A 115,343-nucleotide genomic window follows, 5' to 3' on the forward strand; every position below is an offset into this window, starting at 1 on the left:
CGGAGAGCGCGAGCCACGGCGCGGGACCGAACTCCTCCCCGAGGAAGTCCTGGATCCAGACGATGTGCGCGAGGTAGAACGCGAGACCGAAGACCAGCCCGTAACCCGCGGAGGCCCACACGCGGCGCCCGTGCAGCACGAGGCCGAGTCCGGCGAAGGCCGGGGGCACCACCCACCACAGCGGTCGGGGGGCGAACCCGGCGCAGAACAGCAGGCCGGAGCCCGCGGCCAGGACGACGCGGACGGCGACGGGGAGGAACCGACGAGGCCGCGTGGGGCGACGGGCGGGCGCCGGATCGGCGCCCGGTGGGGAAGCCGTGGCGGTCACGCGCTCAGCCTATGCCTCGGTGGACACGGCCGACGGGGCGCCGGACTCGGCGTCGTAGATGATCTCTCCACCGCGGACGGTGCGCAGGCACCGCGGCAGCGGAACTCCCGGATCGAGCGGTGGCAGCCCCGGAACCCGCGACCGAGGGTCGGTGGACCAGCGTTGCACGCGGGTGTCGGGCGTGGCGACGACGAGTTCGTCGGCCTCCCACACCGCGTAGTGGGCGGGCGCGCCGGGGACGAGGCTCCCGGTGACGCCGTCGTTCACCCCGGCGGCGCGGTGGCCTCCCCGCGTGTGGGCGTTGAAGGCCGCGCGGGCGGAGATGCCGGAACCGGACGTGCGGTGGTGCACGGCGGCCCGCACGCTCGCCCACGGATCGAGCGGGGTGACGGGGGCGTCGGAGCCGAAGGCCAGGGGCACGCCCTCGGCGGCGAGCGCGGCGAAGGGGTTGAGCGTGGCGGCGCGCTCGGAACCGAGCCGAGCGGCGTACATGCCGTCGGGGCCGCCCCACAGCGCGTCGAACGCGGGCTGCATGGAGGCGGTGACGTTCCAGCGGGCGAGGGCGGTGGCCTGCTCCCGCGTGATCATCTCGACGTGTTCGAGCCGGTGTCCCGCCTTGGCGAGAGCCCGTTGTCCCACCGTCTTCTCGGCGAGGGCGAACGCCTCGACGACCTCCGCTACGGCGGCGTCGCCGATGACGTGGAACCCTGCCTGCAGCCCCGCCTCGGTGCAGGCGACGACGTGGTCGGCGATCGCCCGCGCGTCGAGGTAGCGGGCGCCCACGGTGTGGGGCAGGTCGGTGTAGGGCTCGGTCAGCGCCGCGGTGTGGGAACCGAGGGCCCCGTCGACGAACAGGTCTCCCCCGAGACCGCGAAGTCCGAGTTCGCGGGCGAGGTCGAGCGCGGCGGTGTCGGCGAGTGCTCCCCAGTAGGGCACCACCTCGACGGTTCCGGGCTCCGCGGCGACGCGCAGGAGCGCGCGCAGGTCGTCCTCGCCGCAGATGTCCGGGCCCGCGCACTCGTGGACGCTGACGATCCCCGCCGCCGCGGCGGCCCGCAGGAAGGCGCGCTGGGCGCGTTCGCGCTGGTCAGCGGTGATCGCACCGTAGGCGGCCGTGCGGACCGCGTGGTGAGCGGCGCGGGTCAGGGGGCCGTCGGCGGAGTACCCCTCGGCGCGCGCCACGTCGGGCACGAGGGCGAGCAGCGCGCTGGACACCAGCGCCGAGTGCACGTCGACACGGCTGAGGTAGACGGGCACGTCGCCCGCGACCTCGTCGATTTCCGCACGGCTGGGTAACCGAGGAGTGGTCCAGGTCGTCTCGTCCCAGCCATGGGCGAGCACCACCTCGCCGGAGGTGGCGGCCTCGCGGACGGCCGCGAGGAGTTCGGCCGCGTCGCGGACGCCGGTGAGGTCGAGCCCGGTGAGGTGCAGCCCGGTGTTGGTGGTGTGCACGTGGGCGTCGACGAACGCCGGGGCGACGAACGCGCCGTGGAGGTCCACGACCTCGGCGTCGGGATGGAGCGCGCGGCCGGGCGCGTCCTGGCCGACCCAGACGACGGTGCCGTCGGTGACCGCCATGGCCGTGGCGTCGGGCGAACTCGGGGTGTGGATACGGCCGCCCACCAGGAGCGTCGTGTTGCTGCTACTCACGCCCCTGAGTCTGCCACCCACCCTCACCAAGAAGTTTTGCGTTAGGGGATGCATATGACAGGATAATTTTCACGAGTAGTCGAGATTGAGGAGCAGAAGTGACTGCCACCCAGGAACCTGCTACCGAACTCGCGGAACAGCCCTACACCTATCGGCGGGTCGAGTTGGTCGAACCCGACTGGCGACGCTTTCCGGGCTGGCGCGACGTGACGGAGGCCGAGTGGCGTGACGCACAGTGGCAACGGGTTCACTGCGTGCGCAACGTCAAGCAGCTTCGCGCCGTCATGGGCGACCTGCTGGAGGAACGGTTCTACGAGGACCTCGTGGCCGACCAGCAGGAGATGGCGACGATGTCGATGTTGCTGCCGCCGCAGATGCTCAACACGATGGCGCCGCACGCGGGCACGGACCCGGCCAAGGTCACCGAAGCCTTCTACGCCGACCCGATCCGGCGCTACATGATGCCGCTGCGCAGCGACCGGCACCCGGACTGGCCGAGCCACCCGCACTCGCAGCGCGACTCGCTGCACGAGGCGGAGATGTGGGTCGTGGAGGGCTTGACCCACCGCTACCCCACCAAGGTGTTGGCCGAGTTGCTGTCGACCTGTCCGCAGTACTGCGGGCACTGCACGCGCATGGACCTGGTGGGCAACTCCACGCCGCAGATCGACAAGCACAAGCTCACGTTGAAGCCGGTCGACCGGCAGGACGCCATGATCGACTACCTGAAGCGTACGCCGGGCGTGCGCGACGTGGTGGTCTCCGGCGGGGACGTGGCGAACGTGCCGTGGCACCAGCTCGAAGCGTTCCTCATGCGACTGCTCGACATCGAGACCGTGCGCGACATCCGGCTCGCCACCAAGGCACTCGCCGGGTTGCCGCAGCACTGGCTCCAGCCCAAGGTCGTCGAGGGTCTCGCCCGCGTGGCGGGCACCGCGCGCCGGCGCGGGGTGAACCTCGCGATCCACACCCACGTCAACCACGCCCAGTCGGTGACCCCGCTGGTCGCCGAGGCCGCCCGCGCCGCCCTGGAGGTCGGCGTGCGGGACGTGCGCAACCAGGGCGTGTTGATGCGGGGCGTCAACGCGACCCCGGCGGACCTGCTCGACCTGTGCTTCGCGCTGCAGGGCGAGGCGAACATCCTGCCGTACTACTTCTACATGTGCGACATGATCCCCAACGCCGAGCACTGGCGGCTGGCGGTGTGGGAGGCGCAGGAGCTCCAGCACGCGATCATGGGCTACCTGCCCGGTTACGCCACCCCGCGCATCGTCTGCGACGTGCCGTACGTGGGCAAGCGGTGGGTGCACCAGGTCGCCGAGTACGACCGCGAGCGCGGCATCTCGTACTGGACGAAGAACTACCGCACCGGCATCGAGCTCGACGACCCGGAGGCGCTGCGTCGCCGCTACCCCTACTACGACCCGGTCTCGACACTGCCGGAGTCCGGTCAGCGGTGGTGGCGGGAGCACGCCTCGAAGTAGTTCCGACGTCGCTGCCGCGGTGATCGAGAAAGAGCTAGTATGCGCCATGCCCGCATGGCGAAGATCACCGTCGCGTCCGGCGCCCCGCCTGCCGTGGATCACCGCGCCGCGAGCAGCGTCGTCGAGTCCCCTCACCCTGGTCACGGCCGCCGTCACCGCGTTGCTGTCGTGTCTTCTCGGGATGGGGGCCGTGCTGCACGTCTCGGCCTCGACGGGGGCGACCCTCTCCTACCAGGCCGAGACGGTCTGCCCGGACTCCTACGGTCCCGTGATCACCAAACCGAACGTGGAGCCGGGGCAGGTCCGGTCCATCACCGAAGTCGTGGAGCGGCACGCCGCCGCCCACGGCTTCGGTGCGCCCACCGTCAGCCTGTTCAGCGGCCTCGTCCCCGGCGTCGACTTCGGCGGCGGGGAGGGCTACACCGTCCGGCTCGCCTACCGGGACGGCGGCACCGACCACCTGTCGTTGGTCCGGGGCGGCGACGAGCCGGGGCTGTGGGTCGGCCGTGACCTGGCGGGTTTCGCGGGCCTCGGACCGGGCAGCCGGGTCACCAACGCCGACTGGCCCCCGGTCACGGGCGTCTACGCCGACTTGTACGACCCGGCGCCTCGCTGGTGGTGCTCGGTACGGGACCTCGCCGTGCAGAACCGCCTGGTGGACCACATCGCGACCGGCGCGGTCGTGTTCGCCACCGACCGCGCCACCTTCGACGAGGCCACCCGGCAGCATTCCTCCCTGGAACGCCTCACGATCACCTTCCCCACCCCCGCGCCATCCACTCTGTCCGAGGCCGGGGACACGCAGCGTCGCGCCGAGGCGCTGCTGGCCGACGTCCGGGAGGAGCTGGCCGCGCGAGGTCTCGGGGACGCGTTGCTGTCCGTCCCCTTCGCACGGTCGACCGAGCTGGCCGAGCGAGCGGGGACGACGGTGGCGTGGTCGATCCTGCCCCTCGCGGCGCTCAGCGTGGGCGTGGGTCTCGTCGGTTCCGCCACGGTGGCTCTCCAGTGGTATCACCGCCGAAAGGCGCAGGTGCGGTTGCACTCCGCCCGTGGCCACGGACCGCTGGCGGTGGGGCTGCTCGCCGCGGCGGAGCTGGGGCTCGCGGTCGTGGCGGGTGGTGTGGCCGGTGCGGTTCTGGCCAGGGTCACCTTGCCGCTCTACGCACCGCCGGGTCGGTTCGGGCCGGACGCGGAACTCACGGGCGTGGCGGTGGCCGCGGGCGTCCTGCTCGTCTCGCTCGCACTGCTGGTGACGGTGGTGGCCGTCCGTGCCCACCGCGAGTTCGGTCTCGGACTCACCGCGCCGCGGCGACGGAAGATCCGTCTCACCTTCGTGCCGTGGGAGCTGCTCACGGCGGGGGTCGCCGTGCTGGGCTGGTCCCGGCTTCCCCGTTACGGCGACGTCACGAGCACCGGCCCCGTGCCCGAGACCGATCCACTCGCCCTGATCTATCCCGTGGCCGTGGTCCTCACGGTCGGGCTGGTGGTCGCGCGACTCGCGTGGTGGGCGCTGCGCGCCTCCCACCGGATGCGCTGGTGGTCGCGTCCGACGTTGCAGTGGGCGGTGCGGCGGCTGGCGCACGGGCGTGCTCCCGTCACGGGAGTGCTGGTGGTCGCCGTCCTCGCCGTGGGCACGTTGACCGTCGGTTCCTCCATCGCGTCGGGGCAGCAACGGGCGCTCGCGGAGAAGTCGGGCGTCTTCGTGGGAGCCGAGTCCCGCACCGACGTCGAGAACGCGGTCGGCCGCGGCGAGCTCGCCCTTCCGGAACCCGTGCGGTCCACGGGCACGGTGGTGGGGACCCTCGGCACCGGTGAGGTCGGCACGATCCTGGTGATCGATCCCGCGACGTTCGCCACCGCCGCGTACGTCGATCACCTTCCGCGTGAGGAGCTGGATCGGCTGCTCGACCGCCTCGGGACGACGTCCGGCGACACCGTGCCCGCGATCCGGGTCGGGGCCGCGCCCGATACCGCCGACACCGCGGTGGGCGAACTCCGGGCGATCGGGGCCGTCGAGGTGGCCCCGGTGCTGGGGGCGCAGCCGGGGTATCTGGTGTCGCGCACCGCGCTGGACGCGCAACGGATCGATCGGATACCGCAGTGGTCCGTGCTGTCCACGCTGTCGGTCGAGCATGTCGGCGCCGCGTTGCGGCAGGCGGGCATCGTCCACATGAACCCGGTGGACCGTGACACCGCGCTCGACGCCCTGCCGTTCCACGTCGTGGAGTGGACCTTCTCCTTCATCACGCTGCTCGGCGTGGTCCTCGGCGCGGCGGCCGCCCTGTCGTTGCTGATCGCCGTGGAGGTCCGGAGGCGGCAGAACATGCTCTCCGGCGCGCTCGCGATGCGCATGGGACTGCGTACCCGATCGCTGTGGGCGGGGCACGCCACCGAACTGGGCACGGTGGCTTTGGTCGCCCTCGTCACCGGCCTCGCGTGCGGCATCACGGTGGCCGCCGTGTCGGTGCGGCAGTTCGATCCCGCCCGCTGGTTACCGCCGGCGTCGGGGCTGCCGGAGCTCGTCCCGTTCGTGGCGACGGTGGTGGCGCTCGGTGCGGTCGTGGTGACCATGGCCTGCTGGATCGCGGTGCGTTCGGTGCGCACCGCCCGAGTCGCGGAGTTGCTGCGTGGCTGAGACCCCGATCTACGAACTGTCCGGTGTGAGCGTGGAGTATCCGCTGCCCACCACGCGCGAGGAGACCGTGATCGGGCTCCGAGACGTCACGCTCACCGTTCCGGGAACGGGACTGACCGTCCTCGCCGGACCGTCGGGCTCCGGAAAGTCCACGTTGCTTCGCGTCCTGTCGCTGTTCCAGGTGCCCACGCGTGGCCGGATGAGCTTCCGGGGCACCCCGGTCTCCCCCGCGCCTCGCCACCGCAGGCTCCTGCGCCGCGACGCGATCAGCCTGGTGTTCCAGACCCCGCTCGACAATCTGGTGCCGTACCTGTCCGTGGCCGACAACCTCCATGCCGCCGCCCAGTCGGTGAACCGGCAGTGCGATCCGGAAGAACTGTTGGAACGCCTGGGGCTCGGCGGACTGGATCGGTCGCGGATCACGGCGTTGTCGGGCGGGCAGCAGCAGCGACTGGCGTTCGCCTGCGCACTCGCCAGGAGGACACCGGTGGTGCTGGCCGACGAGCCGACGTCGCAGCTCGACGACGCCTCCGCGGACCGGGTCCTCGACGCCCTCACCGTGCTGTGTTCCGAAGGCGTCGCCGTGGTGGTGGCCTCCCACGACGAACGCCTGATCACCCGTGGCTTTCGTGTCGTCCGGCTCCGCGCCGGGCGCGTGTCGGTGGAGGAGGACGTGGCATGACCGTGGAACGTACCGAGGCGGCCTCCCCCGTCCGGAGAGACCTTCCCGCCCTGTGCGCCGAGGGACTGCGGCGACGCTTCTCCATGGCGGGCGAGGAGATCGAGGTCCTGCGCGGCGCGACGTTGCGGGCGGACGCAGGTGAGATCGTCACCGTCACGGGCCGCTCGGGCTCGGGCAAGACGACGCTGCTCACGGTGCTCGCCGGGTTCGACATTCCCGACGAGGGCACCGTGACCTTCCACGGCCGGCCCGCCCCCGGCGCCCCGTGGTGGGTGTGCGCGCTGCTGCCGCAGGCGCTGGGGTTGGTCGAGGAACTCACCTGTGCCGAGAACGTCGCGTTGCCACTGCGGCTACGGCCGGGGGTGACGGACACGGTCGAGGCGACGGTGGTCGCGGCACTCGACGAAGTGGGTATGGCGGAGCTGGCCGATCGTTACCCCGCCGAGCTGTCCTTCGGGCAGCAACAGCGCGTCGCGCTCGCTCGCGCCGTGGTCTCCCGACCGTCCGTCCTGCTGGTGGACGAACCGACGGCGCACCTGGACTCCGCCTCCACCGACGCGGTGTTGGCGCTGCTGCGGCGGATGGCCGACGAGGGGGCGGCGGTGGTGGCCGTCACCCACGACCCGGCGGTGCGCGAGGTGGCCGATCGTCGTCTGCGCCTCGACGGAGGAGTCCTAGTGGCGGAGTGAAGCCGGTCAGCCTTCCTCGGAACCCATTCCCTCGTCACCGGGTCGTCGCTTCCCGGCGAGCGGTGAGCTTCGTGGTGGTCTTCGGGTAACTCGATGTCAGGGGTGTGCCGACGCTGCCGCGTCCCGTACGGCCCGGACGAGTTCGCCGTGCCGTAGGGGGTTGATACTCGTCCAGCCGTCGGCGTCCTTGCTCACTCTCACTCTTCCTCGCGGACCGTCCAACCAAGACATTTCGAGTGGGCGTTCGACCGCGCCGCCCGAACGCCGGACGACCCCGAGTTGACCGCGTCCCACCACCGAAGGCAGCAGAGCCACGAGCGTGTCGACGGCGTCGGGGTCACCTCCGCGTTCCCGAACCAACGCGCGCACCCGTTCTCGGGGATCCCCGACTCCGGCCGTGTTGAGCAACCGAAGGGCGTCGTCGACGACGCCGGGAGGCAACGTGATCGGCATCGTGGACGCGGCCTCGACCTCGGGAATGTGGGCGACGATCGCGTCGGACAGTGCGTCCGTGGCGATTCGCTCCACGCTGACCGGTCCGGGGGCGCCTCCGAGTTCCTGGCGGCATATCACGGCGCGGGGGCCGTAGCTCATGGCCACGAAACCGGTCGTCGTGCCTCCGGTGACCACGACCAGGTCGATCGCGCTTCGGTGCTCACGCAGCGCGGTGACCAACTCCGCCGCGACCCCCCGCGGTCCGTGCTCCCCGGCGAGGTTTCTCTCGGCGAGACCGCGCCCCGCCTCGGCCAGCAACGCGCGGCGCTCGTCCTCGATCCGGCCGAACGAGGGCACCTTGAGCGGGAACGGAAAGCGTGTCCCCGCGTAGGTGGCGAGCAGGTCCAGTTCCACCGGGTTGAACCGCACCCCGGAGCCGGCCGTGACCGTCATGAGGACCGTCCCGCCGTGCCGATGGCACCTCCGTCGGCGGAAGCGCCCTTGGCGTGCAGGTCCTCGCCCGAGCGGTCCTCCTGCTCCCGGTACTTCCGTTTGGCCTGTTCGAGCATCTCCCCGTACTCCCGGAGCTCACGCTCCGCGGCTTTGATCGCTCCTTCCAGACCGGAACTGCCCGCCGCCTCACGCAGCCGCATCGCCAGGTGCACGGCGGGCGGCGCGGTACCGAGCATCGGCACTCGTTCCGCCAAGCGGCTCGCGGTGCTCACCAACTCGCCGGCCAGATCGCCCAACTCGGTCAGGGTCGTGATCGGCAGTTCGAGCGAATCCAGTTCGACCTTGAGTCCCTTGCCGTCGTTCACAGGTCCTCCTCCGGAGGAAGACCGATCACGACCTCGCTGTCCGGCTTCGCGACCGGGAACAGCCGGTGATCGATCGTCGGCATCCGGTTCTCGTGTTCTTCGTCCTCGGCCTTACCTCGCGTGCCCGCACCGGGTGGCGCCATTCCCCCCATCCCGGCCGACCGCGCCGTGGCCGACTCGGTGGCGAGCTGCGCGGCGCTCGTGGTGGACCCGCCCGGCATTGTCAGAGCACCGACTCGAATCCCTCTGGCCAACAGGTTTCTCACGGGGTTGACACCTCCGGTTCCTCCGGTTCCCCCCGCGCCCGTCGTGAGTCCCACGCCGCCGGCGAACGCACCGAGCCCCGCCGCGGCCCCCGCCGCGAGCCCCTTGGACGGAGAACCGCCCCCGCCGGAGCCGACGAGGCTCTGCCACGACGGGGTGCCGCCCGTGGTCTCCCCGGAGGCGCCGCTCATCCCGCTGGGCAACGTGGTGGTCGACAAGGTCGACGGAGTGGTCGCCTGCGCCGACTGCGCGACGTTCTGGGCCTGACCGAGCATCTGACTCGAATCCGTCAGGGTCGCCTCGTAGGCCTGCATCACGCGAATCGCCTCCTGCTTGCTCAGGTCGGCGGCGTCGGCTTCGTCGTAGAGGCTGACATCGGCGAGGTACACCCCCGAGAAGGCCACGCCCAGGACCGGATCACTCGTCGTCTCGGACGTCGACGGAGTCGACGGCGCGCTGGGCGGCACCGAGAACTCGAGCTCGCTTCCACCTTGTGCGGCCAGGACGTCGGCCCCGGCGCTGGGTTCGCCCGCTCCACCGAGCGCCACGGGGGTGCCAGACGACTCCGACCCGGACGGCGCGCCCGAGGACGAACTCACCGAGGCTTCCGTCCCGGTGTCGGCCGCGAGCGCGACCGGGCTGCTGGGTGGCGGCGGCATGGCCGCCCTCGCCGCGGCCAGCGCGTCGGCCGCCCGGGCCGCCGCCAGCTCTCCCGCGGAGGCCAGCTCGGCGATCTCCTCCACCCGCTTCGCGAGCGAGTCGAGTCTGCGCGCCGCTTCCTCCGCGCCCGAGCCCTCCCAACTCGCCAGCAACGCGGCTCGCTGTTCGCGGAGCACTTCGGCGTGGTTCACCAGTGCTTCGCGGTGCGCGGCCCATTCCGCGGCGATGGTGCTGACATCGGCGACGTCGGCGTCCTGCCACAACATCTGATACAGCTCTTCGTGGCTGTAGGCGTCCCAGTTCACGCCACCCGGAACCGGTGTGCCGAAGTACGCGTCCCACACGCCCAGCGCGTCCGCCGTCATCGGGTTCTCGGCGTCCACCGGCTCCACCGTCTCCGAGTCGTCGGCGCCGAGGATGTCCGTCATCGCCGGGTCCTCGGCGCCCAGCACGTCCACCACCACCGGATCCTCGGTCCCCGGAATCGCTTGAGCCCGACTCTCCACCGGCTCACTCACCGCCCCGAAACCCCCTCTCCCGACATGGTCACCGTCGGTGCGATCCAATGTTGGGGCCCCTGAGCCGGAAGCGGAGGGGCCAGAAGGCCACCACTTCGCTCAAATCCGCCGCCTGACCGGGAAAAATCGTCGACCGGAACCCGGAAGCCCCCCATTGCCGACGATCGGTCACTGGCCGAGTGCGGGCCCGCAAGGCGAGACTGGAGCCCATGACCGCTCACGCCCGCGCGCTCGGAATGCGCCCGCAGGAGGCCGTTGACGCCGCGCTCGACCTGCTGCGGGCCCGAGGGCAACGAGTCACCGGTGCCCGTAGCGCGGTCATCGAGGTGTTGGCCAGTATCGGCGGTCATCCGAGCGCGGAGGAGCTGTGGCGTCGAGTGCACGAACGCCATCCGACTATTCACCGCGCCACCGTGTACCGGACCCTGGACACCTTGTCCGAACTCGGCGTGGTGACCCACGTTCGCATCGGCGACGGAGCGAGCACCTACCACCTCACCCCGCCTCCACCCCGGATCGGCCACCTCCACGCGAAATGCCACGAATGCGGCCGGATCGTCGACCTCCCCGGCGATCTGCTCGGCCCCGTGGCCGCACGGCTCGTCCGCGAGAACGGATTCGAACTCGATCCCGCCCGCGTCGCCCTGTCGGGGCGATGCCGTGACTGTCGCGACACCGCTCGCTGACCACCGACGACAGCCGAGCGCGGGACCTCGTGGCCGCTTGACGCGACTTTGTCGCACCTGCGACCATGTCTTACTCACCGTCATTTATTAATCACTCTTCGCCTCCACCTCGATGGGAGGTGACGACTCGTGGCCACGGCCCCGCGAACCTCCACTCTCGACCGCCCCCCACCCGACGATCTCGGCCGGAGCGCTCGGCGACGCCATGGTCTGTTCTGGATCGGGGGACTCGTCGCGGCCCTGGCCGCCACGATCGTTCTCGCGGTCTGCATCGGGGCGGTCGGGCTGTCACCGGCCACCGTGGTCCGGGTCGTCGGTCATCACACGCTCGGTGTGCCCGCGACGCCGGACTGGAGCGCGCCCCTGGACGCCATCGTCTGGCAGGTTCGGCTGCCCCGCGTGCTCCTCGGTGCCGCGGTCGGGGCCGCGCTCGCGGTGTGCGGTGTCGCCCTGCAGGCGATGGTGCGCAACCTGCTCGCCGACCCCTACCTGCTCGGCATCACCTCCGGGGCGTCGACCGGTGCGGCCGGGGCCATCCTCTTCGGATTCGGGGCGGGGCTGGGAGGCAACGCCCTGCCCGCGAGCGCGTTCCTCGGCGCGCTCGCCGCCTCCCTGGCCGTCTTCGCCCTCGCACGGGCCAGTGGGCGGATCACCTCGCTGCGCCTGCTGATGGCCGGGGTCGCCGTCGGCTACGCGCTCTACGCGGCCACCGGATTCCTGATCTTCGCCTCCGACTCCGCCGAGGGCTCGCGCTCCGTGCTGTTCTGGCTTCTGGGTTCCCTCGGCCTCGCGCGGTGGGGGGTACCGCTGACGGTCGTGCTGGTGGTCGTCTGCGCCACCGTGGTCACGTTGGCCCTGTGGAGCCGACACCTCGACGCCCTCGCGATCGGCGACGAGACGGCACATGCGCTGGGAGTCTCCCCGACCCGGTTACGGGTCCGGCTCCTCGCCGTGGTCTCGCTCTGCGTGGGCGCCGTCGTGGCCGCCTCCGGCGGAATCGGCTTCGTGGGGTTGGTGATCCCCCACCTCGCGCGGCGTCTCGTCGGGGCGGCACACGGCCGGGCCGTTCCCGTGGCCGCACTCGTCGGTGCCGGATTCCTCGTCTGGGCCGACGTCGTGGCGCGGGTGTCGTTGTCCCCCCGCGAACTCCCTCTCGGCATCGTCACCGCCATCGTGGGCGCCCCGTTCCTGCTCCTCCTCGTCCGTCGCTTCCACCACACGAGCCCCTGAGACCTCTCACCCGAGCCCGGAGGACGACCGCATGCGCCGCAAGCTCGCCCGTCCCACCTCCCTCGCAACCGTTCTGACGTTGACGTTCCTGACGGCCGCGTGCGGCACGTCGACGACCACCGAACACGCCTCCGCACCGAGGTCGGGGCACTATCCGGTCTCCCTCACCAACTGCGGGGTCGAGGTCACCTTCGCCGCGCCTCCCCAACGGGTCGCCCTGCTGGAGAGCGCGTCGGTGTCGATCCTGAGCGCGCTCGGGGTGCTGGACTCGGTGGTGGTGCGCGCGGGAGCGTTCCCGCCCGAGTACTACGACGACGAGACCAACGCTGCCCTCCGGGAGATCCCGTCCCTCGGCGAAGACCTGGACGCGAGCGGACACCTGCGAATCTCCGCGGAGACGATCATCGAGCAGGGGCCCGACCTGGTTCTCGGGCTGCCCGACGGCGTCTCCCGCGAGGGACTCGCCGACGTGGGCATCACGGCACTGGTACATCCCACCCTGTGTCCGTCGGGAGTGGAGACCACCACGTTCGACGACGTCTACGACCTGGTCACCACCTACGGCCGGATCTTCGACCGGCGGGCGGCCGCGACGGAGCTGGTGGCGTCGTTGCGGAAGCGGGTCTCGGACGTCGCGAAGGCCGTGGCGGGCTCGCCCCGGCGGACCGCGGCGGTGCTGTATCCGACGGTGGGGGGCGGCACCGTCTACGCCTACGGCAACGAGAGCATGGCGCACCCGCAGTTGGAGACCGCCGGATTCACCAACGTCTACGGCGACGTCGACGACCGGGTCTTCGAGGTGACGCTGGAAGACCTCGTCGACAGGAACCCGGACGTCCTGGTGCTGCTCCACAGCGACGGCGCCCCCGAGGCCGTCAAGGCCGCGGTCACCGACCTGCCCGGTGCCGACGCGCTCAAGGCGGTGCGGGACGACGCCGTCCTCGTCCAGCTGTTCAACTTCACCGAGCCCCCCACGCCACTGGCGGTGGACGGGCTGGAGCGTATCCACCACAGGTTCGGCACCGGATCATGATCACCGCTCACGACGTGTCCTTCGCCTACGACGGCGCGCTCGTGCTCGACACGGTGCGTCTGACGGCCCGCCCCGGCCGGATCACGGGGTTGATCGGCCCGAACGGCAGTGGCAAGACCACCCTGCTGCGCACCCTTCACGCCGCGCTCACCCCTCGCTCGGGACTCGTCAGTCTCGACGAGGACCCGCTGAGCGCCCTGCCCCCGCGGCAACGGGCTCGGCGTCTCGCCGTCGTCGCGCAGGAGCAGTCCACCGAAGTCCCCCTGACCGTGGCCGAGACAGTCCTGTTGGGACGGTCCGTGCACCTGACGGCCTTCCAACGCTATTCGGCGGCGGACCACGAGATCGCCGCGAGCGCTCTGCGCAGAGTCGGTGCCCGGCACCTGGCCGACCGTGTCTTCGGAGAATTGTCGGGGGGTGAGAAACAGCGGGTGCTCATCGCGCGAGCGCTCGCGCAGCGGGCCGATCACCTGCTGCTGGACGAACCCACCAACCACCTCGACATCCGGTACCAGCACGAGGTGCTCCAACTCGTCCGCACTCTCGCGGTGACCACCGTGGTCGTGCTCCACGACCTCAACCTCGCCGCCCGTTACTGCGACGAGCTGGTGCTGCTCGACCACGGCGAGGTACGCGCGGCCGGGGCTCCGGACGAGGTACTGCGTCCGGAGGTCCTCGAACCCGTGTACCGCATCGGAGTGCGGCGTGTGTTCTCCGACGGCGGCCTGCACCTGTTGTTCCATCCCCTCACCCGCTCCCACGCGGAGGCTGGTCCCGCGTCGTCCGATGCCACGTCCGCCTAGGCGGTACCGCCGTTTTCCCGCGGTGTCGAACCGGCCCGGCTGACGTACCATATGAGATTCGACGTCCGTCCGTGTCCGGGGAGCGAGATGGCGTGTACAGACAACAGGTCCGCGGAGTCACCCACACGTTCTCCAGCCTGGTCGAGGTGATGGCGAAGGCCACGCCCTCGCGCTCGGGCGACGAACTCGCCGGGTGCGCCGCGGAGTCGGACCGCGAGCGCGCCGCCGCGCAATGGGTGCTCGCGGACATTCCGTTGACCGATTTCCTCGACCACCCCGTGGTCCCCTACGAAGAGGACGAGGTCACCCGGTTGATCATCGACACCCACGACGCCGCGGCGTTCCAGCCCGTGTCGCATCTGACGGTGGGCGGGTTCCGGGACTGGCTGCTCGCCACCGCCGCCCGCGACGACGGAGACGCCCAGCTCTCGGCGCTCGCGCCCGGCCTGACACCGGAGATGGTCGCCGCGGTCTCCAAGGTGATGCGCAACCAGGACCTCATCGCCGTGTCCCGCGCCGTCACCCACACGTCGGCGTTTCGCACCACCATCGGACTTCCGGGCCGGTTGAGCACGCGGCTGCAACCGAACCACCCGACCGACGATCCGGGTGGTGTGGCCGCCGCCGTTCTCGACGGTCTGCTGTTGGGGTGTGGTGACGCGGTCATCGGGGTCAACCCGGCCGGCGACGATCCCCGTCGCACGGCGGACCTGCTGCGCCTGCTCGACGAGATCCGCGAGCGGTACCGGATTCCCACGCAGTCCTGCGTGCTGACGCACGTCACCACCACGCTCGATCTGATCGCCGAGGGGGCCCCGGTGGATCTGGTCTTTCAGTCGATCGCCGGGACCGAGGCCGCCAACCGCAGCTTCGGGGTCTCGCTGTCCTTGTTGGCCGAGGCCCACGACGCGGGCCGGTCGCTGAGGCGTGGCACGGTCGGCGACAACGTCATGTACTTCGAGACCGGGCAGGGCTCGGCCCTGTCCGCGGGAGCCCATCTCGGGACCGGTGGCAGGCCCGTCGACCAGCAGACGTTGGAGGCGCGCACCTACGCGGTCGCCCGCGCCTTCGAACCGCTGTTGGTGAACACCGTCGTGGGGTTCATCGGACCGGAATACCTCTACGACGCCAAGCAGATCATCCGGGCCGGGCTGGAGGACCGGTTCTGTGGCGCCCTGCTGGGGCTGCCCATGGGGGTGGACGTCTGCTACACCAACCACGCCGTCGCCGACCAGGACGACATGGACGTCCTGTTGACGCTGCTGGCCGCCGCGGGCTGCGCGTTCGTCATCACCGTGCCCGGCGCCGACGACGTGATGCTGGGGTACCAGAGCCTGGCCTTCCACGACGTCCTCTACGCCCGCCGGTTGCTGGGGCTGCGTCCCGCACCCGAGTTCGAGCGATGGTTGCGGGACCTGGAGCTGGCCGACGATCGCGGCAGGGTGCTTCCCACCGCGTTGGACACCTCGCCCCTGCGGGAGTTGGTGAGCGGGCTGTGAGTGGCTCCGAGCTCGGCCGGGACGAACGATCGGCGGCCGTGGACGCGTGGCGTCCGCTAGCGCATATCGGGGTTGCAACACTGGTCCACGTAAGCTTGGTTGCATGGTCGAACTGGTAGCGCTGAGGAAGACGAACGAGGTGGCGGCCTACGTCCGCGCCTCCATGGACCGCAAGGGCGACCGCTGGACGGTCGATACCCAGCTGAGGAAGATCAAGGCGCTGGCCGAGGCCAAGGACTGGAACGTGGTCGAGGTCTACGAGGACAACGCGGTGTCGGCGACGAAGAAGCGCCGCGCTGGCACCCGGTGGGCAGAGATGCTGGACGACGCCCGAGCAGGCCGGTTCTCGATGGTCGTCGCCGTGGACATGGACCGCCTCCTGCGCAGCACCAAGGATCTCAACACACTGATCGACCTCGGTCTGCGCGTCGTCACCGTGGACGGCGAGATCGACCTCTCGACGGCGGACGGCGAGTTCCGGGCGACGATGCTCGCCGCCCTCGCCCGGTTCGAAGCCCGGCGCAAGGCAGAGCGCCAGATCAGATCGAACGAGCGCCGACGTACAGAAGGCATCCCCACGTCGGCCTGGAAGGCGTTCGGCTGGACGCGCGATGGCGAGTTGATCCCCGAGGAGGCCGAGGCCGTGCGGCGAGCCTTCGACGCGTTCCTCGGCGAGCCGTCGCTGTCGATCCGACGCATCCGCGAGGACCTGAACAGCGCCGGTCACCTCACCGCGCGCGGGTCGGAGTTCTCAGTCGATGCCGTGAGGTACCTGCTGGCGAACCCGCTCTACGCTGGCTACATCAAGCACTACGCGTCGGGCGAGCTGTACCCCGTGCAGGGCGAGGTGTTCCCGCCAATTGTGAGCGAGCAGACGTGGCGGGCCGCGGTTGCGAAGCTGGAGGACAACGTGCGGAGGTCGGCGAGGCAGGGGAACCAGCCGAAGTACCTACTCTCCGGGATCGGCCTGTGCGGAAAGTGCGGGGCGACGCTTGTCTCGGGGACGAACAGCCGCAAGCAGCCGACGTATCGCTGTGGAGAGCACTTCCACCTCACGCGCCAGCGCGAGCCCGTCGATGCGATGGTCACCGAGGCGGTGCTCACCCGCCTGTCCTCGGTGGACGTGCACGACCTGGTGATGCCGCAGGAGGACGGTAGGCCGGACCGCGAGGAGCTGCTGACCGAGCGGAACGCGCTGGTCGAGCGCGTGAAGGAACTGAGCCCGCTGCTGCGCGACATCCATCAGCCGGTCCTTGAGATCACGGCGGCGATCAATGACGTGAAGGCCCGCATCGACGAGATCGACGCGGAGCTGCTCGACCGCTCGGTGTCGGCGGCGGTGAAGCTGCTCGCGGACGTGGACGAGCTGGTCGGAACCGTGGAGCGCCGGGAGATGGTCGAGTCGAAGTGGAAGGCGCTGGATGTGGACCGTCGCCGGATGCTCGTGGACGAGCTGGTGACGGTGACCGTCGCGCCGATCCGGCCCGGTCACGTGCGGTTCGATCCCGACCTCATCCGGATCGAGCCGCGTCGCGATTGACTCATGATTCGACTCGTCATTGCAATGGTGAGTCGAGTCATGGGAGAATCGTTGCAGAGGCGAATGGACAGCGCTTCGTGGTCCGCGGGGGCAGCGAAGTGGCATGTCCCCGGGCTGGCAAACGGAGTGAACCTCGCGTGAGCGAGGGTGAGACACCCCCGGTGAAACGAAAGCAATCCCCGACGGGCGGGCCACCGTCGAAGCTCCGACCGAGAGGTCGCCAAGAGTGAGGGCTCTTGGAACTCCCGAAGAACGATCTTCGGGAGTTTTCTATGTCCTCGACGGACACCCGCACTTTCACGAGCCTTCCGCCTGACCTCGAGCAGGGGCAGGGGCTCCCTGCCCGCGATGAGGGCCTCGCGCCCGTCATCGCCGCCGCCCGCGCTGCGGGTCGCGTGGCTGGTGAGCGGTTGACTCATACTCCGCTGAACCCGCGCCAGCGCGCCACCGTCGCCGCCATGATGGGCGGTGATCGCTGATGAGCGCGAACTCCGCCGCCTTCGATCACCTGACCGGCTTCCGCTGGCGTCAGGGCGACCCCTCCCTCGCCAACATGGAGGCACGGCTCTACGACCTCGGCGTGCTCCGCTCCGTGCTGGAAGAGGCCGTCGAGATCGCCGTCGCCGACGCCCGCGCCGAGGGCGTGACGTGGGCCAGGATCGGCGACGCCCTCGGCGTCACGCACCAGGCCGTGATCAAGCGTTACCGCAAGGGCGGTGGTCGCTGATGCACCCCGACGCCCGCAACCTCAGCACCGATCCCGTCGACCTGACCCCGCCCGGAGGGCCTGGTCTGGCACCCGCCGAAGGCGGGGTGCCCGGTGCCGTTCCGAGCGACGGGAACCGGGCTCTCCCCGTCGGGGACGATTTTGCCGGAAACGGCTATACGGCTGCACCGACCGATTCCGGCGAGTCCGAGATTCCCGCCGATCTCAGCTCTGACCAGGGAACTGTCGCCGCTCTGCATGCGCGGCCCTCCTTGGGTGGCCGCGCATCCGTTTCGGAAACGGCTGCACCGGCGCCTACCTCGGGTGCAAGCGTGGACTTCGCCGAGCTGGACGTGCCGGGGGCCGATCCCGGTGACGAGGTCGAACCGTTCGTCGTCGAGTCCACGCCTGCGCAGGTCGCCGAGGCGAAGGCGTTCTTCGCCGCCGCGAAGACGGCGGAGAGCCCGGAGCAGGCGAAGCGCGCCCGTATGCAGTCACGCGTGTTCTCGGTGATGCAGTACCGCGAGCACCCGGAGACCGGCGAGGTCATGCTCACGCAGGAGCAGATCGACGAGGGCCTCGCGGCGCTGGGCGATCGCCTCCACCGCTGGGCCTACGTGTGGCACCCGTATGACCGCCTGGTCGAGGTGGACGAGGGTACAGGCGAGACGGTGTGCTGCGGGATCAAGGGCCTGCACGCTCACATGGTGTTGTGGGTCGCTGATGCTGATGGTCCGCGTCCTACGATCCGCACCGTCTCCGACGCCTTCTCGATCCCCTCGGCTCGCGTGAAGCCGCCAAAAGAGACTGCCGAGCAGGAAGGCACCGAGCACAAGGGCCGCGGCGCGGCAGAGAAGGCGTTCTTCGATCTCGCTGAGTACCTGCCGCATGAGTCGCGGGGGAAGAACGCCATCCCGGGCATCCACCAGCCGGAGCGGCACTACCTCGTGGACAAGACGCAGGAGGGCATGCCTGGCAAGTACCAGTACGGCCGGGGCCGGATCGTCGCGAACTTCGATTTCGGGCGGGAGCTGGACGCGCACATGGCGATGCGCCGCAACGCCGCTGAGGGCGGAGGCAGGGCGAAGCTCAGCAAGCTCTTCCAGGCCGTGGGCAAGGGCTCGCTGACGCTGAAGCAGGTCCGCGATCAGGAGCCCGCGATCTACTTCGCGAAGGGCAACCTGGCGCACTTCCAGAAGCTGCGCGGCGACTTCCTCGCGTATCAGGACGCACCGGAGTCGGTCATGAACTTCTACGTGTTCGGCGAGGGCGGCACGGGCAAGGACCTGCTCGCGAAGGCGCTGGCTCGCGCTCTGGCCCCGGATGCGGACAAGCCGTACTTCAAGGTGGGCGGCGAGAACGTCTCGTGGGAGGGCTACGACGGCGAGCCGGTCGTGATCTGGGAGGACACGCGCGTCGGTGACATGATCCGCACGGCCAAGAGCCGCGGGATGCTCTTCCGCATTCTCGGCCCGTGGCGCGAGCCGGACGAGAAGCCGATCGTGAACATCAAGGGATCGAAGACTCAGTTGCTCAACCGGGTGAACATCGTTACGGGTCCCGAGGGCTACGAGGAGTTCCTCCGCGGCTTGGCTGGCGAGTACGAGTCGATGCAGGGCGGCGTGCGGGTCAAGCACCAGGCGGAGAACCTCGGGCAGGGGTTCCGCCGCTTCCCGGTGATCATCCCGGTCGCCGAGCGCGAGTTCTCGATCTTCGTGAACTCCGGTGTGCTCAACGGCACCCGCGAGTACCAGCGTTATGAGCGGTACGAGCACATGCGCCAGGACCTGGAGTTGCTGGCGCGCAGGTGCAAGGCGATCAAGGACACCGCGGAGCGCGAGCGCGTGCGCGGAGAGATCGAGGCGCGCACGGTCGCGCCGATCGTGGAGCAGCACGACCGGATAGCGCGCCCCGAACTGGAGGCGATCAACGGGGACGAACTGTTCGCGGAATTCGCTGGAGTCGGCCAGCCGATCCAGCCGAGCGCTGAGGAGATCGCCGCCGCCGAAGAGGCGGCGAAGTGTGACCGTGAGGTCGTCGAGGAGCAGCAGCGCAGGCGGCTCGCCGAGCTGGAGGAGCACAACCGTGAGTTGCAGCTCTGCACGTGTTCCACTCCGCAGGCGGGCGTCTACGCGCGGCATGGGGATGAGTGCCTGGCGCTCTCCGAGGATGAGCGTCAGCGCCGCGCTGAGGCGAAGCAGAAGGTGCTCGATGCGAAGGTCGCGCGGCTCCGCGCGAACGGCGGTCTGCTGGTCGCGGGAGGTGCGGCATGAGCACCGAACTCGATGGGCACTTCCAGGGGATCGAAGGGGGCGCAGCCCCCTCGCAAGCAGGCAAGGAGGACATGAGCGCCAGCGAAATGTCCGACGCGCCTACTGCTTGCCACTCTGGCGTACAGGCGGAGCAGCAGGCCGACTCCCGGGTGAACACCGGTCGGGCTGATGCGGAGGCTGTGCGCCAGAGTCACGGCGGCGCGGAGCGTCGTCGTGGCAGCGGCGGGCGGCTCGATACGCGCTTCGATGACGCCACGCTCGGGGCGGTTCGCACTCGTGCGAAGCGGCTCGGGCTGGCTCCGAGCACGTGGGTGCGGACCGTCGTGCGCGATGCGCTCCATGCATCTCGGAGCGAGGAGCTGGACGCCGCCGTGGCCGCGCACCTGCTCGGGGTCGAGGAGCGCGTGCAGGCGTCTGCTGATGCTCGGGAGCTGGCCGCCCAGGTGCGCCCGCTCGCGATCAACGTCAACGACCTGGACCGCCGTGCTCGCGCGGGTGAGCCGGTGTCGCTGTCGGCGGAGGTGCCCGAGCTGATCGAGCTGCTCCGCGAGATCCGCGCCCTGCTCGGTGATCGGGCGGCCTCATGAGCACGACACATTACAGTCCGAGCGCCAGCGCCGCCGACACCGAGCGCTACATCCGGGGCAAGGAGGACGAGCGCGGCGTCGCGATCACGTGCGACGTGCCGGGAGGCCCCGGCGCGTTCTCGGCGCGCGCCCGCGCGCTCACCCAGAACACGAAGCGCGACGTCGAGGCGCTGCACTACAGGCAGTCGTTCAGCGACGAGGAGTTCGACCCGAAGAATCCGGAGGACGTGCAGCGGGTGAACGATCTGGGCTATCAACTCGCGAAGAAGATGCACCCAGATTCCGACTGCCTCGTGGTCAGTCATGTGGACGGACGCGGGAAGAAGCCGCACAACCACATCTTGGTCATCAACCACAGCAATCGGACGGGAAGAGCGCTCAGCGACTACCGCACGTTCCACGACCGCAAGGCCGGGAACCAGCGGGGCGTTCAGTCAGCGAACGACGAACTCATGCGCGAGCACGGTCTCTCGGTCGTGAAGCGTCTGGAGCACGCACCGAAGGACTGGGAGCTGCGCCGCGAGGACTTCGCCGAGGGCGGGCTCGACCGCGAGATGGGCGACCGGATGAGCGCCGCCCTGGCTGATCCCCGTGCGGTGGACAAGGCCGGTCTCGAAGCGGTGATCGAGGAGCAGAACCAGCAGCTCGGCGATGACGGGGAGCGGGTGCCGCGGATGCGCCTCCACACCGCCATCAGCAAGCGAGGGAAGAACGTCGGCAAGGAGACGTGGACGCTCTACATCGAGGACCGCCGCGGCGAGTCCGGGCGTGCCGAGCGACGCAAGCGCACGAGTGCGCTCTCGACAGATTTCACCCCGGAGGGCGCGCGGGCGTTCTTCGACTACCACCAGCAGCAGGAGGAGCAGGAACATGAGCGCAGCGCTCGACAGGCTGAAGCAGCAGAACGCGCAGAGCGGATCGCAGCAGCAGCTCGACAGTCCGGAGACGATGGAGGCGTTGACCTCGATCCTCGCCGCCGTCGAGGCGCAGAACGCGAGGCTCGACCGGCTGGCCGAGCAGCAGAAGAAGCTCGCGGGGTTCGTGAAGGTCATGGACGAGGAGACGACGAGGCGGCTGGAGCGGATCACGGCCCCGGCGTCAACCTCCTCGCCCTCCAGCGACGTGTCCGCGAGGATCGCGAGTATCGAGAGCAGGCAGAACGAGATCGCGAGCACGCTCGGCGAGTTCGCGCAGAGTCTCAACGGCGAGAGCTTAAACGCCGCGTCGCAGAGCTTGGTCGCGGAGGCGCAGAGGAACCACGTGGCTACGGCATCGGCGATTGAGGGGCTCAAGGCGCAGGCCGCGGCGAACCAGAAGCTCGTCAGACAGGTCGGCTGGGCGGTGCAGCGGATCGAGAAGCACACCGAGGAGCGGGTCCAGAAGGCCGTCGAGCAGGTCACCGGAGAGGCTTCGACCACGATGACCGCGAACCTCGACGCGTCGAACGAACGGGCCGAGCGGATCATCGCCGCCACCGCGAAGCTGGAGGCCCGGCAGCTGTGGTCGGCCGCCGCCGCGATGTGCCTCGCGCTCCTGCCGGTGGTGGTCGTCATCGCTGGGCTCTGGATGGGCATCGCCGGGCTCATCACCGGCGCTCAGTGGGCGCTGGACGTGGACGGTAGCGTGTGGCTCGGGATCGGGCGCTGGCTCGTGATCGCCGTGGGCCTCGCGGCGGCCGGCTACGGGGTCTTCGCGTCCGTCCGCTGGGTTGTTGGTCTCGTGGAGACCTGGAAGGGTCGCGGGATGCCGACGTGGCCGAGCTGGCGACGATGACTGGAGCCACTCGAACTACTGACCCCGGTCAGTAGTCGAACGATTGCCGCAGCCGCCGGTCGAGCGACGTCGGTGCCGCGGCAGTCGCCGGAGGACGATCGCCGCTGTGACGGCCACCCCGACTGCGATCCCGGCACCGATGAGCCAAGGGTTGCCGAGGAAACCTCCGATACCTGCAAGGGCTCCGCCCGCGGCGAGGAGAGGCAGGCCGCAGCAGATCAGCAGCGGAAGCGCGCAGCATGCCAACAGGAGCAAGCCCGTCCCAGCACCGACAAGCACGCCCGCGCGATGCGAGTCGTGGCCCTTATCGCCGCTCATCGTCTGTTCCTCTCCCAGCTGAGCGTTCCCCCCGATTGTCTGCGTGCGCGTTCACGCGCAGCACGACAGGAGCGACGGATCGGTGGTGAAGGCCTTGGCGGCGATCCGGATGCCCTCGGCCATGGTCAGGTAGGGGGCCCAGGCGTCGGCGACCTCGGCGACGGTCTTGCCGAGCACGTGGACCCCGGCGGCGGCGAGCTCGCCGGCGTCCTTGGCGACGGCGGTGATGCCGAGGATCTTCCCCGTGTCGGCGTCCACGACGATCTTGACGAAGCCGCGGGTGTCGCGGTTGACCAGGGCGCGGGGCACGTGGTGCAGGGGCAGGACGCGGCAGTCGCAGCGGATCCCGGCGGCGACGACGTCCTTCTCGGTCATCCCGACCGCGCCGATCGCCGGGCCGGTGAACGTGACCCTCGGCAGCCGGGCGTAGTCCACGGCCCGGTCGGCGTCGGTGAACGCGTTCTCGGCGACGAGGGTGCCGTGCTGGGCGGCGACGTAGACGAATTCGGGGTGGCCGGTCACGTCGCCCGCGGCCCAGATCCGCGGGTGGGAGGACTGCATCCGGTCGGAGACGACCACCTCGCCGAGGTCCCCGGTCTTGACCCCGACCGCGTCGAGGCCGAGCCCGTCGGTGGCCGGTCGTCGTCCGAGGGCGAGGAGCACCTGGTCGGCGCGGAACTCCTCCCGGCCGCCGGCGACGTCCGCGGTGACGACGGCCTGCCCGGTCGCGGCGTCGCGGGACACCCGCGTCGGCAGCGCGCGGCGGACCACCCGGATGCCCTCGTCGGCGAACACCTCCTGCAGCGTCCTGGACACCTCCGGCTCCTCCTTCGACGCGAGCCGGGACCGGGCCAGCACGGTGACCTGGGAGCCGAGCCGGGCGAACAGCTGCGCCTGCTCCAGGGCGACGTAGCCGCCGCCGAGCACGAGCAGGGACTCAGGGAGTTCGGTCAGCTCCATCGCCGTGGTCGAGGTCAGGTACCCGGTCTCGTCCAGGCCGTCGATCGGCGGGGCCCACGGCCGAGAGCCAGTCGCGACCAGGTAGTGCGCGGCCTCGATCGTCTCGGTGCTGCCGTCGTCCTCGGCGACCTGGAGGACCGGTGCGTCGGGGGTGCCGGCGAACGCGGCGTCCCCGCGGCGGACGGCCCACCCGTAGGAGTCGGCGACGTCGGCGTACTTCTCGCCCCGCAGCGACTCGACCAGCGCCTGCTTCCCGGCGATCAGGGCGGGCATGTCCACCGGCCCCGCCGTCGTCTCGATCCCCGGGAACCGGTCGGCGGCGTCGGCCGCGGAGTGCCATGCGTCGGCCGCGGCGATCAGGGCCTTCGACGGCACGCAGCCGGTGTTCACGCAGGTGCCGCCGAGCGTCCCGCGCTCGATCATCACCACCGACTTGCCGAGCGTGGTCGCGCGGATCGCGGCGGCGAACGCACCGCCGCCCGATCCGATGATGGCGAGGTCGTACTTCGTGGGCATCGCAGCTCCTGTCAATACTTGGACTTCCGGTCTATCTCAGCCATACTGGACCTTCCAGTGCAGGGGAAGGTCAAGAGGGCTTCTGCCGAAAGAACAGGGGGCCTGCGATGCGCATCGGGGAACTCGCCGAGCGGGCGGGAACGACGGCGAAGACGCTGCGGTTCTACGAGGAGCAGGGCCTGCTGCCCCCGGCCGAGCGCACGCCGTCCGGATACCGCGACTACGCGCCCGAGACGGCCGCCCGGATCGACTTCGTCCACCGCGGCCAGGCCGCGGGCCTCACCCTCGCCCAGATCCGCCAGATCCTCGAAATCCGCGACGGCGGCGCTGCTCCCTGCGAGCACGTGCGCGACCTCCTCGACGCGCGCCTCGCCGAGATCGAGCAGCAGATCGCCCAGCTCACAGCGCTCCGAGACACCATCGCCGAGCTCAGGCACGACGCCGCGCAGCCCGACCCCGACTCGTGCAGCGCGGACCAGGTCTGCCGATACCTGTAAACGGCAGAGCCGTTCGCGCCAACGCCACAACCCCGACATGCGCTACGGCGGCTCACTCGCGCCCGGATCGGTCTCGGGCGCACCGGTGACGCCGTTCCGCTGCGGCGGGTGCTGGAGTTCCGGGCCGACCACGCCGCCGCACGCGACGCCATCCACCAGCCCCTCGACGTCGCCGCGCTGGCCGCCGACGTCCGCGCGGTGGGTGTGGGCACGCCCGTCGTCGTGCGCAGCCGGGCCCGTGATCGGCAGGAGTACCTGCGCCGCCCCGACCTCGGTCGGGTGCCCGCCGACCTCGCCGCGGTGTCCGCCAGCGGGGCGGACGTGGGGATCGTGCTGGCCGACGGTCTGTCGCCGCGGGCGCTCGCGATTCACGGCGCGCCGCTGTTGGCCGCGTTGGTGACCGAACTGGGTCCGGTGTACTCGATCGCCTCCCCGGTCATCGCCACCCAGGCCCGCGTGGCGATCGGCGACCATCTCGGCGCGGCGCTCGACGTGACCACGGTGCTCGTCGTGATCGGGGAACGCCCCGGCCTGTCGGTCGCCGACAGTCTCGGCATCTACCTGACCCATCACCCGCGTCCCGGCCGCACCGACGCCGAACGCAACTGCGTGTCGAACATCCATCCGCCGGACGGACTCGGCTACGAACGGGCCGCCGCCACCGTCCACCGCCTGGTGGCCGGAGCCAGGCGGCTCGGCCGGTCGGGTGTGGAATTGAAGGACGACGGCGCCGCGGCCCCGGCGTCCGTGGACACCGGGACTCCCCGGCACAGCCTCGGTCCCGCGCCGGGTGGTGCCGCCACGGACGATTCCTCCGGGGTCAATCCCGAATGAGCACGCCGGATCGCGGTCAAGGGGTCGGTTCCGGTTCTTCCCGGCGACGGGCCCGAAGGCTGGTGAACGTCACGACCGCCAGGATGACCACGATGGCGAGCAAGGACACCGGGGTGGGGATCTCCGGCACGCCGGGCCAGATGCCGTGGGCCCAGTGCAGCACCAGCTTGACGCCGATTAGGGCCAGGATCAGGGCGAGACCGTAGTTGAGGTGCGCCAGCTTGCGCAGCGTCGTGCGCAGCACGAAGTACAGCGCCCGCAGTCCCAGCAACGCGAAGGCGTTGGTGGTGAAGACCAGGTACGGGTCCTCGGTGATGCCGTAGACGGCGGGGACCGAGTCGACCGCGAACACCACGTCGGTGGCGAAGATCGCCACGATCACCACGGTGAACGGCGTGAGCATGCGCCGCCCACCTTCCCGGACGGTGAGCCTGCTGCCCCGGTAGTCGTCGGTGACCGGCATCAGCTTCCGCAGCAGCCGCACCGAGCGCAGCTCGGAGACCTCCATCTCCTCCCGGTCCCCGCCGCGCACCTCGTCGTGAAGGATCTTCCCCGCGGTGACGACCAGAACCGCGCCGAACAACAGGAATGCCCACGTGCCCGCCTGCAGGATCGCCGCCCCCAGCGCGATGAACGCGCCCCGCAGCACCAAGGCGCCGACGATGCCCAGCAGCAGCGCCCGCTGGTGCAGTTCCTCCGGGACCGCGAACGCGCTCAGCAGGAGCATGAACACGAACAGGTTGTCCACCGACAACGACTTCTCCACCAGGTATCCGGTGAAGAACTCCAGTGACTGCGCGCCGCCGTAATCGATCCACAACCACACCCCGAACAACACCGGCAGGACGAGGTAGAACACCGACCAACCGACCGCTTCACCGAGCCTCACCTCGTGCGGGCGGCGCGTGACGACGAAATCCATGACCAACAGCCCGGCCAGGACGGCAAGACTGAGCGACCACAGCAGTGGGGACCCGATCGACTCCGACGCGGTGGCGGGGGCGGCATCGAGCACACGAACCTCCTCGAACAGGACTCCTGTTCGAGGTCTCCTTCACCGCCACCGGCAGCCGCCCGAGGACATCACGGGATGTCCGTACTGACCGGGTCGGCTCTAGGAAGTACTCCCCTCGCCCGCCCAGTATGAGGCACGCCCGGACGCCCCAGCCAGCCCCCTGGTGAGTACGCGCCGCTCCCTTCCGCTCAGCCGTCGTCACGTTCGGACATCTCCCCAGGTCATGCCGAGTCCGCCGGGAGGAACACGCCGCCTCCGGTGGGCGTGGTCACCGGAGGCGGCGAACGGAGAGAGCCGGTTTAGGCGCGTTCCCCGAGGGAATGACCCCAACTGCCTCACCGGGGAGCGGTGCCCAGCGGAAAACCAGAGGAGAGGATCCCCCCCCCCGATGTTCTTTCACCGGCAGGAACTGCAGTACAAGGCGACCCCGGACCAACCCGACGCGGTCTTCGCGCGGAAGCTGCAAGAGGTACTGGGCGGCCAGTACGGGGAAATCACGGTGGCGATGCAGTACATGTTCCAGGGCTGGAACAGCCACGTTCCCGGCAAGTACCGGGATCTGTTGTTCGGCATCGGCGCCGAGGAGTTCGGGCACGTCGAGATGCTCGCCACCATGATCGCCCAGCTGCTGGAGAAAGCACCCGTGGGCATCACCGAGGAAGCCGTCCAGTCGGACCCCGCCGTGGCCGCGGTCATCGGTGGCACGGACCTCCAGCACGCCATCGTGGCGGGCGCGGGCGCCCGTCCCGTCGACAGCATGGGCAATCCGTGGCAGGGCGCCTACGTCACCGCGAGCGGGAACCTGCTGGCGGACTTCACCTCGAACGCCAACGCCGAGATGCAGGGCCGGGTTCAGGTCGCCCGCCTCTACCACATGACGGACGACCACGGTGTGCGTGACATGCTGGCCTTCCTGTTGGCGCGGGACACCATGCACCAGAACCAGTGGATCGCCGCGGCGGCGGAGTTGCGTGAGGAAGGCGCCGAGCAACTGCCGGTGCCCAGTAACTTCCCGTTGAACAAGGAACATCGGGACGTCGCGTACCAGTACCTGAACTTCAGCGACGGCCGGCACGCCTCGGAAGGTCGGTGGGCTTCGGGGCCGACTCCCGACGGCCACGGTGAGTTCAGCTACCACGAGGGCCCCACGACCAACGCGCCGCTCCCGCCGCCGACCCACCCGGACTCGCGGTTCTACGGCACCACGGAGCTGCCCAACACCATGGAGAAGGTGGCCGGAGCGACCCAGGACAAGCTCAAGAAGGAGTGAGGCTCGGATACCTCCGTCGAAGCCGCGTCGGCGTCCGGTGCGGCTTCGACGGTGTCCGGCCGGAACCGTTCCGAAAAACACCAATTTCGTCACGGCCAATCGTGGAGTCAACAGTTCGCTAAAGGCTTCAAATCGCCGTACCACCTCGGCTTCCCTGTGGTTGTATAAACCACTCGCACCAGATAGGAGTCGAGATGGCAAGACTGGCGAACTGGAAGAAGTCCGTCGTCGCAGTCGCCGCGGTGGCTCTTACCACCGCGGGACTCACGATGGCCTCCACGGCACCGGCCTCCGCCGCTGCCCGAAACGGCGTCTGCGAAAGCGGCGAGTTCTGTTACTACTACAACAGCAACAATCAGGGTTCGGTCTCGGATTTCACGAGCTCGCTGGCCAATTACGGGACCACGCAACCCAGCTGCTACGAGTTCAAGGGCTCGGGCAACGGCCAGGGGCTGTGCATCAAGAACAACGCCGCGTCGGTGTGGAACCGCAGTAACGTCACGGTGCGGGTCTACTACAACTCCAACTACGGCGGCGCGTACCAGGACTTCGCGCCGGGCGCGAAGGGCAACCTGAACTCGACGCTGAAGAACAACAACGCCTCGCACCAGTTCAACCCCGGCTCGGCGGGTCAGTTCTGGCTGCCCTTCCCGTGTGGTGAGACATGGGAGGCGGGCACCCGTACCAACCACAGCCCGGCCAACGCCGTCGACTTCAACCACTACCCCGAGGACAACGGCTGGAAGGTCTACGCCTCGGCCCCCGGCACCGTGTCCAAGGTCGCCAACACGGGCAGCACCTCCTACGGCCGTTACATCGTGATCGACCACGGAAGCGGCTGGCAGACGCTCTACGCGCACCTGAGCTCGCAGGACGTCTCCGTCGGCCAGAAGGTCACCGAGAAGACGATGATCGGCCGGGTCGGCAGCACCGGTGGCTCCACCGGACCGCACCTGCACTACGAGCAGAAGCTCAACGGAGCGGTGCAGAAGGTGAAGTTCCGTGACGGCAGCCCCGTCTACTGGGGCAAGACCAACCTGCAGCGTAAGACCAACTGCCCCTAGACCGGGCGACGTCTTCGCTTCTTTCGTAGGCGGCTCCGTCCCGTACGGGCGGAGTCGCCTCGTGGTGTCTCGGCGACCGCGGTCGTCTCTCGACGTGGTTGAGAAGCACCCGGCCGGGTAGCCGTCTGCTCGGACGACTCTTCCCGTCCCGGAGGCGCGGCGGGGAGCGAGGAGGTACACCGATGGCCGAGACGGTTGGCGACTACCTGCTGCGACGACTGCGGGAATGGGGCGTGGCCCAGGTCTTCGGGTATCCCGGCGATGGCATCAACGGCATTGTCGCCGCGTTCGGGAAGGCGGACAACCGACCACGGTTCGTGCAGTCGCGCCACGAGGAGATGTCGGCCTTCCAGGCCGTGGGGTATGCGAAGTTCAGTGGCAACGCGGGAGTGTGCCTGGCGACGTCCGGTCCGGGAGCCGTGCACCTCCTCAACGGGTTGTACGACGCGAAACTCGACCACGTGCCCGTCGTCGCCGTGGTCGGACAGACCGCGCGCAGCGCGATGGGCGGCAGTTACCAGCAGGAGCTCGACCTCCAGGCACTGCTGAAGGACGTCGCGTCGGAGTACCTGGTGGAGGTCAACGTCGCCGAGCAGTTGCCCAACGCCCTCGACCGGGCGTTTCGCACCGCGTTGTCACGCCGCGCCCCCACCGCGCTGATCATTCCGGCGGACCTGCAGGAACAGTCCTACAGCGCGCCGGAACACGCGTTCAAGCAGGTGCCGTCGAGCCCGCCGAGCGTCCCGCGGGCGGCGCTGGTGCCGCACGAGGACGACCTCGCGCACGCCGCGGAGGTGCTGAACGCCGGAGACCGGGTCGCCATCCTCGTCGGGCAGGGCGCGCGAGACGCCGCCGAGGAGGTGGAGCGGGTCGCCGACGTCACCGGGGCGGGCGTGGCGAAGGCGTTGCTGGGCAAGGACGTGCTGGGGGACGACCTGCCGTACGTGACCGGTTCGATCGGCTTGCTCGGCACTCGCCCGAGCTACGAGTTGATGCGTGACTGCGACACGCTGCTGATCGTCGGCTCCAACCTGCCCTACTCGCAGTTCCTGCCCGACTACGACCGGGCGCGAGCCGTGCAGATCGACATCGACGGTGGCGTCCTGGGCATGCGGTATCCGACCGAGGTCAACCTCCTCGGCGACGCCAAGGCGACGCTGCGCGCGTTGCTGCCGCTGTTGCGGCGCAAGACCGACCGGTCGTGGCGGGAGACCGTCGAGCGCAACGTCGCGCGATGGTGGACCACCGTGCGCGACCAGGCACTGCTCGACGCCTCCCCGATCAACCCGATGCGGGTGGTGCACGAGTTGTCGGAGCGGATTCCGGAGGACGCGGTGGTCACGGCGGACTCCGGGTCGTCCACGAACTGGTTCGCCCGCAACCTGAGGCTGCGGGGCCGGATGCGCGCCTCCCTGTCGGGCGGGCTCGCCACGATGGGCTCCGGCGTGCCCTACGCGATCGGCGCGAAGTTCGCCCATCCCGAGCGGCCCGTGGTGGCGCTGGTCGGTGATGGCGCGATGCAGATGAACGGCATGGCGGAGCTGGTGACGATCTCCCGCTATCGCCACCTGTGGCGCGACCCCCGGCTGGTGGTGTGCGTGTTCGACAACCACGACCTCAACCAGGTCACGTGGGAACTGCGGGCCATGGGCGGGGCCCCGAAGTTCGAGGAGTCGCAGAGCCTGCCCGACGTCCCCTATGCCGAGTTCGCCAAGCTCGTGGGGCTGGAGGGCATCACCGTGGACGACCCGGACGAGCTGGGCGCCGCGTGGGACGCGGTCCTCGCCGCCGACCGCCCCGTCGTGCTGGACGTGCACTGCGATCCGGAACTGCCGCCCATCCCGCCGCACGCGACGTTCGACCAGCTCAAGTCGATGACCGAAGCACTGCTGAAGGGCGATCCGAACGCCTGGCACGTCCTCGTCCAGGGGGTCAGGACAAAGGCACGGGAAGTGCTGCCCGGAACCCGGTGACGACCGTCGTTCCGGCGCCGGCCACGGCACCGGGGTGACTCGTTCTCCTTGCCACTGTGGTGTTTCTTCCACGCGCACCGCACGGACGCCCGCGCGTGATACGAACGAGTCGAGGACCCTCGGGTCCGAACGGCAGCGATCCGAGAGAGGCATCGTGGGACAACAGGGAATCGCCGGAAAGATCGCGTTCGTCACCGGTGCGGGACGGGGCATCGGCGCGGCCGTGGCGCGGGCGTTGCGGGACAACGGCGCCGTGGTCGCCGCGTCGGACCGCTCCGCCGAAGTCCGTACGTCCTATGAGGACGAAGAAGGCATCACGGGGTTCACGGCGGACGTCACCGACTCGACGGCCGTCGCGGACGTCGTCGCCGAGGTGGAGGACACCTTGGGGCCGATCGACATCCTCGTCAACGTGGCGGGGGTACTGCACACCGGGCCGGTGGCGGAGTACTCCGACGAGGACTGGAATCACACGTTCGCGGTCAACACCACGGGTGTGTTCACCGTGTCCCGCGAGGTCACCCGACGGATGATGCCGCGCGGGCGCGGTTGCGTGGTCACCGTGTCCTCCAACGCCGCCGGGGTGCCGCGTCGGGGCATGGCCGCCTACGCCGCCTCCAAGGCGGCCGCCACCATGTTCACCAAGTGCCTCGGGCTCGAACTCGCCGAGTACGGGATCCGGTGCAACATCGTGGCGCCCGGCTCCACCGACACCCCGATGCAGCGTTCGATGTGGACGGACAAGGGCGCCGAGTCCGTCATCCGGGGCGATCTGGACAGCTACCGGGTGGGCATTCCGCTGGGGCGGATCGCCGAACCGGAGGACATCGCCGCCGCGGTCGTGTTCCTGGCCTCCGACCAGGCCCGGCACATCACGATGCACGACCTCTACGTGGACGGTGGTGCGACCCTGCGCGCGTGAGTCCCGCGTCCCGGCCCTCGGGAGCGGGGCCGGGCAGGCGCAGCGCCGCGAGCAGGGCCACCCCGCACAGTCCGAGCACGCACCAGAAGGCGACGCCGAACGCGCTCGCCGCGTTTGAGGTCGCGAGCCGGGCTTCGAGCAGTACCGCCACCACCGCGGTGCCGAGCGCCCCGCCGACGTAGTTCAGCAGGTTCAGCATGCCGGCCGCCTTCGGCAGGCGGTCCCGGTCGACGTTGCCGTAGACGACGGTCATCACCGGTGATGCGATCATCGCCGTGCCGAGACCCCGAACCAGCAGGACGAGCCCGAGGAGGGCGTCCGGAAGCTCTCCGAGCCGGGTGAACGGCATCGTGGCGACGAGGACGACGGTGAAGCCCGTGACCACGATCGTGCGCGGGGCGAGCCGGTCGATCGTGCGGTTGACGACGAGCGACCCCAGTGCCGCGCCCACGCCCTGAGGGGCCAGCAGCAGCCCCGTCTCCCACGCCGTCAGGCCCCGGCCCGTCTGCAGGTACAGGGGAAGCAGGAACATCGTTCCGAACACCGACGCCGCCGCCCCGAACAACGCCAGCGCGGCCGAACCGAACGGCGGGGTCGTGAACAGGCGCAGCTCCAGCAGCGGGGTTCGCGTCGCACGCAGGGCATGACGGACGAACGCGGCGAGCAGGACGACCCCGACCGCGATCGCCACCGAGGCGGGTCCGAGGCCCGTCCGGTTCGACGCCAGTTCGGTGAGACCGAGGACGAGCACCGCGAGTCCCGGTGAGAGCAGGAGCGCTCCCCGGACGTCGAAGTGCCCGGCGGTGCCGGACGACGGCACGACGGGAACCAGCCTGCGCGCCAGCAGCAGCGCGACCAGCCCCGTCGGGAGATTGAGGTAGAACAACCAGGGCCAGTCGGCGACCCGCAGCACGACGCCGCCGAGGATCGGGCCCAGCACCGGCGCGAGCATCGGGACGATCCCGGCGATGCTCATGAGCCGGCCCGTGCGTCTCGGTCCGGCGACGGCCGCGAGCAGGGCCTGGCCGGTGGGCACCAGCAACCCACCGCCGATGCCTTGCACCACCCGGAATCCCGCGAGCGAGGGGATCGACCAGGCGAACGCGCAGGCCGCCGACCCGGCCAGGAACACCAGCAGAGCCCCCAGCCAAGTCCGTCGTGGCCCGAACCGTTCCGCTAGCCAGCCCGCCATCGGGGCCGCCGCCACGACCGCGAGCAGGTACGCCGTGCCCGCCCACTGGACCTCGGTGATCGAGGCCGCGAACTCGGCCCGCAGCGTCTTCATGCCGACGTTGACGATGGTCGAGTCCAGTGACGCCATGAACGTGCCGAGCACGAGCACGAACGCCAGGCCGAGCAGTCGGCCGTCGATGCGGTCGGCCCCGGCGCTCATCGGTGTCCCACCGAATCCACGCAGGCGTCCAGCAGGTGGCTCGCGTCGGCGTCGAGCACGTCGGGACGGCTCAGCGCACGCAACGCCCGCCGCAGCGACGCGGCCAGCGCCTCGGCGTCCTCCCGTGTCACCGCGTCGGGACGGTACCCGACGATCGCGCGCCACCCGACTCCCTCGGGCATGACGGTGACCGTCACCGGGTGGTGGGTGAACTCGCGGAAGCGGGTTCCCACGACCCGCACTCCCGGCGCGGGCTCGGCCAACGCGGCGGGGTCCACCGGGTAGTTCTCGAACACCAGGAGGCTGTCGAACAACCGGCTCACCCCGGCCAGCCGTTCGAGGTCGGCGAGCGAGACGGCGTGGTGTTCGGCGAGGGCCCGCTGTCCGGCCTGCAGCTCACCGAGGGCCCGCGCGAGCGGCCCGGACAACCGGGCTCGGACGGGGACGGTGTTGGCGAGCAGTCCCAGCACCTCCTCCACACCGTCCACATCGGGCGTTCGCCCGGAGACCATCGCACCGAAGCACACCTCCGGTCGCCCCGATCGGGCCGCCAGCACGGCGGACCACGCGCCCTGCACGAGCGTGTTCACGGTCAGCCCGGCCACCGTCGCGGTGGCGGTCAGGGCGCGCACCAGGTCGGGTTCGACGTCGAACACGACCGGCGCGGGAAGCGCGGGCACCGCCTCGGGAAGCTCCCGGTCGCCGACGAGGTGGTTCCCTTCGCCCAGCCCGGAGAGCGCGGCGCGCCAGGCGGCGGTCTCGGCGTCCCGGTCGCGGTCGGCCAGCCATCGCAGGTACCGGGAGAACGGCACGGGTGGGGGCAACACCCGTGCCGGGTCCTCTCCCCGAACTCGCGCGGTGTAGGCGGCGAAGATCTCCCCGAGCATCCGGGGCGCCGACCAGCCGTCGGAGAGCACGTGGTGGCTGGTGAGCACCAGCTCCGTTCTCCGCTCCCCGCGCCGGACGACGGTCACCCGCACCGCCGATCCTCGGGTGAGGTCGAAGCGCTCCGCGAGGTCGTCCTCCAGGAGCCGGTCGACGGCCCGCTGCTGCTCCCCCGCGTCGGTGATCCCGGAGAGATCGACGTGGCGGCGGTCCGGTGCGGCGTCGGCGAGCAGCACCTGCACCGCGCCCGCGCCGAGGTCTTCCGGGAACGCCGCCCCCAGATTCGGGTGCCGAGCCAGCAGGTCGCCCGCGGCCGCGTGCAGGGCCTCCACGTCCACCTCGCCGGCCAACGAGAACACGACCTGCACGGTGTACGGGTCGGGTCCGTCCGCCGCGGCACGGGAGTGCCGCAGCACGAGTTCCTGCAGCGGACTCAGCGGCAGTACGTCGGTCACCCGGTAGCGCCGTTCCAGTTCCTCCACGCTGGACTGGTCGAGGTCGACCAGCGGGAAGTCCGACGGGGTGTGGCCGGCCCCGGCGAGTGCGTCCGGGTCGGCGGCGAGCGCAGTGAGACAGTCCCGGAAGCTCTCGGCGAGCGCGGCGATCTCGGCGTCGGTGAACAACGCACGGGGCCACGTGAAGCGGACTCGCAGCGCGGCGCCGCCCCCGTCGTCCCACGTCATCGCGTCGACCATCAGACCGTGCGGCAGGGGGAGGGCGTCGCCGCCGGAGCCGAACGGGTTCGCTCCCGGCGGAACCTGCCACGGCCGTTCCTCGGCCGGGGTGGGGGCGAACTGGCCCAGGTAGTTCCAGCTGATCTCCGGTCGGGGTTCGGCACGCAGCTCCGGTTCTCCCGCCGCGGTCAGGATGCCGTGGCCGAGGCCGTCACCTTGGGCCCGGAGCTGTTCCTTGACCGCCTTGAGCGCCCGCGCCGTCGAGCCCTCGGGCACGGTGATCCACGCGGGGTGCACCGCCGTGAACCAGCCCACCGTGCGCGACAGATCCACCTCCCCGGTTCCGTCGGGGCGGCGCGGGGGCCTGCCGTGGCTTTCCAGCGCCACGTACAGCTCGGGTGCCCGGCCCCGCCACCGACCGACCGCCCGAGCCAACGCGGTGAGCAGCACGGTGTCGGGCGTGCCGTGGTACGCCGCGGGCAGCGTCGTCAGGAGGGTGCGCGTGAGTTCGGGGTCGAGGTGGAGTTCGTGGTGCACGGCGGTGGCACCGGTGTCACGGGTCGCGTCGAACGCGATCGCCGACAGCGGTTCGGTGTTCGTGGCGTGGTCGGCGACTCGCCGCCAGTGCGGCAGTTCCGTCCTCCGGCGTTCCGCCGCCTCGCGCAGGGCGCGGGCCCACCCGAGGAACGACTCCCCTCGCCGCGACTCGTTCGGCTCGCTCCTGCCCGAGCTCGCGGCGGCGTACCCGATCTCGAGGTCGTCGCGCAGGACGCGCCAGGAGACCCCGTCGACCACGAGGTGGTGGGCGATCAGCACGAGCCTGCCGAGTGCCTCCGGCCCGCGATCCACCCACACGGCACGCACCAGTGGCCCGTTCCAGGGGTCCAGTTCGGCGCGGGCGGCGGCGATCTCGGCGGCGACGAGGGCGCGCACGTCCTCGTCGGGACGCACGGTGACCCGCGTGAGCACGTCGCTCGCGGTGACCGTCCCCGGTTCGGGAATCCGCAGCATCGGCTCGGGGTCGCCGGGGACCAGGTGGGCCCGCAGCACGGCGTGCCGGTCGAGCAGGTCGTCCAGCACCGCCCGCCACACCGCGAGCGAACCGTCCGCCGGGACACAGATCTCCGTCCACTGACAGAAGTCCCGCAGCGTGTCCGCTCCGCCGGGTGTCTTCTCGCAGCGGTGCAGCAGGTCGAGCATCACCGGGGTGAGCGGCGCGTCGCCGGTGACCGGGCCGAAGGCGGCGCCGGGGGTGTCGGGGTCGGCCTCGGCGCAGCGGGCGGCGATGCCCGCGATCGTGACGCCGTCGAGCACGTCCCGTGGCCCCAGCCGCAGACCGTGCCTCCGGGCGCGCGACACCACTTGCAGCGACACGATGCTGTCGCCGCCGATCTCCAGGAACCGGTCGTCGAGACCGACGTCGTCGCCCAGCACCTCGCGGACGATGTCGAGCAGCACCCTCTCGGCCCTGGTGACCGGTTCCCGCGCGGGGGTAGCCCGCGCCTCGGGCTCGGGCAGCGCGGCCTGGTCGAGTTTGCCGCCGGGGGTGAGCGGCAGGCGGTCGAGTGCCACGAAGGTCGTGGGCACCATGTGGTCGGGCAACTCGGTCAGCAGGTCCTCGCGCAGTCGGTCCGGGTCGACCGTCGAGCCCTCGGCGGGGATCACGTAGCCCACGAGCCGGCCGTCGCGGACCACGACCGCGCATCCGCGCACGCCCGGGTGCCGGGTGAGAGCCGACTCGATCTCCGCGAGTTCGATCCGGAATCCACGGATCTTGACCTGCCGGTCGGCGCGGCCGAGGAACACCAACTGTCCGTCGGGCCGCCAGTACACCACGTCCCCGGTGCGGTACATCCTGCTGCCCGGCTCGCCGAACGGGTCGGCCACGAAGGCCCGCGCCGTCTGTCCCGGACGTCCCAGGTAGCCGCGGGCGAGCTTCGGTCCGGCCAGGTACAGCTCCCCCGGAACGCCGACGCCGACCGGCTGCAAGCCGTCGTCGAGGACGTAGGCGCGCACGTTCGGATCCGGCCGTCCGATGGGGACGGTGCCCGACTCACCGGGCTCGTAGCGCCAGGTCACGGAGTTGACCGTGACCTCGGTGGGCCCGTAGGCGTTGAACAGCGCCCGGCGTCCCTCTCCCCAGCGGCGTGCGAGTTCGGCGTCGAGGCGCTCGGCACCGACGACGAAGAACACGTCCGGGTCCACGGTGCAGCCCTCGGGGACCGCCGCCAGGAACGATGGCAGCAGGTTGATCCCGGTCACCCGGTGCTCGGCGATGTAGTCGAACAGCTCCTCGCCCGGTACGCGGACCTCCTCCGGCGCGATGACGAGCGTCCCGCCGGAGGCCAGCGGCACCATCGCCTGCCAGAACGCCACGTCGAAGCTCGTCGACGCGAAGTGCAGGTAGCGGTCGTGCTCGGTGACACCGACGACCTCCTCCTGCAACGCGATCAGGTCGGGGAGGCCGCGGTGCGGCACGGCGACTCCCTTCGGCCGCCCCGTCGTGCCGGAGGTGTAGATGATGTAGGCGAGCGAGTCGTCGGTGATCCCGGCGCGCGCGTGTTCGGGGTCGGTGTCGCGGTCCGTCGGCCGCGTCGGGTCGCCGAGCACGGCCGGGTCGTCCACCCGCAGCACCGGGGCGGCGTGCTCGCCGGGCACCCTGCCGCCGAGCGTCTCCAGCGCCGTGGCGTCGGTGACGAACGCGGTGGGCCGCGCGTCGCCGATCATGTAGGCGAGCCGGTCCCGTGGATATCCGGGGTCCAGGGGCAGGTAGACCGCGCCGGCCTTCAGTACCCCGAGCAGGGCCACGATCATCTCGACGTCCCGGCCGAGCAGCACGCCCACGGGCTCCTCCCGCCGGACCCCGGCGGCGAGCAGTGTCCGGGCGAGCCGGTTGGCCAGCCGGTCCAGCTCGGCGTAGGTGAGTCGCCGCTCCCGGCACACCACGGCCTCGGCGTGAGGTTTGCGCCGGACCCACGCGCCGAACTCGGTCAGGTACGGCCCGCGCGGACGCCGGGGCCGCACCTCGGTGCCGACGCGCAGCATGCGGGCGGTCTCGTCCGCGTCGAGCATCGGCACCCGGCCGACGGGACGACTCGGGTCGGCGACGAGCTCGGTCAGCAGGGTGAGCAGCCAGCGCCCGTAGTCGCGCACGGTCTGCTCATCGAAGGCGTGCGGCTGGTAACCGAGTCCCACGGTGATCTCGTCGTCGGGGATCACCACCACCGTCAGCGGGTAGTGGGTGGCGTCGGTGATCCGCACCCCGGAGAGCTCTAGTCCCGGCGCGACCGGCATGGCTCCGCGCCCGGCGAACGGGAAGTTCTCCGTCACCAGCATGGTGTCGAACAACTCCCCCACCCCGACGGCGCGCTGGATGTCGGGCAGCCCCAGGTGGTGGTGCTCGGTCAGCGCCACCGACTCGGCGTGCACGCGGGCGAGCAGCTCCTCCACCGTCTCGTGCGGGGCGTGGCGCACGCGGACCGGAACGGTGTTGCCGAGCTGGCCGACCATCGACTCGACACCGTGGACCTCGGGGGGCCTGCCGGACACCGGGCAGCCGAACACGACGTCGCGGCGCCGGGTGAGCCTGCCGAGCAGCAGCCCCCACGCCGCGTGGAAGACCGTCGTCACGGTGATGCCCCGCTTGCGGGCGAAGCGGCGAAGTCGATCGCTGAACTCGTGGCCGAGCTCGATCGTCACGCGCTCGGGACGGTCCACCCTCGGCCGCGCGGTGGCCGGGGCGAGCCGGGTGCCGTCGTCGATTCCGGACAGTGCCTCCCGCCACGCGCGCACCGCGGCGTCGCGGTCCCGCTCGGCGAGCCACTGGTGGTAGGCCGACAACGGGGCCGGGGCGGGTACCCGCGGACCACCGCCGAGTTCGGCGTAGAGCCCCAGCAGGGTGCGTCCCACCAGCGGCATCGACCAGCCGTCCAGCAACGCGTGGTGGTTGGTCAGCACCAGCCGATGCTCGCGTGGTCCCAGCGTGCACAGGCGGAACCGGAGCAACGGTGGGGTCTCCGGGTCGAAGGGGCGGTCCAGTTCGGCGCGGCAGTACGCGGCGAACGCCGCTTCCCGGTCCGCGAGCTCGGTCAGGTCGCGCCGTTCCCAGTCCGGGTCGACGGCGGCGGGCACCACCTGCACGACCTCACCCGCCGCCGTGGTGGCGAGGTGCACCCTCAGGGCGGGGTGGCGGCGCAACAGCTCGCGGGCGGCTTCCTCCAGTCGCGGGGCGTCGAGGTCCCCGGTCAGCGACAGCACCGCTTGGACGACGTACACGTCGGCGTCTCGGGTGTCCCTGGCGAGGGTGTGGAACGACAGTCCCACCTGCAGCGGCGTCGCGGGGAGGACGTCGGCAATGCGGCCTCGCCGTTCCAGGGCGTCGATGTCGGCCTGGTCCAGACGCACCAGCGGCAGGTCCGAGGGGGTGAGGCCACCGCCTTCGGGCCCGAGGCGCTCGGCGTGCGTGGCCAACGCGGCCAGGGCCTCGTCCCAGGCGTCCCGCAAGTCGTGGAACGTCTCCTCGTCGAGCAACCGTCCCGCGGCCGTCCACTCGACCGCGAGCCGGGGCGTGTCGGCCTCGTGGACGAAGCAGTTGAGCGCCAGCACCTGCTCCAGGGCCTTGTCGTCGGGTTCGATCACGGAGAACGCGTCGCCGTCGGGCAGTCGCCAGTCCTCGCCCGCCGGGGCGGTGAAGCGTCCCAGGTAGTTCAGCAGCACCTCGGGGGCGCCGGCCGCGGCCAGCTCCGGGGCGACGGCCGGGTCGAGGTGGCGGAGCACCCCGAAGCCGAGACCGCCGTCGGGAACCGCGCGCCGAGCCTCTTTCACGGCCCGCAGCAACCGGCCCGCCGCCTCGCCCCCGGCGAGCGCGTCGCGCAGCTCGGCCTCGCCGGACACCGCGTCGGTGGGCACGCGCACCGGGAACTCACTGGTGAACCAGCCGACGGTGTGGGACAGGTCCACGTCGCTCTCCAGCGGTTCGCGACCGTGGCTCTCCAGCGTGATTGTCAGCGCATCGGCGACCGGTGCCTCTCCGCGTCGCCGGGAGCACAGGGCGAGGACGAGAGCCGCCAACAGCACCTCCTCGGCACCGGCGCGGTAGGCGTCGGGAAGCGCGGTCAAGACCGCGTGGGAGACGTCCGGGTCGGCGAGGGTGACCGCGCGCCTGCGGGTGGCCATGGTGTCTCGGGCCGGGTCGAGGGCGGCGCACCGCAGCGGACGGCAGGCGGGGTCGAGGGCCCGCCGCCAGTGAGGGAGTTCGGTACGACGAGCACCGGTACGTCCCTGCTCGGCCAGCAGCGTGGCGTGCCGCCGCCACGACGTTCCCGGCCGCGACAGCTCGGCGGGTCGGCCGTCCCGTGCCGCCGTCCAAGCCGCGTGCAGGTCGGGCAGCAACACCCGCCACGACACCCCGTCCACCACGAGGTGATGGGCGAGGACGAGAATCCGGGACTCGGCTTCCTCGGGGGTACGGACCACCGCGACGCGCAGCATCTCCCCCGCGAGGGGGTCGAGTTCACCGGCGAGCTTCGCGGCGGTCGTGGCCAGGCTCTCCTCGGCCACGGTGGGTTCGACGAGCTCGCTGACGATCCGCTCGGCGGGCACGGCCTCGGAGGGCAGCACTTCCAGCTCGTCCCGGTTCTCGGTCAACCGCAGCCGCAGCGCGGGATGGCGGTCCAGCACCGTACGAACCCCGGCCACCAGATGCGGCAGTCGCGGGGGCGAAGCCGGGGTCACGGCGGTCCACTGGGCGTATCCGGCCACCACGCGCGGGTCGGGGTGCGGGTCGAGCAGGCCCCGCACGATGGGCGGCGCGGGCACCGTGCCGACCGGGTCGTCGGCCACCGCCCGCGTCCGGTCGTCCAATGCGGACATCCTCCCGGCGAGAGAGCCGAGATCGCGACGTGCCAGCAGGTCGCGGGGCCGGAGCTCGAACCCGGAGGCTCGCAGCCTGCTGCTCACGGTGATGGCGGAGATGCTGTCGCCACCGAGAGAGAAGAAATCGTCGTCGGGGCCGACCTCGGGGGCCCCGAACACCTCGGCGACCGTCGCGCACAGCAGTCGTTCCCGCTCCGTTGAGGGGGCGCGGCCTCCGCCTGCCGCGCGGGGCGCGGGCAGAGCCGCGCGGTTCAGCTTGCCGTTGGTGGTGAGCGGCAGTTCGTCGAGGACGACGACGGCCGCGGGCACCAGATGGTCGGGGAACCGTTCGGCGAGCGTGTCCCGAACCGACCGGGGGGTGAGGGTCACGTCCCGTTCCGGGACGACGTAACCGACCAGGCGCGGCGAGCCGGTCTCGTGACGCACCAGTGCCGCCGCGGCGCTCACGCCGGGCACCGTGCCGAGGGCCGCCTCGACCTCACCGATCTCCACCCGGTGACCGCGGATCTTGACCTGGCCGTCGGCCCGGCCGAGGTACACGAAGCCCCTGTCGGGCTCCCAGCGGGCGAGATCGCCGGTGCGGTACATCCGGGCCCCGGCCGTCGCGGCGAACGGGTCGGCGACGAACCGCTCCGCCGTCTCCGCGGGCCGGTTCAGGTAGCCGCGCGCGAGCTGCGGCCCGGCCAGGTACAGCTCCCCCACCGCGCCGGGCGGTACCGGACGCAACGCGTTGTCCAGCAAATAGACCCGCATGCCGGCGAGGGGGCGGCCGATCACCGGCTCGGCCCCCTCCAGTGGGGCGCTCACGCTGTCCACGGTGGCCTCGGTCGGGCCGTACATGTTGCGCGCGGTGACGCCGGAGGCGGTGACCCGCCGCCACAACGCGGGTGGCGTGGCCTCGCCGCCGAGCACCAGCAACGCCGGTCGGTGCGGGCCGTCGAGCAGTCCCGCGTCGATCAGGGGCGCGGCCAGGGAGGGCGTGGTGTCCACGACGTCGATGCGGTCGCGGGCGAAGGCGGCCAGCAGCGCGTCGACGTCCCGTGTCACCTCGGTGTCGTAGAGGTGCAGTTCGTGCCCGCACAGCAGCCACAGCACCTGGTCCAGGGCGGAGTCGAAGGCGAACGAGTAGGTGTGCGCCACCCGCAGTCGCCGGCCCGCGGCGCGAGCGGTGTCGGCGACGATCGTCGAGCGCTGGTGGTGCAGCAGCGTGGTCAGGCCGCGGACCGGCACCTGCACCCCCTTGGGTTTTCCGGTGGAGCCCGAGGTGTGAATGAGGTAGGCGAGGTGCTCGGGGTGTCGCTCGGCGGCCAGTTCGTGCGGGGCGAGTGGTCCGTCCGGCAGCGCGGTCAGCTCGGCGACCGTGGCCGGGTCGTCGAGCACGAGCCGAGGCGCGTCGGTCTCCACGCCCGCCCCGGCGCTCGCCGTGAGGACGAGTGCCGGGCGTACGTCGGCGAGCAGCTCCCGCAGCCGTTCGGCCGGGTGCGCGAGGTCGAGCGGGAGGAAGGCGGCACCGGCGTCGAGGGTCGCGAGCAGACCGACCACGAAATCGACCGAGCGAGGCAGTGCCAGGGCCACCACGTCCTCGGCCCCGACTCCTCGGGCCCGCAGAGCGCGGGCGAGGCGGTGCACGCGGCGGGCGAGTTCGGCGAAGTCCACCCGGTCGGTTCCGTGGACCAGCGCCGTGTCGCCGCCGTGGGTGGCGGCCAGCTCGGCGAGCGAGGTAGGCACGTCGCGGGGGTCGCCCGCCGGCGCGGCCGGGGTCCACGCGGCGAGCAGCTCGCGCCGCTGCTCGGGGTCGACGAGTTCGACCCCTCCCACGGCGGGGCGCCGGGAACTGGGCAGCTCGGTGAGGAGCTTGCGCACCGCCGCGAGTCGGGCCTCGACGGCGGCCCGGTCGTGGGTCCGGGCGTCCACCTCGAATCCCAGCAGCAAGCCACCGTCCCGTGTGGGCAGGACGCTGAGCCCCATGTCCTCGGGAGGTCCGCCCGCGACGTTGCGCATGACGCCGGTCGCGCCCGCGAAGTCGAGGGTGAGGTCGAAGGCCTTGAGGTTGACGCCACGGCCGTGCAGCAGGGCGCCCGCTCCGGGCACGGCCAGGTCGCGGGGCAGATTTTCCCCCCGGTAGCGCTGGTGCGCGCGCATCTCCCGCATCGCCTCGGCGACGCGTCCGGCCAGCACGTCCAGCCGGTCCCGGCTCCGCACGTCCACCCGGAGTGGGAGCACGTTCACGGCCATGCCGGGGGTGCGTAGCTCGGCGGAGCTGGTGCGGCACATCAGCGGCAGGGCGAACACCACGTCGGTGCGTCCCGACACCCGGTGCAGGAACGCGGCGTAGCAGGCGAGCAGCGCGTCCCCCCAGCTCACGCCCGCGTCGTCGGCGAAGGCACGCAGCGCGGCGAACTCGTCGGCGGACAGCACCGTCCTCGCGGACACGGTGTCGGATGGCGCCCCGGCCCCGCCGGGGGCCCACTCCTCCACGTCGGGCAACGGGGTGAGGCGGTCAATCCAGTACGCGCGGTCCCGTTCGGGGCCGTCGCCGGCGAGGTACTCCCGGTCGGCGCGGACGAACTCGGCGAACGTGCCGAACGGAGAGGGCGGTGGGGTCTCGCCTCGGACCAGGGCGGTGTACCGAGCGGCGGTGCGGCGGGCGAGCATGGCCGCGCTGTAGCCGTCGAAGACGAGGTGGTGGCCCAGCTGGGTGTACCACACCTCCTCGTCGGACAGCCGGATGATCACGTGCGAGTACAGCGGCCGGTCCACCATCCCCCGGCACGCCTCCGCCGTGGCGAAACGTTCGCGCACGACCAGGGCGTCCGCCGCGGCGACCGGGTCCGGCTCACCACTGACGTCGAACACCTTCGGGGGGTCCACCGGGTCGTCGGAGATCACCTGGCGCGGACCGTCTGGAGTCTCGAAAAAGCGCAGCCGCAGCGACTCCGCGTCGCGGACCGTGCCCGTCATCGCCTCGGCGAGCCGGTCGACGTCGATGGGCTCCGCACCGCGAATCTGCACGACGTCCCCGACGACGTAGTACGGGGACTCCGGTTCCAGGCGCTGGGCGTTCCAGATGCCGAGCTGGGCGCTGGTCAGTTCGAAGCCGCCGTCGGCCGGAGGCCGCGCACTCATGCGGGCCTGCTCTCGGACCGTGCTCACTTTCTCTCCCTGGATCGACGGGACCGGCGCTCGTTCGCCGACGCCGGGGTGTGCTCTACTCGGGGACGACCATCGGGGTGCCGGACACCGGATCGGGCACGATGACGCTCGGCAGGTCGAAGACCTCCTTCATCAACGCCGCGTCGACGATGTCGGCCGCCCCGCCCTCGGCGACGACGCGGCCGTCCTTCATCGCGATGAGGTGGTCGGCGAACCGGCAGGCCTGGTTGATGTCGTGCAGGACCGCGATCACCGTGCGGCCCTCGTCGCGCAGTCTCGCCAGCAGGCCCAGCAGCCGGTACTGGTGCGTGATGTCGAGAAACGACGTCGGCTCGTCGAGCAGCAGGTACGGCGTCTGCTGTGCGAGCACCATCGCCACCCAGACCCGTTGGCGCTGTCCTCCGGACAACTCCTGCACGGGACGGTCGGCGAGGTCCTCGATCTCCGCTGTCCGCAGGGCCTCGGCGACCGCGCGCTCGTCCTCCGGGCGCCACGTCGACAGCAGCGACTGATGTGGGTAGCGGCCCCGCGCCACCAGTTGCCGCACCTTGATCCCCTCCGGCGCCAGGGGGTCCTGGGGCAGGAACGCCAGGGACCGCGCCAGCGTCTTCGCCGGGTAGCTGCCGACGTCGCGGCCGTCGAACGCCGCGCTGCCCTCGGCGGGCCGCAGCAGTCTCACGAACGCACGCAGCAAAGTGGACTTGCCGCAGCCGTTGGGACCCACGATGGCCGTGAAGGCGCCGTCCGGCACGTCCAGGCTGAGTCGTGTCGACACGACTCGCTCGCCGTAGCGTAGGGTCAGGTCCCGAGCTCGCAACCGGGCGGTCACGTCCGCCTCACCTCCTGGGCCAGCAGCCACATCAGATAGCCCCCGCCGATCGCGGTGGTGACCACGCCGACGGGAAGGGAGACCGGGGCCAGCAGCATCTGGGCGACGAGGTCGGCGACCTGCAACAGCACCGCCCCGGTCAGCGCGGCGGGCAGCAACGGAATCCCCGGCGCTCGCGCGAGCCTGCGGCCGATCTGCGGTGCCGCGAGGGCGATGAACGCGATCGGACCCGCGACGGCGGTCACGGTCGCGGTGCATCCCACGCCGATGAGCACCAGGAGCAGGCGCAGCCGCTCCAACCTGACCCCGGTGGCCACGGCCACCGCGTCCCCCAACGCCGACTGGTGCATGGTGTGCGCCACGAAGACCATGGCCACCAGCAGTCCGGCGATGATCGTGAAGGGGAGGACCAGGTCCGCCCAGTCGACGCCGTTGAGCGAGCCGGAGCTCCATCCCACGGCGGCGATCGCGACCTCAAGTTCGGCCCGGAGCACGATCCACGAGTTCAGGGCGGTGATCATGGCGTTGACCGCGATGCCGATGACCACGAGCCGCAGCCCGGACAGCCCGTTCGAGCGCGACAACAGGTACACCACGGCGGCGGCCGCCAGACCACCCACCACCGAACTGACCGCGAGCTGTGCCGAGGAACCGGCCAGGACCGTCAACGCGACGAGGGTGCCCGTGTAGGCCCCCGCGTCCAGGCCGATGACGTCGGGGCTACCCATCGGGTTGCGGGTCAGGTTCTGGAAGATCGCGCCGGCCACGCCCAGCGCGGCGCCGAATACGATCGCGGCGGCCACCCGCGACAGCCGCCACTCCACGATGACGACGCGGGAACCTCCGGTACCGGTCAGCGCGGCCAGGACCTCGCCCGGCGTACTCCAGGTCGCGCCGTAACACAGGCCGACGAACCCGAGCCCCACCACGACGACGGCGAGCACCCCCACCAGCACCAACGTCCGTCGCTCGACGTGCCACGCCCGGCCCCGAAGCCGTACCGCCACGGTGTTCGCCGCTGCGCTCACAATAATCCCGCCCCGTAACGTCGAACGGCCCAGATGAGTACGGGTCCCCCGAGGAACGCGGTGACGATCGCCACCGGCACCTCACCGGTGGGCAGCAGGACCCGCGAGATCGTGTCCGCGACGAGCAGCAGGACCGGGCCGGCGATCATCGAGTAGCCGACGAGCCGGGGCACCGAGCCCACGGTGAGCCTGCGCAGCAGGTGCGGCACGATCAGCCCGACGAACAGGATCGGACCGGCCACGGCGGTGGCCGCGCCCGCCAGCACCGTGATCGTGACGAGCGTGAGCGTGCGCACCCTGACGACGTTCGCGCCGAGGGTGTGCGCGACCGCGTCGCCGAGCGCCACCGTGTTGAGCGAGCGGGCCAGCAGCAACGCGCCGATCACCCCCGCAGCGATCGCGAGCAGCGGCAACGTCAGTTCCGTCTGCTCCCGGCCCGCCAGCGAACCGACCGACCAGAACCGGTACCGGTCGAGGGTCTCCGGTGACACCAGGCGGATGCCCAACGCGAGTCCCTGCAGCACCGCGCTGAACGCGACCCCGGCCAACAGCAGGCGCAACGTCGAGCGGCGTCCCACCGCGTACACGAGCACCGTGGCGAGCACCGCCCCGATCACGGCGGCGACGAGTTCCCCGACGGCCGTGACCGCCCACCCGAGCGCGGCGCCGAGGGTGAGCGCGAACCCGGCGCCCTGGGTCACGCCGAGCACGCCGGGTTCGGCGAGCGGGTTGCGCGACAAGGTCTGGATCAGTGATCCGGCCACCGCCAGCGCCGCGCCCACCGCGATTCCCAGCACGGTGCGGGGCACTCGGACCTCGCGCACGATCAGGTGCTGATCGGAGGCGTCGAACGCGAACAGGGCCCGGATCACCTCGGCGGGCGGCACGGTCTCCGCGCCGACGGCGATGCTCGCGACGCAGGCGAGCACCAGGGCCAGCAAGCCCACGGCGAGAACGCTCACCCGAGTCGTTCTCGCCGTGGAACGTGGAACCGCAGGTGCGCTCGTCACTGGTCCAACAGGGGTTCGAAGGCCTCGTCGAGAGAGTCCAGGGTCCGCATCGCCTGCCGGTAGGTCGCGGCCTCGGTGTAGCGGACCGGGAAGGTCATGCCGGCCTTCACCGCGGGCAGGTTCTTCCACAGCTCCGACTCGACCACGTACTTGACGGCCTCGGGAAGCGAGCCGTCGGGGTTCACGGTGTAGGTGATCGCGTCCGCCTCCCCGAGGGCCGCGGGCAGCTCCTCAATGGAGGGGTACTCGCTGACGGCGCGCGAACCCTCGCCCTTCTCCTTGACCTGCCCGTAGTACGAGGCGCCGATGTCGTTGGCGACGTTGGTGCCCCACGACCCGTCGAACTCCCGCTGGAAGTTGCCGTTCTCGACCTGGCCGTAGCCACCCACGTGCGCGAACTTCAGCTTCGGCAGCACGTCCTCGTACTTCTTCGCCAGTTCCTCGGCCTTCTTCTCGTACTCGGCCTTGACGGCGTCGAAGTTCTCCAACGCGCCCGCGGCGTCGGCCTGCTTGCGGGACAGCTCACGCCACGCCGACGGCACGGTCGGTCCGATCGCGACGACCGGGGCGATCGACTCAAGGCGTTCCACGTCGACGTCCTTGAGCACCGGAGCGGGCACTCCGATGACGATGAGGTCGGGCTCGACCTCCGCGATGGCCTCGTAGTTGGTCTCCGCCGCGGACTCGCCCGCGACCTTCGGCAGCTCGTTGTAGGTGGCGAGGTCCTCCTCGCTCATCAGGGGCTCGCCACGCTTCCAGGTGGAGATGCCCACCAACGGCGCGTCGGCCTCGATCAGGACGGGCACCGCGTACCCGGTGGCGACCACGCGCTGCGGGTCGGCGGGGATGGTGATGTCGCCGTTGTCCGCGGCGAACACCCGTGTCTCCCCCTCTCCCGCGGCGGCTCCTCCTGCACCCGACGCGCAGCCGGCCACGGTCGCGGCGAGCGCGAGCACGGTAGCCACGACGAGGCCCTTCCCAGGGCGTGGGAATCTGCGTAGTGACATCGCTGGTTCCTCGGTTGTCCGGGCAGGCCGGGTCGGCCTGGCACAAGTGTTCGGTCGGCGCCGACCACGTCGAGCTCAGTGCTCGTGCTCGTGATCGTCGTCGTAGTCGGCGACACCGCGCTTCCAGTAGCCGGTGACGTCGTAGTCGTGGGAGGGAAGCTTCAGTTCGTGACGCGCCCAGCGGCGCAACGGCTTCACCGCTCCCGCCTCGCCGGCCACCCACACGTAGGTCCGTTCGTCCGGTGAGAGGGGCAAGGCCCGCACCGCGCGTTCGAGCAGGTCCGTGGAGCCGGCCGGGCGGTCGCCGCGATGCAACCACCGCACCTCGACCGCCGCGGGCGGGCGCAGGTCGATCTCCTCGCTCGGGCCCGCCACCTCGATGACCGCCCATCCGGCCGCGGTCGGCGGCAGCGCCTCCAGCCACCGCGCGATCGCGGGGAGCGCGGTGATGTCCCCGGCCAGCACGTACCGGTCGTAGACGAACGGCACGATCAGCCCGCCCGGAGGTCCGGCGATGTGCACCCGCTCCCCCGGAGTCACCGAACGCGCCCATTCGGAGGCGAGCCCACCGGGATGCAGGGCGATGTCGATGTCGAGCTCGCCGGTAATCGGGTCGTAGGCGCGCACCGTGTACTCGCGCGCCGTCGGCGAGGGCCGGGGCCAGCGCAGCATCAGCCCGTTCGGTTCCGGAAGGCGCGTCTCGCCGTCGGCGTCGGGAAAGATGATCTTGACGTGTTCGTCGGGGGCGTGGGCCTCGAACCCCTCCGTGCCCGGACCGCCCAACGTGATGCGGATCAGCCCCGTCCCGAGCGTGCGCGTGCGCAGGACCTCGACCGTGCGAATGTGGATGGGGTATCCCACCCGTTCCGCGACCTCCCCCGCGCGCACCTCGGCGATGCGGTCGAGATGACGATGCCGGTGGTCGACGCGCGTCATGCCGCCCCCTCACCGGTGAGGAGGGTGATCCAGTGAGACAGCTCGGGCCGCTCGGCGAGGTCCGGGTACTCCACGGTCGCGCCCGCCGCTCGCCAGCGGTCGAGAAGACTCATGATGCGGATCGAATCCAGACCGAGGTCCAGGAGGTTCTCCTCCGGGTCGAGCGCGTTCGGTTCCTTGCCGAGAAGTTCCGCGACGTCGGCGCGGACGCGCTCGGCGGACAGCACGGGCCGGTCGTTCATTCAGCTCACTCCTGTGGTGATCGGGGCCGCCAGGGCGGCCCGGACGTCGGCGGTGGTGGTGACGACCCCGCAGCGTTGGGCGACGTAGGTGCAGGCCTGGTCGTGGTGGGCGCGGGAGAAGTCGGCCACCGCGTCGGCCACGAGGAACGGCTGGATGTCGCGCATGAACGCCTCCAGCGCGGTGGCCTGACACCCGATGTGGGCGTAGACGCCCGTGACGACGAGTTGGTCGCGCCCGGCCGCGGCGAGCTGGTCGGCGAAGGTGCTGCGTTGGAAGGCGCTGTAGCGCCACTTGGGCAACACGACGTCGTGCGGTGTGGGGGCGAGTTCGGCGACGACGTCGGCGGCGGCGGGGTCCGAGTCGATGACCGCGCCGATGCCCTCGCCCCAGAACTGGGTCAGCAGTCCGCGGTCGGCGGGGTCCTGGCGGCCGGGTTGGGCGGTGTAGAACACCGGTACCCCGAGATCGCGGCACGTCGTGAGGAGGAGGGCCGTGTTGGCCACGACCTCCGGGAGAGGGTCGCCCACGTAGGGGGCGAGGAAGTACCGCTGCATGTCGTGGACCAGCAGGGCGGCCCGAGTGGGGTCGACCCGCCACGCCACCCGCCCGGCCGGGAGCTCGCTCCCACGGGGCAGGGCGTACGGCTGGATGCTCGGAAGCGACACCCGCATCACCCGTTCCCGGCGCGAGCCGCGAGCGCGGCCCGAAGCTCACGTTTGCTCGTCTTGCCGACCCCGGTCACCGGGAATTTGTCGACCACGACGACCAGGTCGGGAACCTTGAAGGCCGCGATGCCACGGTCCCGGACGAACCGGCGCAGTTCGGCCTCGCTCGGCCGAGCCCCGTCGACGGGAACGACGTAGGCGCACGTGCGTTCCCCCAGGTATTCGTCGGGGACGCTGACCACCGCGGCGTCGAGGACCTCCGGATGTGCCATGAGGTGGTTCTCGACCTCCTCGGCCGAGACCTTCTCGCCGCCCCGGTTGATCTGTTCCTTGGCGCGTCCGACCACTTCGAGGTGCCCGGACGGGAGTCGCCGCACGAGATCACCGGTGCGGTAGAACCCGTCGGCGGTGAACGCCGTGGCGTTGTGCTCGGCCGCGCGGTAGTAGCCGCGAATGGTGTAGGGGCCACGGGTCAGCAGCGCTCCCACCTCGCCGGGAGGGACCTCGTCGTCCGACGTCGCGTTCGGGTCGTCGGGATCGACCACCCGGATCTCGTCGTCCGGCGAGATCGGCCGCCCCTGGGTGCCGAGCACGAGTTCGTCGGGGTCGTCCAGTCGCGTGTAGCAGACCAGCCCCTCGGCCATGCCGAACACCTGCTGCAACCGGCACCCGAGCGCGGGGCCGATGCGTTCGGCCAGTTCCCGCGCACACTTGGCGCCACCGACGAGCAGGACGTCCAGACTGGACAGATCTCGGTCGGTACGGGCGGCGGCCTGCACCCACGCCGCCGCCAGCGGAGGCACCACCGCGCTGATGGTGACGCGCTCGGACTCGATGAGCCGGAACGCCATGTCGGGATCGGGGCGAGGAGCGAGCACCACGGTGGCGCCCGCGTGCAGCGTGCCGAGCACGCCCGGCGAGCTGAGCGGGAAGTTGTGCGCCACGGGCAACGCCGCCAGGTACACGCTCTCCGGTCGCAGCGCGCAGATTCGCGCGCTCTCGCGCACGCTGTAGAGGTAGTCGTCGTGCGTGCGCGGGATGAGCTTCGACAGTCCCGTGCTGCCACCGGACAGTTGCAGGAACGCGACCCCCTCCGGATCGGGGTCGGGGAACTCGCGGGGTTCGGCGGCACTCAGTTCGGTGAACTCGGGCGATCCCACGACGAGGACCTCCCGCAGGCTGTCCACCTCGGCGGCGACGGCACGGGCGGTGGCGGCGTGGTCGTGCCGTTCGTGCTCGGCGACGGTGACGATCGCGCTTGCCTCGGCCTTCTCGGCGAAGTACCGCAGTTCGGTGTGCCGGTGCGCGGGCAGCGTGAACACCGGCCACGCGCCGAGCCGCCACAACGCGAAGATCACCGAGACGAACTCCGGGACGTTCGGCAACTGCACGAGCACCCGCTCCCCGGCGCGGATGCCGAGGCCGGCGAAACCGGCGGCCAGCCGGTGGGCTCGCTCGTCGAGTTCGGCGTAGCTCCACCGCACCGGGTGATCGGCGCTCTGCCCGACCACCGCGGGCCGCGTGCCGTACGCGTCGGCGAGCGTGGTCAACAACGCTCCGAACGTCTGTCCGCGCCAATACCCCGCGGCCCGGTAGTGGGCGGCTACCTCGGGGGGCCACGCGATGTGGTCGGGCCCTTCGGAACGCACGCTCACGCCACCTCCTCCGCTCCGAGCGCGCCGAGCAGCGTGCGGAACTTCGCGCTTGTCTCGGCCAGTTCCGCGGCGGGGTCGGAGCCCTCGACGATGCCGGCCCCGGCGAACACGCGTACCGTGCGGTCGCAGACCTCGGCGCACCGGATGGTGACTACCCACTCGCCGTCACCGTCCGGGGCGGTCCACCCCACCAACCCCGCGTAGTAGCCGCGGTCCTCCGGTTCGAGTTCGGCGATGAGGTCGCGGGCGGCCGCGGTCGGGGTCCCGCACACCGCCGGTGTCGGGTGAAGTGCTTCGGCGAGCGCCAACGACGACGACGCGGGGTCGCGCGGGTCGGCGAGCGTGCCGGTGATGCGGGTGGAGAGGTGCCACATGGTGGGCGTCCCGATCACCTCGGGCTCGGGCACGTGCAGCTCGTCGCAGAACCGCCCCAGCACCTCGGCGACCCGGGCCGCCACGTGGGCATGTTCCCGGCGGTCCTTGGAGGACGCCAGCAGGTCGGCGATCCGCCGCCGGTTCTCCGCCTCGTCCGTGCTCCGGGGCCTCGACCCGGCCAGGGGGTTGGCCACCACGGTCGCGCCCCGACGGGAGACCAGCAGTTCCGGACTCGCGCCCACCAGGGTGCGCGGGGCCGGGTCCCCCACCGCGGTGACGTCGACGGCGAACGCGTGCGCGGCCGGGTTGGCCCGGACCACACGGGCCAGCAGCTCGGGCACGGGAACCGGCGTGTCCGCGGTGAGTTCGAGCGACCGGGCGAGCACCACCTTCTCCAGGTCTCCCCGCTCGATCCTGCGCAGCGCGCGGGCCACGGCGTCCCGGTAGACCTCTCCCCCCGGTCGGGGAGTGACCGTCCACGGGCCGAACCCGTCCCGCTGCCGCGGCGACATCACGCCGTGGCCGTCCTCCGGGGCCTCGGCCCTGCGCACGACCGCCGGGATGACCAGACTCGACTCGGACGTGGGAAGAAATCCGAGCGCTCCCACGGCGATCGGGTCGGGCACACCGTCCTCGCGCGCGGAGGCGAGCGCCGCGGAGACCGCCTCCGCTCGCCGCCCGGTGTCGGCTCGCACGGCCCGCGACACACCGTCCGCCAACACGGTGCCGCGGGGCGAGGAGTAGTAGAACGATCCCGGTAGATACGCGGTCAGCAGGTCGGCCGACCGATACTCGGGTCTCGGTCGGGTCAACACGGATGAGGACACGTCAACAGCTCCCTACGGCCCACGGGCCCACGAACGGGATCATCGGCTCCGGCGTGCCGCCGAGCTCGCGGGTCGGGCCGATTCCTCGTCGACGGACACACCATCACCCCGTTTCACTATGGTTAGCCTTACCTAACCATAGATCGTCAACCCTGCCAAGCCGATGCCCTCCGAACACCGCGACACGAGACCGATCTCACCCACGGTGACCCCCGCAAACCGCACCATCGAGGGAGAATCGCTCGGTCGTCGAGCACTGTGGACGGGCACGACCGACTCCGGACGTCGACTCCGATCCACAGAGGACTCGCCGACGGCGCGTCAGCTGTGGCCTTCCTCACCCACTCCGGCGAGGCGTGTCGCCCGAACGACGCGGCCACGTTTCCGCCCCACACCAGCCGATCTCCCTTCCGGCCAATCCGACAAAAGATCAACAAAGCCCGGTAGGGTAGGCTAACCTAAGATAACGGGGGGCGGAAGAGGCGTGACCGATCCGGACCAGTTGTCCCACCCACACGTCCGTGTCCACCGCACCGCCACGGCCCGGCCGCAGTCACGCGGAGTCGAGGACGATCCGACGGACGCGGTCCGCTCCCGGCACGGGCTCTACACCCCGATCACCGTCCGTGATCACTGGCGAAGGCCGGGACCGGCGCGTCCCCTCCCGACCCCGGAACGGCACGCCCCGCGTCCGCGATCGTGAGGTCCGACGCCCGATCACCGACGTTCCGGTCCGAGATTTCCGAGGACGCTCGTGACGCGGGCGACCTCCCCGCCGCCCGGTCGGGAAACGCGTTCGCCGTGGTGCCGGCGACGAACCACCGACACCACGGCGATCACGCGGTGGCGTTCACCCCTCGTCGCCGGAGGCGTCGCGTTGCGCCACGTCGAGTGCGATGTCGACGATCAGATCCTCCTGCCCGCCCACCAATCCGCGACGCCCGACCTCCAGAAGCAGTTCCCGAGCGTCCACTCCGTACCGACTCGCCGCGATCTCGGCGTGGCGCAGGAAGGACGAGTAGACACCCGCGTAGCCCAAGGTCAACGTCTCGCGATCCACTCGCACCGGGCGGTCCCGTAGGGGCCGGACGAGGTCGTCGGCGGCGTCCTGGAGAGCGAACAGATCACAGCCGTGTTCCCAGCCCTGCAGGTTGACCACGGCGACGAACGCCTCGATGGGGCAGTTGCCCGCGCCCGCCCCCTGCCCGGCCAACGACGCGTCGACCCTGGTCACCCCCTCCTCGACGGCGACGACGCTGTTGGCCACCGACAACGACAGGTTCTCGTGCGCGTGGATGCCGATACCCGTGGCCGGGTCGAGCACCTCCCGGTAGGCCCGGACCCGTTCCCGGACACCGTCCATCGTGAGCCGACCACCCGAGTCCGTGACGTACACGCAGTGCGCGCCGTAGGACTCCATGAGCGCCGCCTGCTTCGCCAGCTCCGCGGGCGGGGCCATGTGACTCATCATGAGGAAACCGGACACGTCCATGCCCAGCTCACGGGCCTTGGCGATGTGCTGGGCCGAGATGTCGGCCTCCGTGCAGTGGGTGGCGATCCGGACCGACCGGACCCCGAGCCGGTGGGCCCGTTCGAGATCGGCGATCGTGCCGATCCCCGGGAGCAGCAGCGTGGTGAGCACGGCGTCGCGGACGTTGTCGGCCGCCGCCTCGATCCACTCCCAGTCGGTGTGACTGCCGGGGCCGTAGTTCACCGAGCCACCCGCGAGGCCGTCGCCGTGGGCGACCTCGATCGCGTCGACCCCGGCGGCGTCCAGTGCCGCCGCGATACGACCGACCTCGGCCGGGTCCAGCCGGTGCCGAATGGCGTGCATGCCGTCCCGCAGGGTGACGTCCTGGATGTAGAGCCTTCCGGGCTTCATCGCCTCGCCTCCGCGATCGCCTCGGCGACACGCAACGCGGCCGAGGTCATGATGTCCAGATTGCCCGCATACGCCGGCAGGTAGTGGGCCGCGCCCTCGACTTCGAGGAACACTGACACCCGCGTGGTGACCGGCCCGACGTCCTCGGGGACGAGCGTGCGCACCGACTCGGTTACGGGCGTGAACTGGACGTCGTGCTTGAGCCGGTAGCCGGGCACGTACTCGGCCACCCGCGCCGCCATCTCCTTCACCGAGGCGCGAACGGCCTCGTGGTCGGCGTCCCCGATCAGGCAGAACACGGTGTCCCGCATGATCAGTGGCGGCTCGGCGGGGTTGAGGATGATGATCGCCTTGCCGCGCCGCGCGCCGCCGATCGTCTCGATGGCGCGCGCCGTCGTCTCGGTGAATTCGTCGATGTTCGCGCGAGTACCCGGCCCCGCCGATTTCGAGGCGATCGACGCCACGATCTCCGCGTAGTGCACCGGCGTCACGGCCGACACGGCGGCGACCATCGGGATCGTGGCCTGGCCGCCGCAGGTGACCATGTTGACGTTCGGGGCGTCGAGATGCTCGTGAAGGTTCACCGGCGGCACCACGAAGGGGCCGAGCGCGGCCGGTGTCAGGTCGATTAGCCTGACGTCGTACGGGGCGAGTTTCGCCGCGTTGGCCCGGTGGGCCTTGGCCGACGTCGCGTCGAACACGATGCCGATCTCGTCGAAGTGGGGCATGGCGAGCAGACCGTCGACTCCCTCGGAGGTGGTGGGCACCTTCAACCGCGCCGCCCGCGCCAACCCGTCGGAGTCGGGGTCGATGCCCACCATCGCCCCCATGGTGAGGGTGTCGGACAACCGCAACACCTTGATCATCAGGTCGGTACCGATGTTGCCCGAACCGATGATGGCGACCTTGGTCGCGTTCACGACTCTCCCTTCGCCGAGAAGGTGGCGGACACCTCGCCGAATCCGCTCAACTCCGCTCGAAACCGGTTTCCGGGCGCCACCGGCACCATGGGGCCGAGCGCGCCGGACAGGATGATCTGCCCGGCCCGCAGCGGTTCCCCGAAATCTCGCGCGGTGCGCGCCAGCCAGGCCAACGCGGCGAGCGGATCGCCGAGGCAGGCCGCTCCCTCGCCCTCGGACACGAGCTCTCCGTCACGGTAGAGGCGCATCCGCACCTCCTTCGGCTCGATCTCGTCCAGGGTCAGTTTCCTGTCCGCGAGCACGAACAAGCCGCTGGAGGCGTTGTCGGCGACGGTGTCGGTGATCGTGATGTCCCAGTCCGCGATCCGGCTGTCCACGATCTCCAGCGCCGCCACCGCGTACCCCACGGCCGCGCGAACCCCGGCGGCGTCCAGTTCGCCGTCCACGAGGTCCTCGGCGAGAACGAAGGCGATCTCCGCTTCCACCTTGGGTTGCAGCAGCCGGTCGAGGGGTATCTCCTCCCGGCCGGAGACGTCCATGTCGGCGAACAACACCCCGAAGTCCGGCTGGTCGACCCCGAGTTGCCGTTGCACGGCCGGTGAGGTGAGGCCGATCTTGCGGCCCACCACTATCGCGCCTCGCGCGGTGCGCAGGCGGCACAACTCCCGCTGTACCGCGTACGCGGCGGAGACGTCGTCGTCCCCGAGCAGTGCCCGCACTGGTTCGGTGGCGCGACCGGTGGCCTGGGCCCGTGCCAGTACGGCGGCGGCTTCGAGCACCGGGTCGCCGGGCCCGTCGGACACTCGGGATGCTGCTGTGGTCATGGAGGTTCCTCACTGATCGTTCGTGGCGGCGGCCCCTGTCAGTAGTCGATGCGGCGGTGACCCCAGTAATGGGCCGAGTCGTACCGGGTCGGAATCCAGGTCTCGTCGTCGATGAGGATTCCGCCGACGCCGTACTCGATGCCGAACCCGGAAGGGCTGCGCACGTAGAACGAGATCATCTCGTCGTTGGTGTGCTTGCCGAACGTCGAGAGGATGGGAATGCCGTCGTCCTGCACCTTGTCCCACTGCCGTCCCAGCAGGTCGAGGTCGTCGATCTCGAACATGAGGTGGCCGATCCCCCGGCGCCGGTGCGGGGCGTGCGCGTAGGCGAACGAGTGGTGCCGCGGGTTGCAGTGCAGGAACGTGCCGACGCCACCGGGCATGTCGATGTGGTCGCTCAACCGGAAACCGAGGATCTCGCGGAACAGGTGGTCGTAGGCACGCACGTCGCCGTGCAGGGCCTGGAAGGCGTGACCGAGGCCGAGTTCCCCCGCCACGAACCGCGCTCCGATGGGGGAGACGAACTTCGCGGTCGCGTTGCGGAGGCCCCAGAACAGTTCGTGGTCGACGACGTCCTCCGGGTCACGGAAGCGAACGAGGTCCATCACCTGCCGCTCGTCCGCCGCGTCGGCGTCGCCGTGCTCGACCCGGTAGCCCGCGTCCGCGAGCCGCTTCGTCAGCTCCTCCAGCGCCTCCGGGCCGCCCACGTCCCAGCCGAGGGCGCGCACGCCCGGTTCCTCGGCGCGTCGGACATCGAGGCGATAGGTGTACTCGTCCATCCGCAACAACAACCGGTCGTCGTCTCGGTGGGCGACCTGGAGTCCCAGCAGTTCGGAACCGAACTTCACCCACTCGTCGAGATCGACGGCCTGGACGACCGCGTATCCCAGTGCCCTGACCTTCGCCTGCATGTCGTTCTCCTTCTTTCGAAACCTCGCGAAAAGTTGCTCTCCCGTGGACGCGGGAAGGTCACCCCGTGGCGGCGCGGGCCGGGAGTCCCCGGTCCTCGAGCGTCCGTCGGGCAGCGCATGCCGCACTCTTGAGGCGGTCGACCCAGCCGTCGATCGTCTCGATATCCGCTCCGGGCGGAAGCGACGACATGCGCAACGCGATCCGGGTTCGGCCGTCCGGACTCGGCACGGGGACCACAATGGAATGCAGGTCGTAGGTCCTCCCCGCTTCGAGGTCCGGTTCGTACAGCAACGCGGTCTCGGCGATCATCCGCCGGATTCGGCGTTCGTGGATCGGGAGCACGTCGGCCGCCGAGTAGTCGTTCATCACGGACACCCGGTCCAGCCGCGCGGACGGCATCAACGACAGTGAGTACCCGCGGTCACGCACCATCTCCACATTGCGCCGGAATCCGGCGAGTTCCCGGTCGGAGGCCTGCCCACGACGCAACCATTCGTCCACTTCATCCTCGTCCGCGTCGGCGTGGAAAACCGCGCCCAGCGGTGGAATGAGCGGAATGCGGTGGCCGACGGCGGCCCCGCCTCCCCGGCCTCCGTCACGTCCCGCCGTCATCACGAAGACCGCTTCGTCGCCCACCTTGGCGAGCACGCTGCAATCGGCCCCGACGTCGCGGGCGAGTGCTTCGAGCCGGTCCCGGACCGCTTCCGCCATCCGCACCCCCTCGATGAGGTCCGGATCGGCGGGAGCGGTCAACGACGGCAACGAGAACCGGCCGTATCCGCCCTGGAAGAACAGCAACGGCAACGTGGGACGTACGACCGCGAGGTCGCGCACCCGGCCCAGCACGATGTAGTGGTCGCCGCCGTCGAGCTCCCGTTCCGCCTCGCACTCGATCCAGCTCACCACGCCGTCGAGCACGGGTGACCCAGCCGGGGCGGGGGTCCACCTCACACCCGCGAACTTGTCGGCTCCCCGTGAGACGAAGGCCCGGCACAACTCCTGCTGATCGGCCGCCAGGACGTTGACGCAGAAGTACCGGCTCGTCCGGAGCCGGGAGTAGGTGTACGACCGGCGCATCGGCAGGTACGCGACGAGCGGCGGGTCCAGCGACACCGACGTGAAGGAACCGATCACCATGCCCACGGGCTCGCCCGTCTCGTCAATGGCGGTGATCACGGCGACCCCCGTCGGGTAGTGGCCGAGCGTCTCGCGGAACACCGCCGGGTCGATCGACTGCTGGCTGTCCATGTCCTCGGCTCCTTCCCTCAGCTCCGCGGAGCGGCGACGGCCTCGGCGGCCTTCGCCGCCGCGGTCTTCTCACCCGCCTTCTTGATGACCGCGTACACTTCGGACCGCAGAGCCGCGAACTCCGGAAGCGACTTGGTGGTGATCTGGTCCTGCGGGCCGGGGAGGTCCACCGACAGCATCGTCTCGACCTTGGCCGGCCTGCCGGAGAGCACCAGCACCGTGTCGGCGAGGTACACGGCCTCATCGATGTCGTGGGTCACGAGCATGATGGTGAGTCCCAGGTGGTCGCGCACCCGCAACATCAAATCCTCCAGATCGGCGCGGGTCTGGGCGTCCACCGAGGCGAACGGCTCGTCGAGCACGGTCATCCGGGGACGCGAGGCCAGCGCCCGCGCGATCGCCACCCGCTGCTGCATGCCTCCGGAAAGCTGCCACGGGTAGGAGTCGGTGACGTCCCGCAGCCCCACCTCGGCCAGGGCCTCCTCGGCCCGGCGGCGTCGCTCGGCCTTCCCGACCCCGGCCGAACGCAGGGGCAGGGCCACGTTGTCGAGCACCGACAACCACGGCATGAGGGACCGGCTGTAGTCCTGGAACACGATCGCCACGCCCTCCGGCGGGTCGTGGACCGTGGCTCCTTCGAACACGACCTCGCCCTCGCTGGCACCGAGCAGCCCGGTCAGGCACTGCAGCAGGGTCGTCTTCCCGACCCCGGAGGGACCGACGATGCAGACGAACTCCCCCGCGGCGACGGAGAAACTGAGGTCCCGGAAGATCCGGCGTTCCCCGTAGGAGTGTCCGAGGCCGCGGGCCTCGACGACGGTGTCACGCGGGGCGCCCGCCGCACCCGGCGTGGACTCGGCGGTTGTGGTCATCACTTGCCTCCGTGGTCGTGTGCGGTCATGCCCTTGTGCCATGCGAGCACTCGGTTCTCCACCAACGCGAAGACCTTATTGAGGAGATAACCGAAGACGCCGAGCGCGATGATCCCGGTCCACATCGCGGTGGTGTTGAACCCGCGCTGAGCGTCGAGGACGAAGTGGCCGATCCCGCCCGGTGCTCCCACCATCTCGGACATGACCATCGCAACGACCGAGATGGCCAGCGCGGTCCGGGCACCGGCGAAGATCTGCGGCGCCGCCGCGGGCAGCACGATGAAACGGACCCGGTCCCGCCACCGCAGCCGGTGGCTCGCGGCGACCTGGTGCAGCACCGGCTCGACTGACCGTACGCCGTCGATGGTGTTGAGCAGCACCGGCCAGGTGGCCACCAGGGCGATGAGGCTGATCTTCATGGCGGTGCCGAGCCCGAAGAACAACATCATCACGGGCAGGATCGCCACCCCGGGCGTGGCGCGCAGGAACTCGACGATCGGGCGCACCGCGCTTTCGAGCCAACCGACCATGCCCAGCAGCAGGCTGAGAGCGACACCGAGGACGACGGCGGCGCCGTAGCCGACCACGAGCCGTTGCAGGCTCGGCCACACCTCGGTGCGGATCCCGTCGACGATCCAGATGTCGCCGAACTCGTCGAGGATCCTGGACAGCGGTGGGTAGTAGAAGTTGACGCTGTCGGCGCTTGCGAACCACCAGATCGCCAACAACAGCAGGGGAACCCACAGTTCCATGAGGATCCGGCGCAGGATGCTCATCACCGCTTCCCCCTTTCCGAGGGGTGCCACCACAGGACCTTGCGCTGGGCCGTGACGAGCAGCCAGTTGAGGACGACCCCCAGCATCCCCGCGGTGAAGACGTAGCCGAACATGCGGTCGTTGTCGTTCACCGTCAGCGCGTAGTACAGCCGCTGTCCGATGCCGTCGGCTCCACCGAGGAACTCCGACGAAATGGTGATCAGCAGGCTGATCGTTCCGGAGATGCGCAGACCCGTCATGAGGAACGGCAGCGCGGACGGCAGATAGATGTCACGGACCCGGCTCAGACGAGTGAGCCGGAAGGCCTTGGCGACCGACCTCAACTGTGCCGACAACTGCTGGGTGGCGTACGTCGCTTGCACGAGCATCGGCCACACCGCGCTGAACACCACGAGTACCACGACCATCGTGCGGCTGGTGCCGAACTGCAACAGCACCACGGGCAGGATCGCCACGCCGGGCAGCGTGCGTCCGAAGTCGATGAGGAACCGGGTACTGCGTTCGAGGACGTGGAAGGAGCCGTTGACCAAGCCGATCGGCACGCCCACCGCGACGGCGAGGGCGAATCCGATCGCGGCGGAGGTGAGCGTGCTTCCCACCGCCGCCCAGTAGTCACCGGTCACCACCATGCCGGCCGCGGTCTCCACCAACCGCCACGGCGTCGGAAGCCCCACGGCCGAACCCCCGGTGATCGCGAAGAGGTGCCACACGACGCAGACGACCACCAGGGTGACCAGCTTCCCCACCACCGGAGCCGTTCGGCGTCCCGGTACGCGCCCGGCCCTCCGGTTCCGAGCCGTCGCGGGTTCGACACTTGAGGACGTACCGTCGCCACCCGCAAGCCTTCGAGTCATCACGTTGTCGTCCATGTCAGCGACTCGCGAGCATCTCGTCGGCGGACGGGGCGTCGTCGGCGTCGATGAGTCCGTACCGCAGAACCCGGTCGCGGGCGTTCTCGACGTCCTCCCTGCTGATCGGCTCCTCCCCGAACTTCTGGTAGACGGCCTTCTCCAGCAGCTCCGGGTCGGCGTCGATGTAGCTCGTGGCGATGCGGGGAGCCACCGAGGGGTCCTCGTTGAGGAGTTCGTTGGCCTTCAGGATCGCGGCGCTGAAGTCCTCGACCAGGTCCGGTCCGGCCTCGGCCGTCTCCTCCAGGGCGACGTAGGCGTACGCCAGCTCGCCCACCGCTCCGCTGACGAATCCGGACAGCAGCCTCACGTCGGGGTCGGCGCTCAACGCGGTTCCGGTCGGTTCGGCACTCGTGATCACGTCGACGCTGCCGGACTTCAACGCGGCGATACTGTTGGGAACCTCGATGAAGCGATGCGGGAGGAATCCCCTCCGGCCCGATCGACGGCCAGTCGGACGTCGATCCACAATTGACTCTTGGACTGTGGGATTCCGAAGACCGCGTTCTCGATGTCCGCGATCGAGGTGATGTCGCTGTCCTTCCTCACCCAGAAGTTCCCCACACCCAGGCCGCTCTCGTCGACCTCGGTGCCCACGGCTCCCGGCGCTACCATGACGATCGGCATTCCCTGGCTTCGGGCGATCGTCGGAGTACTGACGTCCATGAGAGCGAAGTCGATCTCGCCGCCCACCAGTTGCGGCATCGCGTCCGCCGGGGTGGTCGTGGTGACGAATTCGACGGTGAGTCCGACCTCGTCGAACATCCCTTCGAGTTCGGCGGTGCGCGCGCCGAGGGCGTTCAGACTCGGGAAGACCGCGACTCTCACGACGCCGTCGTCACGGGTGGCCGCGGACGACCCGCCTCCACAGGCGCCGAGCGCGAATGACAGCACGGCGGCGACCACGAGGGCCGTCGGCCGAAGCCGGCTTCGCCTGGTTTTCATAGCGCTCCTTTGCGCGAAGACATGCCAGTGATCACCCCGGTCGTGCCGTCCGAGGTGGTCGCTCTCACGGGCGGCGTCGGAGCCGGGGGTGCGGTACGACAGGTAGTTCGGGTAAGACAGGCAAGACGACACTGTCACCGCACGACGTGTTCGGAAACCGCAATTCCGTTCAGTGGGTTTGAGACCGTCGGTCGTCCGGTGGGCGCGGGCCGCGTCGATGTGCGGCCCCTCCACCGCGTGCGCCGAACCGTCACATCCGTACCTTCGGGTCGGGCTTTCCGCCGAAGGTGAGGGTTCCGTACGCCTCGTAGATGGGTTCGGCGACGTTGGCTCCGTGTCCCAGCGCCACGTGCGCGTCGAGCCAGAAGCGCTGGATCGGATTGTCCACTCGCATCGAGTTCCCTCCGGCGTGAGCGACCAGCCGGTCGAGCGCGGCGCCCGCCCTGTGGGAGATCCGAACCTGATTACGGCGCACTTCGGCGCGCAGTTCCAAAGGAATCGGCTTCCCCGACGCGGCCGCCTCGTAGAGCCGGTCCATGTCGTGAAGAAATTGCATTCGGCTGGCCTCGACGTCCGACGCGGCCTCGCCCAGAGCGTGAAGTTGTCGGGGATCGGTGGCGGCCTTGACTCCCCTGGCGGACACCCGGTTGCGCGTGTAGGCGACCCAGGCGGCCATTCCGGCCTCGACCGCGCCGAGGGTTCCCGCGGTGATCGCTCCACTGAACATCGAGTGGAAGGGCATCCGGTACAGCGGCACGTCACCACGCCCCGCCTGTCGCGCCGCCTCACCCGTTCCGAGGTCGGCGGGGTTGATGATCCGGTGGTCGGGGATGAACGCCTCGTTGACGATGACGTCCTTGCTTCCCGTGCCCTTGAGACCGACCACGTTCCAGGAGTCCTCGACGATGGTGTAGTCCGAACGCGGGATCACGAAATGCCGCAGACCGTCGGGCAGCACGGTGCCGTCGTCGTCGGTGAGCATGCCGCCGAGCACGACCCACTGACAGTGGTCGGTGCCGCTGGAGAATGGCCATCGGCCGCTGAAGATCCAGCCGCCGTCGGTGCGCCGCGCCCGTCCGATGGGGGCGTAGGGCGACGCGACCCAGGTGTCGGGGTCTCCGCCCCAGATCTCCTCCTGGAGCTTACGGGTGGCCTGCGCGAGTTCGAAGGCGTGGACGCCGACGACCGCGGAGACCCACCCCGCCGAGGGAGACCGGGAGCCGATGGCGAGCACCGCCTCGAAGAACTCGCGCGGGTGCCGTTCGTCGCCACCGAAGTCCTTCGGTTGCAGTGCCCGCACGATGCCGAGTTCGCGCAGGGTCTTCGCCGTCCGGTCGGGCAGGCGGCCGAGGTCGTCGGCCTCCTCCACCTGTTCGGTGAAGAAGTCGGCGAGTTCTTCGACGCGGTCGACCAAATCGCTCATGATTGTCCTTCCTGCTCGGGGAGGCCGAGGGCTTTCAGTTGTTGGCGACGAAGTCGCGCACGAGGCGGTTGAACTCCGCGGCGTGTTCGAGTTGGGCCCAGTGACCGCAGCGGTTGAGCAGCACCAGCCGGGAGTTCTCGATGATCGAGACGAGCCGCAGTCCGGCTTCGTAGTGCACGACCCGGTCGTCACGGCCGTGCACGATCAGGACCGGAGCGCCGATCGTCGCCAGTTCCTCCACGGACGCCTCCCCACGCCGCGGCCGACCGAGACCGGCGGCGAAATTCGCCAGGTGGTCGGGGTGACCGATGGCGTTCTCGTAGCGCTGTCGCGCGAGTTCCTCGGTGGCGAAGGCGGGGTCGAAGGTCATGATGTCGACCAGTTTCCGCATGATCTCCGGGGAGGGATTGCGGTAGCCCTCGTGCAGGATCTTCAGGCCCTCGGACGGCCCGCCACCGGGGCTGAAGATGCGGGGACCGGGTGCTCCCGCTCCCATCGTGACGACGTGCGAGACGCGGTCGGGGTGCCGGGCGGCGACCTTCAACGACGTGGCCCCGCCCATGGAGTTGCCCACGAACGTCGCCTTCTCGATGCCCAGGGCGTCGAGCAGATGAACGGCGGCGCTGACGTGGTCGCGTTCCTCGTAGGTGACGGGATCGGACTTGCCCCACCCCGGCATGTCGGGAGCGATGACCCGGTACTCCTCCGCGAGCACGGGCAGGTTCGGGCTGAAGTTGCTCCAGCCGGTCGCACCGGGCCCGCTGCCGTGCAGGAAGACGATGGGATGACCCGAACCCGCCTCGTTGAAGTGGATCTTGCCGCTGGCGGTCTCCACGAAGCGGCTGGTCTCGGTTTCCGACAGCTCGGCTGGCATGGACTTTCCTTTCGTCGATCACACAGCGGGCTCGACCACTGCGATGGACAAACAGCATCGGCACGTTCGGGGAGGACCGCAGCCCCTTCTCGCATCCTGTGGAAAGACCTCTGTGGATCTTCAGCCGCCGAGAGCAGCGACTCTCGCCCGAGACGACACTCACGGCGGGATGCGGTCGGCGAGAAGCGCGGCTCAGCGTCCGAACGCGGTCTTCCAGCGCTCGGCGTCGGCCTCGCCGTACTTGACCTCGTCCTCCGGAGGCATGACCCACACGCGGTCGGAGTCCAGGGGCGGAAGCGGGCGTCCGAGCGAGACCGGCGGGTCGACGTCGGTGCGAACGGAGTAGTCACCGACCTGTGTGACCACCCGCTGGCCACGCTTGGAGAGCGCGTAGTTGAGGAACACCTCCGCCGCCTCCGAGTTCTTCGCGGTCGCCGCCTTGCCCGCGAAGAAGCTGAACAGCACCAGGCCCTCCTCCGGTACGACGTAGTCGATCGGCGCACCGTCCTCGGTGACCGCCACGTTGACGGCCGCCGTCCCGGCCGTCGCCACCGCCAACTCGCCACGGGCCAGTGCCTGTTGGCGGCTGCCGCCGGTGTCGTAGACCGTGGGGTTCCGCTTCGCGAGTTCGGCCCAGAAATTCGGGTCGACCTTCTCGTGGAGGAAGCGGTTCAGCGCGACCGACGATCCGCCCGCGGTGCCGCTGACGAGACCGATCCTGCCGGAGTACTTCGGGTCGAGCAGGTCCTTCCACGACGTCGGTGCGTCCTCCTTCGCCACCTGCTGAGTGTTGTAGGCGAAGGTCACCACGACGTTGGCGAACTTGACGAAGTCCCCGTCGTTCAGCAACAGATCCTCGCGGCCCTCGACGGGAGTCGGGGTGTATGGCTCCCAGATCCCTTCCTCGGAGAGGGCGTCGGCGATCTCATAGTCGGAGATGACGATGACGTCGGCCGGAAGTTGCCCGGCGCCGGCCTCGGAACGGATGCGTTCGGACAGCTTGTTCGCGACGTCGCGAACGTATTCGACCTCGATTCCGGTGTCGGCGGTGAAGGCTTCGTTGAACGCCTGCTGGTTCGCTTCCTGGTAACCGGTGTACAGCGTGAGCGTCTGTTGTCTCGCGGCCTCGTAGGTCGCCTTGTCGGCGATGACCTCACCGTCGATGACGAGACCGTCGCTGGTGTCGATCCGAGCGTCGTCGGTGACGACGCTGCTTCCGTTCGCACTGCCGCCGCAGGCCGTGAGCACGGCCGACAGGGACAGCGCGATGCCGGAGGCGAACGCACCGTTGCGGATTCGCATGGGTCTGCCTTTCTTCGCATGACTGGGAGTGGCTCGTTCGTCGGTTCAGGTGCCCGTGTCCATGAAGCGTCGTTCCCGGCTTCCGACCACCTGGGCGGCGATGGCGATCGCCGCGATGACGACGACGAAGACGAGGCTGATGGCCGCCGAGAAGCTGACGCTGCCGTTCTCGAAACTGTGGAAGACGAGGATCGACAACACCCGAGTGTCCGATGTATACAGAAACAGCACGGCGCTCATCTCCCTCAGACCGAGCATCAGCAAAAGCAGCAGCGTCGAGACGATGCCGGTGCGCATCAGGGGGACCGTGATGGTCCGGATCGCCCGGAACCGCCGGGCTCCGAGGACGACCGCACTGTTCTCGAGATCGGCGTCCAGTTGCATCATCGACGCCGACACGCTCCGGTACGCCTGCGGCATCGTCACCGCGACGGTGGCGATGGCGAGGATCGCGAGTGTTCCGTACACGGGGAACGGAAGGGCCAGCCAGGCCCACAGGATGCCCATGCCGAGCACGATCTGGGGAATGGCCAGAGGCAGCATGCTGATCTGTTCGAGCAGTTGGCCGAGCCGGGACTTCGTGCGGTAGCGGACGTAGGACGCCGCGAACGCGATCGACGTTCCGAGCACCGCGGCGAGGACGGCCACCACGACCGAGTTGACGGTCGACGTCAGGAAGTCGGAGCGTCCGACGGCCTCGATCAGCCGCTCCGCGGTGAAACCCCCGCCGAACACGTCGGCGATACGGTTGACGTAGACCGATCCCGAGGTCGCGACGAGCAGCAGCACGAGAACCGGCAACACGACGGAGACCACGAAGTACAGCACGGCGAATCCCGTGGCGAGCCAACGTCCCCAGCGCAGCGGCACCGGACGCGGCCGGTTCCCCTTGCCGGTGAGGGTGGTGAATCGCTTCCGGTTGACCACGCGTTGCTGCGCGTAGGTCGCGACGACCAAGGCGGCGGTGAGGGCAATCGCGATTCCCGCGGCAGCGTTGGACCGCACCGGGGTGGTGGACATCAGCTCGTAGATGTACGTCGGGAGCGTGTCGATGCCGCCCGGATTGCCGAGGATCGCGTTGACCGGGAAGTTCTCCAACGCCAGGGTGAACGAGAGGATCGCGGCACCGGCGAGCGCGGGGACCGCCAGCGGCAACGTCACCGTTCGCAGTACGCGCCACAAGCTCGCGCCGTGGAGTGAGGCCGCCTCCTCCAGGTCGGCGTTCATCATGGAGAACGAGTTGTACGTGAGCATGAACGTGTACGGCGCGTAGTAGATGCCCAGGACGAAGATGAGACCCGCGTAGGAGTAGACGTCCACGGTGATCGGGATGCCGAGGTCGCGCAGGGCGATGTTGAGGTATCCGGACGTGGGGCTGGCCAGCAGCGCCCATGCCAACGCGCCGACGATCGCGGGCAGGAACATGGGCGCCATCCCCGCGACGAAGACGAAACGGCGCCAGGGAGCGTCGCTGCGGGCCGCGACGAACGCCAGACCGGCACCGACGACGAGCGACACGGCCGCCGCGCCCACCCCGATCACGACCGAGTTCAGCAGGCTCCCCAGCCCGTTCGAGGTCGCCAGGATCGCGAAGTTCTCCGTCGTGAACGACCCGATTCCCGTGCTTCCGGGCCGGGGCACCTCGGTCGTCAGCGCGGCGACGAGGATGAACGCCACCGGCAGGGCGACCAGCAGTGCCAACAGGGCGCCGATGACGCCGGAGGGAAGTTCTCGCCGGACGCGGGTCAGCATCGATCGGGCGGTGCTCACGACGCCACCCGTTCCCGGATCGCGGTGTCGCCCGACACGGCGGGACTCACGGCCTTCTCGGGCAGGACGCGGACCGCGTCCGGTGCGATCGAGACCCACACCCGTTCCCCGTTCGCGAACCGGGTGCCGCTTCGGGCGGAGGTGACCACGTCGAGTTCGAGCGTTCCGGCGATGCTCACCGTGTACCGGGTGCTCGTACCCTGGAAACCCGACACGAGAACCGTCGCGGGATAGGCGTTCGGACCACTGGGCCGTTCCGCCGAAAGTTGGACGTCCTCGCTGCGCACGCAAGCCTTGAGCCCACCCTCGCCGAGGCCCGGTTCGGACGTCGACGCGATCGCCAGATCAGTGCCCGTGATGTTCCAGCGCCCGGCTTCCGTGCCGACGACGTCGAACACGTTGGCCACCCCGAGGAAGTGCGCGACCGAGGCGCTCACGGGCGAGTGGTACATCGCGTCGGGTCGGTCCATCTGCACGATCCGGCCGTCCTGCATGAGCGCGATGCGGTCGGCGAGCGAGAACGCCTCCAGTTGGTCGTGGGTCACGTAGACGGCGGTCAGTCCCAGCCGTAGTTGGATCTCGCGGAGTTCGACGCGGAGCCTGTCGCGCAATCGAGCGTCCAGATTGGACAGAGGTTCGTCGAGCAGTAGTACCGACGGCCGCATGACCAGACTCCGGGCGAGCGCGACCCGCTGCATCTGGCCGCCGGACAGCAAGCTCGCCCCGCGATTCGCGAGGCTTTCCAGACCGACGAGTTCCAAGGTCCGGAGCACGCGTTGCCGGATCTCCGCCTTGGGAACCTTCTGCAGTTTGAGAGAGTAGGCGACGTTGTCGAACACCGTCATGTGCGGCCAGACGGCGTACGACTGGAAGACCATGCCCACGTTGCGCTTGTTCGGCGGGACGTTGATGCCCGCCTCGGCGTCGAACACCACGGTGTCGCCGATGGTGATGCGGCCCGCCGTGGGTTCCTCCAGTCCCGCGATACACCGCATCGTGCTCGTCTTGCCACAGCCCGACCGACCGAGCAGCGCGACGGATTCCCCGTCCCCGATCTCGAGATCCAGGTCGTGGACCGCGGTGACGTCACCGTAGCGGAGCTGAAGGTTCTCGATGGTGATCCTCATTGATCATGCATCTCTCTACTCGTAGTGGGTCCGGCCCGCGACGAGCACCGGCGTCACCACATCGCGATCCCGTCTCGGCCACCGGGGCGGCGTTCCCGGCTCGTCCGGTGAAGCGGCGAGCGCTCGCCGGGCGAGGGCCACCTCTCACCCGGCGAGCCGGTGCTCCGTCCCCGGCCCGCACCCCGGTCGCCGAGCACCCGGCAGGGCACATCGCGAGCAGCGAGCTCCGGGGGAACAGCGGTCGGAGCCTGCCCACGACGCGCACCTGCCATCCTTTCTCCGATCACGCTCGACGTGATCGTTCGCTGCGGTGGACTCAGCATCACCGCGGAGGACGAGTGACGCAGCCCTTTCTCGCACCCTGTGGAAATCCGACCCGCGACCCGCCGGGCGTCACCCACCGAGCGCGGCACCGATCCGACTCGCGGCGTCGGTCACCTTCTCCGTGATCTCGGGCAGTCTCTCAGCGGGCATCCGGCTGCTCGCGCCCGCCACCGACAACGCCCCGAAGACTCCCCCGCCGACGGCCCTCAGCACCGTGGCCACCGCGGTCAGACCGTCCTCCATCTCCCCCACCGACACGGCGACGCCCTCCCGGCGAAGCCGGGCGAGTTCCTCCGCGGTCGGCAGCTCGCTACCCCGGTACCGGGGCAACGTCTTCTCCACCTCTCGTAGCACTCGCTCCTCGGCGTGGGCGAGCAGCAACTTGCCCGCGGCGCCGTATCCCAGCGGCAACGGCGTGCCCACCGACGTCGCGGGCCTGAGCGTGTGCGGCGAGTCGACGGCCAGGACGCACACCCGGTGGCTCTCCTCGCGGACGTACAGGTGAACGCTTTCGCGAACCTCGTCCCGCAACCTGGTCATGATCGGTTCGGCGACGGCGCGAAGACCGAGGGAGCGATCAGCCAGGTGGCCCCACTGCACGAGCCGGTACCCCAGGGCGTACTCGCCGTCACCCGCGCGGCGGACCATGCCCAGGGCCGCCAGTTCGGTGAGCAGCCGATGGGTGGACGACTTCGGCATGGCAACGCTTTCGGCGACCGCACCCAATCGCATCGGCGCGCTGGCGCGCCCCAGCGTGTCGATGACCTGGACGGCTTTCTCGAGTACGGACATGCGCTAGCCGGCCGAGGGCATCGGGCTTGCGAGCCCCTTGGTGACCGCCTGCGCCGCGGCGAGGACCGCACGTCCGTGTCCCAGGACGTTGAGGCGTTCGGTGGGCACGACGAGGCAGATCGTGGAACGGATCGAACGGGTGTCGTCGAACAGCGGCGCGGCGAGCCACGACAGGGTTCCGGGGCCGGAACCACGCCGTACGGCCACGCCCGTACGGCGGATCTCCGCCAACTTTCGCCACAACTCGAAGTCCACGGTTCCTCCGGCCGCCCTCACCAGGTCGGCGGCCTCCTCGGACGGCAGGTACGCCAGGAACACCCAACCGGGCGCGGAATCGGTCACTCCGAGCCGGCGTGGCAACTGCTCACGCCGCACGTTCGCGTTGCCGGCGATGACGTCGGCCACCACCAACTGATCGCGGTCGCGGGAGGCCAGCAGAGTCGCCTCACCCGAAGCGGCGTGCAGGTCCACCAGGTGGGGCCGGGCGACGTCCTTGAGACGACGGGCGTCGGGCACGTCCCAGCCCAACCGCCACAACCACCTGCCGAGCCGGTAACGGCCTCGGGCGGCGCGCTCGACGGCCCCCCACTCGGCGAGATTCGCGAGCATGCGGTGCACCGTCCCCGGTGGGAGTTCGGTGCGAGCGCACAACGAACCGATGGTCTGTTCCGGCTCGTCACCGGTGAAGCATTCGAGGATGTCGAACGCACGTCCCAGAACGGAGCGGCGGCGCGGGTCGGCGGTGACCGGGGCCATGTCCCATACCTCCAAAAATGGAATGGCATTCAGGTATTTGGAACGAGGCGATCGTAAGTCGGCCCCCCCCCCGACCCGGCACAAGCCTCATTCGCGAGCCATTCCTCGCCCGGTCGTCGGCGTCCGTTCCGCCCGACGCCACGCCATGTCGCCGCTTCACCGCCACCGCGCTAGCGTCCCGTCCAGCGCGGCTCCCGCTTTTCCAGAAATGCTCGTGCGCCCTCCTTCTGGTCCTCGGAGGAATAGACGTCCGGTCCGATGTCGAGCCGAATGGCGGCATGCGGGTCCATGCCCTCGGTGCGGCGGTAGGTGAGTTTGAGTCGCTGCAACGACAACGGCGCCGCGGCGGTGATCTCCTTCAGGAGGTCGTTGGCGGTCTCCCACAACGCGTCGGCCGGGGCGAGTCGGTTGATCAACCCCCACCGAAGGGCCTCGGAGGTGTCGACGCGGCGTCCGGTGTAGAGCCACTCCATGGCGATACCGGGCGGAACCATGCGCGGCAGCGCCACCGAGGCGTAGTGGGCGCCGCGACCGCGCCTCGACTCGGGAACGGCGAAGTGTACTCCCTCGGCCACGACCCGAAGATCGCAGGCGAGCGCCAGCTCGAACCCTCCGGCCACGGCCGGGCCGTTGACGACCGCGACCGTCGGTTTGCGACTGTCTACAAGCACCTCGAACAGACTGCGGTATCGGTTGTGCAGAGGGCCGTACCACGTCTCGCCCCGATCCGCGCGTTCCCGCGCCTCGGTCAGGTCCGCTCCGGAGCAGAACGCCGTACCGGCACCGGTGATCGCCACCGCGTACACCTCCGGATCGTGGTCGGCTTCGATGATCGCGTCCACCAACGCGTCGTTGAGGGCCCGGTTCAGCGCGTTGCGCCGGTCGGGCCGGTTGAGCGTCAGGATTCGAACGCGGCCGCGGGTCTCCACCCGCAGGACGGGGTCGTTCACGGGATCGTTCTCCTCGTCGTGTCGTCGGTTCGGACGGCTCGCTTCTCACCAGTACGACGGCGCCTGTCCGCGCACCGTCACCCACTGCCGTTCGGTGAACGCGTCGAGATTCACCGCGTGGCCGCCGTGCCGGGCCCCGTTGCCGGACGCGCCGACTCCGCCGAACGGAGCCACCGGTTCGTCGTTGATCGTCTGGTCGTTCACGTGGACCAGCCCGGCCGGGACCCGTTCCGCCACGGCCAACGCACGCAGGGCGTCCCGGCCGAAGACGCTCACCGCCAGGCCGTAGGCCGAGTCGGAGGCCAGCTCGACGGCCTCGTCCACGTCGGAGAAGGTCACCACGGGCGCGACGGGGCCGAAGACCTCCTCGCGATACGCCGGGGCGTCGAGGGGGACGTCGGCCAGCACGGTCGGCCGGTAGAACGGGCCGTCGTACGTACCTCCGGTGACCAGCCGCGCTCCGACGTCGACGCTGCGGGTCACCAGGTCGTGGACCCTCGTGCACTGGGCCTCGTCGATGAGCGGCCCGATCTCGGCGTCGCTGCGGGCCGGATCGCCCGAGCGCAGCGACTCGGCCCGGCGGGCCAGCGCGTCGACGTAACGGTCGGCCACCGACTCGTGGACCAGATGCCGCCCGGTGGCCATGCAGATCTGACCGGCGTGGCGGAAGCTGCCCCACGCCCCGGCCGAGGCGGCCGCGTCGACGTCGGCGTCGTCGAGCACGATCGTCGCGGAGTTGCCACCCAGTTCGAGGTGGGCGCGTTTGAGCTGTCGGGCCGTCGATTCGGCGATCGCACGGCCCGCCTCCGTGGAGCCGGTGAAGGCGATCACCGGAACGTGCGGGTGCGCCACCAGCGCGGCTCCCACGTCCGCGTCGCCGGGAAGCACGTGGAGCAGCCCCGGCGGCAGGCCCGCTTCCTCGAACACGCGGGCCAAGAGCACCCCGCCGACGACCGAGGTACGCGGGTCGGGCTTGAGCACGACGGCGTTGCCGAGCGCGAGCGCGGGAGCCAGCGACCGCAGCGCCAGCAGGATCGGGGAGTTGAACGGTGCGATGACCCCGACGACTCCCACGGGCACGCGACGGGCCAGCGACAGCCGGGGCTGGGTGGTGCGCAGGACGTCGCCGTGCGGTACGGCGGCCAACGCGGCCGCCTCGTGACATTCCTCGGCGGCGATCGGTCCCTGCGGGGCGGCGACGCGGCGGGGAGCGCCGGCGTCCCTGGCGAACAGCTCCGCGATCTCGTCGGCCCGCTCGACGAAGATCGCCGCGGCCGACCGCAGGACCCGTGCGCGGGCGTCGTACGGCAGCGCGGCCCAGTCGCGCTGCGCGGAGCGCGCCGTCGCCACGGCGTGCTCGACGTCCTCGGGCGTGGCCGTTCCGACGGTGCCGATCGGCTTCCCCGTGGCGGGTTCGGTGGCCTCCGTACGCCGCGTGGCGGGCCGCCATTCCCCGTCGAAAAGGCATCCCTCCCACGCGACTTCGTCGAGCACGCTCATGCCCGTCCCCCGCCCACGACGCCCTCCGCCCGCAGGGCGTCCCGCTCCGGCTCGGGGACGCCGAGCAGCTCCAGGACGGCGTCGGTGTCGGCCCCCAGTTCCGGTGGCGGGCACTGGTGATCGGGATAGTCGCCGTCGATCGTGATGGGCAGGTTGACGACGGCGAAGTCCTTCACCGCCGGGTGTTCCATCGGTTCGACAAGCCCCAGCGCCTTCACCTGCTCGTCCCGCACCATGTCGGGAACGCTGTTGACGGGCGAGCAGGGCACCCCCGCCTCGGCGAGCACGTGCAGCAGTTTCTCGGTGGTGAAGCCACGAGTCACCTCGCCGACGGCACGCTCGACCTCGGCCCGGTTGGCCGCACGCTCGGGATTGGACCCGAAACCGTCGCGTGTGGTCAGTTCCTCCGCCCCGGTGGCGCGGCAGAAGCGCAACCACAGCGTCTGGTTGCCCGCGGAGAGAAAGATCCAGCCGTCGCTGGTGGGAAAGGCCCCGTAGGGCACCACACCCGCGTGCCCGGAGCCGAGATTGCGGGGTTTGCCGTTACCCGCGAGGGCCCCCATCACGTTCGCGTGCACCCACGTGATCGCCGTCTCCAGCAGGGACACACCGACGTGGGACCCCTCACCGGTCCGGTCCCGACGGCGAAGCGCGTCGAGGATGCCGATGACGGCCCACATCGCGGTTCCCTTGTCCAGCACCGACAGCGGCACTCGTCTCGGGGGCCCGTCCCCCGTGCTCATCATGTCGATGATGCCGGTGTAGGCCTGGAGCAACGGGTCGTACGCCGGGTCCTCGGCCTTGGGCCCGGTGCGACCGAAACCCGTCATGTCGCAGTACACCAGCCGGGGGTTCACCTCGCGCAGGACCTCCGGGGTGAACCCGGCCTTGGCCAGCGCGCCGGGACGGAGGTTCTGCACGAGGACGTCGGCTCCGGCGATCAGTTCGGTGAGGATCTCCTTACCCCGTGGGTGCTTGTAGTCGAGTTCGATGCTCCGCTTGTTGCGGTTCAGGTGCAGGAACGCGATGGACTTCCCGTCCCAGTCCGGTGGCGCCCAGGCACGGGTGTCGTCACCCGAGCCGATCCGCTCGACCTTGATGACCTCGGCGCCGAGGTCGCCGAGGATTTGCCCCACGAACGGTCCGGCGACGGAGGTGCTGATCTCCACGACCCGAAGACCGGTGAGCGATCCGCTGGTGCTGGCTGACATGTCTGCCTCTCTTCGCTAAGGCGTGGCGTGCCACGTTTCTTCTCGAAAGCTCCTCCGCTGCCTTCAGGCCTCGTTCTCGGGACGACGCAGGGCGATCGGCCGTCCCGCCTCGACGGCGTCCCGCGCGGGTGAGGTGATCGGTTTCTTCCACGGGGCACGGCAGCCGTCGTAGACCTTCGGGCCGAGCCGGAAGTGCTGGGCCTGGTCGAAGGTCTCCACGAAAGGCATGTCCATCGCGTAGAGCGCCTCGCCCCGCGGTCGCGGCCCGGCCTTGCTGACGTGGCCGTACAACTCGTGTCCGACGACCTCCTCGGCCAGGTGAGCGGCCTCGATGAGCGCGGCGAGATCGACGCCCGTGTCGATGCCCTCCTCCTCCAGCAGGTCCACGAGGTCCTCGGTCGGGATCATCCTGGTGGCACGCCCGTTGCCGCAGTAAGGGCAGCCGCCCATCCCGTCGATCGACGTGTCCAGCGCGAGCGTGTGCTGCGCTCCCAGGACTCGCAGCGCCTGGTAGGCCGAGACCAGCGCGCTGCCCCGCCCGTCGTGCAGGTGCAGGTGGTAGGTGGTGACGTCGGGGAAACGGTCGAGACAGGCCCGCAACGTCTCCTCCACTGCCCGCGGCGTGTTCCAGCTCATCGGGTCCCCGAGCCAGATGGTGCGGGGCTCGACGCCGTGTTCGCGCCAGTGCGCGAACTGCAGGTCGAGGACCTCCATTCGTTGGTCCGTGGTGAAGGGGCCCAGCCAGTTGGAGCCCCACGCGGCGTTGACGGCGACGATCGCGTCGGTGATCCCGCGTTCCACCGCGCTCGCGACGACACGGGGCAGGGCCGCGATCTCGTCGGCCTGGGTACGAGCCGTGTTGCGCTGCACGAACACGTCGCACAGATGCACGGTGGTGCGCTGCACCGGTCGGGGCGGCGACAGCGGTGGGGTGTGTTCGGCGCGGCGTTCGACCCCTCGGGCGTTGAGGGCGAGCGCGGTGTACTCGACCCCCTCCACCGGGGTGAATCCGGCGATGACCTCCTCGACACGGGCCATCTGCGGAACCCACTTCGGACTGACGAAGGAGCCGACGACGATGTGTTTCAGCCCCGTGGCCGACAGCGCGTCGAGGAGCCTCACCTTGTCCTCGACGGGGATGTCGGCGCTTTCGATCTGCATGCCCTCGCGCATGCCTTCCTCGTGGATGACGACGGTGGGCAGGCCCGCCGATTCGGTACTACTCACTCGAATGCCTTTCGGAACGGGAATCGTTGTCACGGAGCGCGGCGAGTGCCCCGGCGAGCGCGCCCGGCTCGACGAGGGCACGTCGTAGCAGTGCGAGAAGCGTCTCGGTCGCGTCCTTCGCGTAGCCGCCCGCACCGGCGGCGGCTCGGAACTTGTCGTCGATCTCGGCGTCGGTCAGCGGGTTGCGCGCGTCTCCTCGCGTGTGCAGGACCAGTCGTTGCGCGGTGGCACCGCCGGTCAACCGCACACGCACCAAGGCGTACGGCTGGCCGGCGAGGTCGGGACGGTCCGGCGGGGTGTCCTCGCCGTGGACGTGGACCCGGCGCATGAGATCGCGAACGGTCGGGTCCGCCAGCGCGGCGTCGGTGAAGTCGGTGATGCCCGGCGCCCCGCGCAGCAGGGTGGTCGCCACGGTGTAGTGCAGGCTGAACTTCGCCTCCAGCCCGCTGGTGGGCAGTCGCCGGAGCAGCGGCCGCAGCGAGCGTCGTCCGGCCCACACCTCCACCGACTCGACCTCGGCCGGGTCGATCTCCTCGCGTAGTTCGAGGACGGCGTCGAGGGAACGGTGGGTGCCGTAGCAGGACGGGTAGCGCTTGAGCGACCAGTCGTGCGGCCAGTCGCGTTCCCAGTGCTCCAGCCGTTCTCCGAGGCGCTCCCCGGCGGTGCGGTCCGGGGCGCCGAAGAGGGCGAGGAACCCCGACCGGTGTTCGAGTTGGTCGGGTGCGGCGTCCAGACCGTGTTCCGCCAGGGAGACGGCGACGACGGCGTCCCGTGCCGCCAGCCCGGCGTGCAGTGGCTTGGTGGCGGTGCCGAAGTTGGCCAGGCTTCCCGCCGCCATGGAGGCCACGACCCCCAGCGCGTGCCGGGTCGTGGTCATGTCCAGACCTCGCAGTCGCGCCAGGGCCGCGACGGCTGCCAGGCGCCCCACCGTGGAGGTGCTGTGCCAGCCGCGCTCGTAGTGGGTCGCCATCGGCAGGGCCTCGCCGATGGCCCGCAGCACCGCATTGCCGACGTCGAGGGCTTGGGACACCGAGGTGGGGTCCGGCTCGGTCCCGTCGTCGCGGACCACGGCCAGCAACGCCGGCCACAGCACCGTGCTCGGGTGCAGCGGCATCGAGGGACAGGCGTCGTCGAAGTCCAGGGCATGGCCCGCGGTGCCGTTGAGCAGCGCGGCCTGTGCGGCACCTCGGCGGATGCCGGCCCCCCACACCACCGAGGTGCCCGTGGTGGGCTCGGAGTCGGCCCAGCGGCTCACGGCCCGGAACGCGGGAGTCTCCCGGCCGGCCAGTGCCACGCCGACCACGTCGACCAGACTACGAGTGGCGGCGGCCACCCGGTCCTCGGTTGGGTGGCTCCGCCCGCAGGCGAAGCGCGCCACGGTCTCCGTGATTCCCGGACTGCGTGTGTCGGACATCGGCGTCGTCCCGGACGAGTCAGTACGACTTCGGCATGCCCAGGTCTCGGTGGGCGATCCCGGCCAGGATGATGTTGGTGCTGATCGGCGCGATGAGGGGACCTCGGGCGGCACGGAACTTCTGCTCCACGCCGTACTCCGACGCCAACCCGTACCCGCCGAAGGTGTCCATCGCCGCGTTGGCGGCGTCCCACTGGGCCTGTGCGGCGAGCAGCTTCGCGATGTTGGCCTCGGTACCCGACCGGCTCCCCGCCTGGAACTTCTCCGCCGCCTGCCACCGCAGCGCACTCGCCGCCCGCAGGTTGGCGAAGGCCTGCGCGATCGGGAACTGGATGCCCTGGTTCTGGCCGATGGGACGCCCGAAGACGACTCGCTCCTTCGCGTACTCGACGGCCCGGTCGATGAACCACAGTCCCGAACCGACGTACTCGCTCGCCGCGAGGATCCGCTCGGCGTTCATCCCCGACATGGTGACCTTGAACCCCTTGTGTTCCTCGCCGATGAGGTTCTCGACGGGCACCCGCATGTCGGTGAACGTGAGCTGGTTCGTGTGGTGACCACTCATCACCTTGATCGGCTTGATGTCGAGGGTCCCCTCGGCCAACGCCTCCCGCATGTCGACGAGCAGCACCGAGACGCCGTCGGTCTTCTTCTCGACCTCCTCGTACTTCTTGGTGCGGCAGACCAGCAGCAGCAGATCGGACTGCTTGGCCCGCGAGGTGAAGATCTTGCCACCGTTGACGATGTAGTGGTCGCCCTCCCGCCGGGCGAAGGTGCGGATACGCGTGGTGTCCGTGCCCGCGTCCGGTTCGGTGACGCCGAAGGACTGCAGACGCAACGTGCCGTCGGCGATCTTCGGCAGCCACTTCTTCTTCTGCTCCTCACTGCCGTGTCGCAGGATGGCGCCCATCGTGTACATCTGGGCGTGGATCAGCGTTCCCGGAGCGCCCCAACGGTTGCAGGTCTCCAGAAACAGCGCGGCCTCCGGGATCGTGGCCCCTCCCCCGCCGTACTCGGTGGGGATGAGCATCGACAACCATCCGCCTTCCTGCAACACGTCGACGAAGTCCTGGGGGTACTCCCCCGATTCGTCCACTTTGATCCAGTACTCGCGGTCGTAGTTGACGAGGATGTCCGAGACCGCGTCGCGCAGCTCCTCCATCTCCTTCGGGAGGTCCTCGGCGAGCCAGTCCTGGGCCATGACGAAACCTTTCTCGTGCGGTGGGAACAAACGGGGTGAGACGAAAGCCGCGGGGAAGGGGTCCTCAGTCGGTGGTCACCGCGACGTCGAGCACCAGGGGTTCGCTCCGGGTGGCGAGTCCGGGAACGACCTCGTCGAGTGCCGCGACCAGCTCGTCGGTGGTCTCAATCCGGCGAGCCTCGCACCCGAACCCCGAGGCGAGTGTGGCGATGCTGACCTCCTCGAAGCCGGGCCACGGAGGTTTGACCCCGGCGTTGGCCGCGAGACGGTCCATCACGGCGTAGCCGCCGTTGGACAACACGAGGTAGAGGACCCCGGCACCGTACTTCCGGGCGCTCCACAGGGCCTGGATGTTGTACAGCGAGGCACCATCGCCGACCACCGCCACCACGGGACGGTTCGGGCGGGCCAGCTTCACTCCGGCCGCGGCGGGCAACGCGAACCCGAGTCCACCCATGGCGGCGGTGAGGAATCCCGACGGCGTGCGCACGGGCAGGGTCGCGAGCAGTTCCCGTCGTGTGGACGGGCTTTCCTCGAAGTAGGTCGACTCGGCGGGCAAGCGCTCCGCCAACGCGGTGAAGACGTCGCGGGGCGACGGGGTTCGTCCGTGCGGAGTCGTCGCGGGCTTCTCGTCGGCCGGGTGACGGGACGTTCCCTCCGGCCTCGGACGCGGGGCTCGTACGGTCACCCGGTCGGCGAGGCCGGCGACGGTCGAGCCGACCGGCGCCAGCACCACGAGCTCGGCGGCGCTCCGCGCCGCATCCTCCGCGTCGTCGGTGACGACGACCACCGACGTCCCCGGCTCGACGAAGGCGCCCGGTTCGTACAGGTACTGCCGGAAGGCCGAGCCTCCGAGGACCAGCACGAGATCGTGGCCGGAGAGCGCGGCGCGCAGCGCGGCCCGCCCCGGCGGGAGGTGGCCCGCGAACAGCGGGGAGGTCTGGTCGAACCCCATCCGGTAGGCGTAGGCCTCCTGCCAGACCGGGGCGTCCAGCGCGGTGGCCAGCCGGTGGGTCGACTCCCAGGTGTCCGGGTCGTCGGCCAGCGCCCCGAGCACCAGTGTCGGTCGTTTCGCGTCCTCGATCAGCGCGGCGACCTCGTTGAGTGCCTCGGGGTCGGCGGCGGTGGCGACGGTGATTCGCTCGGCGGCGGGGGCCAGGTCGACCTCGCCCACGGGCTCGGCCCAGTCGTCCATCGGCACGATCACCACGGCGGGTCCCCGACGCAGGACGGCGGCGTGGAACGCGCGGGCGACCGCGGCGGGCACGTCCGCGGCTCGCGCGGGCTCCTCCACCCCGACCGGGTAGTCACCCGCCAACGCGGCGAGTCTGCCGGTGAGGAACGGTTCGCTGGCGAGATGCCGTCGGTCCTGCTGGCCGACGAGCGTCACCAGCGGTATCCGGTTGGCCCGAGCCGTGGAGAGGGCTCCGACGGCGTTGCCGTAGCCCGCGGCGGTGTGGAGGAGGGCGACCGACGGTCGTCCCGACGCCACGGCATACCCGCTGGCCAACCCGACCACGGAGCCCTCGTGCAGGGCCAGCACGAGCTCCAGGTCGTCGGGAAGTCCTGCGAGCAGGCCCACTTCGGTGGAGCCGGGATTGGCGAAGATCCGGTCGACTCCACGGGCACGCAGCACGTCGAGGACGGCATCTCGAACAGTGGTGGGCAACGGGACGACACTCCTCTTTCCCGAACACCCCGCGACGGGGGTCGTGGCGGCGGACGAGTGGAAGCGTTCCGGAACGCGCGGGACCTCGGAATCGGTTCTCGCACCCACCGGAACGCCGATTCCGTCACGCCCGTTCTTCCCGCTCGTCATCGCACTCAGCGGAACTCCACTTCCGTCGGGGCGGTCGGCGTTCCTAACGTCGGGCCACCGAATTCTGGGGAAAGGACCGTCGGCCGGAGCCCGCGTCCGTGCCGGTCGGCACCAAGGAGGCAAGTTTGAAGATCGCCCGTTTCGAAAACGGCCGCATCGGCCTTGTCGTCGACGACCACGTCGTGGACGTGACGGACGAGATCGGCGTCGAGCCGCAGCAGTGGCCGCCGGTCGGTCCACTCCGGATGATCGCGGACTTCGAGCGCCACGCCGAGGCGCTGAAGAAGGCGGCCGAGGTCGGCGACCGGGTACCGCTGAGTTCGGTCCGCCTGCTCACCCCGGTGCCGTGGCCGAGCAAGATCGTCGCGTTTCCGGTCAACTACCACGACCACGGCCGGGAGATGCGGGCCGACTACCGCGCCGACCACCAGGGCTTCTTCCTCAAACCGCCGTCCTCGCTGTCCGGCCCCGCCGAGCCCGTGGTACTGCCCGCCCTGTCCGGCCGGGAGGTCCACCACGAGGCGGAACTCGCCATCGTGATCGGCCGTGGTGGCCGCGGCATCACGCGGGAGAACTGGCGCGAGCACGTGTTCGGGTACGCGTGCCTGCTCGACATGGTCGTGCGGGGCCGGGAGGAGCGGGTCTTCCGCAAGGCCTACGACACCTTCTGCCCGGTCGGTCCGTGGCTCACCACCGCGGACGAGGTCGGCGACCCGGCCGCGCTGGAGATGAAGCTGTGGGTCAACGACGAACTGCGGCAGCACGCGAACACCGCCGACCTCGTCCTCGACATCCCCGGCATGATCGAGATGGCCTCGGCGGTCATGACGCTTCATCCGGGCGACATCATCGCCACCGGCACACCGGCCGGGGTCGGTCCCGTCACCGACGGCGACGTGATCCGCATCCACATCGACCGGGTCGGTGAGATGTCCGTTCCGGTTCGCCGGGGCGAGCTGGGCGCCACTCCCGTCTTCGACAAGCCCTACACCCCGGACATCGCCAAGTAGCCGAAGGAGAACCAGCACCGATGACCACGACCCCCGCGACGGGACTGCCCGATCCCGCGTCCGTGACCTCGCTCGACGAGCTGTACGCCCTGTTCGACGAGCTCAGCATGGAAGGCGGTTGGCACCGCCGCAGCCCCGCGCTGTGGCCCGAGCCGCGCAAGAACCTGCTACCGGCGAGGTGGAGTTACGCCGACATCAAGTCCGTGTTGGACGCCGCGGGCCGACTCGTCGACCACAGCATGGCCGACCGGCGTAACGTGACCCTGACGAATCCCGCCGAGGGAAACATCTACCCGACCGTGCGGACCCTCGTCGCCGCGTACCAACTGATTCGTCCGGGCGAGACCGCCGACGCCCACCGGCACACCCCCAGCGCCCTGCGGATCATCCTCGAAGGCCGGGGGACGTCCACCGTCGTGAACGGGGTGCGACTCGAAATGCGGCCCGGCGACGTCCTGCTCACCCCCAGCTACGCCTGGCACTCGCATTCGGCCGCCGGCCCCGACGACTGCTACTGGGTGGACATCCTGGACGTCCCGCTGATCCACCTGCTGGAGCCCATGTTCTTCGAACGTCACCCGGACGAGCTGGAGTCCGATGTGGTCGACGCCGAGGAATCCCCTCTCGCCTTCCGGTGGGAGGACTCGCTCGAACGCCTGGCCGCGCAACGGACCGCTCCCGAACACGGTATGGCCGAACGCGAGATCCAACTCGGTGACCCGGCACTGCGCACCATCGCGCTGCACGTGCAGCAGATGTCGGCGGGGTTCCGGTCGGCGACCTCCCGCACGACGGCCAACTCGATCTTCACCGTGTTGCGGGGCAGCGGGGAGACCGAGATCGACGGCGAGGTCTTCTCCTGGGAGAAGGGCGACATCATCGCCGTGCCCGCGTGGCGGCCGTACCGGCACCGAGTCAGCGCCGACGCCTACCTCGTCCGCGCGAGCGACGAACCGGTGATGCGGGCCTTCGACCTGCTGCGCACCACCACCGCCTGACCTTCCGAGGAGTGGACGACATGCACGTGCTGATAGCGGGCGGCGGGATCGGGGGCATGACCACCGCACTCGCGTTGCTGCGCCGAGGGTTCCGGGTCGACCTCTACGAACAGGCACCGGAACTGACCGAGACGGGCGCCGGGATCCAGATCAGCCCGAACGGCAACCGGGTCCTCGACGCGCTCGGCCTGTTCGAGGAACTCCAGGCACTGTCGTGCGACCCCGAACGCAAGGAGCTCCGGCTGTGGGACACCGGGCGCCGTTGGCCGATGTTCACCCTCGGCGAGAAGGCGGTCGAGCGCTACGGCTACCCGTACCTGACGGTCTACCGCCCCGACCTGCTCGGGGCGTTGGAGAGGGCCGTGCGCGCCGCGTCGCCGGACAGCGTTCACCTGGGTTCCCGCGCGGCCGGGTTCGACCAGGACGACGACGGCGTCACCCTGCTCCTGGAAAGCGGGGAGCGGGTTCGCGGTGACGTGCTGCTCGGCGCGGACGGCTGGCGTTCGGTGGTCCGCAACCAGTTGTGGGGCGAGGAGACCACACCGGAGTTCTGCGGCATGGTGGCCTGGCGCGGTCTGGTGCCGATGGAGGTCCTGCCCGACCACCTGGCCACCAACGTCGGGACCACGTGGATCGGTCCGGGTGGGCACGCGGTGAGCTATCCGTTGCACAACGGCGAGATCATGAACTTCGTCGCGACGATCGAGGGCAAGGAGTGGACCTCCGACCGGGGCTTCGAACCCGGAACGGCGGAGGAGTGCCTGGCCGACTTCGCCGGCTGGCACGAGGAAGTGCACACCCTCATCACCCTCGCGCCGAAGCTGTCCAAATGGGCGCTCCGCCAGCGGGACCCGATCCCCCGGTGGTCGTCCGGCAGGGTCAGTCTCGTCGGCGACGCGGCCCACGCGACGTTGCCGTTCCTCGCGCAGGGCGCGGTCCACGCGATGGAGGACGGTCTGGTGCTGGCCCGCGCGCTGGAACAGTACGGAACGGACCCCGCGCACGCGCTCCAGCGCTACGAGCGAGCGCGGATCGACCGGACCAGCCGCATGGTCCGCGGCGCGCGGTCGAACACCGAACGTTTCCACAGCCGGGAACTCGCCGACGAGAAGTCCGCGGAGAAGTACCTGGCGCGGGAATGGAGCAACGAACCGATCGCCGACCGCTACGAGTGGCTGTACTCCTACGACGCGACCACCGTCGCGATCTAGCACGGCACGCGAAACGACGGCCCGCTTCCTTTCGGCAAGGAGGCGGGCCGTCGGTCTTTCGTGGTGGTCAGGCGTCGGTCACGGCCGTGTTCGCCGCCGCTCGCAGCCGGGCCAGCAGCTGTCCGACCACTCCCCCGTGCCGCAGCCAGGACGCCTCGACGTCGTTGTCCAGCCGCTTGCGCCCCCGGTAGCGGCGCACGACGCGATCACGACGGCGAAGAACAACCTCGACCGTCGGGGAGTCGGTGGCCACACCGAGGAGGTCCAGGCGGTCGCCGGCGTCCAGCTCCGCCGGGTCCAGGTCCGGACACTCGACCGGGAGCACCCCCATCGCGACGAGATTCGTGCGGTGAATCCGTTCGAAGCCACGCGCGACGACGGCCCGGACCCCGAGCAGGCGGGTGACCTTGGCCGCCCAGTCCCGCGCCGACCCGGCCCCGTAGCGGTGTCCGGCCACCACGACGGCGGGCACCCCGGCACGCGCGAAGTCGGCCGCCGCCTCGTGGACGGGAACCGGCTCCGGGGGACGTTCTCCGGTCGTCGGACTCAGCCCACGAGTCCATCCGCCGGTCCGGCCGGGGACGAGCAGGTTCTCCAGCCGCGGGTTGGCGAACCCACCGCGCAGCATCACCTCGTGGTTGAGTCGGCGGGAGCTGAAGCTGCCGAAGTCGGTGGCGGCGACGCCCCTTTCGGACAGCCACCGCCCGGCGGCGGAGTCGCGGGTGATCCGGGCCACTGGGGAGATGTGGTCGGTGGTGACGTCGTCCCCGAGCACGAGCAGGGCCGCGGCGCCGTGGATGTCACCGCTGACGGCGGGTGAGGTGAACGGCTCGTCCGCGAACGGGGGACGCCGGATGGAGCCGGCCTCGTCCTCCCACTCGTACTCGGGGCCGTCCGGACACGACAGCTCCCGCCACCGCCGTGTCGTCAACGCGTTCGTGGCCGCCCGCCGCAGCGCGTCGGTCCCGAACTCGCGGACGATCTCGTCGATCTCCTCCTGTTTCGGCCAGAGGTCCGAAAGCCGCACCGCCTTTCCGTCGGGCGTGTGCCCGAGCGCGTCGGTGTCGAGATTCGTCCCGATGTTCCCGGCGAACGCCGCGGCCACGACGAGGGCGGGCGAGGCCAGGTAGCTGTCGGCCACGTCCGGGTGGATGCGGCCGGGGAAGTTGCGGTTGCCGGACAACACGGCGACTCCACGCTCCCCCGTCTCCGCGAGGGAAGCGGACACGCCGTCCTTCAGGGGCCCGGAGTTGCCCATGCACGTGCCACAACCGAAACCGGCGACCTGGAAGCCCAAGGCGTCCAAGTCGTCCTGCAGTCCGCTGGCGGCCAGGATGTCCGCGGCGGAGCGGGAACCGGGTGTGAACGAGGTCTTGACCCAGTCCGGGACTCGGAGCCCGTGCTCGCGGGCCCGGCGAGCCAGCAGTCCGGCGGTCACCAACGCGCTCGGGTTCGCGGTGTTCGTGCAGCTGGTGATGGCGGCGATCACGACGCGGCCGCCGGGCCGGCCCGGCGTGGTCGTACGGGTGTTCTCGGCGACCTCGGTGGGGGAGACCGCCTGGTGTGGCCGGATCGGCCCGGCCATGGTCCGAGGTATCCGCGTCAGGTCGAGTTCGCAGGTCTCGGCGAAGCGAATCGTTTCCTCCGGCTCGCCCGCTTCGGACAGCAGGCCCTGGGCACGCAGGTAGTCGGCGACCAGGTCGGCCGGACGACCGGTGGCCCTCAGGTACTCCAGCGTGCGAGTGTCCGGCGGGAAGAAGGCCATGGTGGCGCCGTACTCGGGGGCCATGTTGGCGATCGTGGCGCGGTCGGCCACGGACAAACTCGCCAGCCCCGGCCCGTGGAACTCCACGATCTTTTCCACCACACCGTGCTCGCGCAACATCGCGGCCAGCCGGAGCGCGACGTCGGTGGCCACCACGCCGGGCCGCATCCGTCCCGTCACGCGAACCCCGACCACCGGGGGCACCCGGACGAACAACGGTTGACCGAGAGCCGCCGCGGTCGCCTCGATGCCACCCACACCCCAGCCCACCACGCCCAGCGCATTGATCATGGTGCTGTGGCTGTCGGTGCCCACCATCGTGTCGAACGCGGCGATGTTCCGTTCCCCGTCTCGCTCGACGTGCACGACGTCGGCGAGCACCTCCAGGTTGAGCTGGTGGCAGATCCCCACGCCGGGAGGGACGACCCGCAGTCCGGGAATGCGGTTCTCGCACCAGCGCAGGAACCGGAAACGGCGGGCGTGCCGCTCGTACTCCCGGTCCTCGTTCGTCCGTCGCGCGGCGGCACTGCCCGCCGCGTCGAGTTCGACCGCGTGGTCGACGACCAGGTCCATGCGTTTCCGCGTGGCCACCCACTCGACGGGCAGTCCTTCGGCGGCCACCCGCTCGCGGAGGACGGCGAGATCGGCGAGGACCGGCAGGCCGGAGGCGTCCTGCAGCAGGATTCGTCCGGGATGGAACGGGATGGACGAGTTCTCCTCCCCGGCGGCCAGGGCCCGCAGGTGCCGAATCGTGGCGGCCGGGTCGACGCAGTTACGGAGCAGGTTCTCGGCGAGTACCCGCAGCGAGCGGGGCAACGAACCGATGTCGACGCCGAGGTGTCGTTGCGCCGCCGCCGGGCTGACGTACCACGTGCCGGGATGGCCGGGAAGCGGCCGGAGCCAGTCCCGCGCTGCGGAGTCGCTCATACCGCCCCCTGTTCCCGCAGCGACGCGATCTCGGCCTCGGTGAACCCGAGTTCGGCGAGGACGGCGTCGGTGTGCTCGCCGAGCCGGGGTGCTCGCGACCGTGGCGTGACGGACCGTCCGTCCACTCTGGTGGGTGCGCCCAGAACCTCGATCGTCTGCCCGTCGTCGGTGGGCAGTTCCACCTCGCTGACCAGCCCTCGGTGTCGGATCTGCTCGGACCGCAGCGCGGCCGGCACGGACACGACCGGCGCGGCGGGGACTCCGCTGGCCAGCAGGATCTCGTCCCATTCCCGCGCCGGCTTCTCCTTCAACGTCCGTTCCAGCTCGGCGCGGAGCACGTCGCGGTTGCGTTTCCGGTCCTCCCTCGTGCGAAACCGCGGGTCGGTGAGCAACTCCTCACGTCCCAAGGCGACACAGAGGGCCTCGTACTGTTCCTGCTTGTTCGCCGCGATGTTGAGTTCCCCGTCGCCGGTCTCGAACGTGCCCGAGGGGGCCGAGGTGACGTTCTCGTTGCCCATGGGTGTCGGCTCGCGGCCCGCGACGAGGTGATCGGACACCACCCAGCCCATCGACGTGATCGCGGCGTCGAGCATGGAGGTGTCCAGGTAGGCACCCCTGCCGGTGGCGCGCTGCCGCACCAGTGCCGAAGCGATCGCGAAAGCGGCCGCCAGCCCACCGAAGCTGTCGCACACCGGAAAGCCCACGCGCAGCGGGGCGGTCCGCGGGGTCCCGGTCACCGACATCATCCCGGACAGCCCTTGGATGACCTGGTCGTAGGCGGGCCGGTCGCTCATCGGCCCGGTGGCCCCGAAGCCCGAGACCGCGCAGTAGACCAGACGTGGATTGATCTCGCGCAGTCGCGGCCACCCGAAGCCCAGCCGGTCGAGCACGCCGGGACGGAAGTTCTCGATCAACACGTCGGCGTCGGCCACGAGCCGTTCGAAGACCTCGCGTCCGCCCGGTGACTTGAGGTTGACCGTGACCGACCGTTTGCCCGAGTTCTGCGCCAGGAAGGAGACACCGAGTTTTCTCTCGCTCAGCTCCCGGCTGGCGCCGAGCTGGCGAGCGAGGTCACCACTGCCCGGAGTCTCCACCTTGACGACGTCCGCCCCCATGAGGGCCAACTGGTAGCCGGCGAACGGTCCGGCCAGCACGTTGGTGACGTCCAGTACCCGAACCCCCGCGAGCAGGCCGGGATCACCGGTCGCGGTCGACATGTCGTTCACGGAACAAGGCCTCCACACTGCCCATCCGAGCCCACTGGCGCGTGGCGGACACGCGCCACTTCCAAACGGAGCGGGCAGGCCCGGCTCACCACGCCCACCTGCCTCCGCTGTGGACGGGCAGCGACATCGGAGGACCCCGTCGTCACTCGTGATCGTCGCTCGTGATCGCGCGGCCTGCCTCCCACCGAGCACAGGCTCGCGCATCGAGCTCGGTGAGGGCAGCGCTTCTCGCGCTCAGCGGAACTCGAGTTCCCGGCGGTGGAGGTCAGTCGTCCCGGTCGTTCCCCGCCGTCTCGTCGGTGGCGGGCAGGAAGCAGACGTCGCCCACGCACATCGCGGCGTCCGAAGCGCCGAGGGAGAGGAACGGACCGGCGTCCCGAGGGGGATCGGGTTGTTCGCCGGGGTCGTCGAGAGGCCGAAACGCCGTGGCGTCCGACGTCGTTCGGGAGTCCGTCACGAGGTCCTCCTCTCGGCGTGGGCCCGCCGGAGTGCTTCGCGGAACACGTCGGGGTCCTGCGCCCCGGAGACGGCGTACCGGCCGTCGAACACGAAGAACGGTACGCCCCGAATGCCGAGCATCCGGGCCTGCCGCAGGTCGTTCTCGACGGCGTCGGCGTAGGCCTGCTCCTTCAACACCCGAAGCGTCTCGTCGCGGTCGAGCCCCACGTCGCCGGCCAGCTCGGCCAGTTCCTCGGCCCGCCCGACGTGCCGCCCCTCGGTGAAGTAGGCGCGGAACAACCGCTCCACGAGGTCGAGCTGCTTGCCTCGCTCCTTGGCGTGGTGCAAAGCCTGGTGGGCCAGCAGTGTCTTGGTGTGGCGCAGCGCGTCGAAGTCGTAGTCGAGCCCGACCGAGGCGGCGATCTCCGACACCCGCCGCAACATCTGCTCGACCTGCTGGGGCGGGATTCCCTTGTGTTCGGCGAGGAAATCGACTTCGCTGCCCTCGAAGTCCACCGGGGTGTCGGGGGCGAGTTCGAAACTGTGATAGGTCACGGCGACGTCGGCGTCGTCGAATCCGGCCAGGGCGTCCTCGAACCGGCGCTTGCCGATGTAGCACCACGGACACGCGACATCGGACCAGACGTCAACCTGAATTGGCGAAGACATGTCCGTCACAACCCGGCACCCACCGTGACTATTCCCGGACTCGGGGCCCGCGCCGTCCGACCGGTGCCGCGCCCGCACCCCGCCCGGTCGGTAGGCTGGCCGGGTGCCGGACGAACAACCCACGTTCACCCTCGCGTACGTGCCCGGTGTCACACCGGACAAGTGGGTGCGACGGTGGCGGGAGCGGTTTCCCTCGGTCCCGTTGGACCTCGTCCACACCCCCGCCGCCGACGCCGCCACCCTGGTACGAGACCGCGACGTCGACGCGGTGCTGTTGCGGCTGCCGGTGGACCGGACGGGCCTGCACGCGATCCCGCTCTACACCGAGACGACCGTGGTCGTGGTCCCGAAGGACCACCTCGTGACCGCGGCCGACGAGGTGTCCCTCGACGACCTCGCCGACGAGATCGTGCTCCACCCTCTCGACGACACCCTCGACTGGGAGGGACCACCCGGACGTCCGGCCATCGAGCGTCCGGCCACGACCGCGGACGCCGTCACGCTGGTGGCGGCCGGGGTGGGGGTGCTCGTCGTGCCCCAGTCGCTGGCCCGGCTGCACCATCGCAAGGACCTCACCTACCGACCCGTCACGGACGCGCCACAGTCCCGTGTCGCGCTGGTGTGGCCGGAGGAGGAGACCACGGACCTGATGGAGCAGTTCATCGGCATCGTCCGTGGCCGCACCGTCAACAGCACACGCGGTCGCCGGCCCGCTCCGGCCACGCGCTCCCGCGCCGAGGAACGCGGCAAGAAGGCCGGTGGCGGGAAGGGCACCGGGAAGGAGTCCCGGACGACCGGCCGCCGTGCCGTCCGGAGGACACGCCACCCCAACGTCGGACGAGGCGGACGGCGCCGGAAGCCACGTCGGCGCTCCTAGCCGCGCGCCGACCTCACCGGACTCCGTCGCCCCCGGTGGCACGAAGAGTCCGCGCCACGGTCTCCAAGCCCTCGGTGATGGCCCGCTGCTGCGTCTCGTCGAGCAGGTCGATCAGTGACGCGCGCACGACGGCGACGTGCTCCGGCGCGATCTCCCGGAGCTTCTCTCGCCCGGCCTCGGTGATCGCCGCGTTGACGCCCCGGTCGTCGGTGGGACAGCGATAGCGGCGCACCAGTCCCCATTCCTCCAGCTTGGCCACCTGGTAGGTCACTCCGCTTTTGGAGGTCACGACCGAGTCGGCGAGTTCGGTCATGCGCAAAGCACCGTCCGGCGCGTCGGCGAGGCGCACGAGGATCTCGTACTGCGGGTGCGACAGCCCGGCGCGTTCCCGTAACTGGTGTTCCACTCGCCGCTCGACGAGGTGGCTCGCCGCCAGGAAGGCTTTCCACGCCTTCATCTCCTGTCGGTTCAGCCACCGGGGTTCGACCATACGGGACATCGTAGACGTCACCACTTGTTCGAATTTGAACCACACGCTACCGTACTGAAAGTTCAAATTTGAACCACTACGCCGCGTTCGAACACCAACACCGAGCGCGACGACCTCGCACCACCTACGTCACTCACGACCGAGGAGACACGTGATGCCACAGCCGACACAGACAGTCCGCGACCTGATCCCGCTCGTGGCCCGGATCGCGGTGGGGGTCGTCTTCATCGCACACGGTCTGCAGAAGTTCCTGGAGTGGGGAGTGGACGGGACCGCTGCCTCGTTCGAGCAGATGGGCGTGCCCCTGCCCGAGGTGTCCGCGTGGATCGCCGCACTCGTCGAGACCGTGGGCGGCCTCGCGTTGCTGGTGGGCTTCGCGCTACCCGTCGCCGGCGTGCTACTGGCCGCCGTCATGGTCGGCGCCATGGTCTTCGTCCACCTTCCGCAGGGCTTCTTCGCCTCCGAAGGCGGAGTCGAACTCGTGCTCCTGCTCGCCGCCGCCGCGCTGGCGCTCGGGTTCAACGGCGGCCGCTTCAGCGTCGACCACGCGCTGGGCTCCGGGAGGAAGCTGAGCACCGGGACTCCGGTCAACTCCTGACGCGACACCCCGTCCCGGCCGTCTCGCCGAGCGGACGGCCGGGTTCGCCGAGGTCGTCCGCGACGTCCCCACCGCCGACCCCGGCCGCCGCGGGGCGGCGTCCACGACGTGGACTTGTAGACTGAGGCGCGTTCCGACAAGGCAGCCACCGCACCGGCTTCCCGGTTCCTCGGGAACACCGCGCGGTGGCCGACGACGCAGGACGGGTTGTGGCGTGGCGGCAACGAGAACCGATATGGCGGCGGTCACTTCCGACACGGTGAGCACGGAGCCTCCGACCCCCGGCGAACCGAACGGGAAGGTGTCGTACCTCACCGTCGAGCGGGAAGTCACAAAGGACGGCGACGCGCCGGTGGTGTCGCCGTGAGCGGCGCCACGCCGAAGGGACGCGCCCCCTCCACCGCCGGTGACCTCGCGCGCACGGTCGTGTTCGCCGCGTTCATCGCCGTCCTGGGGCTCTTCCCCGGCATCCACATCGGCGGGTCCGGAGTGCCGATCGTGCTCCAGAACGCCGGTCCGCTGCTGGCCGGGTGTGTCCTCGGCGCGCGTCGTGGCGCCGCGTCCGTGTTGCTGTTCCTCGCCCTGACCGCCATCGGGCTGCCTCTGCTGTCCGGCGGTCGCGGGGGTCTCGCGTCGTTCGTCGGTCCCTCCGCCGGGTTCCTGGTGGGCTGGCTCGTCTCGGCGGCGGTCGCCGGGTTCGTCGCCACACGGCTTCGCGGGCCCCGACTCCCCGTGTTGTTGTTCGCCGGCGTGGCGGGGGTGCTCGCCGACTACGCCGTGGGCATTCCGTGGCTGGCGACGTACACGGGGCTGCCCGCGGCGGCGGTGCAGTCGCTGGTGTTCGTGCCGGGTGACGCGGTGAAGGCCGTGGCCACCGCGACGATCGCGGCCGTCGCGCACCGGGCGTTGCCCGGCCGGATGGCGGCCGAACGAGAGATTCGCACCGAATGACCACCCCGAACACCGTCCGGGTCCTCGTGCCGGAACCCCGCGTTCCCGGACATTCGACGGCCGCGTCGCCCGCGCGGGAGGCGATCAAGTGATCGAGTTCGACGGTGTCACACACCGCTACGGCGACCGCCTCGTGCTGTCGGAGGTGGAGCTCCGGCTGGGTGAGCGTCGCGTGGCGTTCGTGGGTGCCAACGGTTCCGGCAAGTCGACGCTGGCCCGGATGATCAACGGTCTGGTCCTGCCCACCACCGGCCGGGTGCTGGTCGACGGGCTGGACACCGCCCACGAGGGCCGAGCGGTACGGCGGCGGGTCGGGTTCATCTTCACCAATCCCGACAGCCAGATCGTCATGCCCACGGCCGGGGAGGACGTCGCCTTCTCCCTGCGACGCAGTGGTTTGCCCAAAAAGGAGCGGGCAGCACGGGCGGCGGAGGTGTTGGCCGCGTACGGGCTCGACGGGTACGCCGACCACCCCGCCCACCAGCTCTCCGGGGGACAGAAGCAACTCCTCGCGCTGTGCTCGATGCTCGTGCTCGAACCGGACGTGCTCGTGTGTGACGAGCCCACCACGCTGCTGGACCTGCGCAACAAACGCCGCTTCGTCGAGGTGTTGAAGGAGCTCGACCAGCAGGTCGTCCTGGTGACCCACGATCTGGACCTGCTCGACGACTTCGACCGAGTGGTCGTCCTCGACGAAGGCCACGTCGTGGCCGACGACGCTCCCCAGCCCGCCCTGCGCCACTACCGGAAACTCGTCGACTGATCGAGGACACGCCATGAACTGGTACGAGCCGGGGACGAGCCCGCTGCATCGCGTCTCCGCCGGGCCCAAGCTGCTCGTCCTGTTGGCGCTGACCACCGTCGTGTTGGTGCTGTCCTCCCCCGGTTGGCTCGGCGGTCTCTGCGCCGTGGTGGCCGCGGGCTACGCCGTCGCGCGAATCCCCGTGGGCCGGTGCCTGCGACTCGCCCGGGGCCTCGCCCTGCTCGTGGCGTTCGTGTTCGCGTTGCAGTGGTGGCTGCTCGGTGCGTACGGCGCGCTCGTGGTCTGTCTGCGGATCGTGACGGCCCTGGCCGCCGCCAACCTGTTCACCCTGACCACCCGCGTCGACGACGTAGTGGCCGCGGTCGAACGCGGTGGCCGTCCCCTACGACGATTCGGACTGCGGCCCGAGCGGTTGGGCTTGCTCGTCGGGCTCACCCTGCGGGCCATCGCCGTCCTCTCCGACACCGCCATCCAGGTACGGGAGGCGGCCAAGGCCCGAGGAGCGGACCGCTCCCCCACGGCGTTCGCCGTCCCCTTCCTGGTACGCACCCTCCGCCACGCCGACGAACTGGGCGAAGCCCTCGCCGCGCGGGGCGAGGGCGATCGCTGAGACCACGACCGCGGGTACCACTTCAGCGGCTCCGGGCCCGGAGCGCACCGGCGAGTGCCAGCACGACCAGTCCGGCGAAGGGCACCACCAGCAGGCCCACACGCAGGCTCGTGGCGTCGGCGATCAACCCCACCACCGGCGGGGAGAGCAGGAAGCCCAGGCGCATGAGCCAGGAGACGAGGGTCAACCCCGTGCCCGGCTTGAGGCCGGGTAACTCGTCGGCTTCGTGCATGGCCGCCGGCACCAACGTCGCCACCCCCAGGCCCGCGGCGGCGAAGCCGACGATCGTTCCGGGGACCGTGGGCACCGCCAGCGCCGTCCCCATGCCGACCGCGGTGATCAGCCCCCCGGCACGGGCCACCGCACGCTGACCGAACCGGTTGACGAGCCGGTCTCCGACGAGCCGTCCGACGAACTGGGCCCCGACGAGGGCGATGTAGCCGGAGGCGGCCAGCGCCGCCGACGCGCTCAACGCGTCGGAAAGGTAGAGGGCCGCCCAGGAGTTGCCCGCGTCCTCCACCAGCGTGCCCGCCGTGGCGATGAGCACGAACGCGGTGAGCAGCCATGCGATGCGCGCCCCTCCCACCGCACGCGGGGACCCTCCCGCCTCGTCACCGCGGTCGGCTTCCGACGTTGGCTCGGTGTCGGGGCCGGGCAGGCAGAACCGCAGGGCGAGGAACGCGACGACAGCGAACAACACCACCGCGATCGACAGGTGGGTCCCGCGCGAGAGGTCGAGCGCGATCGCTCCCGCGGCCATCGCACCGCCGGTGACGGCGCCGATCGACCAGATGGCATGGAAGGAGTTGATGATGGAACGTCCGTACCGGCGCTGCACTCGTAGGCCGTGGGCGTTCTGCGCGACGTCGGTGATCGCGTCCATCGCTCCCGCCAGGAACAACGCACCGGCGAACAGCAGCACAGACTCGGCCAGCCCCGCGGCGAGGACGCTCCCCCCGACCAACAGGGTGCTACCGACCGCGACCCGCGCCGAGCCCCACCTGCGGATGAGCGTCCCGGCCGCCAGGCCCGCCGTGATGGCACCGGCCGGAAACGCCGCGACGGCCAGCCCGTAGGTGGCGTTGGCGATCTCGAGATCCGCCTTGATCTGCGGGTACCTCGGCAGCAGGTTGGCGAACAGGGCCCCGTTCGTGAAGAACAACACGGCAACGGCGAAACGCGCTCGCCGCTCGACGGGGGTGGGCGAGCTCAACACGGCAGCGGTCACTTTCCCCACCCTATCGACGGACGCTGACGAACGGGGAGTGCTCGGGAAGCCCGGTATCGGTCATCGGGACGGTGCATGTTCTGCGAACATGCGTGCACAGCCTGCGGACACGCGTGCGTAATCTGCGGACACGCGTGCGTAATCTGCGGACACGCCGGGGTCAGCCTTCTTTGCGGAACAGGGCCGCCGTGGCTCGATGGATCGCCACGCCGTCGAGTGGAGGGGCCTTGTCCTTGCCCTCACCGATGTGGGCGAGCAACCTGGAGTCCGGCGCGTACCGATGTTGCTCCAGGTAGTACTCGATCGTGTCGGGCCAGATCCAGACTCCGTCGGTACGGAAGTTGAGCGGCACCACGGCTCCGCGTTCGGGAGCGGCGACGTCCCGCGCGGTCGCCGTCGTGGTCACGATCGTCGGAGCGGAACGCAGGTAGGCCAGGAGACGGGCGCGTTCCCCCGCGTCGTCGATCCTGGGGTGGTCCGGGGCGAAAAACGGGCTCCCGTCGTCGTGGACGCCGTCGAACGTTCGCGCGACGGTCAGCACCGGTTCGGGGGTCGCCGCCCACACCAGCTCGCCGTACGCCCTGATCATCCTCTGGTACGGCGAGACGCCCCCGCCGGTCGTCGCCACCTCCACCGGGGAGCGTTCGAGGGCGGTCGACATCGTGGCCGGGTCGATGGTCAACTCGGTGCCGTCGACCTCGACGAGATACACCCATCGCCCCTCATGGTCATCCGGCGACGAGAAAGGCACCTGCCGTGCACGCCACATCCCCTTGACGGCCGGTTCCGCGCTCACCAGCGCGATCAACGTGGCGAGTTCGAACTCGTCGGCCGCGCCCCCGGAGGTCCCGTGCTCGACGTCGGCGAAACGCCAGTGCGACGACGACCGATCCGTCGTCGGGTCCACGAACATCACCGCATCCGTCCGTTCCCGCACCGTGGGGTTCGATGGTCTCGACAGCGTCGATCACGTGGTGGGCCCGCGTCGCGTCGAGCACGAGCTCCACGCGACGCGGGCTCGCTTCGGGAGTGCCTACCCCGAGTACCGACTCACCGAGCGAAGGAGGGAATACCATGAGCAGCGAACACCGGGGTGCGGTTCTCCGTCAGCAGCTTTCACTCGGTCCTACGAGACGACGAAGCCGGGGCCCGCGATCCCCCGGACCTCGGCGCCCCTGAGTCCGTTGTAGATGGCGGAGCCGATGAACTTCCCGTCGGCGTATACGTCGATCCGTTCGTTCCGGTCGCCACCGACCTGACTGTTGGTGCAGATGACCCCACCGTTGTCGCCTCCGGGATTGGGATCGGGGACCACCGGGGGAGTGATGCTGAGGCCCCGCTCCGGGAACTTCACGGTGAGGACGAATCCCGGTCCGTGGCACACCGTGATCTTCCCCGGGGTCGCGGCCTGCGCCACCCCGGCGGAGACACCGGCGAGGCCCATCGCGAGAGCAGCGGCGACTCCACTGGTCACCAGCGTCCGACCGAGCTTCCTTGCCATTTCTCCCTCATTTCGCGAGCTGTTCCCCACCCTCGTTCGCCACGGGCGAGAATCGGAACCTCTCGCCCGTCACGGCGACGGCGGCTTCCCCATCCAGTCTTCACCGGGCCGGACGCCGCGCCAACCACTCGGCGCGGGCCTTGCTCGATCGGCCCGCTCTTCTTGCCCGAGAGGGACGATCTCGGTCAGCGACGCGAGGAGGCGGATCGCCGGATCACGTCGGAATCGACCCGCATCGACGTCGCCGAACCGGGATTGAGCAGGACGTCGACCCCGCGTTCGGGCAAGGCCTCCGCTAATTCCACAGTGGACACAGACTTCCAGCCCGGCACGTCGACCCGAAGTCGGTGTCCCGGCGCGGTGGCGACCACCACCGACGGCACGCCGTCCGGGGCGGGGACCACGACCGCGGTTCCCTCTCCGTCCACGGCGATGTCGAGGAGCACGTCGGCGAGAACCTCGGGCAGGTACTCGGCGACCTCCTTTCCCTCGGCGAGGAGTCGCAGCACACCGTCGACGGGGTCCAGGACCCCCTCGGGGTCGAAAGGCAGGTAGGCCGGATTCGGTCGGAACCGTTGCCGAACGCCGTGGGCGTCGATCGGCCAGACTCCCATGATCTTGTCGATCGGCGCCTCGGGTTCCTTCGGGGAAGGCCGCCATGCCGGATCGACCAGCATCGCCCATTCCACGGGCTCGATCGCGCGCTCGTCACGCTCGGACATGTTTCTCCCCCATTATCGCGGTAGCAGACCGGGAAGAGCGGTGAAGCGTTCACGGGCGGCCACTCCGACTGTTCCGGTGGCCGGTACCGTCTCCCATCGTTGTCCGTAGGTACGCAACGACGTGGCGGCGAGTTCGTCGAGCGAACTCACCTCACCGGCCCCCTCGGCCTCCCGTTCCGCCAACTCCCTCAACAGCACCCGGCCCCGAGTCCCCTCCTCCGATCGTGGCTCCCCGACATCGAGGATCTTGAATCTGGTTCCGGGGAGGAACAGCACGCGTCCCGGCACGGACTCGTCGCCCTCGGGTTCGAGGTCCCGTGTCGAGCGCGCCGTCATCGACCACAACAGCACGTCCACGTCGCCTCGCCGATCCGCACCCGGCTCGACGAGAGCGGCGAGGAATCCCCAGTCGGTGACCACGGAGTGCTCGCGGTAGTACCGGAGGAGGTCCGCGGTGGCCGGGATCGTGTACATCACCGCGCCGCGGTGCACCGGCAGCCGTGAGAGCGCCGCCGCCGCACACCGCGCCAACGGCACGTGCGGTCCGGTCTCGCCGAACCGCAGGGCTCGGTCGATCTTCTCCCCTTTCACCGAGAGGTACAGCCGGAGCGCGACCGCGTCGGTGTGAACGTCCTCCTCGGTTGCCGCGCCGAGCGTCCACCGACCGCTCCGTTCGCCGATCGACCGGGCCACCGACGCCGACACGGCGTCGATCTCCGGACCGAAGTGGTCGCGGAACCACTGTCGTTCCTCGGTGAGGTCGTCCGCCGGGAACACCACGGCGGCGTCCGGGACGGGCGGGGTCTGGAGACGAGGCGCGGCGGGTGGGTGCTCGCCGGGCTCGGCGGGCCGCGCGTGCCACCCCTCGGCTCTCGGCGCGCTCACCAGTCCGGGAGGTGAGCCGGCCCCGTTCGGCGAGGCGGGTATCAGGCTCGTGCGGGCTCGGACGTCGGTCTCCATCCGGGTGATGACGTCGCGGGCGAGCCAGTGCATGCGCAGCGCGCTTCGTTCGGTGGCATTGTCGAAGAACACCGTCGGTCCGGCGGGATTGCACGGTCGTGCGCGAACGGCATCGGCGTCACCGAAGTCGTCCGGTGGGCGCAGCCACAGTCCCGCCGGGACGATCTCCACGATCGCGTCGGGGGTGTACCAGTACGTGGCGTCACCGGCCGGTGTCACGCCCTCGAAGGGCAGCCAGTGGCTCCGGACCCTCGGGGAGGCGTCCGGGGAGTACTCGACCTCACGGGCGTAGGTGCGCCAGCCCAACCGCGCGTCGGGGTGCAGGGTGTGGATGTCGGGCCGTTCCGGCCTTCCGATCGGGACGCCCGGATAACACACCACGGGTTCGTGCACCAGCTCCGCGAGCGTCTGTCCGAATTGGCCGTCCCCGGAAACGGCGATCGGCCCGTACGCGGCGAAGCGGACCCGTGACCGGAGTTCGTCCGGCAGGCAGTTCCACAGGTACGCGACGTCCTCCACCGGGATCGCGGCCATGCCGGGGCAGCCGACGAGAACGGTCATGACGTCGGGCTGGCAGGGGATCTCGCGGAGTAGTCGCTCCCGGTGCCGGGCCACGGTCTCGTCCTCGACCGCGGGGTGCAGCCACAAGCCCGCCGGAACGGGCTCGGTGATGCCGCTCGATCCCGTGGCCAACACCTCGCTCACCACCCGACCGTCCCACGACGGCCGGGGAAAGCGCTTGGCCTCCCTTTCGGAGGGCTTTCCCGGTCGGCACGTCAACCACCCGCTCTCCTGCCGGGAATGCACGAAGAGACAACCGTTGGCTCCCCGTCGCACCGGACCGTCGGGGACGACGACGGTGCGTCCCAGCCGCTCGGCCAGCCAGTGTCCGGCCAGCGTCGTCACCTCGCCGTGGTCCTCCGGCACGATCAACCGGAGTCCGCGGCGGCCCGGCGGAATCGCCTCCGCCACCCGCTCCCACAGCTCCCACAGCGGGCTCGTGGGGTGGGCGGGCAGGTCGACCACCACCAGATCGTGGGCGGGGTCGGCGACCAGGTCCTCCGCGAGGACACGAGCGTGATCGCTGGTCTCGCCACCGACGGCGATCACCAGCGCGTTGCCGATCGTCGTGCCACTCGGGGCACCGTCGTTCGAGACCACGGGCGCGTCGAGCGTCATCCCGGTCACCTCCCCGGATCAGCGGACGGTCAGTACCCGACGTAGCCCTGACCGTTCTCCAAAGCGACCAAGCCCGGAACGTTGTCGATCGACCCGTAACGATCGAGCGCGTACCGTACCGCGGCGATGATGTTGTGCACGGGGTTCCAGATGTCGTCGTAACCGGCCAATTTGTATGCCTCGAAAGTCTGCGGAATGGTCTGCATTATTCCCATCGAGGGATGCCCGGACATGGCATTGGAGTCCCAGTTGTTTTGCGCGTAGGGATCTCCACCGGACTCGTGGTGGATGATCGTCGCGATGTCCTCCGGGTCGATCGCACTGACGTCGACGCCGTGTTCGGCCAGGATGCGTAGCGCCTCGGCGATCCAGTCGTCCACCTCGCCGGGAAGCGGCGGCACGGTGACGGGCGGACCACTCGCCGTGTCGACTCCGGCCGACGATCCGCTGTCGGTGTCGCCCGAAGCGCCACCGTCCCCCGCGGGGTCCGACCAGGTTTCGAGGATTCCCCACTCCACGGGGGAACTCGTTCCTCGGCCGGGCGCCCGTCCCCCGCTCGCGGTTTCCCGACGCGAGTCTTCCCGTTCGCCGCCCGGTGGGTCCTCCGCCGTCGCCTTCCGGTTCTCCCACCCCTGGCCGCCGTGCCTTCTCCTCACGGGCTTCAACTCGGAGAACGTGACCGCCGCGTCGGTGGCCTCGTGCAAGGTGACCACCGCGTCGGTGAGTTCCCGTTTCGTCGTGGTCAGCACGGAACGAACCTCGTCGGCGATGTGGTTCGCGACGGCGGAGATCGCGGAATCGCGGGCCTCGTGGGCGACGTTCGGGTACAGGGCGTCCTGGCTGCGCACCCAGGACAGCAACCATTCGGACCTCGATCTGGCGAAGTTCCGCGCCTGCGCGACGGCCGTGGCGGCTCGGTCCAACGCCGCGGCCGCGCTCGTGGAGGCTCGGTTCAGTTCGTCGCCGGCGGCGACGATCCTGCCGCAGAATCGTTCACCCACCTCCGCGCTCAGCCCCGCCCAGGAAGCCGTGTTCTCCCGCCACGCCCGCCACAGCGCCGGCATGGCGTCGGCGCAGCGGGAACCGGTGGCTCGCCAGTTCTCGGCGAGGTCCTCCGCCTCGGTGGGCGCGGCGGAGTCGACGACGCGAAGGGTCTCGGCGAGTCCCGAACCTCCCGGTAGCCCCGAGAGCTCGTCGGTCAGGCTCATGGTCTCTCGATCCCCCGCGCGTTCTCGTCGTCGATGTCGCGGATCTCGACCAGGAACCTCCCGGTGTCGGCGGCCAGCTCCGTGAGAACCGTCATGCCGTGCCGCAGTTCGTCACGCAACGTCCGGTCGAACTCCCGCGCCGCCTCCACCACCTCGTTCGCGCCTTCGACGAGACCCAACACGGTGTCGGGGAGTCCACCCGAGGCGACGAGCACCACGTCCCGCCGCTCCGCGTAGTCGACGGCGGCCTTCAGGGCGGCGTCGTCGACGGTGGTGCTGGCGGAGACGTTGACGACGTCCGCACCGGCGTCGACCGCTCGGCGAATTCCCGTCGCCAGTCTTTCCGGCGTGAGCGATCCGGGTTGGTCGGCTTCCAGCGACGTCGCGACGCGGACCGGCAGGATGGTGACGGCGGGAGCCACCCCGGTGAATCCGCTGCCCTCCATCGGGGCCGCGCCGATGATGCCCGCCACGAAGGTGCCGTGGCCGAGGCAGTCCTCGTCGGCCGAACCGGCGCTCCCGGTGACGTCGATCCCCTCGCGAACCCGGCCGACGAGCTGGGGCGTGTCCGCGTCGACCCCGGTGTCCACGACCGCGACGGTCACTCCCGCTCCCTCGGTGAGCGACCACACCCGGCGGGGTCGCAGGTACTCCAGCGGCCATGGCGTCCGCACCGCCGTCGCGGTCGGTGCGGGTAGGCACCCCTCTCGCTGCTCGGGCAACTGCTCCGGCTCCTGCTGAGCGTGCGCGGGCCCGGCGGCGATTCCGAACAGCGCCGTGGCCACCACCAGACAGCTCAGTCGACGACTTCTCATGTGATCTCCACGGGCGCCCGGTCCCGGTTCGGGGAAGCGACCGGAGCTCGCCATTCGAGAAGGGGCGCGGTGAGCCGGGAGATCACCCCGGTGTCCTCCACCGCGCGGAGAGCCGCCTGCCGCCGTCGGGCCAGTTCCCGATCGAGCTTGGTCAGTACCGTGAGGTCCCGGTCGGTCAGTTCGGTGGAGTCCGATGACTCCTGCGGGGCGAGCTCCCGCAGCAACACCGCCTTCCGGGGGACGACGGGCTTTCCCGGTTCGGGCTCCGGTGGATCGTCCATCGCGCGGAACGCGAGTGCCTTGAAACGCGCCCCGGCCATGAAGATCGCCTCGTTGATCGGCTCGCCCCGCAACAGCTCGGTGGTCCGGCGCGCGGAGTTCGGCCAGATCAGCACGTCGAACAGCGCGTCGGAAACGGTGACGTCCAGATCCATGCTGGCACTGAGGAAGCCGGGTTCGACCAACACCGTGCCCGGCTTTCCGTGGCGCTCGATCGCGTCCTCCGTCAATCCCTGTCGCAGCACGGGGCGCCGGTGGATCGGAAGCCGGCGAATGCCGGACACCAGGCACGGTACGTGTCCGTCGAGTGGTGTGTCCTCACCGGCGCGCATCGCGTGGTTGACCCGCGTCGCCGCCCCGTCACCGGTGCCGAAGTAGAGGAGCACGGCGGCATAGTCGGTCTTGACGCCGTGGTCGTTCTCCTGTCGAAGGGAAGGCCAGGTGGCCATCGACGCGTTCGTCGCCGCCAGGGCCTCGGTGAACTGTTCCCCGGCGGCCGTGGCGAACCGGGTTCGTTCGGCGGGGGTACTGGGCCGGTCCACGACGACCGGTTCCTCGGGCGGGGTGGCCGACTCGGCTGGTTCGGGTTCCGAGAGCGCGAGGTCGGCGGTGGCTTCCCCGGTGGGCGGGTCGGCGGCGGACGCCTTGTCCGGTGGGACGGAAGCGACGACGGACGCGGCCGCCCGCGCGGAGTCGGTCTCCCCCACGGGTGGCTCCGAGACCCCGGCCTCGATCGGGTTCTCCGGGGCGACGGACTCCGGAACCGCTTCCTTCCGGAGTCCGGGCAGCTCCTCGACAAGGCTTCCCGAGCCGACCGGCCCGGAGGAGACGGTCGGCACCGGGATCAGCGACGCGGCCGCCCCCGACGGGACCTCTCCGCGTGACGACGCAGGCGGGGAGTCCGGCGCCTCGGTGCCGGCCTCGCTCCGGTGAGGGGGCTCGGCCCGCACCGTGACCGCCGCCACGGCGTCCCGCAGCTCGGTGGTGGTCAGCGTGAGTCCGGTGCGGACGCTCTCCTCCAGCGTGCCCACGACCCTGACCCGGACGGACGCACGCCGCTCGGCGTCCAGCCCCGTCAACAGGCGTTCGGCGGCACGCAGGACCGGAGACCCGATTCGCTCCCCCGTGACCCCGAGGTCGAGGGTCCACCGCTCCGGGTCGAACGGCAGGGGCTGCGACGTCCGGGACGCGGTGGCCCGGCGGATCACGACTCCCGAAGGCACGACGTCGACCACGATCCGCCCGTCCTCGTCGGCACACCGGTAGGACCGGGGCCCGTGGCGGACCCATCCCGCCGGTGGGGCGGCCGCTTCCAGGACCTCCTGGTCGCCTCCTCCCGCCGGCTGTCGGATCACGGTCGCCCACGGCCGGAACCGTCGCGCCCCCGCCGAGCCCGGCACGAAGGTGGACACCAGGCCGGTGGTCGAACCGCTCTGGATACCTGCGCTGAACACGATCTCCCGTCTCAGCGACACGGCCAGCTCCGCCTGCCACACGTGTGTGGCGGCCTCGGGGCTCGCGGGAACCACGAGGAACCGATCGGGCCGAAGGTACTCGACCACGGCGGCCACCTGCGTGGGTTCCGGGACCGGTCCCGCGCCACCGACGACGATCTTGGGGAATCGGTGGTCCACCGGCACCGTGAACACGTCGTCCTCCGGGGTGGGAACCGGAGCCCAGCGGTGCCGGACCACCCATCCCGCGGGTATCGGCATCGCCACGACACCGTTCACGTTCACCGGTTCGGTGGGCGACCCGACCTCCCACCTCGGGGGTGGGTAACGGCTGGCCGCCGGTCTGCCCGGCAGCCCCGCCCGGAACCGGTACCACCCCGTCCCGCCCGTGCCGGGACCGGCGTACAGGGCGGCACCCGGTTTCATGACGGGTGTGCCGTCCGGCGCGAGCACCTCGACGTCGAGCTCGCGACACACCGTCCACACGCGTTCGGGGTCGCCGGCCAGTCCGGCGATGCCGAGCCACACGGCCTTGACCTCGGGAGTCCTTTCCCGGTCGCTCAACAACGGGCGCAGCATCGCGCCGAGCTCGGTTCCGGTCACCGGCTCGCCCTCGGCCCGCTCCGAGGCCACCACCAGAGGTTCTCCACGCACCGTGGGGGCCCACGTCAGGAACGCGCGAGTCCACCCCGGCTCGTCCCGGTGCCGGACGAGAATGTGCGAACCGTGCCACTGCGCCGTCAGACTCATGCCAGTTGTCCGGACTCGATGACCAGGTCCTCGGCCGTGAGCTTGGTGAGTTCCGCCGGTGCGACGACGGGGGACGCGGCCAACCTGGACGCCTGCCGGTCGGTCATCCGCTCGAACACTCGGCGGGCGGTGCGTCCGTTGCCGAACGTGCCGTCCTTCGGGATCTTCTCGAAGTACTCCAGCAAGGCCTCGGCGGCGCCCTCGTCCAGTCGGTAGTCATGGCGCTGGCACAGCGACCGCACGATGGTCACCAGCTCCTCGGGGGTGTAGTTGGCGAACTCGATCGTGCGGCTGAAGCGGGACTCCATTCCGGGGTTCGCGGAAAGGAACTGCTGCATCTCGGCCGAGTAACCCGCCGCCACCACCACGACGTCGTCCCGGTGGTCCTCCATCAGCTTCACCAGCGTGTCGATGGCCTCCCTGCCGAAGTCCGGGCCGGTGCCGCCACCTCCGCTGCTGAGCGTGTACGCCTCGTCGATGAACAGCACGCCGCCCAGGGCCTTGTTGAACGCCTCAGTGGTCTTGATCGCCGTGCCACCGATGATCTGGGCGACGAGGTCCGCCCTGGCCACCTCCACGAGATGCCCGGAGCGCAGCACACCGAGCTGTGCCAGGATGCGCCCGTACAGGCGCGCCACGGTCGTCTTGCCGGTCCCCGGCGCGCCCGCGAACACCAGGTGCCGGGCCATCGGCGGCGCCGACAACCCCGCGTCGAGCCGCCGTTTCGCCATCTTGTTGAGATTGACCAGGGACGTGACCTCGGCCTTGACGGCGGTCAGCCCGACGAGCGAGTGCAGCTCGGCCAGCGGGTCGTCCTCCGTCCCGGAGTCGCCGGGTTCGGGGGACGGTGAGATGGGGGTGGAGGAAGCCGCTCCGTGGCTCGCGGCCGCGGTCACCGCGCCGCCGTAGGAGTCGGGGCCGACGTTGCCGCTGCTGACGAGCTCGGTGACCTCCACGGCGGAGTTGGCCACCGTCTGCCGGACACCGCTGCCGTGGTTGTCCCGGACGACGCAGCCCGAGATCGACACGACGTCCTCCGTGTCCACCCGGATGCCGTCGGACGCACCGCCGCAGAACTCCGAGTCGCTCACCTTGCCGGAAGAACCCCGCTCGAACCGGCATCCCACTCCGCCGCTGTCGTGCACCCTGCCCCGCGACAGGGAGAGGTCCCCACCCGCCCCGACGAACACGCCGTCCCCGCCGGTGCCGACGATGTCGGCGTCCGCGAGCGCCAACGTCGCCTCCGAGACCACAACCGCCGACCCCGCGACTCCTCGGACGCTCAGTCCGCTCACCGCGGGTCTCGCGGCGCCGCCGACCACGAGCCCGGATTCACCGGCGCCGTCGATCTCGACCCGTTCCAGTCGTCCTCGGGCCTCCCCGGTGACGGTCACCGCGGTGTCCCCGCTGTTCCGGACGTGCAACCGCCGCAGGAAGGGGTCCGCTCCCTCGGTGAGGTACACGCCGGCCACGCAGTCCTCGATCGAGACCCCGTCGAACTCGGGTGCCCCGCGATCGGCCACCCCGATCCCCACACCGTCCACGGCGGATACTTCACAGCCGTTGACCACGCCCGTGGAGCGACCGGTGAAGTACAGTCCGCCGCCCCGCGCACCCCGCACCCGGAATCCGTTCAGCCGTGGCGAACAGGATTCGGCCACGAACACGGCCTCCGCCGCGCCGTCGTGCACCCGGCAGTCCTCAAGGACGACGGGTTCGGGACTGGCCAGGTACCAGCCGATGGCACGGGTGTCCGACACCACCACTCGGGTGGCGGAAAGGCGCGCCCGCTGCTCCACCGCGACGGCGGGCTTGCCCGCCCCTCGTATCGTGCTGTCCTCGACGGTGAGCGTCGCGGAGCCGTTCAGGAAGATGCCGTTGCCCTCGGCGGGCCCCAACGTGCAGGCCCTCAGCAACAAGCTGCCCTGCTCGGCAACCACCACCGCCGACGTGCCCAACTCGGACACCGTGCACGCGTCCAGAACCCCGCCGTCGGTCGCGGTGACCACGATTCCGGCACCCTTCGGGTTGTGCACGGAACACTCCCGCATCAGCACGGTTCCGCGACCGTACGCGTAGACGGCGGTCCAGCCCGTGGCCCGGATCTCGCACTCGGTGAGCCCGAGTCGCCCGTCGGCGACGGCGATCGCGGGCGTGGAGTCGTCCTCCGAGGCGAGCGACAGCCCGGACAGAGTGGCCGACTCGGCGGCCAGCAGGATCGCGGGGCCCGACCGCGCCACGATCCGGACCGTCCCCGGTCCTTCCTCCGCCGTGACGGTCACGGATTTGTCCAGCACCACGTTCTCGACGTACCGGCCCGGTTCGACGAGAACGGCCGCCCCTTCGGAGGCGTCGGCCACGGCCTCGCCGATACTGCGATACCCGTACCCCGCGGTGGACACCTTGACGGTGTTTCCACTCATGCCTCGACACCTCCCGCCCGCGTTCTCATGCGCTCACCCGCTCCAGACGGCCACCCAGGCTGGCCGCCGCGAGTTCGTGGCGGCTCCGGCACCCGGTCTTCAGGTACAGCTTGGTGAGGTGTTTCTCCACCGTCTTCTCACTGATCACCACGGTGGCCGCTATCTCCCGATTAGACTTTCCACTTCGGACCAATTCGATGATTCGTCGTTCCACCTCGGAGAACTCGTCCGGCCGTGCACGGGTGGCCGGCACCGCGACACCCCGATCGGTCATCGCCTGCCGCAACCTCGACCGCAGCACCGGGGCTCCGAACGCTCCGGCGAGCCGGTAGCTCTCGTGGAACCACCCACGCGGCTCGTCGGCCACCAGTCCCGCCGCGAACGACGCCCACACGCGGTCGGGTCGGTGTCCACGGCGCCGAGCCAATCGCTCGCTCTCCCGCACCCGCGCGGTGTCGCCCGCGAGCAGTCCCTGGACCAGCAACCACGCCTCTCGCATCCGGGCACCGCCTTCCCTCCGACAGTCCGCCGCCGTCTTGGCGAGCGACCACCGCTCGACCGGCCACGCCCCCTGCTCCACCGCGATCACCGCGAGCCTCGACAGCAGCTCCGCTCTTCCGGGGCCGCTGCCGTCGTCCCGCCGGAGCGCGGACCATCCCGCGACGATCGCGCCGGCGGCGTCTCCGGCGCGGTAACGACGTCCGCTGTCGACCCAGCCGCGTAGCGCGCCGAGCGCGGTGTCGGTGGAGACGGAGTCCAACCACCCCACCGCCTGTCGGTCCGCTCCCCGCCAGACGCACATCTCCGCGGCGAGCAACCGGGCGACGTCCGTACCGCGCCGGTCACCGGTTCCGTTCAGGACCACTTCCCGCGCGGCACTGAGACCCTCCGACCAGCGGCCTTCCGCGAACGCCCGGCACAGTCGATGGTGAGCCGCGAGCGGCCCGGTGGTGGGGGCGCCGTAGGCGTCGCCCAACGTGGCCTCGAACACCGGGACCAGGTCGCGCATCGCGCACGCGGTCGCCACCGCGTCGTCGTCCCCCCGCCGCGCGGGGTCGTCCGGGGCGAGGACGGCGAACGCCCGCTCGACGTCGGCGGGCGAGAACGGGGCGCCGGTGAACCAGCGGTCGCACACCTCGGACGCCGTCGCGCCGTTCCCGGTGGCGAGGACCTCCCGGATTCGCGACGGCAGTCGCCGGCCGAGGTGGATCGCCGCCAACGCTCCCGCCGCGGCCAGTTCCGCGAGATCGGTCGTCCGTCCCGCCGAGGCCGATTCGGACACGAGTTCGGTTACGAGCGCGGCCAGCCGCTCGTAGCGCCCGGAGCGGATCAACAACCGGATCAGCTCCGACCGCGCCGGGGAGTCGAGCCCCACCTGTCGTCGGCGAACCATGCCGCGGGCGATCAGGTTCTCCGGGGAGCGCGGCGCCATCGGAACGGCCGTGGTCATCAGGGAACGCAACCGGGGATGCGCGGGCATGGCCTCCTCGGCCGCCGCCGCGTGCTCGACGGCGATCGTCTCCCCCGCCCTGCCGAGGAAACTCGTGTTCAGCATGGCCTCGGCCATCGCGGCGTGGAGCCGTCGGGCACGGTCGGCACCCGCCTGCCGAGCGATCGCGGCGCCGAGCGCCCGGTGCCGCACGTACAGGTGCCCGGCGGAGGAGGCCCCCAGCACACCGTCGAGCACGAGCCGGTCGAGCGTCCGCCCGCAGCGCGGCACCGGGGTGGCGGTCGCCACCGCGAACGCGGGCAGTTGGGCCAGCCCGAACGTGGCCTCGCTCGCGGCCAACAGGACCAGGTCGACGCCGGTGTCGCCGTACGAGCGGACCCGCTCGACGAGCGGATGCCCCAACGGCAACGGGATCGGCGCGGCCGGGTCCCGCAGACACAGTTGGTCGTGGACGACGGTGAGCCTGCCTTCGGCACGCAGCTCCGCCAGCACGGAGACCAGGGTTCCGGGGTTGCCCAGCAGGTCCCCCAGCTCGGCTCGCAGCGCACGCGGCAAAGCCGGGTCGGCCGGGGCTCCCGCGCGGTGCCGGATCACCTTGTCCACGTCCTCGTCGGTGAGAGGAGCGAGGTCGACGACCCGGTCGGCGAGCGAAGCGGGCCACCTCGATCTCGTCGTGGTCACCTCGGCGTTCGTCGCCGTGAGGACGACGGCGATCCCGGCTCGTCGCGCCAACGCCACCAACGGCGAAGGCCGGGGAATCCGGTCGGCGTCGTCGATCAAAAACGCGGTCCGGTTCCGCTCGGCGAGCGCCCCGAGCAGGGCTTCCAGAGCGTCTCGTTCCGCGTTGCGGGAGTGTGGGGAGCGTCGTGGCTCGTCGGTCCACATGCCACCGAGGTGACGCAGGGCCGTGAACAGGCGTCGGCCCGCCTCGATCTCCTCGAACCGCTCCCGCAACGTCGAAAGCAGCGGTTGGACTCCGAGGGGGTCCCACGTTGGTTCCCCGTGTCCGGTCAGCTCGAAAACCGTCATCCCGTCCGTGCGGAGAAGGCGTCCGAGCCGGGCCAGTGTCGCGGACTTCCCGCTGCCGACGTCGCCACGCACGACGGTCACGAAGGGGCGGCTTCCGAGTCGGCGCAGTTCGGTGAGCTGTGCTCGGCGGCCGACGAATCCCGCGCGTGACCGTACCATCGGCGGCCTTCCTCCCCGTTCCGTTCACCGGTCGGGCCCCTCCGAACCGGGGCGGGCCCGATCATGGCGCTCGAACTCCATTTAGCCGCCCCGTTCCACCGGCACAAAGCCTTCCGGGGGAGTTCGGTGTCCTTCGGCCACCGCCCGTGGTTCATACGGGCAACTCCGCCCGCGTCCGTCCGGCTCCGTCGTGCCCGAGCCCATCCGAACGGACACATCCGCTGGTCCGAACAGGAACGGATGTCACGAGGACGAACACTCGCCGCGCGGTCCGACTCACCATCGACGCATGCACGCGCTACGCGAAGTGATCGGCCGACGTGACGGGCCGCCGCTGATCGTGGTCACGGGACCGACCGGCGTGGGCCGGACCTCGCTGCTGGCGGCCCTACGAGAGGAGCTGGCGGCGAGCGGCTGGCACACCGCCACGATGCGGTTCGATCCGGCCTCGGCCGTGCTTCCCGAGTCCTCGCCGAGCCGCGTGTTCGGTTGCCCCACCTCGTCGTGGCCGGTGCCCGTGACCGTCACCGGGGCGTACGACGATCCCGCGATCGCCGCGGGGGCGGCGGTCGCCTTGGCGGCACCGTTGCGAACCGCGGACCGCGCCGTGCTGCTGATCGACGACGTGCAGTGGATGGACCGAGACTTCATGGCCGTGCTGGAACAACTCGCTCACACGCTGGCGGGCAGCACCGCCAAGTGCGTGTGCGCGGTCCGGGTTCCCGCACCCGGTCCGACGGACGAACTCGCGACCACCGGTCGAACGATCCTGCGTCGGCTTCGCGGTGCGGGGTTGGTGCACGACGTTCGACTGCGTGGCCTGCGTGACGACGAGATCGCCGGGGAGCTGGCGAGGACACTACGGCACATCCCCGACCCCGCCCTGGTCTCCCACATCGCGACGAGTAGCCGGGGCCTGCGCGCGGCGGTGCACGACGCGGTCGAGGAACTGGAGCAGTCGGGGACGATCCGATTCGCCTCCGGTCACGCCTATCTGACCGGAGGCGACTGGCCCACCGGCGCCACCCGGTATCGCAGGCTGAACGCCGTCATGTTGGAGCTCGGACCCGACGACTGGTCCGCCGCCAAGGCCGTGGCCGTCCTTCATCCGCTCGGGACGGCCGTGCCTCGGTTGCTGGCGAAGGCCCTGGCATGCCCGGAGGTCGAGGCCGAGGAACGGCTGGTCCGACTGTGCCGGGCCGGTGTGCTCCACCGGGGCCGAAGGGGTGCCTCCTGGCGGTTTCCGGTCCCCCTCGTGGCCATCGCGCTGAGAGCGTCGTTGGGCCCCTACGAAAGACAGCACCTCGCCGCGATCGCCGTGACCGCGCTGTGGTCGGGAACCGCGTACTGCGACGATCCCCACTACCGGGCCGACCGGATCGCCGAGGCGGGCAGGTTGGTCGATCCACGTCGCTCCCGCACGGAGCTGCTGGCACACGCGAAGGCGACCATGACCGACGATCCCGGCGCGGCGGGCCGGTGGCTGCGGGCGGCCGCGGAGAACGCCGAGAACCTCGCCCAGTACGCGAGCATTCTGCTCGACCGCGCGATCGCCTGCTATCTGGCCGCCGACTCCGAGGGCTGCCTCCGCGTGAGCACCTCCCTGTTGGAGCAGTACCCGGAGTACCTCCCCGCCGAGGCGATCCATCGTGCTCACCTCCTGAGGCTGTTGTCGCAGCACGCCGTGGGAGACTCCGAGGCGGTCCGCACCATCGCCGAGCGACGCCGAACCCCGTCCGACGAGGGCCCCGACCCGGTGAGTGCCGCCACGGCGCTCGTGCTGCTCGATCGCTGGGACGAGGCACGCGAGCTGCTCGCGACCACCACGGGACACCGGCGGGCCGAAAGCGGGGCCCTCCTCCGCGACTACCTGCTCGCGGTCTGCGAGTTCTGGACGGGGCGAAGGCGAGATTTCACGCATTCCCTCTACGACGACGAGGGCGGCCCGTATCCGCCCCACACGTGGTGGTGGTCGCGGATGGTCAACGCCCACACGACCGTGTTGCTGACCGTCGGCAACCTCAGCGGAGCCGAGAAAACGCTGGCCTGCGCGAACCTGTCGGGGGACCAACTGGATCCGTCCGAGCAAGCTCATCTGGCCGCCCTTCGCGGGCACGCGGACGTCGCCGTCGCGCTCGGTCGCCAGTGCCTGGCCACCCCTCCCCTGCACGGCGGCGGGCTCGGACGAGCTCCGATGGCGCAAGCGGTCGCGACACTTCTGGTGTCACGGGGCCGGATCACGGATGCCGGGGAGCTGCTCGCGAACGTCCGTTCGGCCGGGACGCCGCTGGCGCACCTGCTCGACTACGCGGAAGCCCTGGTCGACCACGCCCTCGGTAAGCCGGACGAGGCGACGCGGCGACTCCGTCGGGCGCTCTCCGGCGGCCGGGAGCGAGGGCTGCTGGTGGGAGCCGACCTGTGCTGGTCGCAGCTCGCGGAGCTCGCGCTGGAGCGTGGGGACCGGGAGGAGGCCGGGCGGTGTCTCACCGAGATCGAGCGGGTCGCCACCGCGATGCCCACCGGCAGGGCGGCCACCCACGCGCTGCTGGTGCGGGCCACGGTGAACGGGGACCAGGAGGCGGCCGCCGCTTGTCTGCGTCTCGGGAGGGAACGCGGTCAACCCTTCGAGCTGGCCACCGTGATCACCCGGCTGGTCCGCCACGGAGTCGGCGATCCGAAACGGCTTTCGGAGGCATACGACCTGTTCGGGAAGCTGGGAGCGACGTTGGAGCGAGCGTGGCTGCGCAACCTGATGCGCGAGCACGAGATCCCGGTACCGGGCCGTCGTCAGACCGTGGCGGAGAACGAACGCCTCCTGGGCAGGCTCGTGGCCGAAGGGTTGAGCAACAAACAGGTCGCACGAACTCTGCGGACCAGCACCAAGAGCGTGGAGGGCAAGCTGAGCCGGCTGTTCACCAGGACCGGTCTGACCTCCCGCATCGAGCTGGCCAAGGCACTGCTCACCGAGGGCTACCCCGACTGAGACGAGAAGGTCCAATTCGTCCTTTGTGGACCGCAGTGTTCCCAACCGATGGGAAATGCCTCGTGGCCGTGAATTTCGTTCGACGTCTCTCCGCGTTCTTTCACGACTAGTCCGTTTGGACTACGACTTTCGGCGGCAGGCAATCGCCACTTTTTTGTCTACAGTGCGCCCGAACGTACGAGTTCGAACGTCACCGTTCGAACCCCGCTCCGGAGGTTGCATGTCCCGTCTCAGATCCTTGTCGCTGCCCACCGCGCTGGCGATCGGCTTCGGCAGTGTGCTGACCGCTCCCGTGGCGAGCGCCACACCCGCCACGGTGGAGTGTGATGCGACGAGCACGCCGTACAACTACGTGGTGCTGTACCAGCCGTACACCTCGCAGGCCACGGTCGACGCCGAGCTGGCGGCGAAGTGCGGCAGCCGGATCGCCTACTACCCGGAGATCGGCGTCGCCGTGGCCAGCTCCCGCAACGCCGACTTCGCCGACAGGATCGGAAGCTACCGCGCTTACTCCGGTTCTCGGGAGGTCGCCGACCCGACCACCTCCGCGGCCGCGACGGCCCGCGCCACCGCCCGCGCCGAGATCGAAACCGAGGAGACCACCCAGGTGGTCACCACCGCTGACCTCTCCGAGGCCCAGTGGGACATGCGCATGATCAAGGCGCCCCAAGCCAACAAGATCAACGAAGGCAGTCGCTCGGTGACGGTGGGAGTGCTGGACTCCGGGATCGAGCCCACTCATCCGGCGCTGGTTCACGCGCTCGACCCGGCGGCCTCCGTCGGCTGCAACACCGGCGCCCCCGACCCCGATCCCGCCGCGTGGGCTCCGACGACGTCCGACCACGGCACGCACGTCGCGGGCACCATCGCGGGCAAGGACCCCGACCGCGGCTTCACCGGCGTCGCTCCCGGTGTGCGCCTGGCGTCGGTGAAGGTCGTCAACGACGACGGCTACATCTTCCCCGAGGCGGCGGTCTGCGGCTTCATGTGGGCCGCCGAGCAGGGCTTCGAGGTGACCAACAACAGCTACTACGTCGACCCCGGAATGTTCTACTGCCCGAATCAGCCGGGTGACTCCGCGGCCTACGAGGCCGTGCGGCGTGCGGTCGCCTATTCCCAGCGGCAGGGCGTGCTCAACGTCGCCGCGGCGGGCAACAGCGGGTTCGACCTGACCGATCCCCCGGCGACCGACCCCAACCGGCAGCACCCGGTGGATTCGAGCTGTGCCATCCTGCCCAAGAGCCTCGACGGGGTGGTGACCGTCTCGGCCGTCGGCTACGAGGGCACCAAGTCCTCCTACAGCAACTACGGGCTCCGTCAGGTCGACGTGACCGCCCCCGGTGGCGACACCGCCCAACTGCCGCCGGGCGCGACGACGGGATGCACTCTGTCCACCGTGTTCGACGGGCAGTACGGCACCAAGTGCGGCACGTCCATGGCCTCCCCGCACGCCGCCGGAGTGGCCGCGCTGATCGCCAGCAGGAATCCTCACCTCCCACCGCAGGCCGTCTCGGCGCTGTTGCGGGCCAAGGCGGATCGAGTGCCCTGTGGTGACGCCGAGGCCTGCACCGGCCCCGCCGCATACAACTCGTTCTACGGCCACGGGCTCGTCGACGCCTTGGCCGCCGTCAAGTAGTCACGGCAACCGCGAGGCGGGTCGGCCTTCGTCGGTCGACCCGCCTTCCCGTGCGCGAGCGTCCACATGCGCACGGCCGAGGCCACGTGCTATCCACCGTGGTGGCCGTCACGACCGGTCAATCACCAAGCACGGAAGACGTCTTGATCCTCTCCGGCCTCTTGGGTAAGACGAGGCAATGCGTTTCACGTTCCGTCGGACTCTCCTGGCAACCCTGGCCGCCGTCACGGTGTTGTTCGCTTCCACACCGGTCGCCGTCGCCGAACCTCCCGGACGTCCGACCGCCCCACCGGAGTTCGTCGCCCTGCGTGATGTCGCGCCGACCATCATCGAGGAGATCCGTTACCACGGGTCGCACAACTTCGTCGGCCGGCCGGTACCGGGCTATCGGGAGCCGTTGTGCATCGTCACCCGGCCCACGGCGCTGGCCCTGCGAGAGGCCCAGCGGCAGCTGCTGCCCCTGGGATACTCGCTCAAGGTCTACGACTGCTACCGTCCCCAGCAGGCGGTCGACAGCTTCGTCCGGTGGGCACAACGGCTCAACGACGACCGGATGAAGGAAGAGTTCTACCCGCGGGTCGAGAAGTCGTCTCTGTTCGAGGACGGCTACATCGCGGAGCAGTCCGGGCACAGCCGCGGCAGCACGGTGGATTTGACCCTGGTCCGCGTCCCGCCGCGCCCACAGGAGCACTACCGTCCCGGTGATCCACTGCGCCCGTGTTTCGCCCCGGTCGGCGAACGGTTCGGGGACAACAGCATCGACATGGGAACCGGCTTCGACTGCTTCGACACCCTCGCGCACACGGACGACCCCCGGATCACCGGGGAGGCCAAACGCAACCGGGCCCTGCTCAAGGAGACCCTGGCCGCGGTGGGGATGGAGAACTATCCCAACGAATGGTGGCACTACACCCTGCGCGACGAGCCGTTCCCGGACACCTACTTCGACTTCCCCGTGGCTCGCGGCTCGCTCACCGGCTGAGAGAACTCCCCGCCACCCCGACGGGAAAAGCCGTCGGCGCCGCGGTACGACTTCGACCGGACGGACGCACTGCGGCGCCGACGACACGGCCGGATGGTGATCGTGACGGCTCGACGGCCCCGAGCCTCGTCGAGTGCCGAACGCCGATGCGGCGGTGTTCATGTGCTCTCCCCCGGCTCGTCCATAGTGTCCCCCGGCGGGCTTTCGTATGCTCGACGCGTGCTCCAGTCAGAGGTCGCGCGGGAGTTCGAACGGCAGCGACCGCGCTTGTTCTCCGTGGCCTATCGGCTCCTGGGTTCCGCCGGGGAGGCCGAGGACGTCGTCCAGGACGCGTTCCTGCGCTTCAACGACGCCGACCGAGCCGCGATCGAGAACCTCGCGGCCTGGCTGACCAAGGTGGTCACCAACCTCTGTCTTAATCGCCTGACCTCCGCGCGCGCCCGCCGGGAACGTTACGTGGGGCCGTGGTTGCCCGAGCCCGTGGTGACCGCCGACTCGGCCCTGGGGCCTTTGGACACCGTCGAGCAGCGCGACTCCGTGTCGATGGCGTTCCTGCTACTCCTGGAACGCCTGACTCCCCCGGAACGTGCCGTGTTCGTGCTGCGCGAGTGCTTCGGATACCGCCATCGCGAGATCGCGGAGATCCTCGACCTGAGCGAATCCCACTGCCAGCAGCTCCATCACCGGGCACGGCAGCGGATCGGTGAACAGCGTCCACGGTTCTCGGCTTCCCGCGCCGACGGCGACCGCATCGCCCGGCGCTTCCTCGCCGCGGCACGGGGTGGCGACATCGCCGCGCTGGAGAAGCTGCTCGCCGACGACGTCGTCGCGTGGGCCGACGGCGGTGGCAAGGCCACGGCGGCCCGCCGTCCGATCCGCGGCGTGGAACGGGTGGCCCGGTACCTGGGTTGGATGAGTTGGCCCGTCCCGGACCTGACGGTCTTACTCACGGAGATCAACGGCCAGCCCGGTTTCGTGGCCCTCGTGGGCGCTCAGGTGATACTGGTCGTGGTGCTGGAGATCCGCGACGGCCGGATCACCGACATCCGCATCGTGGCCAACCCGGACAAACTCGCCTTCCTCGCCTCGCAACTTCCCGACCGTGACTGATGTCACTCTCACGCCTGTCAGGAATGGCGACTCCGCGCGGTTCAACCGGTGACCTTCGACGAAAGGAGAGGAACCGGTGACCCGACACATCGTGGTAATAGGCGGGGGCTATTCCGGACTCGCAGCCGCGCTGCGGACCGCCCGGCGACTTCGCGACGCACGGGTGACGCTGGTCAATCCCCGTGCGCACTTCGTCGAACGGGTGCGCTTGCACCAGCTCGCGGCGGGGCAGCAACTCCGCGAGCACCCCTTGGCCGACGTGCTCGGCAGGGCCGGGGTCGACTTCGTGCTCGGTCGGGTCCGGGAGCTCGACCCGGACGACCGGCGGTTGGTCGTCGACTCGCTGGAGGCCCCGATGCGGTACGACACGCTGGTGTACGCGGTGGGCAGCGTGGCCGACACGAACGCTCCGGGTGTGACGGACCATGCCGCCACCGTGGCCGAGTTCGCCGAGGCGCGGGCCCTGCGCGACCGGGTCGCCACCGTCGCTCGGGAGGAGGGGACGGTGGCGGTGGTCGGAGGCGGGCTAACCGGTATCGAGACCGCCGCGGAACTGGCCGAGACCTACCCTCGGCTTCGGGTTCGGCTGGTGACGGACGGGAAGCCGGGGGCGACGTTGTCCGAACGGGGGCGCTCCCATCTGCTGCGGTCGTTCGAGCGGCTGGGCGTCGAGGTGCGCGGCGATGCGAAGGCCGTCGAGGTGCGCCCCGGTGCCGTGCGACTGGCCGACGGGGACGCCGTGACGGCGGACCTCGTCGTGTGGGCCACCGGGTTCGGTGTTCCGGACCTGGCCGCCCGCAGCTCCCTCGCCGTGGACGCCATCGGGCGGGTCGTCGTGGACGACAGCCTTCGTTCGGTGTCGCATCCGGACGTCTACGCCGTCGGTGACAGCGCGGTGGTCGGCCACACCGACGGCTCACCGTTGCGAATGGCGTGCGCCACGGCACTCCCACTCGGGCAGTACGTCGGTGACGTCATCGCCGCACGGGCGAACGGGAAGCAACCGCGGCCCCGGCGATTCCGCTACGTCATCCGGTGCCTCAGTCTCGGGCGACGCGACGGCCTGATCCAGTTCGTCGACGCCCACGACCGACCGCGCGAGCGCATCCTCACCGGGCGCACGGCCGCCCGGTTCAAGGAAATGGTGGTGCGGGGCGCGACGTTCACGGCGCGTCGGCCGGGACCGTACCTGCCGTGGCGTTAGCCCCGGCGGGCGCGGTGCGTGCGAGGGGTGAATCGACGCCGGTTCCGTCGCACGCACCGCGGCCGGTTCACGCCGTGTCGCGGGGCCTCCGTAGCGCGTCCGTGCCGTGCAGGGTCGACTCGGCCGGCGGGGTCAGCAGGTCGGGGTCCACCGCGAGGTACTGCTTGGTCTCCCGAGCGATCAGGCCGGCGCACAGCACCAGCCCGATGAGGTTGGGCAGCGCCATCAACCCGTTCATCACGTCGGAGAAGGTCCAGACCAGACTCAGCTCCGTGGTCGAACCCACGAAGATCACCACGGTGAACACCAACCGGTAGGGCAGGACACCCCGGACGCCGACGAGTCGCTCCACGCAGCGCTCGCCGTAGTACGACCAGCCCAGGATGGTCGAGAAGGCGAAGAACACCACGCTCAGGGTCACGATGTAGTGGCCCCACTCGCCGGGCAGGCCGCGCGTGAAAGCCTCCGCCGTCATCTCCGCGCCGTCGAGCCCCGTCTGCCAGGCACCGGTGGTGATGATGACCAGGCCCGTCATCGACACCACG

General features: G+C 70.3%; 92 protein-coding genes and 1 pseudogene (2 of these 93 cut by a window edge). 35 read left to right on the plus strand and 58 right to left on the minus strand.

What is annotated here, in order from left to right; genetic code table 11:
- Positions 1-328: the 5' end (the start) of an apolipoprotein N-acyltransferase gene (gene lnt / locus SACGLDRAFT_RS11265; RefSeq protein ID WP_005464692.1), read on the minus strand. 1,316 nt of this gene lie to the left of the window's left edge; only the first 328 of its 1,644 coding nucleotides appear in the window; the start codon lies at positions 326-328; its stop codon lies beyond the left edge, outside the window.
- A gap of 9 nt (positions 329-337) precedes the next feature.
- Entirely contained in the window at positions 338-1,978 is a 1,641-nt protein-coding gene (locus tag SACGLDRAFT_RS11270) for an amidohydrolase (RefSeq protein WP_040918952.1), read from the minus strand.
- A 98-nt stretch (positions 1,979-2,076) separates the two neighbouring features.
- Between SACGLDRAFT_RS11270 and SACGLDRAFT_RS11275 the strand changes: the two genes are divergently transcribed.
- The 4 genes from SACGLDRAFT_RS11275 to SACGLDRAFT_RS11290 are packed head-to-tail and all read left to right on the plus strand — an operon-like array spanning position 2,077 to position 7,468.
- Positions 2,077-3,462 (plus strand): KamA family radical SAM protein, encoded by a 1,386-nt coding sequence (locus SACGLDRAFT_RS11275; protein ID WP_005464696.1) that lies wholly within the window; start codon positions 2,077-2,079, stop codon positions 3,460-3,462.
- A 46-nt stretch (positions 3,463-3,508) separates the two neighbouring features.
- Positions 3,509-6,097: a hypothetical protein gene (locus tag SACGLDRAFT_RS11280; RefSeq protein ID WP_005464698.1), complete on the plus strand. Its 2,589-nt coding sequence runs from the start codon at positions 3,509-3,511 to the stop codon at positions 6,095-6,097.
- Positions 6,090-6,779, plus strand: a complete 690-nt coding sequence (locus SACGLDRAFT_RS11285; protein WP_005464700.1) for an ABC transporter ATP-binding protein — start codon at positions 6,090-6,092, stop codon at positions 6,777-6,779. Before SACGLDRAFT_RS11280 ends, SACGLDRAFT_RS11285 begins: the two co-directional genes overlap by 8 nt.
- Positions 6,776-7,468: an ABC transporter ATP-binding protein gene (locus tag SACGLDRAFT_RS11290; protein ID WP_005464701.1), complete on the plus strand. Its 693-nt coding sequence runs from the start codon at positions 6,776-6,778 to the stop codon at positions 7,466-7,468. The genes SACGLDRAFT_RS11285 and SACGLDRAFT_RS11290 overlap by 4 nt, the downstream gene beginning before the upstream one ends.
- Before the next feature lie 96 nt (positions 7,469-7,564).
- Here SACGLDRAFT_RS11290 and SACGLDRAFT_RS11295 read toward each other — a convergent pair whose 3' ends face one another.
- The 3 genes from SACGLDRAFT_RS11295 to SACGLDRAFT_RS11305 are packed head-to-tail and all read right to left on the minus strand — an operon-like array spanning position 7,565 to position 10,163.
- The gene (locus SACGLDRAFT_RS11295; protein ID WP_005464703.1) at positions 7,565-8,356 is read right to left on the minus strand and encodes an ESX secretion-associated protein EspG; all 792 of its coding nucleotides are present in this window, start codon (positions 8,354-8,356) and stop codon (positions 7,565-7,567) included.
- A complete protein-coding gene (locus tag SACGLDRAFT_RS11300; RefSeq protein ID WP_005464705.1) occupies positions 8,353-8,721 on the minus strand; it encodes a hypothetical protein in 369 nt (122 codons plus the stop codon). The genes SACGLDRAFT_RS11295 and SACGLDRAFT_RS11300 overlap by 4 nt, the downstream gene beginning before the upstream one ends.
- The gene (locus SACGLDRAFT_RS11305; RefSeq protein ID WP_005464707.1) at positions 8,718-10,163 is read right to left on the minus strand and encodes a hypothetical protein; all 1,446 of its coding nucleotides are present in this window, start codon (positions 10,161-10,163) and stop codon (positions 8,718-8,720) included. Before SACGLDRAFT_RS11305 ends, SACGLDRAFT_RS11300 begins: the two co-directional genes overlap by 4 nt.
- 209 nt (positions 10,164-10,372) lie before the next feature.
- On the opposite strand from SACGLDRAFT_RS11305, the gene SACGLDRAFT_RS11310 reads away from it, so the two are divergent.
- The 11 genes from SACGLDRAFT_RS11310 (at position 10,373) to SACGLDRAFT_RS21905 (ending at position 22,293) form a co-directional block, all read left to right on the plus strand.
- Positions 10,373-10,849: a Fur family transcriptional regulator gene (locus tag SACGLDRAFT_RS11310; RefSeq protein ID WP_005464709.1), complete on the plus strand. Its 477-nt coding sequence runs from the start codon at positions 10,373-10,375 to the stop codon at positions 10,847-10,849.
- Positions 10,850-10,978: 129 nt separating this feature from the next.
- On the plus strand, positions 10,979-12,079 hold the full coding sequence (locus SACGLDRAFT_RS11315; protein ID WP_005464710.1) for a FecCD family ABC transporter permease: 1,101 nt from the start codon (positions 10,979-10,981) through the stop codon (positions 12,077-12,079).
- A 31-nt stretch (positions 12,080-12,110) separates the two neighbouring features.
- The gene (locus tag SACGLDRAFT_RS11320) at positions 12,111-13,112 is read left to right on the plus strand and encodes an ABC transporter substrate-binding protein (RefSeq protein WP_005464712.1); all 1,002 of its coding nucleotides are present in this window, start codon (positions 12,111-12,113) and stop codon (positions 13,110-13,112) included.
- The gene (locus SACGLDRAFT_RS11325) at positions 13,109-13,915 is read left to right on the plus strand and encodes an ABC transporter ATP-binding protein (protein ID WP_005464713.1); all 807 of its coding nucleotides are present in this window, start codon (positions 13,109-13,111) and stop codon (positions 13,913-13,915) included. The genes SACGLDRAFT_RS11320 and SACGLDRAFT_RS11325 overlap by 4 nt, the downstream gene beginning before the upstream one ends.
- Before the next feature lie 92 nt (positions 13,916-14,007).
- Positions 14,008-15,414: an ethanolamine ammonia-lyase subunit EutB gene (locus SACGLDRAFT_RS11330; RefSeq protein WP_005464715.1), complete on the plus strand. Its 1,407-nt coding sequence runs from the start codon at positions 14,008-14,010 to the stop codon at positions 15,412-15,414.
- Between the two features lie 103 nt (positions 15,415-15,517).
- Positions 15,518-16,954, plus strand: a complete 1,437-nt coding sequence (locus SACGLDRAFT_RS11335; protein WP_005464717.1) for a recombinase family protein — start codon at positions 15,518-15,520, stop codon at positions 16,952-16,954.
- Between the two features lie 478 nt (positions 16,955-17,432).
- Entirely contained in the window at positions 17,433-17,681 is a 249-nt protein-coding gene (locus SACGLDRAFT_RS11345; protein WP_005464721.1) for a helix-turn-helix domain-containing protein, read from the plus strand.
- Positions 17,681-19,933, plus strand: coding sequence for an RNA helicase (locus SACGLDRAFT_RS11355; protein WP_083852949.1), 2,253 nt, complete (start codon positions 17,681-17,683; stop codon positions 19,931-19,933). The genes SACGLDRAFT_RS11345 and SACGLDRAFT_RS11355 overlap by 1 nt, the downstream gene beginning before the upstream one ends.
- Positions 19,930-20,520: a hypothetical protein gene (locus SACGLDRAFT_RS11360; RefSeq protein WP_005464726.1), complete on the plus strand. Its 591-nt coding sequence runs from the start codon at positions 19,930-19,932 to the stop codon at positions 20,518-20,520. Before SACGLDRAFT_RS11355 ends, SACGLDRAFT_RS11360 begins: the two co-directional genes overlap by 4 nt.
- Positions 20,517-21,803: a relaxase/mobilization nuclease domain-containing protein gene (locus SACGLDRAFT_RS21900; RefSeq protein WP_083852950.1), complete on the plus strand. Its 1,287-nt coding sequence runs from the start codon at positions 20,517-20,519 to the stop codon at positions 21,801-21,803. Before SACGLDRAFT_RS11360 ends, SACGLDRAFT_RS21900 begins: the two co-directional genes overlap by 4 nt.
- Positions 21,781-22,293, plus strand: coding sequence for a hypothetical protein (locus tag SACGLDRAFT_RS21905; RefSeq protein WP_232283954.1), 513 nt, complete (start codon positions 21,781-21,783; stop codon positions 22,291-22,293). The genes SACGLDRAFT_RS21900 and SACGLDRAFT_RS21905 overlap by 23 nt, the downstream gene beginning before the upstream one ends.
- A gap of 369 nt (positions 22,294-22,662) precedes the next feature.
- Here SACGLDRAFT_RS21905 and merA read toward each other — a convergent pair whose 3' ends face one another.
- A complete protein-coding gene (gene merA / locus SACGLDRAFT_RS11375; RefSeq protein WP_005464728.1) occupies positions 22,663-24,087 on the minus strand; it encodes a mercury(II) reductase in 1,425 nt (474 codons plus the stop codon).
- Between the two features lie 107 nt (positions 24,088-24,194).
- Here merA and SACGLDRAFT_RS11380 point away from each other — a divergent pair, with 107 nt between their 5' ends.
- Both SACGLDRAFT_RS11380 and eutC read left to right on the plus strand, forming a co-directional pair.
- Entirely contained in the window at positions 24,195-24,584 is a 390-nt protein-coding gene (locus SACGLDRAFT_RS11380; RefSeq protein ID WP_005464729.1) for a heavy metal-responsive transcriptional regulator, read from the plus strand.
- Between the two features lie 36 nt (positions 24,585-24,620).
- Positions 24,621-25,418: pseudogene (eutC, locus tag SACGLDRAFT_RS11385) on the plus strand (ethanolamine ammonia-lyase subunit EutC); the annotation flags it as partial.
- Positions 25,419-25,434: 16 nt separating this feature from the next.
- On the opposite strand, the gene SACGLDRAFT_RS11390 reads toward eutC, so the two are convergent.
- Positions 25,435-26,433 carry a TerC/Alx family metal homeostasis membrane protein gene (locus SACGLDRAFT_RS11390; RefSeq protein ID WP_005464731.1) on the minus strand — a complete coding sequence of 333 codons (999 nt, stop codon included), beginning with the start codon at positions 26,431-26,433 and terminating at the stop codon, positions 25,435-25,437.
- 388 nt (positions 26,434-26,821) lie between these two features.
- Here SACGLDRAFT_RS11390 and SACGLDRAFT_RS11395 point away from each other — a divergent pair, with 388 nt between their 5' ends.
- From SACGLDRAFT_RS11395 to SACGLDRAFT_RS11410, 4 genes are all read left to right on the plus strand, one after another.
- Positions 26,822-27,703 carry a manganese catalase family protein gene (locus SACGLDRAFT_RS11395; protein WP_005464732.1) on the plus strand — a complete coding sequence of 294 codons (882 nt, stop codon included), beginning with the start codon at positions 26,822-26,824 and terminating at the stop codon, positions 27,701-27,703.
- A gap of 194 nt (positions 27,704-27,897) precedes the next feature.
- Positions 27,898-28,767 (plus strand): peptidoglycan DD-metalloendopeptidase family protein, encoded by an 870-nt coding sequence (locus tag SACGLDRAFT_RS11400; protein WP_005464733.1) that lies wholly within the window; start codon positions 27,898-27,900, stop codon positions 28,765-28,767.
- A 182-nt stretch (positions 28,768-28,949) separates the two neighbouring features.
- On the plus strand, positions 28,950-30,740 hold the full coding sequence (locus SACGLDRAFT_RS11405; RefSeq protein ID WP_005464734.1) for a thiamine pyrophosphate-requiring protein: 1,791 nt from the start codon (positions 28,950-28,952) through the stop codon (positions 30,738-30,740).
- A gap of 154 nt (positions 30,741-30,894) precedes the next feature.
- Positions 30,895-31,662 (plus strand): 2,3-dihydro-2,3-dihydroxybenzoate dehydrogenase, encoded by a 768-nt coding sequence (locus SACGLDRAFT_RS11410; RefSeq protein WP_005464735.1) that lies wholly within the window; start codon positions 30,895-30,897, stop codon positions 31,660-31,662.
- Here the strand turns inward: SACGLDRAFT_RS11410 and SACGLDRAFT_RS11415 are convergent.
- The 35 genes from SACGLDRAFT_RS11415 to SACGLDRAFT_RS11585 form a co-directional block, all read right to left on the minus strand.
- Entirely contained in the window at positions 31,613-33,055 is a 1,443-nt protein-coding gene (locus tag SACGLDRAFT_RS11415; RefSeq protein ID WP_005464736.1) for a DHA2 family efflux MFS transporter permease subunit, read from the minus strand. The genes SACGLDRAFT_RS11410 and SACGLDRAFT_RS11415 overlap by 50 nt on opposite strands.
- Positions 33,052-43,614 (minus strand): non-ribosomal peptide synthetase, encoded by a 10,563-nt coding sequence (locus SACGLDRAFT_RS11420; RefSeq protein WP_005464737.1) that lies wholly within the window; start codon positions 43,612-43,614, stop codon positions 33,052-33,054. Before SACGLDRAFT_RS11420 ends, SACGLDRAFT_RS11415 begins: the two co-directional genes overlap by 4 nt.
- An 82-nt stretch (positions 43,615-43,696) precedes the next feature.
- Complete coding sequence (locus tag SACGLDRAFT_RS11425) at positions 43,697-44,470, minus strand: ABC transporter ATP-binding protein (RefSeq protein ID WP_005464738.1); 774 nt, start codon at positions 44,468-44,470, stop codon at positions 43,697-43,699.
- Entirely contained in the window at positions 44,467-45,498 is a 1,032-nt protein-coding gene (locus SACGLDRAFT_RS11430; RefSeq protein WP_005464739.1) for a FecCD family ABC transporter permease, read from the minus strand. The genes SACGLDRAFT_RS11425 and SACGLDRAFT_RS11430 overlap by 4 nt, the downstream gene beginning before the upstream one ends.
- Entirely contained in the window at positions 45,495-46,460 is a 966-nt protein-coding gene (locus SACGLDRAFT_RS11435; protein ID WP_005464740.1) for a FecCD family ABC transporter permease, read from the minus strand. Before SACGLDRAFT_RS11435 ends, SACGLDRAFT_RS11430 begins: the two co-directional genes overlap by 4 nt.
- Positions 46,461-46,504: 44 nt before the next feature.
- On the minus strand, positions 46,505-47,515 hold the full coding sequence (locus SACGLDRAFT_RS11440; RefSeq protein ID WP_005464741.1) for an ABC transporter substrate-binding protein: 1,011 nt from the start codon (positions 47,513-47,515) through the stop codon (positions 46,505-46,507).
- 75 nt (positions 47,516-47,590) lie between these two features.
- A complete protein-coding gene (locus SACGLDRAFT_RS11445; RefSeq protein WP_005464742.1) occupies positions 47,591-48,451 on the minus strand; it encodes a siderophore-interacting protein in 861 nt (286 codons plus the stop codon).
- Entirely contained in the window at positions 48,448-48,693 is a 246-nt protein-coding gene (locus tag SACGLDRAFT_RS11450; protein ID WP_005464743.1) for a phosphopantetheine-binding protein, read from the minus strand. Before SACGLDRAFT_RS11450 ends, SACGLDRAFT_RS11445 begins: the two co-directional genes overlap by 4 nt.
- Positions 48,694-49,365 carry an isochorismatase family protein gene (locus tag SACGLDRAFT_RS11455; protein ID WP_005464744.1) on the minus strand — a complete coding sequence of 224 codons (672 nt, stop codon included), beginning with the start codon at positions 49,363-49,365 and terminating at the stop codon, positions 48,694-48,696.
- Positions 49,365-51,014 (minus strand): (2,3-dihydroxybenzoyl)adenylate synthase, encoded by a 1,650-nt coding sequence (locus tag SACGLDRAFT_RS11460; RefSeq protein ID WP_005464746.1) that lies wholly within the window; start codon positions 51,012-51,014, stop codon positions 49,365-49,367. The genes SACGLDRAFT_RS11455 and SACGLDRAFT_RS11460 overlap by 1 nt, the downstream gene beginning before the upstream one ends.
- On the minus strand, positions 51,011-52,216 hold the full coding sequence (locus SACGLDRAFT_RS11465; protein ID WP_005464747.1) for an isochorismate synthase: 1,206 nt from the start codon (positions 52,214-52,216) through the stop codon (positions 51,011-51,013). The genes SACGLDRAFT_RS11460 and SACGLDRAFT_RS11465 overlap by 4 nt, the downstream gene beginning before the upstream one ends.
- Positions 52,217-53,066: 850 nt before the next feature.
- Positions 53,067-54,098 carry a 4-hydroxy-2-oxovalerate aldolase gene (dmpG, locus tag SACGLDRAFT_RS11470; protein WP_005464748.1) on the minus strand — a complete coding sequence of 344 codons (1,032 nt, stop codon included), beginning with the start codon at positions 54,096-54,098 and terminating at the stop codon, positions 53,067-53,069.
- Positions 54,095-55,018, minus strand: coding sequence for an acetaldehyde dehydrogenase (acetylating) (locus SACGLDRAFT_RS11475; protein WP_005464749.1), 924 nt, complete (start codon positions 55,016-55,018; stop codon positions 54,095-54,097). Before SACGLDRAFT_RS11475 ends, dmpG begins: the two co-directional genes overlap by 4 nt.
- On the minus strand, positions 55,015-55,842 hold the full coding sequence (locus SACGLDRAFT_RS11480; protein ID WP_005464750.1) for a 2-keto-4-pentenoate hydratase: 828 nt from the start codon (positions 55,840-55,842) through the stop codon (positions 55,015-55,017). Before SACGLDRAFT_RS11480 ends, SACGLDRAFT_RS11475 begins: the two co-directional genes overlap by 4 nt.
- Positions 55,843-55,880: 38 nt before the next feature.
- Positions 55,881-56,753 (minus strand): VOC family protein, encoded by an 873-nt coding sequence (locus SACGLDRAFT_RS11485; RefSeq protein ID WP_005464751.1) that lies wholly within the window; start codon positions 56,751-56,753, stop codon positions 55,881-55,883.
- A 58-nt stretch (positions 56,754-56,811) separates the two neighbouring features.
- Positions 56,812-58,002, minus strand: a complete 1,191-nt coding sequence (locus SACGLDRAFT_RS11490) for a flavin reductase family protein (RefSeq protein ID WP_005464752.1) — start codon at positions 58,000-58,002, stop codon at positions 56,812-56,814.
- A gap of 17 nt (positions 58,003-58,019) precedes the next feature.
- Positions 58,020-58,874, minus strand: a complete 855-nt coding sequence (locus tag SACGLDRAFT_RS11495) for an ABC transporter ATP-binding protein (protein WP_005464754.1) — start codon at positions 58,872-58,874, stop codon at positions 58,020-58,022.
- Positions 58,874-59,650, minus strand: a complete 777-nt coding sequence (locus tag SACGLDRAFT_RS11500; protein WP_005464756.1) for an ABC transporter permease — start codon at positions 59,648-59,650, stop codon at positions 58,874-58,876. The genes SACGLDRAFT_RS11495 and SACGLDRAFT_RS11500 overlap by 1 nt, the downstream gene beginning before the upstream one ends.
- Positions 59,650-60,396, minus strand: a complete 747-nt coding sequence (locus SACGLDRAFT_RS11505; RefSeq protein ID WP_198283498.1) for an ABC transporter permease — start codon at positions 60,394-60,396, stop codon at positions 59,650-59,652. The genes SACGLDRAFT_RS11500 and SACGLDRAFT_RS11505 overlap by 1 nt, the downstream gene beginning before the upstream one ends.
- A gap of 124 nt (positions 60,397-60,520) precedes the next feature.
- On the minus strand, positions 60,521-60,940 hold the full coding sequence (locus tag SACGLDRAFT_RS11510) for a substrate-binding domain-containing protein (protein WP_040918969.1): 420 nt from the start codon (positions 60,938-60,940) through the stop codon (positions 60,521-60,523).
- Entirely contained in the window at positions 60,937-61,503 is a 567-nt protein-coding gene (locus SACGLDRAFT_RS11515; RefSeq protein WP_040918974.1) for an ABC transporter substrate-binding protein, read from the minus strand. The genes SACGLDRAFT_RS11510 and SACGLDRAFT_RS11515 overlap by 4 nt, the downstream gene beginning before the upstream one ends.
- A 250-nt stretch (positions 61,504-61,753) precedes the next feature.
- Positions 61,754-62,926 (minus strand): acyl-CoA dehydrogenase family protein, encoded by a 1,173-nt coding sequence (locus tag SACGLDRAFT_RS11520; RefSeq protein WP_005464758.1) that lies wholly within the window; start codon positions 62,924-62,926, stop codon positions 61,754-61,756.
- Positions 62,927-62,960: 34 nt separating this feature from the next.
- Complete coding sequence (locus tag SACGLDRAFT_RS11525) at positions 62,961-63,800, minus strand: alpha/beta fold hydrolase (RefSeq protein ID WP_005464759.1); 840 nt, start codon at positions 63,798-63,800, stop codon at positions 62,961-62,963.
- Between the two features lie 192 nt (positions 63,801-63,992).
- Positions 63,993-65,102: an ABC transporter substrate-binding protein gene (locus SACGLDRAFT_RS11530; protein ID WP_005464760.1), complete on the minus strand. Its 1,110-nt coding sequence runs from the start codon at positions 65,100-65,102 to the stop codon at positions 63,993-63,995.
- Positions 65,103-65,147: 45 nt separating this feature from the next.
- Positions 65,148-66,872: an ABC transporter permease gene (locus SACGLDRAFT_RS11535; protein WP_198283499.1), complete on the minus strand. Its 1,725-nt coding sequence runs from the start codon at positions 66,870-66,872 to the stop codon at positions 65,148-65,150.
- Positions 66,869-67,999 (minus strand): ABC transporter ATP-binding protein, encoded by a 1,131-nt coding sequence (locus SACGLDRAFT_RS11540; RefSeq protein ID WP_005464762.1) that lies wholly within the window; start codon positions 67,997-67,999, stop codon positions 66,869-66,871. The genes SACGLDRAFT_RS11535 and SACGLDRAFT_RS11540 overlap by 4 nt, the downstream gene beginning before the upstream one ends.
- Positions 68,000-68,392: 393 nt before the next feature.
- Entirely contained in the window at positions 68,393-69,115 is a 723-nt protein-coding gene (locus tag SACGLDRAFT_RS11545; protein WP_005464763.1) for an IclR family transcriptional regulator, read from the minus strand.
- A 3-nt stretch (positions 69,116-69,118) separates the two neighbouring features.
- Positions 69,119-69,871, minus strand: a complete 753-nt coding sequence (locus SACGLDRAFT_RS11550) for an IclR family transcriptional regulator (RefSeq protein WP_005464764.1) — start codon at positions 69,869-69,871, stop codon at positions 69,119-69,121.
- A 170-nt stretch (positions 69,872-70,041) separates the two neighbouring features.
- Positions 70,042-70,821 carry an enoyl-CoA hydratase/isomerase family protein gene (locus tag SACGLDRAFT_RS11555; RefSeq protein ID WP_005464766.1) on the minus strand — a complete coding sequence of 260 codons (780 nt, stop codon included), beginning with the start codon at positions 70,819-70,821 and terminating at the stop codon, positions 70,042-70,044.
- A 45-nt stretch (positions 70,822-70,866) separates the two neighbouring features.
- Positions 70,867-72,321: an aldehyde dehydrogenase family protein gene (locus SACGLDRAFT_RS11560; protein WP_005464768.1), complete on the minus strand. Its 1,455-nt coding sequence runs from the start codon at positions 72,319-72,321 to the stop codon at positions 70,867-70,869.
- Positions 72,318-73,532: a CaiB/BaiF CoA transferase family protein gene (locus SACGLDRAFT_RS11565; RefSeq protein WP_005464770.1), complete on the minus strand. Its 1,215-nt coding sequence runs from the start codon at positions 73,530-73,532 to the stop codon at positions 72,318-72,320. The genes SACGLDRAFT_RS11560 and SACGLDRAFT_RS11565 overlap by 4 nt, the downstream gene beginning before the upstream one ends.
- 63 nt (positions 73,533-73,595) lie before the next feature.
- Positions 73,596-74,759 (minus strand): beta/alpha barrel domain-containing protein, encoded by a 1,164-nt coding sequence (locus tag SACGLDRAFT_RS11570; RefSeq protein WP_005464772.1) that lies wholly within the window; start codon positions 74,757-74,759, stop codon positions 73,596-73,598.
- A complete protein-coding gene (locus SACGLDRAFT_RS11575) occupies positions 74,752-76,173 on the minus strand; it encodes an MmgE/PrpD family protein (protein WP_005464774.1) in 1,422 nt (473 codons plus the stop codon). The genes SACGLDRAFT_RS11570 and SACGLDRAFT_RS11575 overlap by 8 nt, the downstream gene beginning before the upstream one ends.
- A 19-nt stretch (positions 76,174-76,192) precedes the next feature.
- Complete coding sequence (locus SACGLDRAFT_RS11580) at positions 76,193-77,374, minus strand: acyl-CoA dehydrogenase family protein (protein ID WP_005464776.1); 1,182 nt, start codon at positions 77,372-77,374, stop codon at positions 76,193-76,195.
- Between the two features lie 64 nt (positions 77,375-77,438).
- Positions 77,439-79,043 (minus strand): thiamine pyrophosphate-dependent enzyme, encoded by a 1,605-nt coding sequence (locus SACGLDRAFT_RS11585; protein WP_005464777.1) that lies wholly within the window; start codon positions 79,041-79,043, stop codon positions 77,439-77,441.
- A gap of 275 nt (positions 79,044-79,318) precedes the next feature.
- Between SACGLDRAFT_RS11585 and SACGLDRAFT_RS11590 the strand changes: the two genes are divergently transcribed.
- Genes SACGLDRAFT_RS11590 through SACGLDRAFT_RS11600 form a run of 3 tightly spaced genes read left to right on the plus strand, consistent with a single transcriptional unit; the run spans position 79,319 to position 82,412 of the window.
- Positions 79,319-80,203 (plus strand): fumarylacetoacetate hydrolase family protein, encoded by an 885-nt coding sequence (locus SACGLDRAFT_RS11590; protein ID WP_040919892.1) that lies wholly within the window; start codon positions 79,319-79,321, stop codon positions 80,201-80,203.
- A 20-nt stretch (positions 80,204-80,223) separates the two neighbouring features.
- Complete coding sequence (locus SACGLDRAFT_RS11595; RefSeq protein WP_005464779.1) at positions 80,224-81,201, plus strand: cupin domain-containing protein; 978 nt, start codon at positions 80,224-80,226, stop codon at positions 81,199-81,201.
- A gap of 20 nt (positions 81,202-81,221) precedes the next feature.
- A complete protein-coding gene (locus SACGLDRAFT_RS11600; RefSeq protein WP_005464780.1) occupies positions 81,222-82,412 on the plus strand; it encodes an FAD-dependent monooxygenase in 1,191 nt (396 codons plus the stop codon).
- 67 nt (positions 82,413-82,479) lie between these two features.
- Here SACGLDRAFT_RS11600 and acnA read toward each other — a convergent pair whose 3' ends face one another.
- The 4 genes from acnA to SACGLDRAFT_RS11620 form a co-directional block, all read right to left on the minus strand.
- Positions 82,480-85,104 (minus strand): aconitate hydratase, encoded by a 2,625-nt coding sequence (gene acnA, locus SACGLDRAFT_RS11605; protein ID WP_005464781.1) that lies wholly within the window; start codon positions 85,102-85,104, stop codon positions 82,480-82,482.
- Entirely contained in the window at positions 85,101-86,321 is a 1,221-nt protein-coding gene (locus SACGLDRAFT_RS11610; protein ID WP_040919894.1) for a CaiB/BaiF CoA transferase family protein, read from the minus strand. Before SACGLDRAFT_RS11610 ends, acnA begins: the two co-directional genes overlap by 4 nt.
- A 274-nt stretch (positions 86,322-86,595) precedes the next feature.
- Entirely contained in the window at positions 86,596-86,787 is a 192-nt protein-coding gene (locus SACGLDRAFT_RS11615) for a hypothetical protein (RefSeq protein ID WP_005464783.1), read from the minus strand.
- On the minus strand, positions 86,784-87,437 hold the full coding sequence (locus tag SACGLDRAFT_RS11620; RefSeq protein ID WP_005464784.1) for a DsbA family oxidoreductase: 654 nt from the start codon (positions 87,435-87,437) through the stop codon (positions 86,784-86,786). Before SACGLDRAFT_RS11620 ends, SACGLDRAFT_RS11615 begins: the two co-directional genes overlap by 4 nt.
- Before the next feature lie 103 nt (positions 87,438-87,540).
- Here SACGLDRAFT_RS11620 and SACGLDRAFT_RS11625 point away from each other — a divergent pair, with 103 nt between their 5' ends.
- Positions 87,541-88,314, plus strand: coding sequence for a LysR family transcriptional regulator substrate-binding protein (locus SACGLDRAFT_RS11625; RefSeq protein ID WP_005464785.1), 774 nt, complete (start codon positions 87,541-87,543; stop codon positions 88,312-88,314).
- Between the two features lie 13 nt (positions 88,315-88,327).
- Here SACGLDRAFT_RS11625 and SACGLDRAFT_RS11630 read toward each other — a convergent pair whose 3' ends face one another.
- Positions 88,328-88,813 carry a MarR family winged helix-turn-helix transcriptional regulator gene (locus SACGLDRAFT_RS11630; RefSeq protein WP_005464787.1) on the minus strand — a complete coding sequence of 162 codons (486 nt, stop codon included), beginning with the start codon at positions 88,811-88,813 and terminating at the stop codon, positions 88,328-88,330.
- 145 nt (positions 88,814-88,958) lie between these two features.
- Here SACGLDRAFT_RS11630 and SACGLDRAFT_RS11635 point away from each other — a divergent pair, with 145 nt between their 5' ends.
- From SACGLDRAFT_RS11635 to SACGLDRAFT_RS11650, 5 genes are all read left to right on the plus strand, one after another.
- Positions 88,959-89,402 carry a DoxX family protein gene (locus SACGLDRAFT_RS11635; RefSeq protein ID WP_005464788.1) on the plus strand — a complete coding sequence of 148 codons (444 nt, stop codon included), beginning with the start codon at positions 88,959-88,961 and terminating at the stop codon, positions 89,400-89,402.
- Between the two features lie 235 nt (positions 89,403-89,637).
- Positions 89,638-89,769: a hypothetical protein gene (locus SACGLDRAFT_RS22940; RefSeq protein WP_005464789.1), complete on the plus strand. Its 132-nt coding sequence runs from the start codon at positions 89,638-89,640 to the stop codon at positions 89,767-89,769.
- Positions 89,766-90,353, plus strand: coding sequence for a biotin transporter BioY (locus SACGLDRAFT_RS11640; protein WP_005464790.1), 588 nt, complete (start codon positions 89,766-89,768; stop codon positions 90,351-90,353). The genes SACGLDRAFT_RS22940 and SACGLDRAFT_RS11640 overlap by 4 nt, the downstream gene beginning before the upstream one ends.
- Positions 90,354-90,441: 88 nt before the next feature.
- Positions 90,442-91,116, plus strand: coding sequence for an energy-coupling factor ABC transporter ATP-binding protein (locus tag SACGLDRAFT_RS11645; RefSeq protein ID WP_005464792.1), 675 nt, complete (start codon positions 90,442-90,444; stop codon positions 91,114-91,116).
- Between the two features lie 13 nt (positions 91,117-91,129).
- Positions 91,130-91,726, plus strand: coding sequence for an energy-coupling factor transporter transmembrane component T family protein (locus SACGLDRAFT_RS11650; RefSeq protein ID WP_005464794.1), 597 nt, complete (start codon positions 91,130-91,132; stop codon positions 91,724-91,726).
- 22 nt (positions 91,727-91,748) lie between these two features.
- Here SACGLDRAFT_RS11650 and SACGLDRAFT_RS11655 read toward each other — a convergent pair whose 3' ends face one another.
- From SACGLDRAFT_RS11655 to SACGLDRAFT_RS11700, 10 genes are all read right to left on the minus strand, one after another.
- Positions 91,749-92,954, minus strand: a complete 1,206-nt coding sequence (locus SACGLDRAFT_RS11655; RefSeq protein ID WP_005464796.1) for an MFS transporter — start codon at positions 92,952-92,954, stop codon at positions 91,749-91,751.
- Positions 92,955-93,114: 160 nt separating this feature from the next.
- Entirely contained in the window at positions 93,115-93,861 is a 747-nt protein-coding gene (locus SACGLDRAFT_RS21555) for a hypothetical protein (protein ID WP_157608800.1), read from the minus strand.
- A 219-nt stretch (positions 93,862-94,080) separates the two neighbouring features.
- Entirely contained in the window at positions 94,081-94,455 is a 375-nt protein-coding gene (locus SACGLDRAFT_RS11665) for a hypothetical protein (RefSeq protein WP_005464798.1), read from the minus strand.
- A 185-nt stretch (positions 94,456-94,640) separates the two neighbouring features.
- The gene (locus SACGLDRAFT_RS11670) at positions 94,641-95,177 is read right to left on the minus strand and encodes a type VII secretion system-associated protein (protein WP_005464799.1); all 537 of its coding nucleotides are present in this window, start codon (positions 95,175-95,177) and stop codon (positions 94,641-94,643) included.
- A 12-nt stretch (positions 95,178-95,189) separates the two neighbouring features.
- Complete coding sequence (locus SACGLDRAFT_RS11675) at positions 95,190-97,316, minus strand: carbohydrate kinase family protein (RefSeq protein WP_005464800.1); 2,127 nt, start codon at positions 97,314-97,316, stop codon at positions 95,190-95,192.
- Positions 97,317-97,345: 29 nt separating this feature from the next.
- On the minus strand, positions 97,346-98,524 hold the full coding sequence (locus SACGLDRAFT_RS21560; protein WP_005464801.1) for a transglycosylase SLT domain-containing protein: 1,179 nt from the start codon (positions 98,522-98,524) through the stop codon (positions 97,346-97,348).
- On the minus strand, positions 98,521-99,339 hold the full coding sequence (locus SACGLDRAFT_RS11685; protein ID WP_005464802.1) for a S8 family serine peptidase: 819 nt from the start codon (positions 99,337-99,339) through the stop codon (positions 98,521-98,523). The genes SACGLDRAFT_RS21560 and SACGLDRAFT_RS11685 overlap by 4 nt, the downstream gene beginning before the upstream one ends.
- Complete coding sequence (locus SACGLDRAFT_RS11690) at positions 99,336-101,822, minus strand: hypothetical protein (protein WP_005464803.1); 2,487 nt, start codon at positions 101,820-101,822, stop codon at positions 99,336-99,338. Before SACGLDRAFT_RS11690 ends, SACGLDRAFT_RS11685 begins: the two co-directional genes overlap by 4 nt.
- On the minus strand, positions 101,819-104,245 hold the full coding sequence (locus tag SACGLDRAFT_RS11695) for a right-handed parallel beta-helix repeat-containing protein (protein ID WP_005464804.1): 2,427 nt from the start codon (positions 104,243-104,245) through the stop codon (positions 101,819-101,821). The genes SACGLDRAFT_RS11690 and SACGLDRAFT_RS11695 overlap by 4 nt, the downstream gene beginning before the upstream one ends.
- Positions 104,246-104,270: 25 nt before the next feature.
- A complete protein-coding gene (locus SACGLDRAFT_RS11700; protein WP_005464805.1) occupies positions 104,271-106,883 on the minus strand; it encodes a helix-turn-helix transcriptional regulator in 2,613 nt (870 codons plus the stop codon).
- A 289-nt stretch (positions 106,884-107,172) separates the two neighbouring features.
- Here SACGLDRAFT_RS11700 and SACGLDRAFT_RS11705 point away from each other — a divergent pair, with 289 nt between their 5' ends.
- The 5 genes from SACGLDRAFT_RS11705 to SACGLDRAFT_RS11725 all read left to right on the plus strand — a co-directional run bounded on the left by SACGLDRAFT_RS11705 (position 107,173) and on the right by SACGLDRAFT_RS11725 (position 114,798).
- Positions 107,173-109,866 (plus strand): ATP-binding protein, encoded by a 2,694-nt coding sequence (locus tag SACGLDRAFT_RS11705; protein WP_005464807.1) that lies wholly within the window; start codon positions 107,173-107,175, stop codon positions 109,864-109,866.
- Positions 109,867-110,086: 220 nt separating this feature from the next.
- Positions 110,087-111,502, plus strand: coding sequence for a S8 family peptidase (locus SACGLDRAFT_RS11710; RefSeq protein WP_005464809.1), 1,416 nt, complete (start codon positions 110,087-110,089; stop codon positions 111,500-111,502).
- A gap of 178 nt (positions 111,503-111,680) precedes the next feature.
- Positions 111,681-112,484, plus strand: coding sequence for a M15 family metallopeptidase (locus SACGLDRAFT_RS11715; RefSeq protein WP_005464810.1), 804 nt, complete (start codon positions 111,681-111,683; stop codon positions 112,482-112,484).
- 219 nt (positions 112,485-112,703) lie between these two features.
- Positions 112,704-113,594 carry an RNA polymerase sigma-70 factor gene (locus SACGLDRAFT_RS11720; protein ID WP_040918982.1) on the plus strand — a complete coding sequence of 297 codons (891 nt, stop codon included), beginning with the start codon at positions 112,704-112,706 and terminating at the stop codon, positions 113,592-113,594.
- A gap of 76 nt (positions 113,595-113,670) precedes the next feature.
- On the plus strand, positions 113,671-114,798 hold the full coding sequence (locus SACGLDRAFT_RS11725) for an NAD(P)/FAD-dependent oxidoreductase (protein ID WP_005464812.1): 1,128 nt from the start codon (positions 113,671-113,673) through the stop codon (positions 114,796-114,798).
- Positions 114,799-114,865: 67 nt separating this feature from the next.
- On the opposite strand, the gene SACGLDRAFT_RS11730 is transcribed toward SACGLDRAFT_RS11725, so the two are convergent.
- Positions 114,866-115,343 carry the 3' end of an alanine/glycine:cation symporter family protein gene (locus SACGLDRAFT_RS11730; protein ID WP_005464813.1) on the minus strand. The gene runs 938 nt beyond the window's last position, so the window shows 478 of its 1,416 coding nt (coding positions 939-1,416); the start codon falls outside the window, past its right edge; the stop codon is at positions 114,866-114,868.

This window comes from Saccharomonospora glauca K62 (genome assembly GCF_000243395.2).
GTDB lineage: Bacteria > Actinomycetota > Actinomycetes > Mycobacteriales > Pseudonocardiaceae > Saccharomonospora > Saccharomonospora glauca.

Excerpts from the sequence above, each read along its gene's own strand:
- SACGLDRAFT_RS11280 (WP_005464698.1), top strand. The coding sequence starts at position 3,509 with ATGCCCGCATGGCGAAGATCACCGTCGCGTCCGGCGCCCCGCCTGCCG.
- SACGLDRAFT_RS11290 (WP_005464701.1), top strand. The coding sequence starts at position 6,776 with ATGACCGTGGAACGTACCGAGGCGGCCTCCCCCGTCCGGAGAGACCTT.
- SACGLDRAFT_RS11295 (WP_005464703.1), bottom strand. The coding sequence starts at position 8,356 with ATGACGGTCACGGCCGGCTCCGGGGTGCGGTTCAACCCGGTGGAACTG.
- SACGLDRAFT_RS11310 (WP_005464709.1), top strand. The coding sequence starts at position 10,373 with ATGACCGCTCACGCCCGCGCGCTCGGAATGCGCCCGCAGGAGGCCGTT.
- SACGLDRAFT_RS11320 (WP_005464712.1), top strand. The coding sequence starts at position 12,111 with ATGCGCCGCAAGCTCGCCCGTCCCACCTCCCTCGCAACCGTTCTGACG.
- SACGLDRAFT_RS11325 (WP_005464713.1), top strand. The coding sequence starts at position 13,109 with ATGATCACCGCTCACGACGTGTCCTTCGCCTACGACGGCGCGCTCGTG.
- SACGLDRAFT_RS11335 (WP_005464717.1), top strand. The coding sequence starts at position 15,518 with ATGGTCGAACTGGTAGCGCTGAGGAAGACGAACGAGGTGGCGGCCTAC.
- SACGLDRAFT_RS11345 (WP_005464721.1), top strand. The coding sequence starts at position 17,433 with ATGAGCGCGAACTCCGCCGCCTTCGATCACCTGACCGGCTTCCGCTGG.
- SACGLDRAFT_RS11355 (WP_083852949.1), top strand. The coding sequence starts at position 17,681 with ATGCACCCCGACGCCCGCAACCTCAGCACCGATCCCGTCGACCTGACC.
- SACGLDRAFT_RS11360 (WP_005464726.1), top strand. The coding sequence starts at position 19,930 with ATGAGCACCGAACTCGATGGGCACTTCCAGGGGATCGAAGGGGGCGCA.
- SACGLDRAFT_RS21900 (WP_083852950.1), top strand. The coding sequence starts at position 20,517 with ATGAGCACGACACATTACAGTCCGAGCGCCAGCGCCGCCGACACCGAG.
- merA (WP_005464728.1), bottom strand. The coding sequence starts at position 24,087 with ATGCCCACGAAGTACGACCTCGCCATCATCGGATCGGGCGGCGGTGCG.
- SACGLDRAFT_RS11380 (WP_005464729.1), top strand. The coding sequence starts at position 24,195 with ATGCGCATCGGGGAACTCGCCGAGCGGGCGGGAACGACGGCGAAGACG.
- SACGLDRAFT_RS11395 (WP_005464732.1), top strand. The coding sequence starts at position 26,822 with ATGTTCTTTCACCGGCAGGAACTGCAGTACAAGGCGACCCCGGACCAA.
- SACGLDRAFT_RS11400 (WP_005464733.1), top strand. The coding sequence starts at position 27,898 with ATGGCAAGACTGGCGAACTGGAAGAAGTCCGTCGTCGCAGTCGCCGCG.
- SACGLDRAFT_RS11405 (WP_005464734.1), top strand. The coding sequence starts at position 28,950 with ATGGCCGAGACGGTTGGCGACTACCTGCTGCGACGACTGCGGGAATGG.
- SACGLDRAFT_RS11415 (WP_005464736.1), bottom strand. The coding sequence starts at position 33,055 with ATGAGCGCCGGGGCCGACCGCATCGACGGCCGACTGCTCGGCCTGGCG.
- SACGLDRAFT_RS11420 (WP_005464737.1), bottom strand. The coding sequence starts at position 43,614 with ATGAGTGCGCGGCCTCCGGCCGACGGCGGCTTCGAACTGACCAGCGCC.
- SACGLDRAFT_RS11440 (WP_005464741.1), bottom strand. The coding sequence starts at position 47,515 with ATGTCACTACGCAGATTCCCACGCCCTGGGAAGGGCCTCGTCGTGGCT.
- SACGLDRAFT_RS11445 (WP_005464742.1), bottom strand. The coding sequence starts at position 48,451 with ATGACGCGCGTCGACCACCGGCATCGTCATCTCGACCGCATCGCCGAG.
- SACGLDRAFT_RS11450 (WP_005464743.1), bottom strand. The coding sequence starts at position 48,693 with ATGAACGACCGGCCCGTGCTGTCCGCCGAGCGCGTCCGCGCCGACGTC.
- SACGLDRAFT_RS11455 (WP_005464744.1), bottom strand. The coding sequence starts at position 49,365 with ATGCGGGTGTCGCTTCCGAGCATCCAGCCGTACGCCCTGCCCCGTGGG.
- dmpG (WP_005464748.1), bottom strand. The coding sequence starts at position 54,098 with ATGAAGCCCGGAAGGCTCTACATCCAGGACGTCACCCTGCGGGACGGC.
- SACGLDRAFT_RS11480 (WP_005464750.1), bottom strand. The coding sequence starts at position 55,842 with ATGACCACAGCAGCATCCCGAGTGTCCGACGGGCCCGGCGACCCGGTG.
- SACGLDRAFT_RS11485 (WP_005464751.1), bottom strand. The coding sequence starts at position 56,753 with ATGCAGGCGAAGGTCAGGGCACTGGGATACGCGGTCGTCCAGGCCGTC.
- SACGLDRAFT_RS11490 (WP_005464752.1), bottom strand. The coding sequence starts at position 58,002 with ATGGACAGCCAGCAGTCGATCGACCCGGCGGTGTTCCGCGAGACGCTC.
- SACGLDRAFT_RS11495 (WP_005464754.1), bottom strand. The coding sequence starts at position 58,874 with ATGACCACAACCGCCGAGTCCACGCCGGGTGCGGCGGGCGCCCCGCGT.
- SACGLDRAFT_RS11500 (WP_005464756.1), bottom strand. The coding sequence starts at position 59,650 with ATGAGCATCCTGCGCCGGATCCTCATGGAACTGTGGGTTCCCCTGCTG.
- SACGLDRAFT_RS11515 (WP_040918974.1), bottom strand. The coding sequence starts at position 61,503 with ATGAAAACCAGGCGAAGCCGGCTTCGGCCGACGGCCCTCGTGGTCGCC.
- SACGLDRAFT_RS11520 (WP_005464758.1), bottom strand. The coding sequence starts at position 62,926 with ATGAGCGATTTGGTCGACCGCGTCGAAGAACTCGCCGACTTCTTCACC.
- SACGLDRAFT_RS11525 (WP_005464759.1), bottom strand. The coding sequence starts at position 63,800 with ATGCCAGCCGAGCTGTCGGAAACCGAGACCAGCCGCTTCGTGGAGACC.
- SACGLDRAFT_RS11530 (WP_005464760.1), bottom strand. The coding sequence starts at position 65,102 with ATGCGAATCCGCAACGGTGCGTTCGCCTCCGGCATCGCGCTGTCCCTG.
- SACGLDRAFT_RS11540 (WP_005464762.1), bottom strand. The coding sequence starts at position 67,999 with ATGAGGATCACCATCGAGAACCTTCAGCTCCGCTACGGTGACGTCACC.
- SACGLDRAFT_RS11545 (WP_005464763.1), bottom strand. The coding sequence starts at position 69,115 with ATGTCCGTACTCGAGAAAGCCGTCCAGGTCATCGACACGCTGGGGCGC.
- SACGLDRAFT_RS11550 (WP_005464764.1), bottom strand. The coding sequence starts at position 69,871 with ATGGCCCCGGTCACCGCCGACCCGCGCCGCCGCTCCGTTCTGGGACGT.
- SACGLDRAFT_RS11560 (WP_005464768.1), bottom strand. The coding sequence starts at position 72,321 with ATGAGCGTGCTCGACGAAGTCGCGTGGGAGGGATGCCTTTTCGACGGG.
- SACGLDRAFT_RS11565 (WP_005464770.1), bottom strand. The coding sequence starts at position 73,532 with ATGTCAGCCAGCACCAGCGGATCGCTCACCGGTCTTCGGGTCGTGGAG.
- SACGLDRAFT_RS11575 (WP_005464774.1), bottom strand. The coding sequence starts at position 76,173 with ATGTCCGACACACGCAGTCCGGGAATCACGGAGACCGTGGCGCGCTTC.
- SACGLDRAFT_RS11580 (WP_005464776.1), bottom strand. The coding sequence starts at position 77,374 with ATGGCCCAGGACTGGCTCGCCGAGGACCTCCCGAAGGAGATGGAGGAG.
- SACGLDRAFT_RS11595 (WP_005464779.1), top strand. The coding sequence starts at position 80,224 with ATGACCACGACCCCCGCGACGGGACTGCCCGATCCCGCGTCCGTGACC.
- SACGLDRAFT_RS11600 (WP_005464780.1), top strand. The coding sequence starts at position 81,222 with ATGCACGTGCTGATAGCGGGCGGCGGGATCGGGGGCATGACCACCGCA.
- acnA (WP_005464781.1), bottom strand. The coding sequence starts at position 85,104 with ATGAGCGACTCCGCAGCGCGGGACTGGCTCCGGCCGCTTCCCGGCCAT.
- SACGLDRAFT_RS11610 (WP_040919894.1), bottom strand. The coding sequence starts at position 86,321 with ATGTCGACCGCGACCGGTGATCCCGGCCTGCTCGCGGGGGTTCGGGTA.
- SACGLDRAFT_RS11620 (WP_005464784.1), bottom strand. The coding sequence starts at position 87,437 with ATGTCTTCGCCAATTCAGGTTGACGTCTGGTCCGATGTCGCGTGTCCG.
- SACGLDRAFT_RS11630 (WP_005464787.1), bottom strand. The coding sequence starts at position 88,813 with ATGTCCCGTATGGTCGAACCCCGGTGGCTGAACCGACAGGAGATGAAG.
- SACGLDRAFT_RS11635 (WP_005464788.1), top strand. The coding sequence starts at position 88,959 with ATGCCACAGCCGACACAGACAGTCCGCGACCTGATCCCGCTCGTGGCC.
- SACGLDRAFT_RS22940 (WP_005464789.1), top strand. The coding sequence starts at position 89,638 with ATGGCGGCGGTCACTTCCGACACGGTGAGCACGGAGCCTCCGACCCCC.
- SACGLDRAFT_RS11650 (WP_005464794.1), top strand. The coding sequence starts at position 91,130 with ATGAACTGGTACGAGCCGGGGACGAGCCCGCTGCATCGCGTCTCCGCC.
- SACGLDRAFT_RS11665 (WP_005464798.1), bottom strand. The coding sequence starts at position 94,455 with ATGGCAAGGAAGCTCGGTCGGACGCTGGTGACCAGTGGAGTCGCCGCT.
- SACGLDRAFT_RS11670 (WP_005464799.1), bottom strand. The coding sequence starts at position 95,177 with ATGTCCGAGCGTGACGAGCGCGCGATCGAGCCCGTGGAATGGGCGATG.
- SACGLDRAFT_RS11675 (WP_005464800.1), bottom strand. The coding sequence starts at position 97,316 with ATGACGCTCGACGCGCCCGTGGTCTCGAACGACGGTGCCCCGAGTGGC.
- SACGLDRAFT_RS21560 (WP_005464801.1), bottom strand. The coding sequence starts at position 98,524 with ATGAGCCTGACCGACGAGCTCTCGGGGCTACCGGGAGGTTCGGGACTC.
- SACGLDRAFT_RS11685 (WP_005464802.1), bottom strand. The coding sequence starts at position 99,339 with ATGAGAAGTCGTCGACTGAGCTGTCTGGTGGTGGCCACGGCGCTGTTC.
- SACGLDRAFT_RS11690 (WP_005464803.1), bottom strand. The coding sequence starts at position 101,822 with ATGAGTCTGACGGCGCAGTGGCACGGTTCGCACATTCTCGTCCGGCAC.
- SACGLDRAFT_RS11695 (WP_005464804.1), bottom strand. The coding sequence starts at position 104,245 with ATGAGTGGAAACACCGTCAAGGTGTCCACCGCGGGGTACGGGTATCGC.
- SACGLDRAFT_RS11700 (WP_005464805.1), bottom strand. The coding sequence starts at position 106,883 with ATGGTACGGTCACGCGCGGGATTCGTCGGCCGCCGAGCACAGCTCACC.
- SACGLDRAFT_RS11705 (WP_005464807.1), top strand. The coding sequence starts at position 107,173 with ATGCACGCGCTACGCGAAGTGATCGGCCGACGTGACGGGCCGCCGCTG.
- SACGLDRAFT_RS11710 (WP_005464809.1), top strand. The coding sequence starts at position 110,087 with ATGTCCCGTCTCAGATCCTTGTCGCTGCCCACCGCGCTGGCGATCGGC.
- SACGLDRAFT_RS11715 (WP_005464810.1), top strand. The coding sequence starts at position 111,681 with ATGCGTTTCACGTTCCGTCGGACTCTCCTGGCAACCCTGGCCGCCGTC.